This is a genomic window from Bacteroides sp. B1-V-101 (genome assembly GCF_023656585.1).
Lineage (GTDB): Bacteria > Bacteroidota > Bacteroidia > Bacteroidales > Bacteroidaceae > Bacteroides > Bacteroides thetaiotaomicron.
This window is the reverse complement of the sequence record NZ_JAMOKH010000008.1, coordinates 57,672-173,014: the sequence shown is the minus strand read 5'-3', so window position 1 is coordinate 173,014 and position 115,343 is coordinate 57,672. Positions and strand designations below refer to the sequence as shown.

General features: G+C 42.1%; 66 protein-coding genes (1 of these 66 only partly in view). 52 read left to right on the top strand and 14 right to left on the bottom strand.

Features of this window, described 5'->3' with window-relative positions; translation table 11 throughout:
- Positions 1-530, top strand: partial view of an SGNH/GDSL hydrolase family protein gene (locus NBH01_RS08680; RefSeq protein ID WP_225678848.1) — the 3' portion only. The gene continues 328 nt to the left of window position 1, outside the view; 530 of the gene's 858 nt are visible here — the last part of the coding sequence; its start codon lies off the left edge, out of view; the stop codon is at positions 528-530.
- Here NBH01_RS08680 and NBH01_RS08675 read toward each other — a convergent pair.
- Complete coding sequence (locus NBH01_RS08675) at positions 513-4,553, bottom strand: hybrid sensor histidine kinase/response regulator transcription factor (RefSeq protein ID WP_225678852.1); 4,041 nt, start codon at positions 4,551-4,553, stop codon at positions 513-515. The genes NBH01_RS08680 and NBH01_RS08675 overlap by 18 nt on opposite strands.
- Before the next feature lie 360 nt (positions 4,554-4,913).
- Here NBH01_RS08675 and NBH01_RS08670 point away from each other — a divergent pair, with 360 nt between their 5' ends.
- From NBH01_RS08670 to NBH01_RS08645, 6 genes are all read left to right on the top strand, one after another.
- Positions 4,914-6,194, top strand: a complete 1,281-nt coding sequence (locus tag NBH01_RS08670; RefSeq protein WP_250700066.1) for an IPT/TIG domain-containing protein — start codon at positions 4,914-4,916, stop codon at positions 6,192-6,194.
- 18 nt (positions 6,195-6,212) lie between these two features.
- Positions 6,213-9,320, top strand: a complete 3,108-nt coding sequence (locus tag NBH01_RS08665) for a SusC/RagA family TonB-linked outer membrane protein (protein WP_225678846.1) — start codon at positions 6,213-6,215, stop codon at positions 9,318-9,320.
- A gap of 13 nt (positions 9,321-9,333) precedes the next feature.
- Positions 9,334-11,385 carry a RagB/SusD family nutrient uptake outer membrane protein gene (locus tag NBH01_RS08660; protein WP_234141155.1) on the top strand — a complete coding sequence of 684 codons (2,052 nt, stop codon included), beginning with the start codon at positions 9,334-9,336 and terminating at the stop codon, positions 11,383-11,385.
- A gap of 52 nt (positions 11,386-11,437) precedes the next feature.
- A complete protein-coding gene (locus NBH01_RS08655; protein ID WP_151209297.1) occupies positions 11,438-12,352 on the top strand; it encodes a BT_3044 domain-containing protein in 915 nt (304 codons plus the stop codon).
- Between the two features lie 904 nt (positions 12,353-13,256).
- Positions 13,257-14,639: a family 43 glycosylhydrolase gene (locus NBH01_RS08650; protein WP_225678844.1), complete on the top strand. Its 1,383-nt coding sequence runs from the start codon at positions 13,257-13,259 to the stop codon at positions 14,637-14,639.
- A 5-nt stretch (positions 14,640-14,644) separates the two neighbouring features.
- Positions 14,645-16,996 (top strand): glycosyl hydrolase 115 family protein, encoded by a 2,352-nt coding sequence (locus NBH01_RS08645; protein ID WP_062694177.1) that lies wholly within the window; start codon positions 14,645-14,647, stop codon positions 16,994-16,996.
- A 60-nt stretch (positions 16,997-17,056) separates the two neighbouring features.
- Here the strand turns inward: NBH01_RS08645 and NBH01_RS08640 are convergent, their stop codons facing one another.
- Both NBH01_RS08640 and NBH01_RS08635 read right to left on the bottom strand, forming a co-directional pair.
- Positions 17,057-17,812 carry a glycosyltransferase family 2 protein gene (locus NBH01_RS08640; protein WP_062694179.1) on the bottom strand — a complete coding sequence of 252 codons (756 nt, stop codon included), beginning with the start codon at positions 17,810-17,812 and terminating at the stop codon, positions 17,057-17,059.
- Positions 17,805-19,070, bottom strand: coding sequence for a glycosyltransferase family 4 protein (locus NBH01_RS08635; protein WP_062694180.1), 1,266 nt, complete (start codon positions 19,068-19,070; stop codon positions 17,805-17,807). The genes NBH01_RS08640 and NBH01_RS08635 overlap by 8 nt, the downstream gene beginning before the upstream one ends.
- A 105-nt stretch (positions 19,071-19,175) precedes the next feature.
- Here NBH01_RS08635 and wecC point away from each other — a divergent pair, with 105 nt between their 5' ends.
- The 3 genes from wecC to NBH01_RS08620 all read left to right on the top strand — a co-directional run bounded on the left by wecC (position 19,176) and on the right by NBH01_RS08620 (position 23,899).
- Complete coding sequence (gene wecC / locus NBH01_RS08630) at positions 19,176-20,378, top strand: UDP-N-acetyl-D-mannosamine dehydrogenase (protein WP_008767233.1); 1,203 nt, start codon at positions 19,176-19,178, stop codon at positions 20,376-20,378.
- A gap of 50 nt (positions 20,379-20,428) precedes the next feature.
- Positions 20,429-21,559: a non-hydrolyzing UDP-N-acetylglucosamine 2-epimerase gene (wecB, locus tag NBH01_RS08625; protein ID WP_008767232.1), complete on the top strand. Its 1,131-nt coding sequence runs from the start codon at positions 20,429-20,431 to the stop codon at positions 21,557-21,559.
- 681 nt (positions 21,560-22,240) lie between these two features.
- The gene (locus NBH01_RS08620; protein ID WP_130041075.1) at positions 22,241-23,899 is read left to right on the top strand and encodes a NeuD/PglB/VioB family sugar acetyltransferase; all 1,659 of its coding nucleotides are present in this window, start codon (positions 22,241-22,243) and stop codon (positions 23,897-23,899) included.
- A 162-nt stretch (positions 23,900-24,061) separates the two neighbouring features.
- Here the strand turns inward: NBH01_RS08620 and NBH01_RS08615 are convergent, their stop codons facing one another.
- Genes NBH01_RS08615 through NBH01_RS08605 form a run of 3 tightly spaced genes read right to left on the bottom strand, consistent with a single transcriptional unit; the run spans position 24,062 to position 29,736 of the window.
- Positions 24,062-25,426, bottom strand: coding sequence for an efflux transporter outer membrane subunit (locus NBH01_RS08615; protein ID WP_070751070.1), 1,365 nt, complete (start codon positions 25,424-25,426; stop codon positions 24,062-24,064).
- A gap of 15 nt (positions 25,427-25,441) precedes the next feature.
- On the bottom strand, positions 25,442-28,618 hold the full coding sequence (locus tag NBH01_RS08610) for an efflux RND transporter permease subunit (RefSeq protein ID WP_048696050.1): 3,177 nt from the start codon (positions 28,616-28,618) through the stop codon (positions 25,442-25,444).
- A gap of 14 nt (positions 28,619-28,632) precedes the next feature.
- Positions 28,633-29,736: an efflux RND transporter periplasmic adaptor subunit gene (locus NBH01_RS08605; protein ID WP_055229179.1), complete on the bottom strand. Its 1,104-nt coding sequence runs from the start codon at positions 29,734-29,736 to the stop codon at positions 28,633-28,635.
- A 223-nt stretch (positions 29,737-29,959) separates the two neighbouring features.
- Here NBH01_RS08605 and NBH01_RS08600 point away from each other — a divergent pair, with 223 nt between their 5' ends.
- Positions 29,960-30,871: a helix-turn-helix domain-containing protein gene (locus tag NBH01_RS08600; RefSeq protein ID WP_008767227.1), complete on the top strand. Its 912-nt coding sequence runs from the start codon at positions 29,960-29,962 to the stop codon at positions 30,869-30,871.
- Here the strand turns inward: NBH01_RS08600 and NBH01_RS08595 are convergent.
- From NBH01_RS08595 to NBH01_RS08565, 7 genes are all read right to left on the bottom strand, one after another.
- Positions 30,843-32,069: a glycosyltransferase family 4 protein gene (locus NBH01_RS08595; RefSeq protein WP_062694196.1), complete on the bottom strand. Its 1,227-nt coding sequence runs from the start codon at positions 32,067-32,069 to the stop codon at positions 30,843-30,845. The genes NBH01_RS08600 and NBH01_RS08595 overlap by 29 nt on opposite strands.
- Positions 32,070-32,075: 6 nt before the next feature.
- On the bottom strand, positions 32,076-33,059 hold the full coding sequence (locus tag NBH01_RS08590) for a glycosyltransferase family 8 protein (protein WP_225678841.1): 984 nt from the start codon (positions 33,057-33,059) through the stop codon (positions 32,076-32,078).
- A gap of 44 nt (positions 33,060-33,103) precedes the next feature.
- On the bottom strand, positions 33,104-34,288 hold the full coding sequence (locus tag NBH01_RS08585) for a glycosyltransferase (RefSeq protein ID WP_062694200.1): 1,185 nt from the start codon (positions 34,286-34,288) through the stop codon (positions 33,104-33,106).
- Positions 34,289-34,299: 11 nt separating this feature from the next.
- Entirely contained in the window at positions 34,300-35,301 is a 1,002-nt protein-coding gene (locus NBH01_RS08580) for a hypothetical protein (protein ID WP_062694201.1), read from the bottom strand.
- Positions 35,298-36,746, bottom strand: a complete 1,449-nt coding sequence (gene wzx / locus NBH01_RS08575) for an O-glycosylation flippase (protein ID WP_195380647.1) — start codon at positions 36,744-36,746, stop codon at positions 35,298-35,300. The genes NBH01_RS08580 and wzx overlap by 4 nt, the downstream gene beginning before the upstream one ends.
- 254 nt (positions 36,747-37,000) lie before the next feature.
- Entirely contained in the window at positions 37,001-39,040 is a 2,040-nt protein-coding gene (metG, locus tag NBH01_RS08570) for a methionine--tRNA ligase (RefSeq protein WP_016269017.1), read from the bottom strand.
- A 143-nt stretch (positions 39,041-39,183) separates the two neighbouring features.
- Positions 39,184-39,909 (bottom strand): S24 family peptidase, encoded by a 726-nt coding sequence (locus tag NBH01_RS08565; protein ID WP_011108539.1) that lies wholly within the window; start codon positions 39,907-39,909, stop codon positions 39,184-39,186.
- A gap of 445 nt (positions 39,910-40,354) precedes the next feature.
- Between NBH01_RS08565 and NBH01_RS08560 the strand changes: the two genes are divergently transcribed.
- From NBH01_RS08560 to NBH01_RS08535, 7 genes are all read left to right on the top strand, one after another.
- Positions 40,355-40,678 carry a hypothetical protein gene (locus NBH01_RS08560; RefSeq protein ID WP_202572591.1) on the top strand — a complete coding sequence of 108 codons (324 nt, stop codon included), beginning with the start codon at positions 40,355-40,357 and terminating at the stop codon, positions 40,676-40,678.
- A gap of 48 nt (positions 40,679-40,726) precedes the next feature.
- Positions 40,727-41,686: a DUF4373 domain-containing protein gene (locus NBH01_RS08555; RefSeq protein ID WP_202572592.1), complete on the top strand. Its 960-nt coding sequence runs from the start codon at positions 40,727-40,729 to the stop codon at positions 41,684-41,686.
- 181 nt (positions 41,687-41,867) lie between these two features.
- A complete protein-coding gene (locus NBH01_RS08550) occupies positions 41,868-42,386 on the top strand; it encodes an HU family DNA-binding protein (RefSeq protein ID WP_225678840.1) in 519 nt (172 codons plus the stop codon).
- Between the two features lie 188 nt (positions 42,387-42,574).
- A complete protein-coding gene (locus tag NBH01_RS26570; RefSeq protein ID WP_255309861.1) occupies positions 42,575-42,706 on the top strand; it encodes a hypothetical protein in 132 nt (43 codons plus the stop codon).
- A gap of 5 nt (positions 42,707-42,711) precedes the next feature.
- Positions 42,712-42,807: a smalltalk protein gene (locus NBH01_RS08545; RefSeq protein WP_022471753.1), complete on the top strand. Its 96-nt coding sequence runs from the start codon at positions 42,712-42,714 to the stop codon at positions 42,805-42,807.
- A 114-nt stretch (positions 42,808-42,921) separates the two neighbouring features.
- Complete coding sequence (locus NBH01_RS08540) at positions 42,922-45,804, top strand: hypothetical protein (RefSeq protein WP_225693759.1); 2,883 nt, start codon at positions 42,922-42,924, stop codon at positions 45,802-45,804.
- Positions 45,779-49,456 carry an RHS repeat-associated core domain-containing protein gene (locus NBH01_RS08535; RefSeq protein ID WP_225678838.1) on the top strand — a complete coding sequence of 1,226 codons (3,678 nt, stop codon included), beginning with the start codon at positions 45,779-45,781 and terminating at the stop codon, positions 49,454-49,456. The genes NBH01_RS08540 and NBH01_RS08535 overlap by 26 nt, the downstream gene beginning before the upstream one ends.
- Here the strand turns inward: NBH01_RS08535 and NBH01_RS08530 are convergent.
- Complete coding sequence (locus NBH01_RS08530) at positions 49,410-49,736, bottom strand: hypothetical protein (RefSeq protein ID WP_225678837.1); 327 nt, start codon at positions 49,734-49,736, stop codon at positions 49,410-49,412. The genes NBH01_RS08535 and NBH01_RS08530 overlap by 47 nt on opposite strands.
- Positions 49,737-50,369: 633 nt before the next feature.
- On the opposite strand from NBH01_RS08530, the gene NBH01_RS08525 reads away from it, so the two are divergent.
- The 34 genes from NBH01_RS08525 to NBH01_RS08360 all read left to right on the top strand — a co-directional run bounded on the left by NBH01_RS08525 (position 50,370) and on the right by NBH01_RS08360 (position 114,815).
- Positions 50,370-50,606, top strand: a complete 237-nt coding sequence (locus tag NBH01_RS08525) for a hypothetical protein (protein WP_225678836.1) — start codon at positions 50,370-50,372, stop codon at positions 50,604-50,606.
- Between the two features lie 720 nt (positions 50,607-51,326).
- Positions 51,327-53,387, top strand: a complete 2,061-nt coding sequence (locus NBH01_RS08520; protein WP_225678834.1) for an acetate--CoA ligase family protein — start codon at positions 51,327-51,329, stop codon at positions 53,385-53,387.
- 99 nt (positions 53,388-53,486) lie between these two features.
- Positions 53,487-57,503 carry a hybrid sensor histidine kinase/response regulator transcription factor gene (locus tag NBH01_RS08515; protein WP_225720672.1) on the top strand — a complete coding sequence of 1,339 codons (4,017 nt, stop codon included), beginning with the start codon at positions 53,487-53,489 and terminating at the stop codon, positions 57,501-57,503.
- A gap of 311 nt (positions 57,504-57,814) precedes the next feature.
- The gene (locus NBH01_RS08510; RefSeq protein ID WP_008767207.1) at positions 57,815-59,629 is read left to right on the top strand and encodes a glycoside hydrolase family 2 protein; all 1,815 of its coding nucleotides are present in this window, start codon (positions 57,815-57,817) and stop codon (positions 59,627-59,629) included.
- Positions 59,630-59,660: 31 nt separating this feature from the next.
- Positions 59,661-60,743, top strand: coding sequence for a glycoside hydrolase family 88/105 protein (locus NBH01_RS08505; protein WP_008767206.1), 1,083 nt, complete (start codon positions 59,661-59,663; stop codon positions 60,741-60,743).
- Positions 60,744-60,760: 17 nt separating this feature from the next.
- Positions 60,761-63,955 carry a SusC/RagA family TonB-linked outer membrane protein gene (locus tag NBH01_RS08500; protein WP_008767205.1) on the top strand — a complete coding sequence of 1,065 codons (3,195 nt, stop codon included), beginning with the start codon at positions 60,761-60,763 and terminating at the stop codon, positions 63,953-63,955.
- A gap of 12 nt (positions 63,956-63,967) precedes the next feature.
- Positions 63,968-65,890 (top strand): RagB/SusD family nutrient uptake outer membrane protein, encoded by a 1,923-nt coding sequence (locus NBH01_RS08495; RefSeq protein WP_250700065.1) that lies wholly within the window; start codon positions 63,968-63,970, stop codon positions 65,888-65,890.
- A gap of 19 nt (positions 65,891-65,909) precedes the next feature.
- Positions 65,910-67,124: a DUF5000 domain-containing lipoprotein gene (locus NBH01_RS08490; protein ID WP_008767203.1), complete on the top strand. Its 1,215-nt coding sequence runs from the start codon at positions 65,910-65,912 to the stop codon at positions 67,122-67,124.
- Positions 67,125-67,148: 24 nt separating this feature from the next.
- Positions 67,149-67,823: a DUF4998 domain-containing protein gene (locus tag NBH01_RS08485; protein ID WP_008767202.1), complete on the top strand. Its 675-nt coding sequence runs from the start codon at positions 67,149-67,151 to the stop codon at positions 67,821-67,823.
- A gap of 14 nt (positions 67,824-67,837) precedes the next feature.
- Positions 67,838-69,061 (top strand): DUF2264 domain-containing protein, encoded by a 1,224-nt coding sequence (locus NBH01_RS08480; RefSeq protein ID WP_151209422.1) that lies wholly within the window; start codon positions 67,838-67,840, stop codon positions 69,059-69,061.
- Positions 69,062-69,144: 83 nt separating this feature from the next.
- Complete coding sequence (locus tag NBH01_RS08475) at positions 69,145-70,119, top strand: metallophosphoesterase (RefSeq protein ID WP_008767200.1); 975 nt, start codon at positions 69,145-69,147, stop codon at positions 70,117-70,119.
- Between the two features lie 30 nt (positions 70,120-70,149).
- Positions 70,150-71,571 (top strand): sulfatase, encoded by a 1,422-nt coding sequence (locus tag NBH01_RS08470; protein ID WP_008767199.1) that lies wholly within the window; start codon positions 70,150-70,152, stop codon positions 71,569-71,571.
- 23 nt (positions 71,572-71,594) lie between these two features.
- Positions 71,595-72,803: a glycoside hydrolase family 88 protein gene (locus NBH01_RS08465; protein WP_008767198.1), complete on the top strand. Its 1,209-nt coding sequence runs from the start codon at positions 71,595-71,597 to the stop codon at positions 72,801-72,803.
- A gap of 14 nt (positions 72,804-72,817) precedes the next feature.
- Positions 72,818-77,452, top strand: a complete 4,635-nt coding sequence (locus tag NBH01_RS08460) for a glycosyl hydrolase (RefSeq protein WP_234141152.1) — start codon at positions 72,818-72,820, stop codon at positions 77,450-77,452.
- A gap of 11 nt (positions 77,453-77,463) precedes the next feature.
- Positions 77,464-79,431, top strand: coding sequence for a glycoside hydrolase family 127 protein (locus tag NBH01_RS08455; protein ID WP_008767196.1), 1,968 nt, complete (start codon positions 77,464-77,466; stop codon positions 79,429-79,431).
- Positions 79,432-79,775: 344 nt separating this feature from the next.
- A complete protein-coding gene (locus NBH01_RS08450) occupies positions 79,776-80,657 on the top strand; it encodes an AraC family transcriptional regulator (protein ID WP_008767195.1) in 882 nt (293 codons plus the stop codon).
- 82 nt (positions 80,658-80,739) lie between these two features.
- Positions 80,740-82,164 carry an L-fucose/L-arabinose isomerase family protein gene (locus NBH01_RS08445; RefSeq protein WP_195380642.1) on the top strand — a complete coding sequence of 475 codons (1,425 nt, stop codon included), beginning with the start codon at positions 80,740-80,742 and terminating at the stop codon, positions 82,162-82,164.
- Between the two features lie 18 nt (positions 82,165-82,182).
- Entirely contained in the window at positions 82,183-84,729 is a 2,547-nt protein-coding gene (locus NBH01_RS08440) for a non-lysosomal glucosylceramidase (RefSeq protein WP_250700064.1), read from the top strand.
- 54 nt (positions 84,730-84,783) lie between these two features.
- Entirely contained in the window at positions 84,784-86,142 is a 1,359-nt protein-coding gene (locus NBH01_RS08435) for a glycosyltransferase WbsX family protein (protein WP_008767192.1), read from the top strand.
- 34 nt (positions 86,143-86,176) lie between these two features.
- Entirely contained in the window at positions 86,177-87,487 is a 1,311-nt protein-coding gene (locus NBH01_RS08430) for a glycosyltransferase WbsX family protein (protein WP_008767191.1), read from the top strand.
- Positions 87,488-87,514: 27 nt separating this feature from the next.
- Positions 87,515-90,718 carry a SusC/RagA family TonB-linked outer membrane protein gene (locus NBH01_RS08425; RefSeq protein ID WP_008767190.1) on the top strand — a complete coding sequence of 1,068 codons (3,204 nt, stop codon included), beginning with the start codon at positions 87,515-87,517 and terminating at the stop codon, positions 90,716-90,718.
- 11 nt (positions 90,719-90,729) lie between these two features.
- The gene (locus NBH01_RS08420; protein ID WP_008767188.1) at positions 90,730-92,652 is read left to right on the top strand and encodes a RagB/SusD family nutrient uptake outer membrane protein; all 1,923 of its coding nucleotides are present in this window, start codon (positions 90,730-90,732) and stop codon (positions 92,650-92,652) included.
- Positions 92,653-92,663: 11 nt separating this feature from the next.
- Entirely contained in the window at positions 92,664-93,860 is a 1,197-nt protein-coding gene (locus tag NBH01_RS08415) for a DUF5000 domain-containing lipoprotein (protein WP_008767187.1), read from the top strand.
- A gap of 11 nt (positions 93,861-93,871) precedes the next feature.
- Positions 93,872-95,080 (top strand): DUF4998 domain-containing protein, encoded by a 1,209-nt coding sequence (locus NBH01_RS08410; RefSeq protein WP_225678823.1) that lies wholly within the window; start codon positions 93,872-93,874, stop codon positions 95,078-95,080.
- A gap of 2 nt (positions 95,081-95,082) precedes the next feature.
- Positions 95,083-96,108: a glycoside hydrolase family protein gene (locus NBH01_RS08405; RefSeq protein ID WP_008767185.1), complete on the top strand. Its 1,026-nt coding sequence runs from the start codon at positions 95,083-95,085 to the stop codon at positions 96,106-96,108.
- Between the two features lie 135 nt (positions 96,109-96,243).
- On the top strand, positions 96,244-97,221 hold the full coding sequence (locus tag NBH01_RS08400) for a family 43 glycosylhydrolase (protein ID WP_008767184.1): 978 nt from the start codon (positions 96,244-96,246) through the stop codon (positions 97,219-97,221).
- A 259-nt stretch (positions 97,222-97,480) separates the two neighbouring features.
- Positions 97,481-99,514: a glycoside hydrolase family protein gene (locus tag NBH01_RS08395; protein ID WP_011108528.1), complete on the top strand. Its 2,034-nt coding sequence runs from the start codon at positions 97,481-97,483 to the stop codon at positions 99,512-99,514.
- Between the two features lie 21 nt (positions 99,515-99,535).
- Positions 99,536-100,519, top strand: coding sequence for a glycoside hydrolase family 43 protein (locus NBH01_RS08390; RefSeq protein ID WP_008767181.1), 984 nt, complete (start codon positions 99,536-99,538; stop codon positions 100,517-100,519).
- Positions 100,520-101,153: 634 nt separating this feature from the next.
- Positions 101,154-105,134, top strand: a complete 3,981-nt coding sequence (locus NBH01_RS08385; protein ID WP_011108527.1) for a hybrid sensor histidine kinase/response regulator transcription factor — start codon at positions 101,154-101,156, stop codon at positions 105,132-105,134.
- Between the two features lie 485 nt (positions 105,135-105,619).
- On the top strand, positions 105,620-106,978 hold the full coding sequence (locus tag NBH01_RS08380) for an SMP-30/gluconolactonase/LRE family protein (protein WP_008765248.1): 1,359 nt from the start codon (positions 105,620-105,622) through the stop codon (positions 106,976-106,978).
- A gap of 45 nt (positions 106,979-107,023) precedes the next feature.
- Positions 107,024-108,016 carry a glycoside hydrolase family 43 protein gene (locus NBH01_RS08375; protein WP_221647117.1) on the top strand — a complete coding sequence of 331 codons (993 nt, stop codon included), beginning with the start codon at positions 107,024-107,026 and terminating at the stop codon, positions 108,014-108,016.
- 68 nt (positions 108,017-108,084) lie between these two features.
- Entirely contained in the window at positions 108,085-111,141 is a 3,057-nt protein-coding gene (locus tag NBH01_RS08370; protein ID WP_225678821.1) for a SusC/RagA family TonB-linked outer membrane protein, read from the top strand.
- Between the two features lie 8 nt (positions 111,142-111,149).
- Positions 111,150-113,024 carry a RagB/SusD family nutrient uptake outer membrane protein gene (locus NBH01_RS08365; RefSeq protein ID WP_195380640.1) on the top strand — a complete coding sequence of 625 codons (1,875 nt, stop codon included), beginning with the start codon at positions 111,150-111,152 and terminating at the stop codon, positions 113,022-113,024.
- 78 nt (positions 113,025-113,102) lie between these two features.
- Complete coding sequence (locus NBH01_RS08360; RefSeq protein WP_195380639.1) at positions 113,103-114,815, top strand: exo-alpha-sialidase; 1,713 nt, start codon at positions 113,103-113,105, stop codon at positions 114,813-114,815.
- The last annotated feature ends 528 nt before the right edge of the window (positions 114,816-115,343 follow it).

Sequence of the window (115,343 nt, the reverse complement as noted above, 5' to 3'; positions counted from 1 at the left end):
CTATCCTGGTTTTTATGGGGACAAACGATTATAATAGTAGTGTGCCTATCGGTGAGTGGTTTACGGAACAAGAAGAGCAAGTACTGTCTGCTCACGGTGAAATGAAGAAGATGGTGACGCGGAAAAAACGTACGCCTGTCATGACTCAAGACACTTATAGAGGTCGTATTAATATAGGAATCACTCAACTGAAGAAACTTTTCCCGGATAAGCAGATCGTTCTGCTGACTCCTTTGCACCGTTCGTTGGCTAACTTCGGCGATAAGAATATCCAGCCGGATGAAAGCTACCAGAATGGTTGCGGAGAATATATAGATGCCTATGTGCAGGCTATTAAGGAGGCAGGAAATATATGGGGAATACCTGTCATAGACTTTAATGCAGTGACAGGTATGAATCCGATGGTTGAAGAACAGCTTATTTATTTCTATGATGCCGGCTATGACCGTTTGCATCCCGACACCAAAGGACAGGAGCGTATGGCACGCACTTTGATGTATCAGTTACTTGCGTTACCGGCAACTTTTTAAATATTCGGTAGGTGACATTCCGTACTCGTCTTTAAAGCATTGGCGATAGTAAGAAACATTGTTGAAACCTGTCATGTAGGCGGCTTCCGAGATATTGTATGTTCCTGTTAGCAGCAATTGCAAACTGTTCTTGAGTCTTACTTTACGGATAAATTCATTGGCGGATATCCCGGTCAATGCTTTCACTTTCCGGTAGAAGGTGGAATGGCTCATTCCTATTTTGCTTGTCATGAAAGGAATATCAAGTTCTGCATCCAGATTTTCTTCGATGATGTGAGTTAGTTTTTCAAGAAACTCTCTGTCGAGTTTGTTGAGCTCTATAGGTTCCATAGGCTCCTGTAAGGCTTTGGGCTCTAGCTCCTGTGTATGGGCTGTTATTTGCTGTGCCAGTTTCTTGCGGGATTCCAGTAGATTATGGATACGGCTGTTAAGTAATTTGGCACTGAACGGTTTTGTCAGATAAGAATCGGCTCCACTATCGTAACCTTCTTCTTTGTCCTGAATGGAATCTTTGGCTGTCAGCAGGATTACAGGGATATGACTGGTGCGCATATCTTCCTTTATGGAGCGACAGAGCTCAATACCATCCATGACAGGCATCATGATGTCACTGATAATAATATTGGGAATATATTTCTGTGCCAGTTCCCATCCTTCCTTACCATTGATGGCGGTTATGACTTGATAATTAGCGTGAAAGGAAGAAGCGATGTATTCACGGATATCATCGTTATCCTCTACTGCGAGTATGATAGGGCGGGTATCTGTTTCTTCTTTGCTATCCTCCGCGTCTACATCATTTTCTGTCATATTGAGTGGCTCTTCTCCCTCTTCTTTGTGTAAGGCATCAGGATATGTGTTCTCAGTCAGGATGCGGAAAGTAAAAGACGTTCCTTTTCCGGGTTCGCTTTTTACGTTTAAAATACCTTGATGGAGCTCTGCCAGTGATTTTACCAGTGCGAGTCCGATACCGGTTCCGGATGCTTGATGCTTGCCTTTGGCTTGATAGTAGCGATCGAATATATGTGGAAGGGCTTCGGAGTCTGTTCCATATCCGGTGTCGCTGACTTCTATTTCTGTGTATAAATTATTCTCTTCGGTGATAGTGCGAAGTGCAAGTCTGATATCACCTTCCGGCGTATATTTTATAGCATTGGATAGCAGATTATTAACGATACTCGTAATCATGTCTGTATCAAAATAGAGTTGGGTCTTCTCTGTTTCAATATCAATGTGGAATGTTACTTTTTTGTTTTGGTTCAGTTCCTTATAGCGTAATCCAATTTCAGTGATCAGATTGGCAAGATTACTTTTGCTGACTGTTAATTGTCGGTTTTGAGTTTCGGTTTTACGAAACTCAAGTAACTCGTTAATCAGGTTTAACAGGCGAATAGCACTGCTATGGATGATGCTGATCTTTTGATTATAACGTGGAGACAGATCGGGGTCGTTCAGCAAATCTTCCAAAGGGCCCAGAATCAGTGTCAATGGAGTCCGTAGTTCATGAGTGACATTGGTATAGAATCGTAGCCGTTCATTGTTTAGTTCTTGTTTGTTCTGGCTGTTTTTCCTTTCCAGTTCAAGAGAGCTTTCCAGGTTTAACTTGCGTTTATAGGTGCGGAGAGATAAATATATGGCGATGCATATAATAATGAAATAAAGCAGTTTGGCATACCATGTAAGCCAAAAGGGAGGGTGGATATGTACTGTCATGGAGGCGATATGCCCTTCATCCCAATCCTGATTTTTCAGTTTCGCTTTTACTTTGAAAGTATATTCTCCGGGAGCAATATTACGGAATGTAACCTGATTCTCTCCTTGGGTGTTGGCCCATACATTTTCTAATCCTTCTATCATATAGGCGTATTCTACCAGCTGGCTTTGAGAGTAGTCGGGGACTGTGAATGAGATTCGGAAAGAATTCTGATTATAAGGCAAATCAATGTTTCCGTTAGTTGTAGGAATTAAAACTCCGGCGTTGTGGCTTTCTATCTGTCTGTTGAATCCTTTACATTCGGTAATTTGTACGGGAGCTACCTGATGTTCGGTTATCAGTTCTTTAGGATCAAAGTAACAGACTCCGTTTAATGAGCCAAAATAAAGTATTCCGTCTTCGGTGGAGCAGGCTGATCCTTCTATAAAGTTACCTGCCGGTATGCCATCGTGATGATTATAGTTTTCGAATAATTGTTTTTTCGAATTCCAGCGAGAAATGCCGTCATTGCTACTTATCCAGATATTGCCTGCTTTATCTTCCTGAATGGCGCGGACAAAATTATCATCCAGACCATGCATGGAGTTATATGCCTCAAAGTGTTCCGGTTGCATCGTGTTCTTAATATGCGCAATCCCGTTACGTGTCGCAACCCACACTTCTCCTAGGGAGTTGAGGTAGAGTTGGTTGATTGCGTTGGAGCAGAAGCCATTATCTGTATTGAGTCGCATTGTTAACTTATTGTCTTTGTCAAAGATGGAAATGCCTCCTCCGTATGTTCCGATCCATAATTTCCCTTGGCGATCACGAAGGATGCCATATACGGAACGGGCATAAAGTTGATTGGTGATTTCTTCTGCGACACGAGCTGTACCGTTTTCATAAATATATACGCCATATTCAGCACCTATCAGCATGGTACCATCGGAGTCTTCAAAGAAGGTGATGATATCAATGTTGTCCATACCTAATGGAATGCGTTCAATTCGGTTCGTTTTTGTATTCAGCTTCAACAGGCCGTCATCATAAATCCCCAGTAAGAATGTTTGTTTCTGATCACTTCTGAGGGAAAATACTTGCCCGTAAGGTCTGCTGAGGAACGGAGTAATATTTAGAGTTTTCGTGAGCTGATAGTCTTTGAATATTGCGACTTCATTTTCGCTCCCGACCCATACTTGTCCTTCTTTGTCCGTGCTGATTCCCCATACCGGTTTGTTTTTTAGCGTTTTTCCTTTTTCTGTAGTATAAGGAAGCGTATGGAATACAGGCTTCGTGTGACTGATGAAGTTTATGCCGCTGCTATAGTTACCAATCCAGATATTACCAAAAGAGTCTTGCAGCAGGCTTCTTATATTGCTGGATGAAAGTCCGCTTTCATCATTGGATGCGGAGATATTGGTGAATTTCACACTCTTCGGATTCATGAAGGTGATGCTGTGCAAATCGAGTATGCTGATTCCTCCTATATCTGCCCCTATCCATAGTGTTCCGTCGTTCATCTCCTTGATGCAATAAATATGGTCTGCTATCAGAGAATGCGGATTACCGAACTCATGTTTGAAAGTGAGAAATTCCTCTGTTTGAGAATTGAATAAGGCAAGTCCCTGATTGGTTCCAATCCATATATTTCCGGAATGATCAATATAGATACAGTATACACTGTTGCCCGGCAGACTTTTGGGATTGTGCGGATCATTGCGATAGTTCTTGCAGGTTTTACTCTTTAAATCAATAATACTTAGTCCTCCCTGGGCGTGTCCTATGTACAGGCTTCCGTGACCATTATCGAAGGAGCACCAGCTTGAATCGTATAAATCCTTAATATTTTTGTGGGAGAAGGGTGAGAATTGCTTCGTCTGTTTATCGTAATATATAGTTCCGCCATAGTGGTTGGTGATCCATATCCCCTTATTATCGGCCGAATGTGCCAGCGCAACAATATTGCTGGCTATGCTGTCTGCTATATTATTGGTGAATTGATAAGTAGAACAGTCAAGTTTGCTCAGTCCGTCCTTGAGTCCGATCCATAGAGCATTCTCTTCTTCGTCATATAGCAGGGCATTTAATGCGTTGCTGATGATCCCGGAATCATTATCCTTATAAGTAGTAAAGTTCCGTCCGTCAAACCGACTCAATCCGGATTCTGTTGCAATCCAGATATATCCTTGTTTATCTTGTGTGATATTGGTCACATAATTGTTGGATAGGCCGTCTTCTACTCCAAGATGTTTAAGGAGATAAGACTGTGCATAGCTGTCATAATAACCCAGCAGTAGGTAAGCTATGAGTATAAAGTACATTCTTTGCATATACGTTATCATATAAGGTGATCTTTAAGACAAAAATACAATAAAAAAATGGTAAAAACCAGATGGAGATATGTTGTATGCAATGATGAACAGGAAACCGTACTGCTATCCCTTTATTAGACTATCCCATTGACAATAAGCTAATTAATGTGATGTATCGTGAATCGTTCATGCCGATTTCCCCTGGTCTATTGCCTAATTTACCTCCTATTTTTGCCCGATTTACCTCTTATAATTCTAGTGGAATACCTCTAATTTTGTCTCGTTCTCTTTGAGGGGAGACATCAGGATAGTATCACCTGCTTCCAGGGCTTCAGGAGAAATAGTTGATCTTATATATTAATTTTATTTTATTATTACATGAAAAACAATTTGTTACATTGGAGTCTCTGCTCCTTGCTTTTCTTCACTTCATGTGCGGACGACTACAAGTTTGTCAATGAAGGGATACCTCCAAAAGCTTTTGATCCGAATCAGCCTGTAGTCGTATCTCTGATCGAACCCGATTCCGGTGTTTACAACACTCAGTTTGTTATCTCCGGAAAAAACTTTGGAACGGACCTGTCCCGCATAAAAGTATATTTCGGAGAGAAAGACTCTGCGAGACTAATCAGCTCTAACGGAGATTGTATTTACGGTATGACTCCTAAACAAAATGACGGACAGAACAAGGTGTCTGTAGTGATCGGTTCGGAGTACAAAGGCGAACTGCCCTCTCTGTTCAAGCATACCAGGATGGAGCAGATTACGACCATAACCGGAACCGGTAATACCGGCGAAAATGCAGACGGTACATTGGCTGAGGCTAAATTCAGAGTAATACGCGGAATGTGTATGATAGCTGACGATAATATACTTGTAAGCACCGATCAGACCAATGTGCGGCTGGTTTCTGAGAAAGAGAACCGAGTTACGACCATTTGTTCGGGAATAAAATTCGGCGGTTTGGGTGCTACCAAAAATCGTGAAACAGCTTATGGCATCCAGTATGACGGCACACACGCTGTTTACGCTTTCAATCGGGCAAAAGGATGGCAGATGTCGAAGATACTGAATACTCTGGGTACGGAGGTAACGGGAAGAGTGGCTGACTGTGTTTTAAGCGATGACGATCAGTTCCTTTATTTTTGTGATACCAGCGGTAAATTCGGCAGAGTCAATTTGGAAAGCCTTGAAGTGGAAATACTCAATGCTGAATTAGGAAACCTGGGGGGACTTACCAGTTGGTGTTTTATAGCGAGGGATAAAGTAAATGACTGCTTCTATGTATCTGCCAATCTAAGTAATAAAATCCTGAAGATTTCTTCCGATGGCAAGTCTTTTGAGGATTATATTGGCAACGGAACAAACGGATTTATGGACGGAAACAGAGAAGATGCCATGATGAGTACAGTTACAGGTCTTGCAGTAGATGATTCGGGCGTATTGTACTTTCTCGATACAGGAAACGGTTTATTAAGGAAATTGGAGGATGGCATTGTATCAACTGTCGCAGGGCGTAAGGGAAATCTGGCTGTTGTTGACGGAAAACCCTTGGAATCATCGTTAAAATGGCCTTATGATCTCGGCTTTGACTCAAACGGATCTCTGTATTTTGTTGAATGTAACGCAGGTATGGTCCGGAAATTTACCATTCAGTAAATCTAATACCAGATAGATATGAAATTGACAATAAATGTAATCATGATGTTGCTGCTCTTTGTGTGTTCTGCCACCATATCAGCACAAACCAATGAAAAAGGTTATATGGTCGCCGGAACGGTGATGGACGAAAAGGGGGAAACGATTATCGGTGCCTCGATCACTGTAGACAAAGACCGTTCGAAAGGAACTGCAACAGATCTGGACGGTAAGTTTCGTCTGCAAGGTCTTTCTAAAGGTGAAGTACTGACTGTTACTTTTATAGGCTATAAGCCTTATAGCTATAAAGTGACGATGAGTAAGGAGAATATTAAGATTGTGCTGGAACCACAGGTCAGCGATTTGGATGAGGTTGTCATTGTGGGCGAGGGAAGCCAGAAGAAGATTTCCCTTACGGGTGCGGTTACCACTATCGAGCCTGCGGCATTAGATGTGCCGGCTACTTCTGTATCCAATATGCTGGGTGGTAACGTTCCCGGCATCATCGCTGTGACCCGAAGCGGAGAACCGGGTAGTGACTTTTCCGAATTCTGGGTGCGCGGTATTGGTACATTTGGTGCCAATTCCTCCGCATTGATTTTGATAGACGGTGTAGAAGGTGATATGAATCAACTTGACCCGGCGGATATTGAAAGCTTTTCGGTACTGAAAGATGCTTCGGCAACAGCCATTTACGGAGCACGCGGAGCCAATGGCGTAGTAGTGGTGAAGACCAAGCAGGGAAAAGCGGGGAAACTCCGTATTAACTATAAATCAAGTATCACATTGAGCGAATCTGCACGTATGCCTGAGTATTGCGATGCCTATACGTATGCGTTACTGGCTAATGAAGCAAAACTGAGCAGGGGAGATGATCCGCTTTACAGTGCTCTTCAGTTAAGACTGTTTCAGACAGGGCTTGATCCGGACCTTGCTCCGAATACCAACTGGCGTGATGTGATTCTGAGAGACCGTGTATGGCAGAATCAGCATTATTTCAGTGTTTCCGGTGGCGGTACGAACGCACGGTATTTTATGTCGCTCAGTATGCAGAATAAGGATGCCGTTTTCCGTCCCGACAAGTCTGCCAACAAATATGATCCCAACATCAATTATCAGAAGTACTCTTTTCTGACCAAAGTTGATGCCAATTTAACAAAGAAAACAAGATTGGGGCTGAAGCTTTACCAAGTAATGACTAACCAGAACTCACCGGGATTGGGAAATAACAGTGCGTTATGGAATGCGCAGGCAGCATTGACACCTGTATCGCTGCCGGTGAAATATTCCACAGGTCAGCTGGCGTCGAAAGGAGCCAATGCGGAGTCTGGCTATGAGCTGTTGTCTCCTTATGTACAGTTGAACTATACAGGTTTCACAGAGACCCGTAATCTGACTACCAACTTGATGGTGGATTTGAGTCAGGATTTGGATTTTATTACGAAAGGACTGAAGGTTAGAGGCTTATTCTCCTTCACCACCAACTCTGAATTTTATACTACACGTTCTAAAATGCCGGATCTGTATTGGGCGAACGGAAGAAATGCCCAAGGCACACTGGTCATGACGAAACAGGTGGAAAAGAAGGACCTGTCATTATCAAGGTCTACGGATACCGACCGTACCTATTATTGGCAGTTGAATGCGGATTATGACCGTACGTTTGGTGATCATGCCATAAGCGGACTGCTCCACTTTTACCTGCAGAGCAGAACGAAATCAAAAGACTCGGACGAAGACAAGAACGTCAGCGCCGTTCTGAAACCTATCCCCAGACGTTATGAGGCGCTTTCGGGACGTGTAACTTACAACTACAAACAGATTTACTTTGCCGAATTCAATATCGGATATACAGGCTCCGAACAATTCCCGAAAAATAAACGCTTCGGATTTTTCCCGGCAGTATCCGGAGGATGGATTCCCTCTCAATATGCTTGTTTGCAAGAGGCACTTCCTTTCCTTGATTATCTGAAGATACGTGCTTCTTATGGACTTGTCGGTAACGACCGTATCGGTGGTACACGTTTCCCATATCTGACAACAGTCACCAGCACAGGTGATGGCGGCTGGGGAACAGGCGGTATTCGGGAAGGACAGTTAGGTACTGACGGACTTGTCTGGGAAAAAGCGAAGAAGTTTGATGTCGGTGTGGATATCAACCTGTTCAATAATAAATTCTCGCTGACTGTTGACTACTTTAAAGATCGCCGTACTGACATTTTCCAGCAGCGTGTCACTGTACCGGAAGAAGCCGGTTTCATCTCTATGCCGTGGGCCAATACAGGTTCGATGGAAAGCTGGGGTATGGATGGAAACTTCAGTTTCAAACAGGATTTTGGAAAAAACTGGCGGGCTACCATACGTGGTAACTTTACTTTCTCGCGCAACAAGGTATTGCATTACGAGGAGTCTGATATACACTATCCTTATCAATCGAGAATCGGATATCCGAGCGGAGTACAGAGGGGATATATAGCCGAAGGCTTGTTCAGAGACTGGGAAGATATAGAGTCCAGTCCTAAGCAAAACTTTGAGAGTAAAGTATATCCGGGCGATATCAAGTATGTGGATGTAAATGCTGATGGTGTGATTGATGTGGACGATAGAGTACCTTTGTCTTTCTCTAATGTACCGGAGATTCAATACGGTTTTGCCGGAGAAGTGAGCTGGAAAAACCTGACTCTCGGAATGCTGTTCGAAGGAACAGGACATAGTACTTACTTTTTGGGAGGTACAGGCTATTACCCTTTCAGTGGCGGTTCGACAGGAAACCTGCTGACAATCGTGGCAGATCAGAATAACCGCTGGACTCCGCGTGAAATATCGGGTACGGCAGCCACAGAGAATCCGAATGCTCGTTTCCCGCGTATGACTTATGGCAGTAATAAGAACAATAATCAGGCATCAACATATTGGTTGGCAGACAACAGCTATTTGCGTTTCAAAGAACTGAATATACGCTATACCTATCGCAACCCCTGGCTGCAGAATGTACTGGGTGTCAGTTCAATGAGCCTGTCGTTCATTATGCATAATATTTGTACATGGGACAGCATCAAGCTGTGGGACCCGGGACAGGCATCTGCGAACGGTGCTGCTTATCCTATTCAGCGCACTTATTCAATGCAATTGAGTTTGAACTTTTAAAATTGAACGAATTATGAAATTAAGGAATATAATGATGGCGGGTGTTTTTATGGCGTCTGCGATTTCAACCACTTTCACATCTTGTGAGTCTTTCCTGGATATTGATGAATATGTATATGATATGACGAGCCTTGACTCTATTTTTACGAGAAAGAGTCAGCTTGAGAAGTATATCAGTGCTGCAGCCAATAACTTCCCTGCTTTTGACAACGTATGGAAATCGACTCCATTGCCTTTGGGATTCGCATCCGATGAAGCGTTCGCATCTATCAAGGAAAGTGAAAAGGATTCATGGAAAGGTCTCTTTTTTGCGATGGGGCAGATGGTAGACAAATATAGCAACGATTTTTTCCGTTGGGGAGAACTCTATGTATCTATCCGAATGGCGAATATTGTGATTGCCCGGATCGGAGAGTGTACGGATATTACAGATTTTGAAAGACGTGACTTCCTGGGCCGTGCTTACTTTATCCGTGCTTATAGCTATTACACTTTGATGATGCAGTATGGTCCTGTGCCTATCGTTCCCGATCAGGCTTTTCCTACCAATGCGAGTGTAGATCAGATGTCTTATCCGAGAGCTACTTACACCGAATGTGTGGAAAAGATATGCAGTGATTTCGAGCAGGCAGCTTCTTTGCTGAAGGCAGCGGACGAACGCGATGCGTCAACCTATCGCATCCCTACGTCCGGAGCTGCATTAGCTCTGATGTCACGTGTACGGCTTGAAGCGGCAAGCCCCTGGTTCAATGGAAATAAATACTATTATGACTTCCTGAGAAGCTCGGACAATCAGCCCTATTTCCCTCAGAATTATGACTCGCATAAGTGGGCTGTCGCAGCAGTTGCCGCCAAAAGAGTGATTGATTTGAATTTGTACAACCTTTACACAGTTCGCAGTACGGCATACACACCTGAATTGCCGGCCAATACTTATGACCTCAAATTCAATAACAAAAACAATAAATTCCCGGAAGGCCCTCATGGTATAGATCCGCTTAAATCTTACAGGGATATGTTCACGGGAGAAGAAGAGGGATTCAGCATCTCCGAATTTATCTGGACCAAGAGTCAGACGGAAAACAATACCAGACTTGTTTTCCCTTATGCGATGGACGGTACGAATGCTATCAGTGTGAATGGAGAGTTGGCGGATGCATACCGCATGATAGACGGACGGGATATCAATGCTTCCAGCGCTGAATATCCTTATCCAACGGAAGAAAAGGCATGGCAACCCATCAGTAATCTGGATGATGCACAGAAAACCTTGCTGGGAACCTTCTTCTCAGGATTCGACCTGGATCCTGAAATGGCACAGATGGATTACAACCGTGAGATGCGTTATTATGCTACGATAGGATTCAACCATAGAATATGGCCGGCTTCTTCTTACAATGGTCCTGACCCGGCGAATAAAAAAGCGTTGAAAGTGACTTATTATAGCGATGGAACGGGCAAACCCGATCAATACCAAAAAGAGACGGTCTGTGTCACCGGCTATACTTGCGTGAAGTATGTCAATGAAATGGATTCCCCCGCAGGAAGCGGGAAAGTATTATCTAAAAGTTTTCCGCTTATCCGCTATGCTGAAATCCTGCTGAATTATGTAGAAGCGATGAATGAGATGGGAGATGGTGATAACTACACTGACGAAACGACCGGAATATCTGTGTCACGCAATAAGGAAGAAATGCGTAAATATTTCAATATGATACGTTATCGTTCCGGTCAGCCGGGTATCACCGACGAAGAACTGGATAATCCTGAAAAGATGAGAGAGGCCATCAAGCGCGAAAGACGAATAGAACTGGCATTTGAAGGACGGCGCGCATACGACCTCCGCCGTTGGGGAGATTTGGTAAAAGCGACAAGCAGGCCCTTTACCGGTATGAATATAAAGGCGATGAAGAAAGATCGTAAGAACTACTATATGCGTACGATTGTCACTGAGTCGGATTGTAAGTTCTCCAAGTTCAATATAACCCAACGGATGAATTTCTATCCTATTCGTCAAGGTATTATCGACAAGAATCCGCGGATAGACCAGAATCAGGGTTATTAAATGAAAACAGAGAAGTGATTCAAGAAAAGATAATTCAAATAGAATAAAAGATATGAAACAATATAATAATGACTTTATTCGACTGATGCTGGGTGGACTTTTATGTTTGTTCGTGTCGGCTTGCGTGAGCGACCCTTTGGCTGACGAGCAATATACTAAAAAGTTGACTTTAGTAGGTGCACAAGATGAGTTACAGGAGAAAGAGGTAAAATATGGAAGTGACGGAGAGTTCTTCGTTACCGTCTATTGTGGCGGAACAAAGATGCACGAAGATGACGTGACAGTGACTTTGGGAGAAGCAGATCAAAGTAACATCGATAATTACAACTATAAAAACGTGTTGGAAGGCGAAATCGAATATGTGGCGCTGCCTAAAGACTGGTATACGATTCCTTCCTACACAAGCGTCATTAAGGCCGGCGAACGTTATGTGCGGTTCCCCGTACGTGTAGATACCGAAAAAATAGATACAGATGCACGGTATTTGATTCCTTTGAAGATCGTAGACTCAAGCCCTTATCCTGTGAATGAACAGGCTGACACAGTGTTGCTGGTGAAGGTGAAAATGATCAATGACTATTCGGGCAATTATATGATGAAGGGCACCGAGTATCCGATGAAAAATGGAGCTCCGGATTTGTTAAGCGGGACTCCGATAGAAATAGCCCGGACTCTGACAGCAGTGGATGAAAACACGGTTCGTTTCTTCCATAAGTCGGTCAACGAAGAAATGCCCAATCTGGATGATAACGGTATTACTCTGACGGTGGATAAGAGCACCGGAAAAGTAAGTGTCAGCCCCTGGAAGAATCTGCCGGTTGTAGAGAATAGCGGAAGTGGTACCTATCAAGTCGTATCGGGAAACTATGGAATCAATACACGGAGATATGTGATAGAGTATAATTATATCAATAGTAGCAATAAGGAAATGTATGTTTCTGTGACATTGGAGACTTCTGAAAATTAAAAGACTTCATTGTCCGAACGGTCTGTTTCCAGGAACAACCCATTCAGTAAGCTCCATGGCGTACATATAGGTATGTATGCCATGAGCAATGGGGCGTTCCCGGAAATCAGGCATTATACGATTGGTTCGGATGACTATATTAAGATCAATTTTCCGCAGGACTTGACAAAGGCCTTTTTTTGTTGTATATTTGCAGGTGTCATACAGGCAATAAAGTAACAACCCATTAAAAAATGAAACGAAATGCACCTTATCAATCATCTTAACCGAACCGAAAGAATAGTGTAACATTATAACAAAATACACAGGAGATCATATGCGAATCAGCATCTATGTGAACCGGTGATAAGCTTGAGGCTGCAACCTTTTATAGGGTTTGCAGCCTTTTTTGTTGCATAAAATTAAAGAATATGTGCTTAAAAGGTGTATTTGAGTTTATAATAAATGGGGAGACCGTTTATAATAAACGATGAAACTATTTATTATAAACTCAACTGCGATTTTAGTATTAAGGGTAAAAAGTTTTCTATATGTCAGAAGAGACCAAAGAGAGTTTTCTTTTATTTGACTTGGCAGACAGCGAATTATTGTAACACAATAATCTTTTACCTTATTGCCCGATTTACCCCCTATATCTGCCCGATTTACCTCCTGTCTCATTGTGCTCTTCTCCCTATTTTTGTGCATTAAATATTCTTATTCTTTTCAATGATGAAGTATGCTGCATGATATGCGCGGCGGAGGTGAAAAGTGCGTGGCTGCTTTGCGGGATGTTGTTTTGAAGAAGAATAGTACAATATTCCATGCTTGTTGTATTATTCTCCATAGGAATATAGATAGTTAAACGTAAATTTGTAATTTAATTGTGCCTTATACTTTTTATAAGAATTTATAGAAGAATATCATGAAATACTGGATGTTATTATTTGCCTTTTTGTGGGTATCTTACGGAACGGGCATGGCTCGGAAAACCGAAAAAGTAGTAAATAACGGAATTCCCTGGTTTGACGACAGGGGAGAGATTGTCAATGCGCACGGTGCCTGCATTGTGGAAGAGAATGGCAGATATTATCTTTTCGGGGAATATAAGTCGGACAAGAGCAATGCTTTTCCGGGTTTCAGTTGCTATTCATCTGATGATTTGGTGAACTGGAAGTTCGAACGTGTTGTACTGCCGATGCAACCAAGTGGAATTCTTGGCCCTAATCGTGTAGGCGAGCGTGTGAAAGTCATGAAATGTCCTTCTACCGGCGAGTATGTGATGTATATGCATGCGGACGATATGAACTATAAAGATCCCCATATCGGCTATGCTACCTGCAGCACTATAGCAGGTGAATATAAATTTCACGGACCTCTGTTGTATGAAGGCAAGCCTATTCGCCGCTGGGATATGGGGACTTATCAGGATACGGACGGTACCGGATATCTGTTGTTGCACGGAGGAATTGTCTATCGTTTGAGTAAAGACTACCGTACGGCAGAGGAAAAAGTGGTATCGGGAGTGGGCGGTTCTCATGGAGAGTCTCCGGCAATGTTTAAAAAAGACGGCACATATTTCTTCTTGTTCTCCAATCTGACCAGCTGGGAGAAGAATGATAATTTCTACTTTACAGCCCCTTCCGTCAAAGGCCCGTGGACCAGACAAGGTTTGTTTGCTCCCGAAGGAAGCCTGACCTATAATTCACAGACCACTTTTGTGTTTCCTTTAAAGTGTGGCGAAGATACGATTCCGATGTTTATGGGCGACCGCTGGTCTTATCCGCATCAGGCTTCGGCCGCCACCTATGTGTGGATGCCTATGCAGGTGGATGGAACAAAACTTTCTATTCCGGAATACTGGCCTTCTTGGGACATTGATAAGTTGAAACCCGTAAATCCTCTGCGCAAAGGAAAAACCGTCGATTTAAAGCAGATAACGTTCAGTAAAGAAGCTGACTGGAAAGTGGAGGAAGGAAGAATATCTTCCAATGTAAAAGGAAGTACGCTGAGTATTCCCTTCAGTGGCTCTTGTGTGGCTGTTATGGGCGAAACGAACTGTCATAGCGGATATGCGCGTATGAATATTCTTGATAAGAAAGGGGAGAAAATATATTCTTCACTGGTCGATTTCTATAGTAAGGCGAATGATCATGCAACGCGTTTTATGACTCCCCAATTGGCAAAAGGAGAATATACACTGGTGATTGAAGTTACGGGCATCAGCCCCACATGGACTGATAAAACGAAGAGAATTTATGGCAGCGACGATTGCTTTGTGACCATTACTGATATTGTAAAATTGTAATATTTATGAAAAATAGAATCTTATTTTCCGTCCTTGCTTTGGTAGCAGTAACCTTGTTCGCTCAAGGTAAACAAAAAGATTTTGTCTTGCAGTCCGGTCAGCCGGTTGCGATAGCTTGCAGCGGTTCGGAAGCACCGGTGGTACGTACTTCGCTGGACTTGTTGTCCCGTGACCTTCAGACTGTATTGTCGGCAACTGCCCACGTAGACACAAACACCGGAAACATCCTGGTAGGAACGATCGGACAGAGCAAGCTGATTGAGCAGGCAGGCATCGATATTTCCGTATTAAAAAACAAAAAGCAGGCTTTCCTGCTCACCGTCTCAGAAGATGGAAAGCTGGTAGTAGCCGGCAGCGACAGTCACGGTACAGCCTACGGTATACTTGAAATATCCCGTCTGTTGGGCGTTTCCCCTTGGGAATGGTGGGCGGATGTGACTCCGGAGAAGAAAGAGACGTTCCGTCTTTCTTCCAGTTTCAGAGAGTTGCAGTCCCCTTCTGTGGAGTATCGGGGCATCTTTATTAATGATGAAGATTGGGGACTGATGCCTTGGAGTAACAAGACTTACGAACCGTCGGACGTGAAAGGAGAAATCGGACCCCGTACCAACGAACGTATTTTTGAATTGCTGCTTCGCTTGCGGGCCAATACCTACTGGCCTGCCATGCATGAGTGTACCTTGCCTTTCTTTCTGACGAAGGGCAATCGGGAAGCAGCGAAAAAGTATGGTATCTTTATGGGAGCTTCCCACTGCGAACCGATGGCGTGCAGTGCTGCCGGCGAATGGAGAATACGTGGAAAAGGAGCATACGATTACGTGAATAACAGTCCGGCTGTTTATCAGTTTTGGGAAGATCGTGTGAAAGAAGTTGCCGGACAAGAGATACTTTACACGCTGGGTATGCGTGGCGTTCACGATGGAAAGATGCAGGGAGCCAAGACGGTAGAAGAACAGAAAGCCGTCCTGGACCGGGTATTTGTTGACCAGCGCGGCTTGCTCGAAAAGTACGTGAATAAAGACGTAACACAAGTGCCGCAGGTCTTTATTCCTTATAAGGAAGTGCTCGATATTTATCATGCGGGGCTGCAAGTACCCGAAGACGTGACCTTGATGTGGTGTGATGATAACTACGGCTATATCCGCCATTTCCCCACTGCCGAAGAGCGTGCCCGTAAAGGCGGCAACGGAGTCTATTATCATGTTTCCTACTGGGGACGCCCGCACGATCATTTATGGTTGAGCACCATGAGTCCATCGCTCATTTATCAACAGATGAAGCAGGCTTACGATCAGGGAATACAGAAAATGTGGATACTGAACGTCGGCGACATCAAACCTGCCGAGTATCAGATTGAGCTGTTCATGGATATGGCATGGAATCTGGATAAGGTATCTTCCGAAGGAGTGACCGCACATCTGAAACATTGGCTGGAACGGGAACTGGGAACTTCCTGTGCAAAGGCCGTCCTTCCCGTTATGCAGGAACATTATCGCTTGGCACATGTCCGCAAACCCGAATTTATGGGAAATACACGGGAGGAAGAAAAGAATCCGGTCTATCGGGTAGTGAAAGATCTGCCGTGGAGCGAAAGGGAGATAAACGAACGTCTGAATGCTTACAGCCAACTTTCGGAAACGGTAGAGAAAGCTGCTTCTAAAGTACCCGCCGACAGACAGAGCGCTTACTTCGAACTGGTGAAATATCCCGTACAGGCTGCGGCACAAATGAATCGCAAACTGTTATACGCCCAATTGGCACGCCACGATAAGGCAGACTGGGAAAAGAGTGATGCCGCTTACGACAGCATTGCTGCACTGACTCAACACTATAACTCATTGGAGAATGGAAAATGGAATCGTATGATGGACTTCAAACCCCGCAAGCTCCCTGTATTCAACCGTGTGGAAAGAAAGGCGGCTACTGCTCCGATGACAGCAGACCGTAAAGCAGTCTGTCAATGGAATGGGGCGGAGGCAAAGAAGGGAAACGCTATTGTCTGCGAAGGTTTGGGATATGAAGGCAAAGCCGCAGAGATAAGAAAAGGCGATGCGCTGACTTTCTCCTTTGGCAATCTGAAAACGGACTCGGTAGAGGTGGATATCCGGTTACTTCCCAATCATCCGGTGCATGGCGATAAGTTGCGTTTCTCGGTTTCTCTGGATGGTGCCGAGCCTGAACTGATAGCGTACGAAACGAAGGGGCGCAGCGAGGAATGGAAAGAGAACGTGCTTCGTAATCAGGCAATCCGGAAAATTGTACTTCCCGTTTCGGATAAGAAATCACATCAACTGGTTATTAAGGCATTGGATGAGGGAGTGATACTGGATCAGGTAATGCTTTATGAGGTGAATTAGATATAATTCTATATTTTATAGTTTCAGACTGGCTGGGTCAGTCAGTCTGAAATACACTGTTTATTGTCCCGGCTTGATAATCAACCGCAGTACAAACCAAGCGTGATGTGCTGCGGTGCTTATCCATCCATAATGTTTTGCCATAATGCGGAACCGTTCCTTAAGAGAAGCCTTCCGGTTCTGCGTAGTCATTCCTTCATCCAGATAGTCGATGATTGTCAGGTGCGTATTGTGCAGGGTACGCGCCTTTTTCATGATGCGGATGCACCAGTCGAAATCAGCGGAGTACCGGTAGCTTAAGTCATAAGGTTCCACCAGCGTATGTCTGGCAAAGAAAGCCTGGTGGCAGACTAACATTCCCTGTTTGAAACTCTTCCAGTCCAGCTTTTCGGGTGCTGAAAGGCGGCGCATGTGCAGAAAGTGCCTGTCTTTGTCAACAATTGCAGTTTCCCCGTAGATGACATCGGGGAGAACACTCCCATGAATGCTGTGCACCATTTGCTGCAAAGTATCGTCTTCGTGAAAGCAGTCGCCTGCATTCAGAAAACAGAGATAGTCGCCGCTGGCAAGGGAAATCGCCTTGTTCATGGCATCGTACAATCCTTTGTCCGGTTCGCTGACGACGGTAGTTATCCGTGAACGGTATCTGTCGATGATAGAGAGAGTTCCGTCTTTAGAGGCCCCGTCCACGATGATGTATTCTACGTGGTGATAAGTCTGCGAGATAACACTTTGGATGGTATCTTCCAGTACTTTCTCGGCATTGTAGGTCACCGTGATAATCGAGAACTTGGGAGTAGGATGGACACTATGCATATTTCCCTGTTATTTTGTTGTAAACGTCCGTGTACTTCTTCGCTATGATACTTTCCGAATAGTTGCCTATGGCCTTGCGGCAGGCTTGTGCGGAGAGTTCCGCATATTCGGGTTCCGTCAGTACCCAATGGATGCCGTTGGCCAGATCTTCGGAAGACTTGCGCTGAGCTACGTATCCGTTGTGCAGATGATCGATCATTTCCGGTATGCCTCCGGTGTTGAAACCGACGCAGGGCACACCGCAGGACATCGCTTCCATCACCATATTCGGCAGATTCTCTTCGAGAGAAGGGATGACGAAGAGGTCTACGGCATTGTATATATCCACCAACTCATGCTCATTCTTAATATAAGGAAGCGGATAGACGCGGAAAGGAATCAGGTCTTGCAACTGCTGTGACTGGTTGCCGAAAACAACCACACCCAATGATTCTTTCCATTCCGGATGTTTCTCTGCCAGCAGTTTGCAGGCTTCAATCAGATAGTCGATGCCCTTTCGCTTGTCTGTGATCTTGACAGAACCGAAAAGAATGAGCTTCCCTTCCTGCGGCAGCCTGCATTTTCTGCGGGCTTCCTGCTTATTGTGAGGCTTGAACAGGTTCGTGTTGATGGCGTTCGGGATACTGATAACCGTTTGTCCGGTGAGCAACCCGCTGACTTTGGCCTTCTCCGCCAGCCATCGGCTACAGCCTACAAACGTGATGGATGCCTGACTATAAATCTCTTTTTTCTTCCGGAAGATTCGGGTGGATAAGTCCTTCTTGCCTCCTCCTCCGTAGATGTAAGGGCAGTGATGGCATTCCTGTTCGTAACTCTTGCATTCGCGTGCATAATGGCAGATGCCGGTGCAGGGCCACATATCGTGCATGGTCCATACTACAGGTTTGCCGGAAGTCAGAATCTTGCGGATGGTGTTGAGCGACAGCATCCCTTGGTTGATCCAGTGCAGATGGATGACATCTGCCTGCTGAAATTCGGGAAGCGAAGTGATGTCCGTACCGGTATTGGCGATATCTACGGCGAAGAGATCATTCTTCTTGAAACGGTTGGCTTTCCAGATGACGATGCGTTCCCACATAAATTTCCATACGTGCAGCCAACTGCCCTTTAGTCCGACGACGCTGATTTGGTCTGTTTGTTTGTCACGTACCAACATTTTCGCCTTGATGCCGTTGTTCTTAAGCGATTCCATCAGTCGTCCGGCAGCGACAGCCGCACCACCTATTCGTTCGGAAGTATTAATGATTAGTACCCTCATGCTTTCAAAATGTTTGCACAAAAGTAGTGGTTTTCAGTGAAAATCCGTACAAAGTCACATATTATTTGTACTTTTGCCACACTTATTAATAAGGAGATATTGAACATGAAAAAGGTTGTGTTTTTAGGATTAGGGTATATCGGCCTTCCTACGGCAGCCGTTGCTGCCGCTCACGGTTTCGAAGTCATAGGAGTAGATGTCAATCCTTCTGTGGTGGAAACGATCAACCAGGGAAAGATACATATTGTAGAACCTGAACTGGGTCAGGTAGTCAGGGACGTAGTGCAGAGTGGAAAGTTACGCGCTGTATGCAAGCCGGAAGCGGCGGATGCTTTCTTTATCGTAGTGCCTACCCCATTCAAGCAGAACCATCGGGCGGACATCACCTATGTGGAAGCGGCCACCCGTTCCGTGATCCCTTATCTGCAGGAGGGTAACCTGTTTGTCATTGAATCCACTTCTCCGGTATATACCACCGAACGTATGGCGGAAGTGATCTATAAAGAACGTCCCGAACTGAAAGGGAAGATACATATCGCTTATTGTCCCGAACGCGTATTGCCGGGAAATACATTATACGAACTGGTGCACAACGACCGCGTGATAGGCGGCATCGATCCGGCATCCACCGCAAAAGCCATTGAGTTTTATTCCGCTTTCGTACAAGGCAAACTGCACGGCACCAATGCCCGCACGGCAGAGATGTGCAAACTGACGGAGAATTCCTCCCGCGACTCACAGATCGCCTTTGCCAACGAACTCTCCATGATCTGCGACAAAGCCGGAATCAATGTATGGGAACTGATCGAACTGGCCAACAAGCATCCGCGTGTGAATATCCTTCAACCGGGCTGCGGAGTAGGCGGTCACTGCATTGCGGTAGACCCTTGGTTCATCGTATCCGACTATCCGGAACAGGCGCAGCTCATCAAGCGTGCCCGTGAAACGAACGATTACAAAGCGGACTGGTGTGCGAACAAAGTATTGGAAACCTGCCAGAAGTTTGTAGAACAGAACGAGCGCGAACCGGTCGTTGCCTGCATGGGACTGGCTTTCAAACCGAATATCGATGACTTACGGGAATCTCCCGCCAAATATATCGCCTCCCGCATCATCTCCGAATCGAGAGCGGACGTGCTGATTATCGAACCTAATATAAGCACTCATAAGAGCTTCCATCTGACAGACTATCGGGAAGCATACGAGAAAGCGGATATTATCGTCTGGCTGGTTCGCCACGATGTCTTCCTTGCATTGCCCAGGGAGGAAGGAAAGATAGAACTGGACTTCTGCGGTGTGAGACGATAAAAATGTAGTTTAATTGCGAAGAGGTTATATAGACTCTATAAATAAAGCAGATGAAAAAGATATTGCTCGTTTTCGGTACCCGTCCCGAAGCGATAAAGATGGCTCCGCTTGTAAAGGCGCTCCAGAAAGATACGGAACATTTTGAGACACGTGTCTGCGTTACGGCACAGCACCGGCAGATGTTGGATCAGGTATTGGAAGTGTTCGGCATCACTCCCGAATATGACCTGAATATCATGGCTCCCAATCAGGACTTGTATGACATTACCGCTAAAGTACTCCTTGGACTGCGCGAAGTGCTGAAGGACTTCCGTCCCGACACCGTATTGGTGCATGGAGATACGACTACCTCGATGGCGGCATCCCTTGCGGCATTCTATATGCAGATACCTGTGGGACACGTGGAAGCCGGATTGCGTACCTATAATATGTTGTCTCCCTGGCCGGAAGAAATGAACCGTCAGGTGACAGACCGTATCTGCACTTACTACTTTGCACCGACGGAACAGTCAAAGGTAAATCTACTGCAAGAGAATATAGACGCGAAGAAAATCTTTATTACCGGAAATACGGTGATCGATGCCCTGCTGATGGCGGTCGATATCATTTCCACCACCGCCGGTGTGAAAGAAAAGATGGCGAAGGAACTTCAGGAGAAAGGCTACACGGTAGGTGATCGTGAGTATATCCTCGTCACCGGACATCGTCGCGAGAACTTCGGAGATGGTTTCCTGCATATCTGCAAAGCGATCAAAGAACTGGCGGCTCTTCACCCGGAGATGGACATAGTCTATCCCGTTCATCTGAATCCTAATGTGCAGAAGCCAGTGTATGAACTGCTTTCCGGTCTGAGCAATGTCTATCTGATCTCTCCTCTGGATTACCTGCCTTTCATCTATGCCATGCAACATTCTACTCTGTTGCTGACGGATAGCGGCGGTGTGCAGGAAGAAGCCCCTTCATTGGGCAAACCCGTGTTGGTGATGCGGGATACGACCGAGCGTCCGGAAGCTGTTGAGGCGGGTACGGTGAAGCTGGTCGGCACGAATGCGGAGGCAATTGTCAGTAATGTCACTGCCCTGCTCCTTGATAAAGAAATGTATAAGCGGATGTCCGAAACACATAACCCTTACGGTGACGGACAGGCTTGCGAAAGAATCATAGCTGCGCTCAGATGTTAACACATGAGTAGTCAGGTATTAACATTTGATATGATAGGTATTAATATCTGAGAAGTTAGGTATTAATACTTGAGAAGCTGGTTAACAATGCTTGCTGTGACATCTAATAATGCTTGAAACGAGATCTAAGAAGCATTGTTAATCACATACACTTCCCACTATTATTGTTTTTTTATTATTGGTTTATTTTACTATCATAAGTGCCGATATATAAAGTAATATAGGGCGAACCTTTTCTGCTTTTGCCCCATTTTTCCGCTTTCATCGCTTTCACCTTATAGAAAGACATTTCACTTTATCCGCATATAACATACAAACCTCCATAATTCTGTTATTATGAACTATTCGTATATTGTCATATCAGTCGGTTTATTAGGCAGTAACAATTTCAATATATTCCAAAGCAATTAATAGACTGTTATCAAGCTGAGATATGAAATTTCTAAAAAGAAATATCAGTGCTGTATGAAAGGAGGATATTATCGTACTTTTTGATAGTGTTTATTCGCTATAAATGGTTTTATTTTGTAGTGTCATTTTTAGAAAGCCGCTCTATTACAAAATAGGGATGAATGCTGAGAAGGTGCTTTGTCTGCCGGTGCACGTGGGTTTGAAAGATGATGAAATTAATCAAATTTGCATGGTCTTGGCTGAATATCGTCGAAAATAGAAAAGTGTAAAATGGTAATAATCGGGAGTAAAGGATGTGCTAAGGAGATTTTGACAGCACTCAAGTGGGATAATGTAGAAGAAACTGTATCTTTGTTTGACAATATAAATACAGATATTAGCGATGCATATTATGACTTTCCCATTATTAAATCCTGGAATGAACTGGAGCAACATCTGAAAACAGACAGTAAGGTTATTATTGGTGTCGGAGGTGGACAGCGTAGAGAGGTACTGGCACGAAAGATTGCCTGTCTTGGAGGAGTATTGACCACTTTTATCTCCCAAAAAGCCCTTGTGGGCGGGTATGACAATACTATCGAACCAGGTGTTGTGATTCTTTCGGGGGCAACTATTACTTGTAATGTAAGTATAGGGCAGGGGACATTTATCAATAAAAGCACTGTTATCAGTCATGACGTCCGTATTGGACGATATTGTGAAGTATCTCCCGGTGCAAAAATCTTGGGACGTGCCATTATCGGTGACAGGACGGAGATAGGTGCTAATGCGGTAATACTTCCTGATGTCATTGTCGGTGCTGACTGCAAAATAGGTGCAGGCGCTGTAGTGACGCGAAATATCGACAGCCATACTACTGTTGCCGGAGTTCCTGCCCGTTCAATTACAAAAAGTAGTAATAATGCTTTCAAGTTAAAGTCAAAGATAAGAAATTTATTGTACCATATACGAATTGCAGATTTTCGAAAGCTGAGAGAATATAATCATTACGTATTCGGAAAAAGGAAACTGATGTTCCTTGAGCTATTGTCACATAGTTGGATGTACGGTGCATCATTCGAAAACTACTACGAGTTGCAGTTCTTTAAGAAAAGCAGAACAGAATGCCGACAGTATCTCACTTCTTCGTTACGTCATGAATTGACACGTCAAGTAAACGATCCCTGTGAAGCGTTAGTGTTAAAAGATAAAGTGCGTTTTTCCGAAGTTTTTGAGGACATTCTAGGGCGCCGGGTAATGACGTTTGATGAGATAAAAAGGCAAATGCATGATCCTTACTCCATATCCATAAATGAGGTCGTCATTAAACCCATAAAAGGACAAGCCGGTCAAGGGATTATTTTTCCGATGCAAAACTTTACATCATTGCGACAACTACATGACTATGTTATTTCTACTGTAAAAAAGCCGGATGAATATTTGTACGAAGAACGTATTATCCAACATAGCGCCCTGAATAAACTGAATCCGTCAAGTCTCAACACATTGAGAATTGTGACATATTATGATGAAAGTATAAATAAGGTCGATGTGTGGAGTGTTGTTTTACGTATAGGAATAAAGGCTCGCACAGATAACTTTGCTACAGGAGGAATTGCCGCCCTTGTTGATCATCGGGGTGTCGTCTGTCAACCTGCTATAATAAAACATCCGTCAGGAGAACGGTTTCATATACATCCTGTCAGTGGTGAAAAAATAACAGGTTGCATAATCCCATATTACGATCAGGCAATAGCATTAGCCAAGCAAGCTGCTATGAGAATTCCGAAAGTGAGAAGTATCGGATGGGATGTTGCGATAACCGAAACCGGTCCTTATATGTTGGAAGGAAACGATAATTGGTGTATGACTTTATTTCAGTTGCCTGGCGGAGAAGGGTTGCGGCATTTGGCCAATTCGGTTTGCAATATGTTTTCTGTTTATGAATAACATACAGGCTATAATGCACATCAGGAATGTATTTTCCGTTCCTGGTCTGTTATTGATTCAAATAGGGAATGCCCTCTAACGAAAAACGGGCTGTCAGAGAATCACTTCTCCGGCAGCCCTTCTTCATTAGGATCAAAAAAAACAGAGGAAGTATGATATTCTTTATTCCTGACCTCCCCCTAAAGCACGGTATAGGTTAATTAAACTTTGTATTTCGGTAAAATGATTGGCCGTTTGTGACAGTTGTGCGCTGAGCAATGACTGTCGGGCGGTAAGTACTTCCAGATAGGTTGTATTCGTATGTTCCATCAGCAGGGAAGTACTTCGCAGGGCCGTTTGCAGGGAAGTGACCTGCTTGTCCAGCAACAGCCTTTTTCCCTGACTGGTCTGATAGGCAGTCAGCGCATCATTCACTTCGCTGCCGGCGTTGAGCAATGTTTGCTGAAAGCCGAGAGCTGCTTCTTCCTGCTGTGCACGGGCGATGCGATACTGAGCCAGCACCTGTCCTTTATTAAAGAGCGGCTGCGTGAGCGAACCTACCGCCGATGCCAGGAACTTGCCCGGATTGAGAATCATAGACCCGACGGAGTTCGTCCATCCGGCACTCCCACTCAACGTGATGGAAGGGTAGAAAGCCGAACGTGCCGCATTGGTGCCATAGAACGCTGCTTCCAGCGTCCGCTCGGCCGAGCGGACATCGGGGCGGGCGGCAAGCATCCGGACAGGGATTCCTACGGCAAAGTCCGTAGGAAACTGTTGGTCTGCCAACGTTCCGCGTTCGTAGTTGCGGGGTGTCTCTGCCAATAATAAAGCAAGACTGTTCTCCACCTGATTGATCTGCTGCTGCAAATCGAGCACAGAACCCTGCACCTGATAATAGGTCGCTTCCATCTGCGATACAGCCGATTCGTTCGCCAGTCCGGCGTTCATCAGGGAGCGGGTAGAGGCTACGGTTTCTTTCCATGCCTCCTCCGTCTGTCGGGAGATGATGAGCTGTTCGTCCAGCATCAGCAGTGTATAGTAGGTATTGGCTATACCGGCTATCAGCTGCGTGCGGACTGCCTGACGGTAATCTTCACTTTGTGCATACAGCGCTTTCGCCTGCTTCTTGGAGTTGCGCATACGACCGAATACGTCCAGTTCCCAACTGGCGGTCACGGGCAGCGAGTAACCCTGCGTAGCCTTGTTCGTATCGAAGCTGCTCACTGTCCCCTGCGGGGAAAGCGCAAAGGCGGGCAGGAAAGCAAGTTTGGCGGACATCAGCACTGCCTGAGCTTCTTCTACACGAAGCTGGGCGGACTGGTAGTCGGTATTGGTCTGCAACCCTGTTTCGATGAGGGACTGCAGATAAGGGTCGGTGAAGAGTTCCCGCCAGTCCATATTCCCCAGACCGGCAGTGTCTTCCGTCACCACTTCCCCGCCGTAAAGATCGTCGGGGACGGAAGTGGCGGGTTTGTATTTGGTATAGATGCCACAACCGCTCAGCGTCAGACTCATGGCAACTAACAGGATGATATTTTTCTTCATTCTTTCTTTTATTTATTAACGTTCACGTTCAGCTTCACTTTTCTCTTTTTCTAAAAGCACTTGTACATCTGCTTCTTCTTCCATCGGTTTGCGGATTTTCTCCTGCAAGTATTCAAAGATGATGTAGAAGACCGGAACGACAAAGAGCAATGCCACCGTTCCGACAGCCATACCGCCTACGACACCCGTACCCAGCGAACTGTTGCCATTGGCACCCGCACCGGAAGAGAACATCAGCGGAAGCATACCGAAGATCATCGTCAGCACCGTCATCAGGATAGGACGCAGGCGGACTTGTGCGGCAGAGTAGGCCGATTCCACGATGCCCATCCCTTTGCGGCGGCGTTCGATGGCGTACTCCGTAATCAGAATAGCCGTCTTGGCCAGCAAGCCGATCAGCATGATCACACCTGTCTGCAAATAGATGTTATTCTCCAGTCCGAGTATCTTGGCGAACAGGAACGAGCCCATCAATCCGAACGGTACGGAGAAGATAACGGCAAACGGTACGAGGAAACTTTCGTAGAGACAAGCCAGAATCAGATAGATCAGGAAGATACAGATGGCGTAGATGAAAACCGTCTGGGCGCCACCGCTGCTTGCTTCTTCGCGTGCCATACCGCCATATTCGTATCCGTAGCCCATCGGCAACGATTCTGCGGCCACTTCTTCAATCACTTTCTGCACTTCACCCGAAGAGTAACCGTCGGCAGGATTCACATTGGCTGTGATGGTGCTGTAGAGGTTGAAACGGTTGGCTGTTTCCGGTCCCAGTACCTGCTTCAGTGTAACGAACTGGCTCACCGGAGCCATTTCCGTACCGTTGCGCACAAACATATTGTTCAATGCCTGCTCGTCCAGACGATATTCGGGCGATGCCTGCATCATTACACGATATACCTTACCGTATTGGTTGTAGTTGGAGATATATGCTCCACCGCAATAACTGCCTACCGCATCGAGTACCGCGCTTGGCGAAATTCCTGCACGCTTACATTTGGCGGCATCCACTTCTACCGAGAGCTGCGGGAAGTTGATGGCGTAGGATGTATAAGCCATAGCCACTTCCGGGCGCTGGTTCAAGGCATTGAGGAACTGTGTGGACGCGTCATAGAACGTAGCAAGATCACCGCCTGTCATATCCTGAAGGTTCAGTTCGAGGGAGTTACCCATACCGTATCCCGGAATCATGGCGGGCTGGAAACTGAATATCTGCGCTTCCTTGATGGACTGGAATTGTGCGTTGAGGCGGGAAGCTACGGCATCCGAACCGTGTTCCTTTCCTTTTCGTTCGCTCCAGTCTTTCAGGCGGACAATGATCGTACCGTAAGATGTTCCCTGACCGGAGATCAGACCGTATCCTGCTACGCGGGCGTAGTGTTCTATTTCGGGCGTATCTTTCAGAATGTTTTCCAGCCGGTCCATTACTTTCGTTGTCTCTTCGAGCGTGCTTCCCGGTGAGATGCTGACATTCACCATGATAACGCCCTGGTCTTCCTGCGGCACGAGTCCCGTCTTGGTCGTGCTCATCAGATAAACCAGCAGGACGATGGTAGCAGCCAGTGAAGTCCATACCATCCAGCGATGGCGGATGAAGTACATCACCCCTTTCTTATACTTGCCCAGCACGGCATTGAACGAAGCGTTGTAAGCTGCGCGTACCCGTCCGTTGATACTCTTGGCGCTCTTGGTTCCGTCCGACGGACGCATCATGATGGCGCACAGGGCGGGACACAGGGTCAGAGCCGAGATCATGGAGATACCTACGGCAGTTGCCATCGTGATACCGAATTGGGTATAGAACACGCCCGAAGTACCTCCCATGAAGGTGACGGGGATAAATACGGCCATGAAGACACAGGTACAGGAGACGATAGCCATCGTCACGTCGCCCATCGCATCTTTGGTGGCAAGGTAGGGCGACTTGTATCCGGCGTCAAACTTGGACTGCACCGCTTCCACCACCACAATGGCGTCATCTACCACCGTACCGATGGCAAGCACCAGTGCAAACAGGGTCAGGATGTTCAGACTGAATCCCGCAGCTACCAGACAGGCAAACGTACCTACCAGTGACACGATGATGGAGATAGACGGGATGAGCGTACTCTTCAGGTCCTGCAAGAAGAAGTATACCACGAGGATGACCAGAATGATGGCGATAATCAGTGTTTCCACCACGTTGTGTATGGAAGCGAAGAGGAAGTCGTTCGAACTCATCATGGTGACGAACTCCGTTCCTTCCGGAAGGTTTTTCTCCATCCGCTCCATCTGGGCGGTGATTTCTTTATTGACAGCGGTCGCATTGGAACCCGCCGTCTGGAAGATCATATAGAGCACGGCAGGCTGGCTGTCCATCTCACTGCGGAAACTATAAGTCATAGTGCCCAGTTCCACATCCGCCACATCTTTCAGGCGGAGTATCGAGCCGTCTTCACGCGAGCGGACAACGGTGTTCTGAAATTCTTCCACGCTCTTCAGTCTTCCGCGATATTTCATCGTAAACTGGAAGACGTTCTGCGAACTCTCGCCCAGTGAGCCGGTAGGGGCTTCAATGTTCTGCTCGCCCAGCACGCCGGTGATGTCCGAAGGTACCAGCCCGTATTGTGCCATCCGTTCCGGTTTCAGCCAGATACGCATACTGTAGGTATCGCCCAGCTCCATGACGTCTCCTACTCCCTCGATACGTTTGATCTGCGGGATGACGTTGATGTCCAGATAATTGGCAAGGAAGGTCTGGTCGTAGCGACCGTCGGTGCAGACCATCGCGCCGATTTGCAGGAAACTGGTCTGTCGTTTCATCGTGCTTACGCCGACTTTCGTTACTTCGGCGGGCAGCAGTCCCTGTGCTTTGGCTACACGGTTCTGTACGTTGACGGCCGCCATGTCGGGGTCGGTGCCTTGCTTGAAGTAAACCTGTATGATAGCCAGACCTGCATTGGAGGCGCTGGACGTGATATACATCATGTCTTCCACCCCGTTGATGCTCTCTTCCAGCGGCATGATGACGCTGTTCATCACTGCTTCGGCATCGGCGCCCGTATAGCTGGCAGCCACATAGACCGTAGGAGGTGCGATGTCGGGATATTGCTCCACCGGCAGGGTGAAGAGCGAGATAAGCCCTATGGCGAGAATCAGCACGGAGATGGAGATAGCCATCACCGGCCGTTTGATAAATATATTTCCTTTCATAATCAGTCTCCTTCTTATTTAACCTGTGTGCCTTCGCGCACCAGTCCGGCGCCTTCCGATACAATTTCGTCACCTGCTTTCAGTCCGTCCAGCACTATATATTCGCGTCCGTCGTTGATTCCGGCTACGGTGATCAGGGTGGAGACCGCTTTGCCGTCCACTACCTTATATACAATCGTCTTGTCCTGCATCCGCACGGTGGCTGTCTGCGGGATGGCGATGCAGTTCTTGTAGATGCTCGGCACTACTACCGTGCCCGATGCTCCGCTATGAAGCAGCCGTGATTCGTTGGGAAATACCACGCGTGCCACTACGGTCCCTGTCTGACGGTCGATCACTCCACTGATAGATTCGATGGTACCTTTCTTCTGATAGACTGAGTTGTCGTTCAGAATCAGTTCCACTTCCGGCATATTCTTTAACGCTTCGTCCATGTCGCCGTACTGGCGGGTGAGGGCGAGCAGCTGGTTCTCGGTCATCGAGAAATAGACGTACATATCCGAATTGTCGCTGACCGTAGTGAGCGGATAAGGAATGCTGGCGCTAACCAATGCGCCTGCACGATAGGGCAATGCGCCTACAACTCCGTCACTGGGACTTTTCACTTCGGTATAAGAGAGGTTGTTACGTGCGCTTATCTCCTGAGCTTCAGCCTGTGCCAGTTGTGCCTTGGCGGTGAGATAAGAGTTTTCGGCAGTCTTCAGGCTAAATTCCGAAACGACTTTCTGCGCATACAGTTCCTTGTTGCTCTTGTAAGTCAGTTCGGCGGTGCTCGTAGCGGCGCGGGCCGCTTCCACATTGGCGGTGGCGGTTTTGAGCGCGGCTCTGTAAGGTACCTGGTCGATGATGAAAAGCAACTGTCCCCGACGTACTTTCTGACCTTCGGTCACGCAGAGTTTCTCGATTGTTCCCGATACCTGCGGATAGATGTCAATATCCTGTCGCCCGCGTATGGTCGCCGAATAGGAGGAAGAAAGTTCTTTGTCCGTTGGTTCTATCTGCATGACTGCATAAGAAGATTTCACTCCTGCATCCGGTGCCTGCTTGCACGATGCCATCCACACTGTACAACCGACAATCCCTATCAGCCGTATCCATTTTTTGTTCACTGTAATCATACTTACTCTTTTTGTCTTTTATTAAAATCAGAACAAAAGTAGGAGAAAAGAACAAGTCAATGGTGACCGATTTTTCTCTATGAATGTCCTGTTTTCGTTATTTGTGCTTATTGTGGCTAACTATTTGCAGATAAACGACATATCAAACAATTATAAAGGAGTTTGGGACATTCTGTTTTCCCTATTATTTACCAACTTTGCAAAAAGTAAAAAAGGAGAGATTATGGAAAAAGAGAACATTATGACAGTAGATATAGAAGACTTTAAGAAGAGTCAGCATATCCTTGATTATATAGACGATGACTTTGCGATAGTCAACAGTCTGGATGGGATTCCGTATAGTAATGATACAGTCCGGCTGAACTGTTTCCTTATTGCTGTCTGTGCAGAAGGGTGTATCCAGCTGGATATCAACTACCGGACGTATCAGTTGCAGGCGGGCGATTTGCTGCTCGGTCTTCCCAATACACTGATCAGTCGTACGATGCTGAGTCCTAAATATAAGATAAGGCTGGCGGGATTCTCTACCCGTTTTTTGCAACGCATTATTAAAATGGAGAAGAAAACGTGGAATACCGCTGCCCATATCCACAACAATCCGGTGAAGTCTATCAGCGAAGGCGGGGACGATCCTGTTTTCAGGTTTTATCGGGATTTGATTGTGGCGAAGATCAATGATGAACCTCATTATTATCACAGGGAAGTGATGCAGCATCTCTTCTCCGCCCTCTTTTGTGAGATGCTGGGACAGCTTCACAAGGAAATCGATGCTCCCGACAAGGGGGACAGTCCGAAAGAAGGTATCAAACAGGCGGATTATACCCTGCGGAAATTCGTGGAGCTATTATCGAAAGACAAGGGTATGCACCGTTCTGTGAGTTATTATGCGGATGCGCTCTGCTACACTCCGAAGCATTTTTCGAAAGTCATCAAGCAAGCGTGTGGCAGGACTCCGCTGGACTTGATCAATGAAACAACGATAGAACATATCAAGTATCGGCTGAAACGTTCGGACAAGTCCGTCAAGGAAATAGCGGAAGAGTTCAACTTCCCCAACCAGTCCTTTTTCGGGAAGTACGTAAAGATGCATTTGGGGACTTCACCGGCTAATTACCGGAATCGCGAAGATGAGTGAGACGAAGAATCTCTTGAAAAGCCTTCAGGTAGCGTTCGCTGACCGTCTCCATATTGATCTTTTCCCGGATCATCCGTTCCGATTCTTTTCCCATCTCCTTGCAGCGTTCGGGAGATTCGAACATCTCTCTGATTCTATCTGCCAGGCTATCGGCGTCGCCGTCCTTGAAGAAATAGCCGTTCTTGCCTTCCATGACCAGGTCGCGTTCCGTACTGTCGCATACGGCACAAAGGACGGGCATACCATACGTCATGGCATCATTGATCGAAAGCCCTCCCATGCCGGCAAGCACATAGATACTCGATTCGTTCATATAGGCGCCCAGTGTCTTCGGGTCATAGACGGCTCCGATAAAGCGGATGCTGTCTGCCAGTTGCAGGTCGTTTGCCTGTTGTCTGAGGTTGTCCAGTTCCGGTCCGTCTCCTACGATCACCAGTTCCGCTTCCGGATAGTCGGTGGCTACCTTCCGGAAAGCCTCTATCAATAAATCTACCCGTTTCCATTTTACGAGCCGTCCGATGTGCAGCAGGCGACGGTCGCACGGGGGAAGGATGGAGGGGGAAGCCAGTACGGATTCTTTTTCTTTGAGAAGTGCTTCCGTATCGGTCGAGTTGTAGGTGACGTGTATCTGCTCCTTCTTTACTCCGTAAGAGGGGAGGATGTCGTAGGCGGCTGTCGAGTAGTTCAGCGTTCCGGCGGCTTGGGCGTAGCAGTACTTCCGTATCCTTGCCGTTATCCATTGGCGCAGATAGAATCCGGTACCCTTGCTGAGCAGGTGCATACCTTCGTCGTGCATCGGATTGGCTTTGAAATATTCCTTGATCTTTCCGTAGGGAGGAGTCTGGAAGGGGATTTCACGAATCACCAGCTTGGCGTTGCAGGACTTCATAGCCTTTCTCAGTGCGGGCTGAAAGAATACTTGCAGGAAGTAGGGCCATCCTACTACTACTATATCCGGTTTTTCTTCCGCAATGATTTCGGGAAGGGCGGGGAAAGCGCTTTTTCCGTAGAACATCTTCTTCTCCGGTGTAGTCAGATGCTTGTAGGTTCCTCCTTCTACCATTTTCACCCCTTTGCCGATGGTCGTATTCCCTTTCTTTGGACTGACAACGGTTATTTCTACTCCTTTTGCCTGTAGCCTGTTGAGCATGGCATTCAGGTAGTGGGGGATTCCTCCGAATGTAAAAAGTACTTTCATTGTTTCTTATATGTTTTTTTGTAGTGACTTCTTTAAACCTTTCTTGAGGCCCGAAGGTATTAATTTCCCTATTTTCCTTTTACTATCGAGTGAGAATAGTCTTTCGACAGGTCGGGTAACGGATAGATAACATTTGTGGATATGATTGCGTAATGTAGCATCTTTAGGACGATAATCCGCAAAACATGTTCTTTTTACATACTTCCACCATAGTTTTCTTTGCGGATGGGTGGAAAGGATAGACCAAGGTTTTATCGGGCCGATATAATGTACGATGACCGGATGCTTCCTGGCTTCTTTCACTTCTTCTCGGGTCCATATTTTTGCGCGGATATCTTTCTCAAGTGCATAATTCATATTGTACTTGGGAGGTATATACAATGTTTTCTTCTGGCAGATATAATTGAGGAAGTCTTGATCCGGTGCTGATATCCGGTCATAGTTCTTCCGGGTGAAATCGTTCATCTGTGTCACCAGATCTATCTGTCTCAGTGCGGCCAGATTCAGTAACAGGATGCCGGCATTGTAATAGAAGTGAGAACTTTCGATTCCCATAGCCGTCTGATAGTTTATGTTGTAAACGCTTGCCGAATCTTTAGCTGCTGCCACATGATAGCCAGAAATGTCTAAATCGAATAAGGGGGACAGGTCTCCGTTGACAATGATATCTCCGTCCAGATAGAGTATTTTGTTCAGGCCGGGCAACAAGTTGGGGAGGCACAGCCGTAAAAGGGTGGCTTTCCCGTGACGTGTTTCCGGGAATCCGTCAATTTGTTCCTGTTTTATTTTTAACTCGGTGAAAGTTCCTTTTCTTTGCCGGGTGAAGTCGGTTAGAAAAAGCAGGTCTTCCTCTTTGAGTGTGCCTTCCAGATAAAGTAAATAGATGGTGATGTCCTCTCCCCGGTTATTGTCGAAGATGGATTGCAGGACGACTGTGATAGGGACCAAATAGTTACTGTCTGCTGCTAAGGCAATGTGTATTTTCCTCATAATGCATTTTTTAAGATGTACTGTCTTAATATCCTTTTCTGTATTTAGACGATTCCATGTTTCCTGAACGCTTTTACCCACAACGGACCGATGTGTTCAATATCGTAGTTCCCTTTTTGCTGCTTGGCGTTGGAAGCTATCTGATGCCTCAGCGTATCGTTGGTGGCAAGTTGTATCAAGGTTCGGGCGTAGGCTTTATAGTCATTGTCGCGGATGATGAATCCATTCTTGCCATCATCTATCATATCATAAATAGCTCTGAAAGAATCGAAACCGACAGGGACTACCCCCAAATTCATGGCTTCGGTAAATACAGTAGGCAATCCCTCGATGACCGAAGTGATGCAGAGTATGCTTGCACGGTCGATGTAGGGAATCGACATCTGATAACCAACCATATTGACACGTTTGAGTTTCTTCTTTGCGATGATTTCCTCGCATTCTTGGTATTTGTCTCCATCGCCCACCATGACAAGGCTCCATTCGGGTATCTCATCCTGAACCATTTCCCAGATTTTTAATAATTTCGGAAGGGCTTTCTCTAAGGCGAATCTTCCGACGAAAATGATTTCTTTCTTTTTCAGATGCACAGGGATGTCGCTCTTTACTGGTTGGATGGCGTTGGGGATGGCCGATAACCTCGAAGCATCCTTTTTGCCTATTAGCTTTCTGAACTCCGGAATGTAGGAGGGTGAGAGTAGTATCACTTCGTCCACCGTATTGTAAGCGGAGACATTCTGATGCTTTACGACTCTCTTTAAAAGGAAAATGTAAAGCCACGGAAGCATCCACTGGAAAAGCCTTTTCGGGCTGTTTACCTCTTTGAGTCCGAGCCTGGACAGTTCGTATGTCTTCAGTTGAGTGGTGTGGCTCGGGCAGTTGTGGATCATCGTGAATATTTTTATCCCGGGGTTTCTCTGTCTTATTTCGAGCAGGAACTTACGGGTGTCTCCGGTGATGACGTGTGAGTAGTCGAGGACGATGTCGATCTGCTTGTCGGTGATAAAGCGGCAGATGGCATCTATATTGGCGGGAGTATAGAACTGTTCGTAAGAATCGGGCAACAGAAGTCCGTTCTCGAATCCGGTGTCGTCTACGTCCAGATAGCAATAGAACAACTCACTTTTTGATACATGGGCGGTCAGCCATTCTGCCAGCTGGGTATAGAAGTAGCAGAAACTGTTGTCCCGATGTGGAAACGCTTTGGATTGTATGATCAGAATATTCATAGCTGTACAGGTTAATGTATTATTTTTCTGATGATTGCCGTTCGGAAGTCTTTTATTTTCTTGCCGAGGTTTACCGTCGGTATTCCTGTATAGAAAGCCGCTTTTCGCCAGAATGCTGCTTCGTCTTTTATGGAGTTTGTTCGGCGCAGCATTTTGAACAGGTAGTAAAGGCCGCGTTTCTTCTCGTAAGGTAAATGCCATATAGCAAACTTCTCGTCCCCCTTTTCCACATTGTTGTATTGGGGAGATGTCCACATTCGTTTGATATATTTGTTGGCAATATTATTACGAATGTTCAGCCATTCGGCGAGGACGCTGAAGAATAATGCTTCTTCATTCAGTTTGGGACGGTTCTCCTTGAAACATTGCAGGTTATAATCCCAAAGGGGCTGATAAGCCTTGTTGACTTCTCTCACGATGTCTCCGCGAAGGGCGAAGAACTCGCCGCCATAATAATAAATGGGCCGGGAGGCTTTCTGTTGATAGCATTTCTCGTAGAGTTCCGTCATTTGCTCTAGGCTGATGCCGTTGATAGACGACTGCGGCGAGGTGCTTAGCTCATATAGGGCGCTGCCGTTGGTACTGACTTCGTGGAATAAGGTGTCCAGCGGGGAGGTGCATAGGCAGTCTGCGTCGCATATCAGCAGATTGTCGTTGTCCTGCATCCGCTTTTCCATATATTGCCAGATGTCATACAGGTAGAACTGATTTCTCCAGGCATCATACCATCCTTTTGGGGGAGTGCAGTGGTAGGGAAGACGCACAACCTCTACACGCAGGTTTGCAAATAGCCTCTCCAGATAGTAGGGTAACTTTTCTACATTGGTGAAAAACAACATCACGGCATCCGGATGATAATGCCTGAAAGTGGTAAAGAACGGCACTTGTATCTGCATATAAATGGAATGGACGAGGGCGGAATCTCCCCGTTTGCCTGCCTGCGGATAGAAACTGGCATCTTCTTTGGATTCCTTGTAGAACCAGGTCGCTATGTAATTGGTAGGTGTCGTCATAATATCTTTTTCTTTTTAATGAACTGAATACATTCCTTGAAAATGACTGATTGCATTTTCCACAAAACAAGTGCATATAGAGAAGCCACGAAAACTACTTTGATGGCAAGTGACAGATACAGGTTAGTGATGCCCGACGTTATGTAATGGGCTGCGATTGTCAGCGAAGCTGCCAGCAGAAAATAAGGAGCGATATCTTTCAGTATGCTGAACAATGTCAGCGGAATCTCCCTCCGGGCAAAGCAGTACCAGACAAACATCCACAGTATATTGATAGCGACAAACAGATAAATCATGGTGGTGATGCCGTATGGATAACTGATACAGGCAGTGATCAGCTGCAACACGCTCAGTGCGATACTGTTGAACATAAAGATGGAAGACCGTCCGCGGCTGACCAGCAATAAAGAGAACAGATTGTTGATCGGAATAAAGGCTCCCCATATACAAAGTAATTGCATGATCCGTGCGGAAGCGAGCCACTTGTCCGTGATGGCAATCAGAATAAACTCTCTGGAAATGAGGCTGAGTCCGAACATGGCAGGGAAAGAAATAAAAGCCGTGAAACGCAGCATTTTATGAAACACGGCCGCCTGACGCTGCGGGTCATTAGCCACACTTGCCAGTACGGGCTGGGTGACTCCGTTGATCATTCCGGTGATGAGGGCGTGTCCCTTATTGTTCCAGTTGTTGGCCTGGCTGAAGTCTCCGACTTCCTGTTTAGTGTAGAATTTACCCAGCAGGACGGAGAACAGGTTTTGGTTGATGATAATAAAGACTTGCGTAATCAGCATTTTACTGCTGAATCCGAACATCTCCCTGATGGGAGAGAAGTCAATGTGGAAACTGGGTTTCCAGTGGGCAAAGTACCAGTTGAGTGCCGTGCCTATGACGACAAAAGTCATTGTCTGTATGGCCAGTCCCCAATAGGCAAATCCGTTTGCGGCAAGAATAATCCCCACAATGCCGGATAGAAACAGGCTTGAAAGAGAAATGATGGTATTCTCCTTCACTTTGAGATTACGGAAAAGAAGAGCTCGTGGAGCTATCCCGAAACTGGCTATAAAGAAACTGAGGAAAGAGAAACGGGCAAGCGACGTTAACTCCGGAGTATCGTAAAATTTAGCAATCAGCGGAGCTGAAGAATAGAGCAAAATATAAAGAACAGCACTAAAAGAGATACTGAACCAGAATACAGCGTTATAGTCTTTATCGCTGACTTTCTCGCGATTGGCGAGTGCTGCGACAAATCCGCTTTCCTGCAGGGCGGAAGCAATGGCCGGAAAGATAGCCAGCATACCGATCATACCGTAATCGGCAGGGTCCAGTAATCTTCCTAACACTACTCCGAAAAGAAGTCCTAACAGCTGTTGTACACTGCTGCTGAGGCCTCCCCAAAATAGCCCTTTTGCTGTTTTTTGTTTCAGTGACTGTTCTTCACTCATATTATTATAATCGGTGAAGGAAGGTGTGTCAAAAGTCAGTAGTAACTAAATTTCCCCTCCTTCAGGAAGGAGGGGTGGCTGAAAGCCGGGGTGGTAGGTGTACTGCACAAGTGAATATCATCAGTTGATGTATTTACCTACCACCTCCCCCTGCGGGTACTCCTCCTTCCCGAAGGAGGAGAGTTTAGTTACTATTGTTTTTTGACACCCCATTCTTCCATTCCTCATTTGTTGATGGCTTATTAGCTTATTGCTTATTTCACTTCGCTGCCCGGCTTCACCTCTTTCTGAGGCATGATAACTGCCAGGCTGCCGTCGTTGTTTTCGGCACTCAGAATCATACCTTCGCTGACGATACCTTTCAGCTTGCGCGGTGCGAGATTGGCGATAAAGCAAACCTGTTTGCCTACCAGTTCTTCCGGCTGGTAGTGTTTTGCGATGCCCGATACGATGGTACGTGTTTCCAGTCCGTCGTCAATCTTGAATTGCAGCAGCTTGTCGGCTTTCGGCACTTTCTGACATTCAAGGATGGTACCAACACGGATGTCGAGTTTCGTGAAATCATCAAATTCGATGTTCGGACGAATCGGGTTTGCCTTATAGTTGGCTTCTTCGTTGGCCTTCTTCGTGTCGAGCAACTTCTGTACCTGTGCCTCGATTACGCTGTCTTCTATTTTTTCGAACAGCAGTTCCGGTTTGTTCAGCTGATGTCCTACCGGGAGCAGATCGTTCCTTCCCAGTTCCGACCATTCGAAGCTTTCCATGTTCAGCATCTTGCGGAGTTTCTCCGAGCTGAAAGGCAGGAACGGTTCGAAGGCGATGGCAAGGTTGGCAACCAGTTGCAGAGAGATGTTCAGGATGGTGCCTACACGTTCCATGTCGGTCTTTGCCAGTTTCCAGGGTTCGGTGTCGGCAAGGTATTTGTTGCCGATGCGTGCCAGGTTCATCGCCTCTTTCTGCGCGTCGCGGAATTTGAATACGTCGAGCAGCTTTTCTACTTCTGCCTTTACGTCGGCAAATTCTTTCAGGGTTTCTTTGTCGTAATCCGTCAGTTCTGCGCAGGCGGGTACTTTGCTGTCGAAGTATTTCTGAGTCAGCACCATTGCACGGTTCACGAAGTTGCCGTATACGGCTACCAGCTCATTGTTGTTGCGTGCCTGGAAGTCTTTCCATGTAAAGTCGTTGTCTTTCGTTTCCGGAGCATTGGCGGTCAGTACGTAGCGGAGTACGTCCTGCTTGCCGGGGAAGTCTTCCAGATATTCGTGCAGCCATACCGCCCAGTTGCGGGAAGTCGAAATCTTGTCTCCTTCCAGATTCAGGAATTCGTTGCTCGGCACGTTGTCCGGCAGGATATAGCTTCCTTCCGCTTTCAGCATGGCGGGGAATACGATGCAGTGGAATACGATATTGTCCTTTCCGATGAAGTGGAGCAGACGCGTTTCGGGGTCTTTCCACCATGTCTCCCAACTGTCGGGAAGCAATTCCTTGGTATTGGAAATGTATCCGATAGGAGCATCGAACCACACGTACAGCACCTTTCCTTCCGCACCTTCTACGGGCACAGGGATACCCCAGTCGAGGTCACGGCTGACGGCACGCGGCTGCAATCCCATGTCGAGCCAGCTCTTGCACTGTCCGTATACGTTGGGGCGCCATTCCTTGTGGTCTTCCAGAATCCATTGGCGCAACCATCCTTCGTGTTTGTCGAGGGGGAGATACCAATGCTTGGTCTCCTTCATCACAGGTTTGCTGCCGCTGATGGCGCTCTTCGGGTTGATCAGATCGGTGGGCGACAGGGAGGTTCCGCATTTCTCGCATTGGTCGCCATAGGCACCTTCCGAATGGCAGTGAGGACACTCACCGGTGATGTAGCGGTCGGCGAGGAATGTTTTCGCTTCTTCGTCATAGTATTGTTCGGATGTTTTTTCGATAAACTCTCCTTTGTTGTATAGCGTCTTAAAGAAATCCGAAGCCAGCTCATGATGCGTCTTCGAAGTGGTGCGGCTGTATACATCGAACGAAACGCCGAATTCTTCGAACGATTTCTTGATCAGATAGTGGTAACGGTCTACTACATCCTGCGGAGTGACTCCTTCTTTCTTTGCACGAATCGTGATAGGTACTCCGTGTTCGTCCGAACCTCCGATAAACAATACATCTTCTTTCTTCAGTCGCAGATAGCGCACATAGATATCTGCCGGTACATATACGCCGGCCAGGTGACCGATGTGTACAGGTCCGTTCGCATACGGCAGTGCCGATGTGACGGTGGTTCTCTTGAATTTCTTTTCCATTGATATAGAGTGATTTTATGATTTTACTGCTTGCAATGTGCAAAGATACGGTTTGCAACGTGCAAAGATAATGCTTTCCACAGATTTCAGGAAGAAATGTGACAGGAAATCTGTGGAAAAGGCTTGTTTAGCCTGTGCCGTTTTTACATCATCATATTCTTTCTGATGGAGAACTTCACTATCGCCATATCCTGAATGGTGTCTACAGGCAAGTCCATCGGCTCGTGGTGCGGATTGTAGCTGACGAGTTTGACGTACCCTTCCTTCTCTGAGCGGTTGACGTATTTCACCGTCAGATACTGGTCTCCGTCGAGGTGGAACGCCACGATGTACATTTCTCCGTAAATGACGTTGCTGAAATTGTTGATCCCCTTGAACCCTACGATATCTCCCGATTTGAGAATGGGATACATGCTGTCTCCGTTGACAAAGATGGCTCCGTCGCACGCGGGTATGCTCGGAATCAGTATTTTGCCCAGCGCATATTGGCGCTTGTCGGAAAGCAGGGTCCTTAAATTGGCGGCGGCTGTGATGTCATAGAGCGTCACACTCCGGTCGTCTATGGCTTCTGTGGTTTTTGAATTGTGAATAGTCTCTACTTCTCCCCGTATCTTTCCGTTGTCAAAAGACTTTGGGTCGTGCAGCGGACTTCCTTTTCCGGTCAGCAGCCAGTTGTAGTCCACATGACGCAGCTTATTCAGCAGTAAAGGAAAGTCTATGCTGTTTCGCGCGCACCAGTTGGAAAGTGTCGCTCTGGCTACTCCTAAATATGATGCAAGTTCACTGTCCCGTTTCAGATTCAACGCTATTTTCGCCCGCTTTACGATTTCCGGTACATTCAGCAGTGTATCCGCTTGTTTCTCATTCATGTTTTTGCTTACTTTTTTTATATGTTAATATTTATTCTTGTCTTATCGCCTCATATACAGTCTTTTGTAAAATAATTCAGCGTTAATATCTAAAATCATTTGTTTTATATATGCGACTTTCTATACCTTTGTGGTATTCGAAATGAATATTTGATTTCAAAATTAGAAATAAAAATTAGATAAACCATGAGAAAACAAGAAAAAGATGCGAAATACTTTCAAAAACCGCATTCTCCCCCTCCGAAAAGAGAGCTGTCAGCTGTTAATAGTTGATTTGTCAGGAGTTAACAGTTGTCATATTGGGTATTAACAGCTGACGTGATGGCTGTTAACATCTGACGGGCAAGTTGCCAATGATCATTGTGTAGGATGTGAACCTCCTGTGCGCAGGCTGCCTTACCTTTTATCTGAAAACATATCAAGTATATCAAAAAGAATAACCGGAATGGAAACATTACAAAAACAAACACTTTACGTTTGCGGCTGTTGCAAACACACGCTTCCTTCAGAAGCCTTTTACGTAGATAAGAAAACCGGTCTTCCAAGCAACTACTGCAAGGAATGCCGCAAATCCGCCAGCCGGAAATACAGGAAGACCGAGAAGCGCACGCTGGCACGTGATGACCGTGAACCTTATCCCGTTATCACCTCTACGAAAGACCCCGATCTTCGTCAGAAACTGATTCTGTCCGCCCTGCAGACTGTAAGGGCAAGTATCAAGCGGAAAAAGCAGAAACTTTGTGAAGTGGAAGCGGAACTGAATGATTAACAAAATGAAAAAACTGACTGATAAACTATTTATAAAAACAATACAACTATGGGAAGAATCAAACAGGGACTGGACTACTTTCCCCTGAGCACCGACTTCATGCACGACCGTATCGTTCGTCGTGTCATGAAGCGTGAGGGCGATTCCGCTTTCACCGTTTTAATCTATATTATGTCTTATCTTTATTCGGGCGAGGGCTACTATGTCCGTGCCGACACTGATTTCTGTGACGAACTTTCCGATCAGCTTTTCAGTACGGACAACGATACCGTCCGCCGTGTCATCCGTCTGTTTCTTGAATACGGGCTTTTTGACTCTGCGCTTTATGAGCGTTACAGTATTCTGACTTCTGAGGATGTCCAGCGGCAGTATCTCTTCATCACCAAACGTCGCAGTCGTCACCATATCTGTCCGGATTATTGTCTGCTGCCGGAAGGAGAGAAGGCGGAATCTACGGAACCGGTGAAATCCGCAGAAGAAATGCCGGAGAAGAAAACAACGGATGAGCAGCCGGATACTGTTGCCGCAACAGGGGAAAATGTTGCAGTATCCCCGGATATTGCAACAGCATCCCGGGATACTGCAACAAAAACAGCTCTCATAAAAAGAAAAGAAAAGGAAAAGAAAGAAAACATCCTCCCTAACCCTCCTTTCGCAAAAGGAGGGGATGAAGAAGAAGGGAGTGAAGGAGAGAAAGTAGCTGAAGGAGCCGGAGGCGGGATGAGAGAGGAATGCGATCAACGGTCTGCCAAGAAGAAACGGAATCTGACGCAGGAAGATATCGACCGGATGCAGGCTCCCCCGGACGGATGTCCCCGCAATTTTTCCGGTCTGCTGGAGAACCTCCGACTCTTTCGTGTTCCTCCTGCGGAACAGTACGCTATAGTGCTGAAAAGTAATTACGGTGAAATCGGTGGCGATATATGGAAAGGCTTTAGCGTCATTCGTGGAAGTGGCGGTAAGATTAAACTGCCCGGACATTATTTGCTGAGTGTGCTGAATAAATAATATGAATTTGATAAATATTTGTATGTCAATATATTATATGATTATTTTTATATTAACTAACTTATTAACGCACATTTCCGAAATCGCTTGTATAGCTCAAAATAAGCCCTTATATTTGCAGTGTCAATAAGCTTAACGACAGAAACTAATAAAAAGATTAATAACTAAAACTATTACAATTATGCCAGTATTATATAAACCTTTCCAGTCTAATCTGGAAGATAAAAAAAGTGGGAAGAAACTGTTTTATCCCCATGTAGTTCGTACAGGAAATATCAATTCCGCACAGCTTTCCAAAGAGATTGCCGCATATTCTTCCCTTTCTCCGGGTGATGTGAAAAATACGCTTGACAATCTGGTGACGGTGATGGCGCAGCATCTTCAGTCGTCCGAAAGCGTCAGCGTGGATGGCTTGGGAACGTTCCGCATGGTGATAAGTGCCCGTGGCCGGGGTGTTGAGACTGCCGACGAGGTGAGTGCTGCACAGGCTACGCTTACCGTCCGCTTCCAGCCTACCACGACGAAGAATCTGGACCGTACCACCGCTACCCGTTCTATGGTGACGGGTGCCAAGTGTGCCCGCTATGACAAGCTGGTCTCCGCGCCTGGTGACGGCGGATCGGTTGATGATCCGAATGACAAGCCTGGTGGTGGCAGCGATGGCGGAGATGATGGAGAAGCACCGGACCCGACAGTATAGCTTGTTCCTTCCTTCGCGGGAAGAAATATAAGACTAACGACTGAACTAAACTGTAAAACTGAAAACAAGGAAACAGGAAACAAACTAGAGCTAACTAAGGATAACCAGCTAAAGACTAACTAATGATAATTAGTTAAAGACTAGGAATTTAATAAGACAATCAACTAAACAGAGAATTATCAAATCACATGAGAACTATCAATTTGATCGTGGTGCATTGTTCCGCCACGCAGGGGAATCGTACGCTTTCTCCAGAGGAAAATACGGTAGGGACACAGAGTAAACTAAACTATTTAAAGAACGAGAAAGGAGGTAAATGATGGCAATGAAGAGATCTGTATGGGATATGATCCTGAAGGTGGTTATCGCGGTAGCGTCGGCTGTGGCAGGCGTATTGGGTGCTAATGCGATGAGTTTGTAAACACAGAGTTTGTGTGTTTCCGCTGTCTGAAAAATGGGTAAACTCACCAAGGCAGCGGAAATTCTTCAGTTATTTGACTATTATCTATTTATTAAAATAATCAATACAATGACAATGAAATTTATAATATACAGAAAAAGCTTGTTTCTTTCGTTTTTTCTATTTTATGTAAGTCATCTTTCCTTCGGGCAAAGTAATTTTTCCAGTTATGATATTTCTACAGGCTTTAGCAGTTATTGGCCTGCCTCCGTGTCGGCTTCCCAACTTTTTCGTAAATCGGCGGAAAAGATTGATTATGCTACCGGACGTGCTACTATCCGGATTCCTTTGTATGAGATCCGTACGGCAGACTTTGTTCTTCCGATTTCTATTTATTTTTCTACGGGTGGTATCACAACAAACCAATTGGCGGGTCAACTGGGAGCAGGTTGGCAATTGGAAGCTGAGCCTATGATCACTCGGCAGGTGCGCGGTATGCCCGACGAGTTTTATTTTCTGGCAGATAGTGCAGCACATCATGCGCAGAATAATGAATCTTATTTACTTCGTCTTGTCAATGGTCAGGCTGACTGTCAACAGGATATCTTCTATTATCGTCTCTTGTCTGGTAGTTCCAGTTTTATTTTGGAAGAATCTTCTGGGAGGTATTTCCGTCCTCATCTTTTAGTACAGGGAGGAGCACTTGTGACAGTTCCTACAGGGGGTGTGTCTTCTGATTTTTCTAATCCTATTTCTGTAACTGACCTTTCGGGCAATCGGTATGTTTTCGGTCAGGAAAGTTCCGCTCGTGAGCTCACCTTTCAGGGAGGATATGAGAGTGTCACTTCGTGGAAGGCATCGGAGATTATTTCTCCGAGGGGTGACCGTATTAGTTTTAGTTATTGGGACAAAGCACCGCAGGAATATCCGTTTACCCGTTATGATTTTTACAGGGTGGAAGATAATCTCCCTCCGTTGACTACAGATAGCAGTATCCCCCCACATCCGGGTTATTGGGTAGGTATTAACGGGAAAAAGAACTATTATTATATGTCCGGCACGGATATAGACCCGAATTCAGGTATTCCGATAGCTACATTTAAGAAATGGGACAAGGTGAATGATGTTCCCTATAGCACTCCTGGTAGCCGCATTTCTCCCCGTCCTGTGCAACGCATTAATTTTGCGGGCGGATCTGTACGTTTCAGTTATAGTACAGCTACCGGATTGTTGGAACGAATGGACGTGTATAGTGCTGATGATGTGATTCGCAGCGTTCGCTTTACCATGACTTCCACTTATCTCCCTTTCCTTTCCAAAGTCGAAATACTTGGTTCGGATGGAAAGAGTATCGGTTGTTACCAGTTAGGATATACTCCTTATAAAGAGGGTGATATGGAGGAACATTATAATCGTGGTATCGGTAACCAGTGGATTGAAAGCCTCAATGACTTGGTACCTACTCAGGATGTACTTATAAACAGGGATTCCGACCATCAGTCCTTCCGCTTTTCGTTAGGAAAGGGCGGTAATACCTATTTCCCTAGATATAGAGGAGAAGACTTGTATTTTGTTATTTATCCTTCTGGTGGACGTACTGAATATGAATATGAAAATGGCTTTGTTCACACCCCTATCGGCAGTCCGCTAGGTGCTGAGGTGGGCGTAAACCGTTTGGCATCTATTATCGAATATCCTGTTTGCGGTATTCCTGTCACCCGTGAATTTCGATACGGTGATACAGAATCACTTAACGGTGTTGGCTATGCCCGTTTTCCGATAGATAACAGTGCTTTTATGCAAGAATACAAATTGCATTATATCCTTTGTGACAAGTTAGGGCGCTATAGTTCCTGCTCATGCCGTGCCCGGTTGTATACCAATCAGAACTTGCTGAATGGAGATTGTTCCATCTATTATCCTTTTGTACAAGAAACGGTCAATGGAATCTCTACTCTTCATCACTTTCCATGTTATTCTTCTTTTCAACAGGGGGTAGAACCGCGCTATTCAGAGCCTATTGGTAATGCCCAATACCTATCTCTGGAAGATTCTTGTGCTCGTTGTAGTAATGGTCGCTTTCTTAGTATCCGTTATTTCTCTCGTCGCTTTGTTCGAAAGATGGTTTCCGAATTAAAAACCACTGCCCTTTTTGAGAATATAAATAATATGCAGGAGGTTGTTGGGCAAAGCCTTTCTATAAAGGAATTGTTTCTGGGAAGCTATCTCAAGGGAGATGTTGAAGTGCTGCAAGTAGAACCTGGTGAGGTCTCTTATCATGAGAAAAATCTTGACGGACACGATGTCGCTAGTAACAGTAAGGTTTACACTTATTCAGGAAGTTTTCCTGATTTGTTGCTCAGTATGTCCACAGATCGTGAACGTGTGGAATTTTCTTATCCCGGCGATGATCTTTCAAAAGCAGCACACGTGTTGATGAAAGCGAATAATGAACAGAATATACCAGTAGAGATCTGTCATTATGTGGACGGTGTATTACGTAAACGCTTGGTTTATGACTACGAGCCAGACGAGAGAACTGTGAGTGGTTATAGTCTTTCTGCTATTTGTGAGTCTACAGATGTATCGGGAAACTCTCTGCGTGTGGTAGAGCAATATAGTCAATACCTGCGTTGTGGTAAACCCTCGCAAGTGACCCGACAAGATGGGACAACCGTAGGTGTTGTCTGGGGGTATGGCGGACTTCATCCTATTGCCTTTGTCGAAGGGATGACTGCGAATGCGATAGCCTCGGCGGGTATTTCCCTGGAAGAGGTTGCCAGTTCACATACTATCGATGAGGGAGTCTATAAATGCTTGAATAATCTCCGGCACTCCAATCTCGAAGCCCGTGTGACCACTTTTCGCTACTTTCCTATGATTGGCATGGCCCAACGTACGGAACCCGACGGACGTTCGGAGACTTATTCTTATGATGCCGGTGCACGTCTTTCAAAAATAGAAAATAACCAACGAAAAACCATAACAACTTATGAATACCATGAAGCGAACCAATAATTTGGAGCGGAGCATTCTGTCAATTCTGTTCTTGCTCTTTTCATCTTTGACTGTATGTTGGGGACAATTAACCCGGGATATGGGAACCTATAGTGGGGCAGGTATGTCCAATAGCACGAGTGTTGCTATTGAAGAGTTGAATAGCGTTCAGCAACGTATCAATCTTTATTTTACCCTTGCAGGTAAACGAAGTATTGGGCTTTCTCTTTACGGACAAAAGATAGATGTTTGTACACAAACTCTTTATGGGATAATTGACGGAGAAGAAGTGGAATATCCTACTATTCCTATACGTGAACTGACCTCTCTTGATAATCTTTGTCCGGTGTCTTATCTGCCTGCCGGGAGATATGTGCTAAAGGTGAAAGTAGATACCTCACAACTTCGGTTGAGTGTTGCTTCACCGCCTTTACAGGGGGCTTTTCTTACAATGTTCCTTTACTCGAAGCCATTAGAGGAAGCTGACATTGTGGATGTTCCCCTTTATCTTCCCTGTGATTCGGAACCTGCTTACGGGGACGATCCGACTGTAGGAATAACTTCTTCACGCAGTTATATTCTCACTCGGCAGATGTTATCTGATATAGGCACTTCCTGGCAGGAACAGGTGGAATATTTCGACGGACTCGGACGTCCGGTACAGACAGTGCTTAAGGGGGCTACCCCTAATGGTTGTGATCTTGCTGATTTTACGGATTATGATAGTCGTGGAAATGTATGGCGACGATGGAAATCGATTCCTGTGGTTGGTTTTAGTGGCGCATTCATCAATAATCTTCCGCTAAAAGCCTCTATGGTGTGTGGTGATACACGTCCTTATTCGGAGGCGGTTTACGCAAATTACCAGCAAGAGGCTCCTGCGCGCTCCGTTGGTTTGGGAGAAAGCTGGAAAGGCCACGCTTCTCATTCGTTTCGTAAGACAAATAGTAAGGAAACCCCATTTGATTGTGCATATTTGACGGTTTCTTCCAATGGTCTTCCGGTGCGTGAGGGAAACTGGGCAGACGGCGAACTCTCCGTTATTCATCAAACAGATGAAGACGATAATGAGCGTTTGATTTTTATTGATAAGCTGGGACGTATTATTTTGGAACGTGCTTTGTGTGATTCTATCAAACATGATACTTATTATGTTTATGATCTTCGAGGTGATTTACGTTGTGTGCTTCCTCCATCGCTGGATGCGGATAGTATCACCAGTGAACAGTTTCTTCAATTTGGGTATGCTTATACCTACGATGGACTTCATCGTTTGACAAAGAAACGTTTGCCCGGATGTGGTTGGCAATCCTTCAGTTATGACGATGCTGATCGTAAGATATTCAGCCGTGATGCTCGGCAGGCTGCTCTCGGAGAGTATTCCTTTTCTATTCCGGACAGTCGGGGACGTGAGGTGGTGAGCGGCATATGTTCCGGTGCTTTTTCTTTTCCATTTTCTTCCGGTGTTGTGAAAGCCTCTTTCGAGCTGACAGGTAATAGTGTGGCTGGCACAGGATATACGTTTTGGGGTATATCAATAATGCCGTCTTCTTTACTTAATGTGAATTATTACGATACGTATGATTTTTTGCTGCTTCCTTCTCTAGCAGTTTGTGCCGATTCTTTGGCTTACAGGATGGTGAGTGGTTATACGGAACAGTATACGAATCCTTCTGCTCCGGCTACTTCTGCTTTCGGAAGGCTCACGGGCAATCGCACTTACCTTCTTGATACTGGTGAGGAAATTTTGACTGCTTATTATTATGATGATTGCGGAAACGTGGTTCAAAGCCGTTCTACCAATCATTTAGGTGGGTATGATTCGGATTTCTTTGCTTATACTTTTAGTGGTAAACTTAAGAAACATTACCATATTCATACTGTCCCGGACAAACTTTCTCAGACGGAACTATACACTTATGAGTATGATCATTCCGATCGTTTGGTTTCTGTTTCCCATTCGGCGAACGGCTGTCCTCCGGTGTATTTGATGCAACATAGTTATGATGAGTTTTGTCGCTTACATTCTACGAGCTTTCATAATGGTGCAGACTCCCTGCTGTATGCTTATAATGTCCGTGACTGGCTGACTGGGATCGATAGCGGCAAATTCTCTGAGAACCTTTATTACGCTACCGGTCCGGGTACTCCCTGTTATAATGGAAATATCAGCAGTGTGGCATGGCATTCGGGCACTGATGCTGCAACGCGAGGCTATCAATTTACGTATGACGAATTGAATCGCCTGATGAATGCAGAATATGGTGAAGGCGGTAGCCTTCTACAGAATTCTGGTCGTTTCAATGAACAGGTAACAGGTTATGATAGAGTGGGTAATATCCTTGGTCTAAAGCGTTATGGTCAGACTACCTCTACCGGTTATGGGCTGGTGGATAACCTTTCATTAACCTATAATGGCAACCAGCTGAAGAAGGTGACGGATACTGCTACGGGGAGTGTTTATGGTAATGGCTTTGAATTTAAGAACGGTGCTAACAAGGATATTGAATACGAATATGATGAAAATGGTAATCTGACAAAAGATTTGAATAAGAATATGTTGGATATTCAATATAATTGTTTAAATTTACCGAGTCGGATCGAGTTTGCTAACGGGAATACCATTTCTTATGTTTATGATGCAAGCGGTATGAAGCTTCGTACTGTACACTTAATAAATGGAGTTACTACTACGGCTGACTATTGCGGCAATGTGGTCTATGAAAATGGTGTTGCCAAAGCGCTTCTGACTGAGGCTGGTTATATTACTTTGAGTGATAACAAGTATCATTATTACTTAAAAGACCATCAAGGTAATAACCGTGTGGTTATATCTCAGGATGGGACAACAGAGGAGGTGAATCATTATTATCCTTTTGGGGGATTGATGAGTAATTCATTTGCTAATAATGTCCAGCCTTATAAGTATAATGGCAAGGAGCTGGACAGGAAGAGTGATCTGGATTGGTATGATTATGGTGCGCGGATGTATGATGCTGCGTTAGGAAGATGGCATATAGTGGATCCGAGAGCAGAAAAATATAGCGCGTTGAGTCCATATGTATATTGCGACAATAATCCAATACGAAACCTAGATTTAAAAGGAGACTCTATAACAGTCCTCAATTTAGGGGCAGGAACAAACCAACATATGGCTATATTAATCCAAAATGATGCAGGTAAATGGCAGTATTTTTCCGTGAATGGGGATAATGTTTATTCATCAGGTAGTCACACAGGAGGTCGGAAATTTGATGATATTGCTGTCGGAGAGTGGGATAGTCCGCAACTATTCATGGATAGTCAATATAATTCGGAGGGTGGTAAGAGTGATGAAAACTCCAATAGCTATGGATATTCGGAAGGATATATTATACCTACCACACCTGAACAGGATGGGATTATAAGGGAGAAATTTGTGAATATTAGTAGGAATGAGTCATATGATCTTTTAGTGAACAATTGTGCTACAGCAGTACAAAAATCTTTGGAGTCTGGAGGAGTTAAAGCATACCATCATAAACGAAAAAATGCTCAAATCAGAATGATACGCTCTACTTCCGCTTTCAATTTAGGAGCTCCTAAAGGTGGAAGATCTATAATTCCTAGTACTGCGTTTCAGTCAATTATAATACATAATCCGAAAGGAAAATTAATTCATAAAAGGCAATGAAAAAAATAAAAATCACCCCAATTCTATTATTTTCTCCTATATCAATAGTATTATATATATATATTATTAGATCGAGAGTTTGGACATCTTTTAGCCATGCTTTTATAATAGGATTTGTATTCATTGTATTAGCTATTCTTCTTTTAGATAGATCAATAGTTGGGCAATTCAATTTGAGAAAGATTTGGATAGTAGAAATTATTTTTATTATATTGGCTGTTGTTCTTTTTTTTAGTAAATGTACTGATAACTTTTGATCCAATATGATTGTCTTATTCATACGGTTAGACTATTTAAAATAAATGCAAATATTTAGGGGTATATCTAATGTCTTACCCTGTTATAAGTTGCCTAAAACAAATTATAACAGGGTGGTTTTGCTTTCAGATATTTGTATGAAATGTAATTGGCTATTGCTAGCAGTATGACGGTCTTCACCGGTTGATGGAGAAGAAGCTTCCCGGCTGTCATCATATGCTGACTCTTTGGCTTACAGGATGGTGAGTGGTTATACGGAACGGTATACGAATCCTCCAGCTCCGGCTACTTCTGCTTTCGGAAGGCTCACGGGCAATCGTACTTACCTTCTTGATATTGGTGAGGAAATTTTGATTGCTTATTATTATGATGATTGCGAAAACGTGGTTCAAAGCCGTTCTACCAATCATTTAGGTGGTTATGATTCGAATTTCTTTGCTTATACTTTAGTGGTAAACTTAAGAAACATTACCATATTCATACTGTCCCGGGCAAACTTTCTCAGACGGAACTATACACTTATGAGTATGATCATTCCGATCGTTTGGTTTCTGTTTCCCATTCGGTGAACGGTTGTTCTCCGGTGTATTTGATGCAACATAATTATGATGAGTTTTGCCGCCTGTCCGGTATATTATTTCACAATGGGAGAATAATGGTAGAGTATACTTATAATGTCCGTGACTGGATGACACGTATTAGCAGTACTGAGTTTAATCAAACCTTACATTATACGGATGGTCCTGGCACTCTCCTATATAACGGGAATATCAGTAGTATGACATGGAGTGCTGGGAATACATCGGTGGTAAAAGGGTATACATTTATTTATGATGGGCTTAACCGCTTGCGGGATGCCGTGTATGGTGAAGGTAGTTTTTCCCTGATATAAGCTGTTTGAATTACGGCTTGTATTAGGGAATTTCTTTATTATCTTTATGGATTGATATTTTGATGTAATTGATATCCTTATAAATATGGATGATCATGCACGTCTTGTCAGAGTGCCGTATTGTAGGGGAGTAATCTTAGAAGTGGTGCTTATAGATAATTTGAATGATGATTTGGGATATTTATCTCGTAAGAGGTTACATAACGGTTTGTTGAATATATCTTATTCGTATAATGTTCCTAGAAATATTTAGAATACGATGATAGACTGATATTTGATATAATTCTAAAGTTAGCGATGATCTTGTGTGGTGGTAATACGTTTGAGTATGACAAAAACTATGTAAAAAGTGTTGAGTTTGAAAAATGTTTAGTTGTTTGCTGTGTATAAAGAACGAACTCATACTTTTTTAAAGATAGAAATCTGATTACAGATATGGTAATAACTTTGTTGTTTTGAGTGCTTTCTCTGATTAACATAGAGCTATTCTTTAAAAAGTTGACTAAAAGACCATCAATTAATATCAGGATGAACTTATAGAATGAGAGGAACGTAGTAAATGAGTATGAATTGACCAAAAAGTTAGCTTATGATAGAATAACCCAAATGTTTTCATCTGTTTTTAAGGGCTTCTACCCATAATTCTCTTCTTTTTCTTTCTTTTTTCTCGCAGGAAAGAATATATTTGTATCCTAGTTTAAACGAAAACCAGTGTATGATATGATAACAACCCAGTTGCTTCGTCCCGAGAGTATAGTTGTAGTAGGGGCTTCGAATAATGTACATAAGCCGGGTGGCGCTATATTGAAGAATCTGATAAACGGAGGTTATCAGGGAGAACTCCGGGCTGTGAACCCGAAGGAGACAGAAGTGCAGGGAGTTCCTGCCTTTGCAGATGTAAAAGAATTGCCTGATACCGATCTGGCTGTGTTGGCTGTTCCGGCTGTGATGTGTCCGGATATAGTAGAGACACTGGCAAGCGAGAAGCAGACGCGGGCGTTTATCATACTCTCTGCCGGATTTGGTGAAGAGACACACGAAGGAGCACTGCTGGAAGAACGTATACTGGAAAGTGTCAACAAATATGGTGCTTCACTGATTGGTCCGAACTGCATCGGACTGATGAATACATGGCATCATAGCGTCTTCAGCCAACCTATTCCGAACTTGAACTCAAAAGGAGTCGATCTGATCTCCAGCTCCGGTGCTACTGCAGTCTTTATTCTTGAAAGTGCGGTGACAAAAGGGTTGCAGTTCAATTCTGTCTGGTCGGTAGGAAATGCCAAGCAGATTGGTGTGGAAGATGTGCTGCAATTTATGGACGAGAACTTTGATCCGGAGAAAGATTCCCGTATCAAGTTACTCTATATTGAAAGTATTCATAATCCGGACAGATTGCTCTTCCATGCTTCTTCATTGATAAGGAAAGGCTGTAAGATTGCAGCGATAAAAGCAGGAAGTTCGGAGAGCGGGAGCCGGGCGGCTTCTTCACATACAGGAGCGATTGCCAGTTCCGATTCGGCTGTAGAGGCGCTGTTCCGTAAAGCCGGGATTGTGCGTTGCTTTTCGCGCGAAGAGCTGACTACCGTTGGTTGTATTTTCACCCTCCCCGAACTGAAAGGGAAAAACTTTGCCATCATTACTCATGCCGGAGGTCCGGGAGTAATGCTGACGGATGCCTTGAGCAAAGGCGGACTGAATGTCCCTAAGCTGGAAGGTGAACTAGCGGAAGAACTGAAAGCCCAACTCTTCCCCGGAGCTTCCGTAGGAAATCCGATTGACATCCTTGCCACCGGTACACCTGATCATTTGCGTATCTGCATCGACTATTGCGAAGAAAAATTAGACAATATAGATGCTATCCTGGCTATCTTTGGCACACCCGGACTGGTGACCATGTTTGAAATGTACGATGTCCTTCATGAAAAGATGCAGACCTGCCGCAAACCTATATTCCCTGTTCTTCCCTCCATCAATACAGCAGGAGCGGAAGTGGCGGCATTCCTTGCCAAAGGACACGTGAACTTTTCCGACGAAGTGACTTTGGGAACTGCACTGTCTCGCATTGTCAACGCCCCGAAACCGGCGGTGCCTGAGATTGAACTGTTCGGAGTCGATGTACCGAGAATCCGTCGTATCATTGATTCCATCCCGGAGAATGGATATATCGAACCTCATTATGTGCAGGCATTGCTGCACGCAGCCGGTATTTCATTGGTCGATGAATTTGTTTCCAATAAAAAGGAGGAAGTCGTGGATTTTGCCCGTCGATGTGGATTCCCGGTAGTAGCCAAAGTAGTAGGTCCTGTGCATAAATCGGATGTCGGTGGTGTAGTACTGAACATTAAAGGGGAACAGCATCTGGCACTTGAATTTGACCGTATGATGCAGATTCCCGATGCAAAAGCGATCATGGTTCAACCTATGCTCAAAGGCACAGAACTTTTTATTGGTGCAAAATATGAAGAAAAGTTCGGGCACGTGGTACTCTGCGGTTTGGGCGGCATTTTTGTGGAAGTCCTGAAAGATGTATCTTCCGGCTTGGCACCCCTTTCTTATGAGGAGGCTTATTCAATGATTCGCTCCTTACGCGCCTATAAAATTATCCAGGGAACCCGTGGACAAAAGGGAGTAAACGAGGATAAATTTGCTGAAATTATCGTTCGTTTGTCTACCTTGCTCCGGTTTGCAACAGAAATCAAAGAAATGGACATAAACCCGCTCCTGGCCACTGAGAAGGCGGTTATAGCGGTGGATGCGCGTATCCGAATAGAAAAATAGGACTATTTTTCTATTCATTGGGACATATTTTCTATTATTCAGTTGTTATTTTGTCTACATTTGATTAGTTGAATAAAGGAGCCTTATAAAACTGAATATATGAAGAAAATTATTATAACGTTTGTTGCTTTGATAATTGGACTTATTTGCCGTGCACAAACGATAGATGAACATTATTATTTTAAAAGCCTTAGTAGCCAGAATGGATTGTCGCAAAACACAGTAAGTGCTATCTTGCAGGATTCGAAAGGCTTTATGTGGTTTGGCACGAAAGATGGATTGGACAGATATGATGGCGTATCGTTCCGGCATTTTAAATATGATAGAACCAATCCGCGAAGTCTCGGCAATAATTTTGTGACTTCTCTTTATGAAGATGTCGAGGGAAATATATGGGTAGGGACAGATGTAGGAGTATATATCTATTATCCTGAAAAAGATACTTTTCGTCATTTCGTAGAATTAAGTGATAAAAATACAAGGATAGAACGGGCTGTTGCCATGATTTCAGGGGACAAACAAGGACGTATCTGGATAGCTTCAGAGGCGCAAAATCTATTTTGTTATGACTTAAAAGAACAAAGTTTACGAAACTATATTTTGACTGAACATTCATTGGTTTCTACTAACGTGAAATGTTTGACAGTTGATAATAGCGGTACTATATGGATTGGATTCTACGGAGATGGACTATTTTATTCGAAAGATAATTTGAAAACTCTTCACCCCTATCTGTCACCTGTTGATAATGAAGAAACTTATAATGATGATGTTGTTAGTAAAATAGTATCAGGGGCATACAATTGTTTATATATCAGTTCTTTAAAAGGAGGGGTGAAAGAACTGAATTTGACTTCGGGCAAATTGAGGGACTTGTTGCTGAAAGACGAAAACAATGAGTCTATTTATTGTCGGACTCTACTTGTATATACCGATAATGAGTTGTGGATAGGGACGGAATCAGGTGTTTATATTTATAATCTTCGTACGGAAAAGTATACGCATTTGCGTAGTTCCGAATATGATCCTTATTCTTTATCAGACAATGCTATTTATTCGTTTTGTAAGGACCGTGAAGATGGGATATGGATTGGCTCATATTTTGGAGGAGTAAATTATTATCCTCGTTCGTATACTTATTTTGAGAAGTATTATCCGAAAGGAATAGAAAATAGTCTGCATGGTAAGCGGGTACGTGAATTTTGTCGGGATAGTCAAGGTATATTATGGATTGGTACTGAGGATGGTGGATTAAATCGTTTCAATCTGAAAACGAAAGACTTTTCTTTTTTTGCTCCTAGTGCAGGATTTACGAATATACATGGACTTTGTTTAGTGGATGATAAACTTTGGGTAGGTACATTCTCTAAGGGGCTAAAGGTGATAGACACCCGTTCAGGTGTTGTTTTAAAAACATATCAAAAAAATGATTCTCCCCGTTCTTTGATTGATAATAGTATTTTTGCAATCTGTAAAACAGCTACAGGTGATATTTATTTGGGAACTATGTTTGGGTTGGTACGATACAATAAGCAATCGGATGACTTTGATCGCATACCGGAACTAAACGGGAAATTTATATATGATATAAAAGAAGATTCTGCCGGTAATATCTGGCTGGCAACTTATGCTAACGGAGTATATTGTTATAATGTGAACGATCGGAAGTGGAAGAACTATGTGCATGATGATAAAGATAATACAAGTCTTCCATATAATAAAGTATCGAGTGTTTTTGAAGATTCCCATCGTCAAATTTGGTTGACGACTCAAGGGGGAGGATTCTGTATATTTCATCCGGAGTCGGAGACTTTTACGAGTTATAACTCTACTAATGGATTGCCTAGTGATGTTGTTTATCAGATTGTAGAAGATAAAGAAGGGCAGCTATGGCTGACAACTAATAATGGTTTGGTTTGTTTCCAGCCAAATACTGAGGCTATGAAAGTGTATACTACTGCGAATGGTTTGTTGGGAGATCAGTTCAACTATCGCTCTAGTTTTGAAGATGAGAATGGAATGATTTACTTTGGGGGAATTGACGGTTTTATTGCTTTTAATCCTAAAGATTTCTCAGAGAATAAGAATCTTCCTACAGTAGTAATAACTGATTTTCTGTTGTTTAATAAGGAAGTGTATGCAGATGAGCCAAATTCTCCTTTGGAAAAGAGTATAACTTTCTCTGATAAGATAGTACTTCGGGCTGATCAGAACTCCTTCTCTTTTCGTATTTCAGCTCTAGGTTATCAAGCTCCGAGAATGAATAAATTGAAGTATAAATTAGAAGGATTTGACGATGAGTGGCTATCTGTAGGCGAAAGCCCGCTGATAACTTATTCTAATCTGCGTTATGGTCATTATATATTTCGGGTAAAGGCCGCCAATAGCAATGGGGTATGGAATAGTAATGAAATCTCGTTAAGTATCCAGATTCTACCTCCTTTTTATCTTTCTGTTTGGGCTTATTGCATTTATGTACTTTTGATTATTGGATGTTCTGTCTATTTGGTTCTTTATTTTAAGCGTCGCACCAATAGAAAGCATCGTCGTCAAATGGAAAAATTTGAGCAGGAAAAGGAACGGGAAGTGTATAATGCCAAAATAGATTTTTTCACCAATGTAGCGCACGAGATACGTACTCCTTTGACGTTGATTAATGGTCCGTTGGAAAATATTCTTTTGAAAAAGTCAGTGGACTCGGAGACGCGTGAAGACTTGAATATAATGAAGCAGAACACAGAACGGCTACTAAGTCTGACGAACCAATTGTTGGATTTCCGCAAGACGGAGAGTCAGGGTTTCCGATTGAACTTTGCTGAATGTAATATTACGGAGGTATTGAAAGAAACTCATAAACGTTTTACTTCTCTGGCGAAGCAAAGAGAATTGGATTTCATTCTAAATGTACCAGTACAGGATTTCTATGCTCATGTAAATAAGGAGGCTTTTACTAAAATTGTTAGTAATCTGCTGAATAATGCTGTGAAATATGCAGAAACGTATGTGCATGTGTACTTGGAAATAAATGGGACGGGAGAAAATAAGATGTTTTATATTCGTTCTGTGAATGACGGAGTAATTATCCCGAATGAAATGAAGGAAGAGATTTTTAAACCTTTTGTTCGCTTTAATGAGAAGGAAGATGGTAAAGTTACTACCGGAACGGGAATTGGATTGGCTCTTTCGCGTTCATTGGCTGAATTGCATCGAGGAAACTTGACGATGTTGGAAAGTGAAGAAGCTAATGTTTTTTGTTTGTCGCTGCCTGTAGAACAGGATAGTGTGATAAAACTAGCTTCAGAACATAAATCTGTGGAAGAGAGTAAAACGGTAGAACGTCGGATAGAACAGGGGGAAAGTAAGGCAAATAGGCCTGTGATACTGGTAGCGGATGATAATCAGGATATGCTGTCTTTTGTTGTTCGCCAATTGGAAGATAATTACATCGTTTTGACTGCAAAAGATGGATTGGAAGCATTGGAAGTGCTGGATAATCAGGAAGTCACATTGGTGGTAAGTGATGTTGTAATGCCTCGTATGGATGGATTTGAGTTGTGCAAGGTGGTTAAGTCTAAACTGGATTATAGTCATATTCCGGTGATTCTGCTTACTGCTAAAACAAATATTCAATCTAAGATAGAGGGATTGGAATTAGGGGCAGATGCGTATATTGAAAAACCTTTCTCTGTTGAATATCTACAGGCTTGCATCGCTAATCTGATTAATAGTCGTGAGAAATTGCGTCAGGCTTTTGCACAATCGCCTTTTGTTGCGGCCAATACGATGGCTTTGACAAAAGCTGATGAAGAATTTATGAAAAAACTAAATGAAATCATTCAGGGTAATTTTCATAATCCTGATTTTAGTATGGATGATATAATCGATTCATTGAATATGAGTCGCTCTAATTTTTATCGGAAAATAAAAGGAGTACTTGATCTGAGCCCGAATGAATACTTGCGGTTGGAAAGGTTGAAACGAGCTGCCCAATTATTGAAAGAGGGGAATGGGCGTGTGAATGAGATTTGTTATATGGTAGGTTTTAACTCGCCTTCCTATTTTTCTAAATGTTTCCAGAAACAGTTTGGAGTATTGCCTAAAGACTTTGCCGGTTAGATAGTATCTCGTACATGCAGGATCTATATCCCCGTTGCATTGCGCATATATACACAATGTACAGGGCATATAGATCCTGCATATTGCGTATATATAGCTTATCTGCCTCTTTTTTTATTGCAATATTTTATGTGCTTTTATGTGGTATATGAAACAATTATCTCATTCCTGTTTCATTTGGTATAGATTTGCTATTCTTTCTTCTATTTGAGACATTATTGCGATTTATTGGGATATTTATATTACCCAAAAACTATCTCATCCGCTAATTTTGTCTGCGTCAATCAGTCGAAACAATAATCTAATTATATATGATCAAACATTTAACACTTTTGGGTACAGCTCTTTTATTCTCTTCTCAAATTTTATTGGCGCAGTGGAAACCTGCGGGAGATAAAATCAGAACTTTTTGGGCAGAAAAGGTCGATGTGAATAATGTATTGCCGGAATATCCGCGTCCTATTATGGAACGTTCGGATTGGCAGAATCTGAATGGGCTATGGAACTATGCCGTATTACCTTTAGGACAATCTGCTCCGACTACGTTTGATGGAAAGATATTAGTTCCTTTTGCTATTGAATCAAGTCTTTCCGGTGTAGGAAAAACTTTGGGGATGGAAAAAGAATTATGGTACCAACGTGCATTTAATATTCCTTCCAGTTGGAGAGGCAAGAGAGTATTGCTCCATTTTGGCGCAGTAGATTGGAAAACTGAAGTGTGGGTAAACAATATAAAAGTAGGTGAACATACCGGTGGTTTTACTCCGTTTACTTTTGATGTGACTGAAGCTTTGGAGAAATCAACGAATACCCTGACTGTTAAAGTCTGGGACCCTACAGATAAAGGATTTCAACCTCGGGGAAAGCAAGTTAGTAACCCTCGTGGCATTTGGTATACTCCGGTAAGCGGTATATGGCAGACTGTGTGGCTGGAACCGGTGTCCGAGCATTATATTGCAGGTATAAAGACAACTCCCGACATAGATACAAATAAAATAAAGGTAAAAGTTGAAACGGATAGCAATAGACAGTCGGATAGGCTGGAGGTAAAAGTGTTTGATGGAAAGCATCTGGTGGCTATGGGAACCTCTATAAATGGTTTGCCGGTTGAGATTCCCATGCCTGCTGATGCAAAGCTCTGGTCGCCGGATAGTCCTTTCCTGTATCAGATGGAAGTATCTTTGATTTCTGCGGGGAAACTGGTGGATCAGATAAAAAGCTATGTTGCTATGCGCAAGTATTCGATAAAAAGAGATGAACATGGTATTGTGCGTTTACAGTTGAATAATAAAGACTTGTTCCAGTTTGGTCCTTTAGATCAGGGATGGTGGCCGGACGGATTATATACGGCTCCTACAGATGAAGCTCTACGCTATGACATTGAGAAAACTAAGGATTTTGGTTTCAACATGATTCGTAAACATATCAAAGTAGAACCTGCACGTTGGTATACTTACTGTGACCAGATAGGGCTTATCGTATGGCAGGATATGCCTAGTGGAGATAAAAGCCCGGAGTGGCAAAACCGAAAATATTTTGAGGGAACGGAGTTGACTCGTTCTGCTGAATCGGAAGAGACGTATCGTAAAGAATGGAAGGAAGTGATTGATTGTCTTTATTCTTATCCTTGTATTGGTACTTGGGTACCATTCAATGAAGCATGGGGACAATTCAAGACACAGGAAATTGCCGAATGGACAAAGCAATATGACCCTTCCCGATTGGTAAATCCGGCAAGTGGAGGGAATCATTATACATGTGGTGATATGCTTGATTTACATCACTATCCGGGACCGGAGATGTTTCTGTATGATGCGCAAAGGGCTACAGTTTTAGGCGAATACGGAGGTATCGGACTGGTGTTGAAAGATCATCTCTGGGAGCCGAATCGTAATTGGGGATATATCCAGTTCAATACTTCCGCAGAAGCTACAGCAGAATATCTGAAATATGCCGGAATACTGAAAGATATGATTTCCCGTGGATTTTCTGCAGCTGTCTATACACAAACTACTGATGTTGAAGTCGAAGTAAATGGTTTAATGACTTATGACCGTAAAGTGATAAAACTCGATGAGTCAAAATTGAAGAAGATGAACACAGAGATTTGCAATTCTTTAAAATAACAACTAAATAGCAAAACTATATATTATACTTATGAGAAAGACACTAATTTTGATTTTAACCTTGTTTGCAGTCTTTACGACTGTTGATGCTAGAAGTAAGAAAGACCAGGACCGCGCATTAATCGACAAAGTTGCCATGTGGCAGATAGATCATCAGACGAAAGTAAAGCATCATGATCTTGCATGGACCAATGGAGTTTTGTTTCGTGGCATGGTGGAATGGGCAGACTACACACAAGATTCCCGCTATTATGACTTTCTGATGCAGATAGGGAAAAAGCATCGTTGGGGATTCTTGAAAAGACTCTACCATGCGGATGATCTTGTGATAGCACAGATGTATATCCGTATGTATGAGAAGTATCATGATCCGGTAATGATTCAGCCTACTATCGCACGAGTAGATTCGATAGTGGCTAAGCCTTCGAAAGCTCGTTTATGGTTAGGTGCAAAAAACTGGTCGGAGCGTTGGTCATGGTGTGATGCTTTATTTATGGCTCCCCCTGTCTATGGACAGTTGAACAAACTGTATCCTGAAAAAAACTATCTGGATTTTATGGATCGTGAGTTTAGAGAAGCTACAGATTCCTTATATGACGCTGATGCAGGATTGTACTACCGGGACAGAAGGTACATCCCGAAAAAGGAGAAGAACGGTGAGAAAGTGTTTTGGGGGAGGGGTAATGGTTGGGTATTTGCCGGACTGCCTTTGTTATTACAAACACTTCCCAAAGAGCATCCGACTTATAATTATTATCTGAATATCTACAAAGAGATGGCTTCATCCGTCATCAAATGTCAGGATAAGAATGGTTCTTGGCATGCGAGTATGCTTGATCCCGAATCGTATCCTTCGCCGGAAAACAGTGCTTCCGGGTTCTTTGTCTATGGTTTGGGATGGGGAATTAATCAGGGGATACTGAAAGGTAAGAAGTACAAGAAAGCTGCTCAAAAGGGATGGAAAGCATTGAAGAGCTATGTCCATGAAGATGGCATGCTTGGATATGTTCAGCCCGTCAGCGCTGCTCCTGAACAAGTCACTAAAGACATGACCGAAGTGTATGGTGTAGGTGCATTCCTGATGGCTGGTATTGAAATGTTGAAAATGAAATAACCTTTTTATTAATAATTATGAAAACAAAAACAAGAGATTTAAGTGCATGCCTGAAAAGGCGGCTATGGATCGCCGGCGTATGTCTGGCAGCTTTTTCTTTTCTTTCTGTATCTGTTGTGTATGCTGCTGACGATATTCAGACTATTCAGCAGCAAAAGAAAGGAATGACGATTAAAGGTAAGGTTTTGGGTACAGATGGAGAACCTATTATTGGTGCATCTGTATTGGTGAAGGGATCGACTACCGGAGTCGTGACTGATTTGGATGGTAATTATACATTGGCTAACGTTTCTAAAGGCGCTATTCTGGAATTTAGTTATGTAGGTTATGTGAAACTGACCAAAACAGTAGGGAGTGAAACAACGATAAATGCAATCTTGTATGAAGATTCCCAGATGTTGGAGGGAGTTGAGGTTGTGGCTTTCGGTACACAGAAAAAGGAAAGCGTTATCGGAGCTATTTCAACGGTAAAAGTTGCAGAACTGAAAACACCGTCGAGTAACTTGACCAATGCACTTGCCGGGCGTATTGCAGGTGTGATTTCTTATCAAAGAACAGGTGAGCCCGGTGTAGATGATGCTTCTTTCTTCGTTCGTGGTGTTACTACTTTCGGTTATAAAAAGGACCCTTTAATTTTAATTGATGGCATTGAATTGACTTCTACTGACTTAGCTCGTTTGCAGCCTGATGATATCGCTAGTTTTTCTATTATGAAAGATGCTACTGCTACAGCGCTTTACGGTGCTCGTGGTGCGAATGGAGTTATCTTGGTCAAGACGAAAGAAGGTCAGAAAGGTAAGGCGCGATTAAGCTTGAGAGTTGAGAACTCAATATCTGCTCCAACTCAGGAGATTGACTTGGCAGATCCTGTTACTTATATGCGTCTGCACAATGAGGCCTATTTGACACGTAATCCGTTAGCGCCGTTGATGTACTCCGAAGAGAAAATAGACAATACTGTACCTGGCTCCGGTTCTGTGATTTATCCGGCTACGGACTGGAGAAAGGAATTATTGAAGGACTTTACGATGAACCAGCGTGTAAACTTGAATATTACAGGTGGTGGCGATGTGGCACGTTATTATGTGGCAGCTTCCTATAGTCAGGATAATGGTATTCTGGAGGTTGATAAGAATAGCAATTTTAATAATAACATTAAACAGAGAGTTTATACTCTTCGCTCTAATGTGAATATTAATGCTACTAAAACTACAGAATTGATTGTACGTTTAAGTGGTGTATTTGATGATTATAATGGTCCATTGTATGGTGGTTCTGCCATGTATAATCTGATTATGAAAAGTAACCCGGTATTGTTTCCTGCCAAATATCCCAAAGATGAGGCTCATGCATACACTAAGCATACTTTGTTTGGTAATGCTGAAAATGGACAGTATCTGAATCCATATGCAGAAATGGTAAGGGGATATAAAGAATCAGGACGTTCTAACCTGAGTGCACAGTTTGAAGTAAAGCAAGACTTGAAATTCTTGACAGAAGGTTTATCAGCCCGCTTATTGTTCAATACTTCCCGTATTTCCAGTTATGATGTTTCACGTAAGCTGAATCCGTATTATTATAAGATGACTAATTATGATTATCTGACTGGTGATTATGCTATCGATATTATCAATCCGGATGAAGGTTCGGAGTATTTGATTTATGATCCGGGAGGTAAAAGCATTACAGCTAATATGTATATTGAAGCAGCATTGAATTATAATCGTGACTTTGGAAAACACGGAGTAGGCGGATTGTTGGTTTATCAGTTGAGAAATAATCTTCAGCCAAATGCAGGCTCGCTTCAGGCATCTTTGCCTTATCGCAATGTCGGTTTATCCGGTCGTTTTACTTATGCATATAATAATCGTTATTTTGCAGAGTTCAACTTTGGTTATAATGGTTCTGAACGCTTCCACAAAAGTAAACGATTTGGCTTCTTCCCTTCTGCTGGTCTGGCATGGGTTGTTTCAAATGAATCTTTTTGGGACCCGTTTAAGAGTGTTGTGTCCAAATTGAAGTTGAGAGCTTCTTATGGTATAGTCGGTAATGATGCTATCGGAAGTGGGCGTTTCTTGTATCTGTCCGATATTAACATGAATGATAGTAAATATGGAGCAAATTTCGGATATAACTTTGATTATCATCGTGATGGTATCTCAGTGAAACGTTATTCTGATCCTGAAATTACATGGGAAAAATCTGCTAAGACCAACTTTGCACTTGAATTTACTCTGTTTGATGACTTGAATGTGACAGCCGAGTACTATACAGAACGCCGTAAGAGTATTTTGCAGCAACGCGCTTCTATTCCGGCATCTATGGGACTTTGGGTGCAGCCTTATGCAAACTTAGGTGAAGCTAAAGGAAGTGGCGTTGACTTATCACTGGACTATAATAAATATTTTGCAAACAAATCATGGTTGCAGTTGAGAGGAAACTTTACTTATGCAACTAGCGAATATATGGTGTACGAAGACTATGAATATCCGGGAGCATGGTGGAAACAAAAAGTCGGTTATCCTACCAATCAAACTTGGGGATATATTGCAGAAGGTTTGTTTGTAGACGATAACGAAGTGGCTAACTCTCCTGTACAATTCGGAGAATATGGTGCGGGTGATATTAAATATCGTGACGTAAATAAGGACGGAAAGATTACTGATCTCGACCAAGTACCTATCGGATATCCGAAAGAGCCGGAAATTGTATATGGTTTTGGTGCATCTTATGGATATAAGAATTGGGATATATCTGTATTCTTCCAAGGATTGGCCAGAGAATCATTCTGGATTGACTATAATAATGTTTCTCCGTATTTTAATACAGTTGATACGAAAGTTGTAGGAAATAGGGTAGGCCATAATGCACTTGCTAAGTTTATTGCAGATAGTCATTGGTCGGAAGATAATAGAGATGCGTATGCTGTGTGGCCGAGATTAAGCCCGACTTCTATTGAAAATAATAGTAAAACGAGCACATGGTTCATGCGTGATGGTTCGTTCTTGCGTCTGAAACAGTTAGAAATCGGATATACGATTCCTGAAAAGGTAACTAATAAAGTCGGTATTAAGAATCTTCGATTCTATGTTACAGGAAACAACTTATTGTGCTTCAGCAAGTTTAAACTTTGGGATCCTGAAATGGCAGGTGCCGGTTTAGGTTACCCTGTGCAGAGAGTATATAATGTTGGACTAAATTTAACATTCTAAATCTGATATAAAATGAAAAAATTACAATTATTAATATTGAATTGTTTGATTATCGTTTTATCCTCCTGTGATTCATTTCTGGATATCGTTCCGGATGATATCGCCACAATCGATAATGCATTTACAATGAGAGCGCAAGCAGAGAAATATCTGTTTACCTGTTATTACTATCTTCCAGCTCATGGACTATTGGAGGCAAATCCTGCGATTGCCGGTGGTGATGAATTGTATATTACGGAGTCTTTCCGTAGTGCAGCACACGTGCATGCCTGGTATATTTCACATAATATGCAAAGTTCGGCAAGACCGCGTTGTGATTACTGGACGGGAGCCGATCAGCAAAACAACAAGTCTTTATATCAGGGAATCAGTGACTGTAATATTTTTTTAGAGAATATCCAGAAGGTGCCTGATATGACACAGGCTGAAAAGGATCGTTGGGCGGCTGAAGTGCGTTTTCTGAAAGCCTATTATCATTATTGGTTGATCAGGATGTATGGTCCGATTCCTATTATGGACCAGAATATTCCGGTGAATGCTGGTGAAGAAGAGGTAAAGGTCTTTAGAAATACAATAGATGAATGTTTTGATTATGTGATTAACACATTGACTGAAATTATCGACAGCAACCATTTACCAGATAAGATAATGAATGAGGCGGAAGAACTGGGACGAATTACTCAAGGAATTGCAATGGCTATAAGAGCAGAGGTGATGGTAACTGCTGCCAGTCCTTTATTTAATGGAAACGCGGATTATAAAGGATATACCGATTCAAGGGGCATTGAGATCTTTAATCCTAACAAATCGGAACAAGATAAGAAGCAACGTTGGATAGATGCAGCAGAAGCATGTAAACAAGCTATTGAATTTTTAAAGGCTCAGGGACATGATTTATATAAATATACTTCTCTTGAGTACACTATATCTGATCAGACACGGGCAAAAATGAATATCCGTAATATTGTAACAGAGAAATGGAATCAGGAAATTATCTGGGCTAATTCAAATAGTATTATCGGTCAATTGCAGGATCATGCGATTCCACGCGGTTTGGAACCAGGAAAAGAAGGGAATGCAAGTGTTGGTGGTAATCTGGCTGTTCCTCTGAAAATAGCTGATTTATTCTACACAAAAAATGGAGTACCTATCACGGAAGATAAAACCTGGAACTATGATGATCGCTTAGAATTGAGAAAGGCAACATCTGATGATAAATACTTTATAAAAGAAGGATATACAACAGCCAGTATCAATTTTGACAGAGAAGTTCGCTACTATGCAAGTTTAGGATTTGACGGTGCAGTTTGGTTCGGTCAGGGTGTAACGGATGAAACGAAGCCGATTTATGTACAATGTAAGCAAGGACAGTCTGCTGCTAATCAGATATCAAACTCATGGAATGAAACTGGTATATGGCCTAAAAAACTAGTTCACTTTAAAAGTGTTGTAGGACAGACTAGTGGGTTTACCAAGATTACTTATCCATTCCCAGTGATGAGATTAGGAAACTTATACTTGTTGTATGCCGAGGCTTTGAATGAGAGTGGTGCTTCTAAAACAGATGTTCTGACCTGGGTCGACTTGATCAGAGAAAGAGCAGGTTTGGAAGGAGTAGAAGAGAGTTGGGATACATACACGAATAACAAGAAATATGAAACAGTAGACGGCAGACGTGAGATTATCCAGCAAGAACGGGGTATTGAGTTAGCCTTTGAAGCTCAGAGGTTCTGGGATTTGCGTCGATGGAAGTTGGCATATCAGGAACAAAATAAGCCTATTACAGGATGGAATACTCAATATAGTACAAATGAGGATTACTATACAGAACAATTGATTTATGCTCAAGAATTCAGAATAAGAAACTATTTCTGGCCGATATTAGATAGAGAATTATATTCGAATAAAAATCTGGTACAGAATTATGGGTGGTAAACTTTAAATTTAAGACGTTATGAAGAAGAAATTATATAAATATGGTTTGCTTTATATAGGAGTGGCTTTAGCTGCTTGTGCTGATAATGCTGATTTGAATGAACCGGCAGGAAGTACAACGCCTCCGGCACAGGTGTTGAACGCAACGGTAAAGAATCTGCCTGGTGCGGCAATTATCTATTATGACTTACCGGATGATCAGAATCTGAAATATGTTAGGGCCAGTTATAAGGTTGATAACATGGTCCGCACAGTTAATGCTTCTTTCTACACAGATTCTTTGGTAGTGGAAGGTTTCCCGACTAAGGGGGAATATGATATTGAGCTTTATTCTGTTAGTTATGGTGAGGTTGTGTCTTCTCCGTTAGTCGTGAAAGTGAATCCTGATACACCTCCTTATCAGAAAGTTCGTGGAACATTGGTTTCTGCCGAAACATTTGGCGGTATCAGAGTGAATTTTGATAATCCGGAAAAAGCGAAACTTGGACTGGGCGTTATAAAAAAACAAGCAGAGGGTATTTGGACACAGGTATATATGCATTATACTGAAGCTAAAGGTGGAGATTTTTATGTACGTGGTCTTGATGCTGTTACTACAGATTTTGGTATATTTGTCAGGGATAGATGGGGGCACCTTTCGGATACATTGTATGTAACTGAAACTCCTCTTTATGAAGAACAATGTGATAAGTCTTTGTTCAGAAAGATGGCTTTACCGACCGACTCTTATGAATGCCATTCATGGAATGAGGTCACAAAAGGGAATGATATGACACGACTTTGGGATGGAATAACAGATGCAGACCCCTGCTTTCAGACTAAGACGACAACGGTAATGCCTCAATGGTTTACTTTTGATATGGGAGAGAATTATAAATTAAGTCGTTTTGTGATGGTTTCACGTTATTATCCGGGTAAATATGGCAATACGTTCAAGGCTGGTCATCCGAAACATTTTGAAATTTGGGGAAGTATTAATCCGAATCCGGATGGAAGCTTTGATGATTCGTGGGTATTGCTATCAGAATATGAATCAGTGAAACCTTCAGGTGGTGGTGTTAATGATGCTCTAACAGCTGAAGATCAGGAAGCTGCAAAGAATGGTGAGAATTTTATTATTCCGGATAATGCTCCTGCTGTTCGTTACATTCGTTTCAGGACGAATAACACTTGGGGAAATACACGCTACATGCATCTTCACGAACTAACATTCTTCGGTGCAAAGCATAATTAGTAATAAGTAAAAAGAAATAATGCTATGAGACTATTTAAGAATTTTGCTCTTGTATTTTTATTTATAGGTACTTTGGCGTCTTGTGATGGCATGGATGCAACATATAAAGAGTTTATTGAAGAAGGACCTATTGTTTATATAGGAAAAGTGGATTCGTTGAAAGCGTATGCCGGACGTAACCGAGCTATGCTTGAGTGGCAGAAGTTGCTTGATCCACGTGCTAAAACAGCTAAAATCTTCTGGGAAAACAGAACGAGGTCCACTGAATTACAATTAACTGATAAGGCTGGTCTAACACAGGTTATAGTGAAGGATTTGGCGGAAGGTTCGTATGTATTTGAAGTTTGCACATATGATACTCATGGTAATTCTTCTATTATGTCAGAAGTTCCTTGTACTGTATATGGTGATGTTTATGAGAAGTTGTTGTTTAATACAAAAGTAAAGACGGCAGTTTTAAAAAACGATGTGTTGACCATTACTTTTGCAGCTTCGCTTGAACCGACTTTCTTTGGTTCCGAAATTACTTATACGAGCATTGATGGAGGGGATAAAACGGTGATTCTGAAAGCACCCGAGACGCAGATTAAGATAGATGATTTTGCAGGCGATCGTATTATTTATCGTTCTGTTTATTTGCCGGAAGAAACTGCTATCGATTATTTCTATAGTGAATCGGATGAATTTGAAATTAAATAAAGAGGATAGAAAGAATGCGTAAAGTAGTAATATTATTATATTTGGTCCAGTTATTGTTTACCGGTTTTGCTCAGGCAAAACCGGGCAAGGACCGTGAATACTGGGTGAAGACAATGATTAAAATCATTGATCCTTTTTATACAAACTTGAGTCAGAATACTCTGAGAAAGAACATGCCTGTTGAAACCTTTGATGGATTGAATAATGGCAATACTAGAAAGAATGTAACACATTTGGAAGCTTTAGGGCGTTCCTTTAATGGCATTTCTGCTTGGTTAAACTTACCTCCTGATGGCACGAAAGAAGGACAACTCCGTGCTAAATATACTGACCTGGTGGTGAAATCTATATCCAATGCTGTGAATCCGGATTCTCCGGATTATATGCGTTTTGATGGACCTGGTGGACAACCATTGGTAGATGCGGCTTTTTTTGCACAGGGGTTATTACGTTCGAAGGATCAGATCTGGCCGAAGTTGGATAAAGTGACTCAGGAGAGAATTATCAAAGAACTGAAAGCTTCCCGTAGAATCAAAGCCTCAGAATCTAACTGGTTGATGTTTTCTGCTACAATTGAGGCTGCTCTATTGGAATTTACAGGTGAATGTGAATTGAACCCGATTCATTATGCATTAAAAAGACATAAAGAATGGTACAAAGGAGATGGCTGGTATGGTGACGGACGCAACTTCCATCTGGATTATTATAATAGTTATGTGATCCAGCCTATGTTGATAGATGTATTGTCAGTTATGAAGAAGCATGAAGTTGAAGGAGCCGATTTTTATGATGTACAGTTACAACGATTGATCCGTTATGCCGATCAACAAGAAAAGATGATCTCTCCGGAAGGTACTTATCCTGTGTTGGGCAGGTCGATGGGATATCGTTTTGGGGCTTTTCAGGTATTAGCTCAAGTTTCCTGGATGAAATTATTACCGGAACATATCAAACCAGCACAGGTACGCTGTGCATTGACTAAGGTGATGAAAAGACAGTTAATTAAGGGAACATTTGATAAAGACGGATGGTTGAACTTGGGATTCTGTGGACATCAACCGGAGATAGCCGATAGATATGTATCCACAGGCAGTAATTATCTGTGTACGTTTATTTTTCTACCTTTAGGTTTGCAAGCGGATGATGAGTTTTGGACGGCCAAACCTGAAGAATGGTCCTCAGTCAAAATATGGAGTGGGAGCCGAGATATAAAGAAGGACGGTTCTATTAAAAACTAGGATTAAATCTTAGGGAAGTATTGAAAAGAAAGTAGATGTAACTAAATAAACTTCTGAGAAAGTTGAATAAAGAGTAGAAACAGATGAAAAATCAAATGAAATGGATAGCTTTATTGACTACGGCAGTTTTTATTTTCTCGGGTTGTAAAACACAAAAACAGGTCAGACTGGTTTTGTTGCCGGATATACAAACTTATTCACGGCTTTATCCCGATATTTTAAAATCGCAAACTCAATGGGCAATAGATCATGCAGATAGTATTGACTTTGTTTTGCAACAGGGGGACATGACTGATCACAATGTCGATAAGGAGTGGGAGGTTGCAGCTGCCGCTTTGAATACTATGGACAACCAAGTTCCTTATGCTTTTGTAATGGGAAATCACGATTTAGGTAAAAATTCGAATAAAAGAGATTCGGAACTCTTCAATCGATATTTTCCTTATGATAAATACAGTAAGACGAGAAATTTCGGTGGTGCATTTGAAGAAGGGAAAATGGATAATGTGTGGTATACTTTCAAGGCTGCCGGATTGAAATGGCTGATTCTTTGTTTGGAATTTGGACCTCGTACTAGTGTGCTTGACTGGGCAGGTGAGATTGTGAAGAAACATCCGCATCATAAGGTGATTATCAATACGCATGCATATATGTACTCGGATGATACACGTATGGGAGAAGGCGATCGTTGGCTGCCGCAGAAATACGGTTTAGGCAAAGATACCGGTGAAAATGCGGTGAATAACGGTGAGCAAATGTGGGATAAGTTGGTTAGTAAATATCCTAATATTCTTTTTGTATTCAGTGGGCATGTACTGAATAGCGGTGTTGGGACCTTAGTCAGTATAGGTGATCATGGTAATAAAGTGTTTCAGATGTTAGCCAATTTTCAAGATGGAGTGAAAGGGACGAACAGAGGGCAAACCGGTTTCTTGCGTATTGTGGATATAGACGTGAAGAAACAGCAAGTCAGAGTAAAAACTTATTCTCCCTATCTGAAGGAATATAAGAATGATGTTAAAAATAAATTCTCTTTCGAAGGGGTAAACTTTAAATGATATAGTTTTAGTATTCTGGAGGATGTGGCTATGAAATACACTCAATCTTTTTGTTTTGTAAGTGTGATTGTTTTGTCGTCTTCTGTTCATCTCCATGGACAGAATAATAAGATGAATGTTTTGCTTATTATTGCCGATGATATGCGTCCTGAATTGGGATGTTATGGAATAGAAGATATTGTGACTCCCCGTCTGGATAGCTTGGCAAGGTATGCTACGGTCTTTCAGAATGCATATTGTAACATTCCTGTAAGCGGGGCTTCCAGGGCAAGTCTGTTTACAGGAATGTATCCTCGTTACCCGAATCGTTTTACTGCGTTTGATGCCAGTGCGGAGAAAGATTGTCCGGAGGCTCTTTCACTTCCGGAATGCTTTAAGAAGAACGGATATTATGTCGTTTCTAATGGAAAAGTATTTCATAATATAACGGATCATGCTGATAGTTGGTCGGAAGCTCCATGGAGAGTGCATCCTGATGGATATGGTAAGGATTGGGCTGAATATAACAAGTGGGAATTATGGCAGAATGAAGAGTCTTCCCGTTATGTTCATCCTAAAACTTTACGAGGTCCTTTCTGTGAGTCGGCTGATGTTGCTGATACAACTTACATAGACGGTAGAGTGGCGCAAAAGACAATTGCGGATTTAAGGCGTTTGCATAAAAAGGAAAAACCGTTTTTTCTTGCATGCGGTTTTTGGAAACCGCATTTGCCTTTCAATGCTCCCAAAAAATACTGGGATTTATATCGGCGAGAAGAAATACACCTCGCCCAAAATCCTTATAGACCGAAAGCTTTACCTAAACAGGTTACTTCTTCCGGTGAAATTCGTGGGTATGGGAAATTTGTTACAACTAAAGATGAGACTTTCCAGCGAGAAGCTAAGCATGGCTATTATGCATGTGTGAGTTATATTGATGCACAGATTGGTCTGATACTTGACGAACTTGATCGTTTGGGACTGTCTGAGAACACAATAGTGGTAATATTAGGTGACCATGGTTGGCATTTAGGGGAACATGGATTCTGGGGAAAACATAATCTAATGAATCATGCAACTCGTGCTCCGTTGATTGTTCGTGTTCCTCATTGTAGAGGTGGCAAAGCAAAAGGAATTGTAGAATTTGTCGATATTTATCCAACTTTGTGCGAGTTGTGTGGAGTGCCAATGCCTAAGGACCAATTACAGGGAAAGAGTTTTGTGCCTATTTTGCAAGACAGTGGGAAAAAGACAAAACAATACGCCTTTATTCAGTGGAAAGGTGGGTATAATATTGTTTCGGAGCAATATAGTAGCACTATATGGCTGCAAGGAGATTCGGTTGTAGCCCGGATGATATTTGATCGCCAATTGGATGCATCGGAGAATGAAAACAAGGTGCATTGCCCATATTTGAGTAGAGAAAGAGATAAACTTGAGGCTCAGATTAAGATCCGGAAATCTCAATTATAGAAATAATTTAAAAGAATATATAAATGAAAGTAAGTTCATCTATCATTGCATCTCTTTTGCTTTTGACAGTTTGTAGTTGTTCAACTCCGAAAAGCGAAATGAGTACTCTCGTGAATAACAGTTTACAAACGGCAACTGTACAGTCAAAGCTTATGGCTGAGGATTTATTGAATGAAGAAGGAAAACTACCTCGTACAATCGGCAAGGATGGTAAGTTGATGACATCAAAATCCAATTGGTGGACAAGTGGCTTTTTTCCCGGTGTATTATGGTATCTGTACGAGGTGAATGGCAATGATTCTTTGAAAATGTATGCTGAGAACTATACAAAACGGATAGAAAACCAGAAATATACTACTGATAATCATGATGTGGGATTTATGTTGTATTGTAGCTTTGGTAATGGATTACGCTTGACAGGTAATGATGATTATAGAAAGACATTATTGCAGGGGTCTGAATCGTTGAGTACCCGTTTTCGTCCACAGGTGGGTTGCATTCGTTCTTGGGACTGGAATCAGAAGGTGTGGGAGTATCCGGTAATTATTGATAATTTGATGAATCTGGAGATGTTAATGTGGGCTTCCAAGAACTCTGATGATCCTAAATTTGAGGAAATAGCTAAGTCACATGCGGATGTGACGATGAAATATCATTTCCGATCAGATTATAGCTCATATCATGTAATTTCTTATGATACTATTTCCGGTTTACCGGAAAAGAAGAATACTTGTCAGGGATATGCACATGAGTCATGTTGGGCGCGTGGGCAAGGTTGGGCATTGTATGGCTATACTATGATGTATCGTGAAACAGGGCAGGAGAAGTATTTGCGGCATGCCATCAATGTTGCTAAATTCATAATAAATCATCCCCGTTTGCCTGAAGATAAGATTCCATATTGGGATTTTGATGCTCCTAATATACCTAATGAACTTCGCGATGCCTCTGCTGGTGCATTGATGGCTTCTGCTTTTATTGAACTCAGTCTGTATACAGAAGGGGATTTTTCGAAGCAATGTCTCTCTGTTGCAGAAACACAGTTGAAAACCCTTTCTTCGCCGGAATATTTGGCGGAGCCTGGCACAAATTGCAATTTTATCCTAAAGCATTCTGTAGGTAATAATCCAGGTAAGGCAGAAGTTGATGTACCATTAACCTATGCCGATTATTATTATGTTGAGGCTTTAGTGCGCTATAAAAGAGATATTTTAAAAGAAAAGCTGAATTGAAAATCTTATTTTAAATGATACAAAGATTATCTTTTTGGATAATAATGATTATCTGTTCGACGATGGTCTATGGACAAGAACATGATGGTGATTATACAAATCCGATCCTATCTTCGGGTGCTGATCCCTGGGTGATAAAGCATGAAGGATGGTATTATTATTGTAGTGGGGTCCCGGGTGGTATAGGAGTATCTCGTTCGCGTGATCTTCATAAGATAAATCCTCCAGTGCGTGTATGGAAGGTACCAGAGAAAGGACAATGGAACTCAACTTGTGTTTGGGCGCCTGAACTTCATTTTTGGAAAGGTAAATGGTATATCTATTATGCCGCAGGATATAGTGGTCCTCCTTTCATTCATCAGAAAGCAGGTGTGTTGGAATCCGTTACATCAGATGCAATGGGGAAGTATGTTGATAAAGGAATGCTGTTTACAGGTGATGCTCTAGGGGATTGGGAAAATAATCGATGGGCGATTGATATGACTTTGTTGGATCATAAAGGACAACTATATGCAGTCTGGTCTGGTTGGGAAGGTAATGAATTAACTGACAAAACTCAGCAACACCTTTACATAGCCAAAATGCTAAATCCCTGGACTATGGCCTCCGGAAGAGTGAAAATATCTTCACCGGATCGTTATTATGAACAGGGAGAACTGCCATTGAATGAGGGACCGCAAATATTGAAGCATGAGAAAGATGTATTTATTGTTTATTCGTGTGGTCAGTCGTGGCTGGATACATATAAACTATCTTATTTGCGTCTGAAAGATTCGGATGCAGACCTCTTAGACCCAGAGAGTTGGATTAAGAGTGAGAAGCCGGCATTTGAGGGAACTAATCAAGTGCTTGGAGTTGGACATGCTAGCTTTACAACTTCACCTGATGATAGGGAATATTATATCTGTTATCATTCGAAAAGAGAGAAAACACCTGGTTGGAAACGTGATATCCGTCTACAGAAGTTCACTTTTGATGCATCTGGTGTTCCTTGTTTCGGTAAACCTGTCTCGGTAGGCGAGAAACTACCTTTACCTTCGGGGACTACTCATTTAGTGAAAGCTAAATCAATGGTTGATCTTGAAAAAGACTTTACTGAGCTTTCTTCGACTGCCCGTCCTTATACATATTGGTTCTGGATGAATGGAAATATAACAAAGGAAGGTATTACCAAAGACTTAGAGGCTATGCATCGTATCGGAGTAGGAGGTGTCTTTAATTTAGAAGGAGGCACAGGTATTCCGAAGGGGGCTGTTACTTATTTGAGTTCGGAATGGTCAGAGTTAAAAGCACATGCCGTAAAAGAAGCTGCTCGTTTGGGGATCGATTATGTGATGCATAATTGTCCGGGATGGTCATCGAGTGGAGGACCTTGGATTACTCCTGAATATTCAATGCAGAAATTAACTTGGAGTGAGATAGAAGTGGTGGGAGGAGAGCAGATAGATACTTTGTTGCCTCAGCCTGCTATGGAGTTAGGATATTATAAAGATGTTGCTATATTGGCTTTTCCTTCTTTTAGGAATGGAAAGCCAATAGGTTTTTCTGATTGGCAATTACTAAATAATAGTGTTTTCAATCATAAAGGTCTGATTGATATACGGGAGTATGATAAAGAACAAGTTATTCATCCGGAGGATGTGATTGATTTAACTAAACAGGTTGATTCAAACGGATGTTTGAGTTGGGAAGCACCTTCGGGAAATTGGACGATCATTCGTATGGGACATACTTCTACGGGAAGAAAGAATTGTGCGGCTCCGGATACAGGTGTGGGACTTGAATGTGATAAATTTAGTAAGCAGGCTATTCAACTTCATTTTAATAAGATGATGGACCTGTTATATCCATTAATCAAACCATATGTTCATCAAATTCAGATCGGTTTGGAAATAGATAGTTGGGAGGTCGGTATGCAGAACTGGACATCGGGATTTGAGGATGAATTCTGTGAGAGAACCGGATACGATTTGATTAGATATTTGCCGGCTATGACTGGTAAAATTGTAGGAAGTAAAGAGATAACAGAACGCTTTTTATGGGATATTCGTCGTATACAGGCTGATTTACTGGCTGATAACTATTATGGTGAGTTCAGGAGTTTATGTAATCAATATGGTTTGGTATCGTATTGTGAGCCTTATGATCGCGGACCGATGGAAGAATTACAGATAGGTTCGCGAGTGGATGGAGTGATGGGAGAGTTTTGGAATGGGCTATCCGCTATTTTCCAAAACAATTTGATGATGCGTCGTACCGCTAAATTGGCATCTTCTATTGCCCATATCAATGGACAGAAAGTAGTAGGTGCCGAGGCATATACTTCTGAACCGGAATCGGGGCGATGGCAGGAATATCCGTTTGCATTGAAGGCTGTTGGTGATAAGGCGTTTACAGAGGGAATTAACCGGATGGTAGTTCATCGTTACGCGATGCAGCCTCATTCAAATGCTGTTCCTGCTATGACTTTAGGACCTTGGGGAATACACTTCGACCGGACGAACACTTGGTGGGAACCGGCGCGCGCTTGGATGGATTATCTGAATCGTTGTCAAACTCTCTTGCAAGAAGGCTTATTTGTTGCTGATCTGGCATACTTTACGGGGGATAATGTTGTGGGCTATACTAAAGTACACCGTAATGAATTGAACCCGGTGCCACCGGAAGGATATGACTATGATCTGATGAATACGGAAACCCTGCTGAATAGAGCATGGATAGAACAGGGACGGTTAAGACTTCCGGATGGGATGAGTTACCGCATTCTTGTTCTACAAGAACAGTCGTATATTACATTGGGTTTGTTGAGGAAACTTCGGGAGATGGTAGAGCAGGGCTTGGTTATTGTTGGTGCCCGTCCTCATCAGACTGTGGGATTGCAGTCTTATTCTATTACAGAGGAAAAAGAATTCGAACAGCTTTGTGATGAATTATGGGGAAAGAATATGGCTACAATGATAGACCGTAATATTGGAAAAGGTAGAGTATTTTGGGAAATCTCTTTGAATTTGAATCAGGTATTCAGGCAGATTCAGTTAAAACCAGACTTTGAAGTTGGAGATAATCCGAATAGTGCTCCGATACGGTATATTCATAGACAAATAGGAGATACGGATGTCTACTTTGTAACTAATCAGAGACGGACTCCGGAAGACATAATTTGTAACTTTCGTGTAGAAGGAAAAGTTCCGGAATTCTGGAATCCTCTAACAGGCGAAAGGTCACGTGCTTTGGTATATCAGAAAAATGAAGGAATGACCTCTGTTCCTATCCAGTTGGATGAATACGGTTCTGTTTTTGTTGTATTTCGTTCAGATCTTCCTGAACAGACAGCTATTCGTTCTGTTTATAAAGATAGTGAGTGTCTGGTGGATGCTTCAGTTGTTTCTGTCGAAGAGCAGGAACAGGCTAAATATTTTGGTGTAAAAGATGATTTCTCGATATCATTATGGGTAAAACCGGAATCGGATGCTATGTTGAATACGGATAATCCAATGGGATATATATCATATCCCTGGACAGAATATTATGCTATCTATCCGTCGCATGGGGAATTGCTATATGGCACAGGACATGCTACTTGTGGAATGGCTATAGGTAGAAACGGAGTTGCTGTGTGGGAGAATGCAAAAGGATACCCTGAGTTTAAGATGGCAGTAGAGAAGCCGATTTCCGGGTGGAGCCATATTTGCTTGGTATATAAAGAGGGTGCTCCGCATATTTATATAAATGGTGAGTATGTAACTTATAAAACGAGATCTCTGCAGACAATTCATCCGGGGTTGAATCCTACTACTTTGAAAGAAGGAGCCTCTTATTATAATGGAGATATGTCTGTTCCGGTATTATTTCAGAGAGTGTTATCGAACAAGGAAATTTCCCGTTTGGCAGCTGAAGGATATGTAAAAAAGGCAGATGAACGAGCCTTGAATTGGGTGCCTTACGCAGATAATCGTTTTCTGCTGGCTTGGCATGATGGAAACTATGATTTTATAACATCGGATGGTGTAAAGAAGAAAATAAAGGTTGAAAAAGTTGGAACTCCCGTAATGCTCAATCAGAAATGGGAGATTACTTTTCCTGATGGTTGTGGGGCACCAGAGAAGATTACTCTGCCTAAACTATTTTCTCTGCATAAACACGAAGACGAAGGAGTTAAGTATTTCTCAGGTACAGCTACCTATATGACGGACTTTGTTATAAAGGCTTCTATATTGTCTGATGAAAAAGTTGTCTTTCTTGATTTGGGAGCGGTAGAGGTGATGGCAGAAGTGATTGTCAATGGAGTGAATAAAGGGATTTTGTGGGCTCGTCCGTATTCGATTGATGTTACTGATGTATTAAAGCCGGGCAAAAATACATTGGAAATAAAAGTAACCAATCAGTGGACTAATCGTTTGATTGGTGATGAACAACTACCGGAAGAGAATGAATATGTACCTGGAGGTGGTATAAATGGTATTGCCGCATTGAGTCGTGGTGCTATCAAAAAATTACCGGATTGGTATAAGAATGGTGTGAATAAGCCGAAAGGGGGAAGAGTAGCATTCACTACCTGGAAACATTATCGGAAAGATTCACCTTTGCTGGAATCGGGTTTGATAGGCCCTGTCCGATTAGTTTTTGCAAAGAAGATAGAATTAAAATAATTGATATATTTATGCGCAAAGGTGTATTGACAAAGACATCTATAAAAGTTCTTTTGAGCTTATTATTGCTTATTGGATCATTTGAGCCTGTTGTATCTGCGTCATATGGAGGGAGTAAACCTGCAGATGTCACTTTTGAATCTTATTTTCCATTAAGAGAAGTACGTTTGCTGGACAGTCCTTTTCTTGATTTACAACGAAAAGGAAAGGAATATCTTCTATGGTTGAATCCTGATTCATTATTGCATTTTTATCGAATAGAGGCAGGATTACCTTCAAAAGCTGCACCCTATGCAGGTTGGGAATCACAAGATGTATGGGGTGCCGGACCTTTGCGCGGAGGTTTCTTAGGATTCTATCTTTCTTCTGTATCTATGATGTATCAGTCAACCGATGATAAAAGGTTATTAAAACGTTTAAAGTATGTACTGAAAGAGCTTGAACTATGCCAAAAAGCAGGGAAGGATGGTTTCTTACTAGGGCTCAAAGATGGTAGAAAGCTATTTGCTGAAGTTGCTTCTGGAAAGATAAAAACAAATAATCCTACAGTAAACGGTGCATGGGCTCCGGTTTATCTGATTAATAAAATGCTTCTTGGGCTTTCTGCTGCCTATACGCAATGTCAAATGGAAGAGGCATTACCTATATTAATCCGATTGGCTGATTGGTTTGGATATCAAGTGTTGGACAAACTGACAGATGATCAGATTCAGCGGTTGCTTATCTGCGAACATGGCTCTATCAATGAATCTTATGTGGAGGCTTATGAACTAACCGGAGAGAAGCGTTTTCTTGATTGGGCGCGTCGGTTGAACGACCATGCGATGTGGGGTCCTCTGTCTGAGGGGAAGGATATTCTTTTTGGATGGCATGCTAACACGCAGATTCCAAAGTTTACAGGATTTCATAAGTATTATCAGTTTACGGGTGATGAACGTTTCCTGACAGCAGCAACTAATTTTTGGAATATTGTAACTCAGAATCATACATGGGTAATAGGGGGAAACAGTACTGGGGAACATTTTTTTCCGAAAGAGGAGTTCGCTGATCGGGTACTTTTGGTAGGAGGTCCGGAAACTTGTAACTCAGTGAATATGCTACGTTTGACTGAATCTCTTTTCTGTCAGTATCCTGATGCAGCCAAAGCAAGTTATTATGAGCGGGTATTGTTTAATCATATTTTGTCAGCCTACGATCCAGAAAAGGGCATGTGTTGCTATTTCACCTCTATGCGTCCGGGGCATTATAGAATTTATGCTTCACGTGACAGTTCTTTTTGGTGCTGTGGACATACTGGTCTGGAGAGTCCGGCAAAACTTAGCAAGTTTATTTATAGTCATTCAAAGAGAATTATTGATGGAGATCCTGATATTAGAGTCAATTTGTTTATACCTTCTATTCTTTTCTGGAAAGAAAAAGGAATAGAACTTATTCAGCAAAACCGACTCCCTGAATCGGAGCAAGTGAGCTTTATGCTGAATTTAAAGAAAAAGCAAGAATTGATACTTCGTATTCGTAAACCGGATTGGGCGGATAAAGTAACTTTCATTATTAATGGAAAAGTAGAATATCCTATCCTTGATAAGGATGGATATTGGGTGGTTAACAGAACTTGGGCACGAAAGAATAAAATCATATTGCAACTTCCGATGCATGTATATGTCGAAAGTTTGATGGGTTCTGACCGTTATGCTGCATTACTATATGGTCCATACGTACTTGCCGGGCGCATGGGAACTGAGAATTTGCCTACTACTTTTTGGGGAAAGATGAACAATACGGCAATGAATAAGATCGATTTGAACAAGATTCCGGTATTTAGGATGCCACTTAAGCAGATTCCTGCTTATGTGAAATCAATTTCTACAGATACATTAAAATTTAAAATAGATTTGAAGGAATTTGATAATGTAGTTGTAGAACCGTTTTATAAAGTACATTTTGAACGTTATGCAGTGTATTGGCCTATAAGCTACTAACATAAATGCAATAACATATATAAATAATACGTTTCAGCCGTACATCTCGGTAATACTCAGTAGTACATGTGGGTATTACCCAGTTGTACATCTTGGTATTACCGAGTCGTACATGTGGGGATATCTATTTATATAGATTAATATGACTCTGATATAAAGAAAGAGTGTGTATCTTTATATGTTATCTTACAATAGAAGGACATGGCGTAGGAGTGGAAGAATGCTATTGGAAGAGATCTACTATGAAAAAGAAGTATTGGGAAACCATGTTTTTTCTTTCTTTCTTGCAGTTTTAGGATTTTCTTGATAACTTTCCGCCCTACTTTTTCTAAATACTAGTTGCTATGGAACGCATGTCCATTAAATATTTCGTGAATAATAATAGTTTGGGACCAGACCGGAACATTTCTTCAGTCGGCTTTGAAGAAATTCCCCCAAATACTTCTTATCCGACTTTGAATCATTCTGCCGGTTATTATTTTAATCCGGATAAAGGACGTATACTGACGGAGTATCAACTGATTTATATTACAGAGGGAGAAGGAGTGCTTGAAACAAGAAGTGGGGGAGTGTTTACTATCAAGCGAGGTATGATTTTTGTTCTTTTTCCGGGCGAATGGCACACCTATTATCCTAATTATCAAACAGGTTGGAGTCATTATTGGATCGGCTTTTGCGGTCCGGAAGTTGATAGCTGGATGACGAATGAGTATTGTTCGAAAGAAAGTCCTGTATTTAAGGTCGGTATCAATGATGAGATCGTTTCTTTATTCAGAAAAGCTATTGATGTTGCTAACGAAGAACCTACTTTATATCAACGCGTATTGAGTGGATTGGTGACCTATCTGGTAGCACTAATGTGTAGTATCGATAAGAACCTTCAGGTAGAGAATGATGATTTCTCTTCTAAAATAGATTATGCTTGTGTGCTCATGAAGGAATTGATAGATCAACCAGTTTCTATGCAAGAGATTGCCAAAAAAGCAGGTATGGGATATTCTCTTTTTCGAAAGTTGTTTAAGGAACAGAAGAATTATGCACCTGTGCAATATTTCCAGAATCTGAAAATACAGAAAGCCATAGAGTTGTTGACTACTACTACTATTCCGGTAAAAGAGATAGCATATAGGCTCGATTTTGAATCCCCGGCTTATTTCTCTGCCCGGTTCAAGAAACAAACAGGAAAATCACCTATAGAATATCGAGAAGAATTTCGTATCAAATAATGATAGTGTTCTGGCAATTATCGAAAGTCTTTCTCTTTTAAGATGACTAAGTTTGTATCATAATTAAAAAATGAATAATGCTATGATACAACAAAAAGTAAGAGTGGGACTTTTAGGAGTCGGATTGGATACTTATTGGGGACAATTTGAAGGGCTTCTTCCCCGTCTGTTAACTTATCAGGATGAAATAGCTGCCAAAATAGAGGCAATGGACGTACAAGTTATCAATACGGGGATGGTGGATTCGCCTCTAAAAGCTAATGAATGTGTCCTACAATTAAAACAAGCTGATGTAGAATTGGTTTTTCTGTTTATTTCTACTTATGCTCTTTCTTCTACGATACTACCTGTAGCTCAACAAGTAGGCAAGCCTATTATTATATTAAATATACAGCCTGCATCAGCAATAGATTATCAAAAACTCAATTCAATGGGGGATAGAGGAAGAATGACAGGTGAATGGTTGGCACATTGTCAGGCATGTTCTGTTCCGGAGTTTGCGAGTGTTTTCAATAGAGCCGGTGTGCGATATGATATTATCACCGGCTATTTATCAGAAGATTATGTTTGGGAGGAAATAGCCTCTTGGGTTGACGCTGTACGTGTAATGTATGGAATGCGCACAAGCCGTTTGGGAGTTTTGGGGCATTACTATTGTGGTATGCTAGATGTATATACTGATCTTATGAAGCAGAGCGCAGTGTTTGGTACTCATATAGAGTTGCTGGAGATGTGTGAGCTAAAAGCTTATAGAGAAGAAGTTAGCGATGGGGAACTGAAGCGAAAACTGGACGAATTTTATGATAAGTTTAATGTGGAAGCATCATGTAGTTCGGAAGAGCTAGTGAGGGCTGCACGTACTTCTGTGGCTTTGGATAAATTAGTGAATGTGCATCAACTGGGAGCGATGGCTTATTATTACGAAGGATTCTGTGGGAATGATTATGAGAATATTGTAACTTCTGTTATTGCAGGTAATACGTTGTTGACAGGATATGGAATACCCGTTGCCGGAGAATGTGAAGTGAAAAATGCACAGGCGATGAAAATTATGTCACTATTAAAAGCTGGTGGTTCTTTCTCTGAATTTTATGCAATGGATTTTAAGGATGATATTGTATTACTAGGACATGATGGCCCGGCACATTTTGCAATCGCCGAAGAGAAAGTGAAACTAGTGCCTCTTCCATTATATCACGGTAAACCGGGTAAAGGTCTGTCCATCCAGATGAGTGTTAAACCAGGTGATGTTACACTTTTGTCGGTATGTGAGGGAAGAGACGGAGTCTTTCTACTTGCTGCTGAGGGAGAGGCTGTACAAGGAGAAACTCTACATATTGGCAATACAAATAGTCGTTATCGCTTTCCGTGTGGTGCTCGTCGGTTTATGGATCAATGGAGTAAAGCGGGACCTTCACATCATTGTGCGATTGGCATTGGACATAAAGTCTCTGAACTGAAGAAACTGGCATTTCTTCTGGATATTCCAATAATAGTAGTTGAATAATGCTTTAAAACTCTTTTTATGGAAAAGTTGAAGTATTCTCTTTTGTTTATGATTTCGATTCTGGCTATTTCCAATAGATGGGTGTCGGCAAATGACATCGATGACGAAAGGAACCGTATATACAATAGTTCTTATAGTGGGAAATATAATAATCGAATCGCTTTTCCTATAGGGGGAATTGGTACAGGTATGTATTGTCTGGAAGGAACAGGCTATATATCTCATATGTCAGTATGGCATCGACCGGAAGTTTTTCATGAACCGGGAATGTTTGCTGCTCTGTATGTGAAGGGGGTATGTAATGGGGCTAAGGTACTTGAAGGACCTGTATCTGATTGGAGAAAATTTGGAATGCCCAATTACGGAACAGGAGGTAGTATGGGATCAATATTAGGACTTCCCCGTTTTGATACAGTCGAATTTGAAGCACGTTTTCCGTTTGCCAAGGTTTCATTAACAGATAAAGATATTCCCGTTAAGGTAACCATTTTGGGGTGGAGTCCTTTTATTCCGGGTGATCCGGATAATTCCAGTTTACCGGTAGGAGGATTGGAATATAGTTTAGAGAATACTAGTAAAGAGGTTCAGGAAACTATTTTCTCCTACCATGCTCGTAACTTTCTGAGTTGGGGTAAAGGATTGGATGCTATAAAAACGATGCCTCATGGGTTTATCCTTTCACAGTCAGGTACAGAAACGGAGCCTCATTTGCAGGGTGATTTTGCTATCTTTACGGATCAGGATTCTTTAAAGATTAATTATTGTTGGTTTCGTGGAGGATGGTTTGATAGTCTTACGATGCTCTGGAACGCTATTGAGGCAGGTTTAATGCCACAATGTCCAGCAATAGAGAAAGGTGCACCAGGAGCTTCTATGTTTGTCCCGGTAACATTGATGCCAGGGGAAAAGAAAACAATCAGGATTTATACGGCATGGTATGTTCCTAACTCGACTTTGAGGCTTGGAGAGGAACCGGAAGACTGGAATGACAATAATGTTGACTCCGCAAGACTAGCTGTAGAAAAGGCAGATAAGGGTAATTATAAACCTTGGTATAGTAGCCGCTTTACAGGAGTAAATGAGGTTATTGATTATTTTCTGTCTCATTATAAGATTTTGCGCAATCAGACAGAAAGGTTCACAGACTCTTTTTATCGTTCTACCTTACCGCCTGAAGTGATTGAAGCTGTTTCTGCTAACTTAAGTATTTTAAAGTCTCCAACGGTGATGCGGCAATATGACGGACGCTTATGGACTTGGGAGGGATGTGCCGATAATTGGGGATCGTGTCATGGCTCATGTACTCACGTCTGGAATTATGCACAGGCTATTCCACACTTATTTCCTTCTTTGGAACGTTCGTTAAGGCATACAGAATTTGAAGAAGGGCAAGATTTGAAAGGCCATCAAGTGTTTCGTGTCAATTTACCGATTCGTCCTACCCGGCACAATTTTCACTCAGCTGCTGACGGGCAATTGGGAGGTATAATGAAAGTATATCGTGAGTGGAGAATTTCAGGTGAAAATGAGTTCCTTATCTCTATGTATCCAAAAGTAAAAAAGAGTTTGGACTACTGTATCTCAACTTGGGATCCTCGTAGGGTAGGAAGTATTGAAGAACCACACCATAATACTTATGATATTGAGTTCTGGGGGCCGGATGGTATGCATAATAGTTTCTATTATGGAGCTTTATCAGCTTTCATTCGTATGAGTGAGTTTCTCGATAAAGACGTTACTGAATATAAGAAACTATTGAAAAAAGGACGAAAATTTACTGAAACAGGCTTGTTTAATGGTGAGTATTTTATCCAAAAGATAGAGTGGAGGAGATTGAATGCAAAAGATCCGACTGTTGCACAAAGTTTCCATAGTTCTTATTCTCCCGAAGCGAAAGAAATACTGGAGAAGGAAGGTCCTAAGTATCAGTATGGGAACGGTTGTCTGTCTGATGGAGTTTTGGGGTCGTGGCTCTCCCGAATGTGTGGGATGGAAGAAACTCTGAATACAGAAAAAGTGAAGAGCCATTTATTATCAGTACATCGATATAATTTTAAGAAAGATCTGACTGATCACGCCAATCCTCAACGTTCCCCTTACGCTTTAGGCAAAGAAGGAGGCTTATTATTAGGAAGTTGGCCTAAAGGGGGCAAGTTGTCATTACCTTTTGTCTATAGTAATGAAGTCTGGACAGGAATAGAATATCAAGTAGCTTCACATTTGATGCTACAGGGAGAAGTAGAAAAAGGCCTTGAGATCGTACGTGCCTGTAGGCAACGTTATGATGGAAGCGTCCGTAACCCTTTTAATGAGTATGAGTGTGGACATTGGTACGGACGAGCGTTATCCAGTTATGGCTTACTTCAAGGATTGACAGGAGTCCGATATGATGCTGTAGATAAAACACTGTATATTAATTCAAAAATAGGAGACTTTATTAGCTTTATCAGTACGGAGTCTGGATTTGGTAATATAGAACTTCGTTCCGGAAAACCTTTTGTAAAAGTAGTATCCGGTCATATAGAGGTTGACAGATTTGTCGTATCGGGGAAAGTAGTTGAATAATCAACAATAAGATAATAACTAAATTTTTAAGTGATAACTAAATACTATAATATTATGGATAGAAGAACTTTTCTTAAATCTGCGAGTATGAAAGGTACTGCCATTGTTACAGCTTCTGCTGTGGGTACTGAAATGCTTCATGCAGCGGAGAGCATAGGGGCTTCTGATGTTGCGTCAGGAAAGCGGAATGCTCCAAAAGCGAAACGGTTACCGGAAGATTTACAAGAGCTTGTAAAAGATAGTTCTTTGTTGAGAAAACCTGATAACCTGACAGTTGCCTGCTATACTTTTCCGAATTATCATGCTTCTGCATTGCATGATAAGATTTATGGGCCGGGTTGGACGGAATATAATTTGGTGAGAAGCGCCCGTCCTTGGTTCCAGGGGCATGCTCAGCCTAGAGGTCCCTTGCTTGGGGAGATGGATGAAAGTAAGCCGGGTACTTGGGAAAAATATAATGAGCTGTGCAAGCAGAGTGGTATTGATGTGCTGATTTGGGATTGGTACTGGTATAATAATGAGCCATGTTTGCATGAAGCTCTTGAGAATGGCTTTTTGAGAGCTTCAAACCGTAATGATGTGAAGTTTGCCTGTATGTGGACCAACCACCCTTGGTATGTATTGTATCCAACTTTATTACCCAATGGATATAAAGCTTATCCTCCAAGTTTTGCACCGGCAGATGGTAGCTTGAAAGAGTGCTGGCAGAGTTTGTCCTATATCATTTCCAGATATTGTCATTTGGAAAATTATTGGAGGATTGATGACAAGCCTGTGGTATGTATTTGGGACCCTAATCGTTTGGAGAAGAATATTGGGGTTGACGGGGTTAAACAGTTGTTTGCTGAATTAACGGAATTTGCCCGTAAGTTGGGACATAAAGGGTTACATTTCCATTCTTCAGGTTTTTATTCTCCTAATTCGAAAGAGGTTGGTTATAATACTGCCGGTTCTTACAATCCGTTTACTTGGGTAGCTGATAATTACCAGCCCAAGAATATCGAACTGCCGGATTATGGAGTGGCTGCTGCTGATGTGGCTTTCAAATTATGGCCTAAACATCATGATGACTTTGCCATACCGTATCTTCCATCTCTTTCGCCAGGGTGGGACTCTACTCCCAGATATATTCCGCCGGTGAGCAGACCGGATCAACCCAATCGCGATGCATGGCCTAATTGCGTTATTTTGGATAATGAAAATCCTGCATCTTTCAAAGCACTTGTTCAGTCGGCTTTTGCGTATTTGAATAAGCATAAGGATGTTCCTCCGATCCTCACTATTGCCTGTTTTAATGAATGGACTGAAGGGCATTACTTATTGCCGGATAACCGATTTGGATATGGAATGCTTGATGCGCTTGCTGAAGCCGTGGGAAAGTCTGATAACCATCAGATACATGGATTTTTTTAATATTGAATTTGTTGAACTTTAAATAAGAAAGAAAATGAAAAACCAGTTTGTTAAATGTATTAGTCAGTTATTGTTTTTATTGTTGATAATAGGTGTATTGCCTGTTTATGCACAGAAAAAAAGTAAAGAGAAGATTTATCGTTTGCCTGATGATCTTGAAACATTGGCAGGTGATCCTGCTTTGTTAAAGAAACCGGAAGGATTAACGGTGGCTGCTTATGCTTTTCCTAATTATCATGCTTCGGCTTTGCATAATAAAATATATTCTCAGGGCTGGACTGAATATAATTTGATTCGTAGCGCTCGTCCTTGGTTTGAAGGGCATCAACAGCCACGTACGCCCTTGTTAGGGGAGCTTGATGAGAGTAAGCCTTCTACTTGGGAGACATATAACAAGCTTTGCAAACAAAGTGGCATTGATGTTTTGATTTGGGATTGGTATTGGTATGATGGTAAACCATGTCTGCATGAAGCATTGGAAAATGGTTTTCTGGAAGCTAGTAATACAAAAGACGTAAAGTTTGCTTGTATGTGGACCAATCATCCTTGGTATGTATTGTATCCAACGAAGCGTACTGATGGAAGTAATGCTTATCCTCCAAGTTTTGATGCTCCCGATTTCTCTAAAGAAGAGTGTTGGAAAAGCCTTTCTTATATGATTTCACGCTATTGCCATTTGGAGAATTATTGGAGAATTGATGATAAGCCGGTGATTTGTATTTGGGATGCACGGCGTTTGGAATCTAAATTGGGAATAGCAGGAGTGAAACAGTTATTTGCGGAGTTGACGGATTATGCAAAAAAACTGGGACATAAAGGTTTGCATTTTCATGTGACAGGTTTCAGTTGTGGAAATATGAAAGAAGAGGGATATGATACTGTAGGCTCTTATAATCCGATGGATTGGATTGCAGGTCGCTTCCAACCCAAAGAAATCGAATTGCCGGATTATGGAACAGTGGCAGCTGATGTGGCTTTTAAGTTATGGGATGAACATCATGGTCAGTTTGATATTCCTTATGTTCCGGCTGTAGCTCCGGGATGGGATTCTACTCCAAGATATATAGCTCCGGCGAATCGTCCGGCAAAAGCAGACCGTAGTCAATGGCCGGGTTGCACTATTTTTAAGAATGAGAATCCAGCCTCTTTCAAGGCTTTTGTTCAATCGTCTTTTGTGTATTTGAACAAACATCCGGAAGTTCCACGAATTCTGACCATTGCTTGTTTTAATGAATGGTCTGAAGGACACTATTTATTGCCGGACAATCGTTTCGGTTATGGTATGCTCGATGCTTTAGGGGAAGCCTTAGGTAAAGAAGGAAATCACGAAAAGCACGGGAAATGATTTGTTAAACGTTAAATCTGAGAACTTATGTTTACTATGACAAACTTTGCAAAGAGAGGACGGTTGTCAATCTCTTGGAGGGCATGTATCCTGTTAGTTGGTCTTTGTTGTCCTTTTCCTGTAGTTTCTTCTTATGCAACAGACAGTATAACAGAGATTCAGCAGAATAAGACAAAGAAATTTAGAGGTAATGTATTGGATGAGGCAGGAGCACCGGTAACAGGTGCTACTGTCCAGATACAAGGGAAAGCTGGCGGTGTCATAACTGATATAGATGGTAATTTCACGATCGAAGTTGGCGAGAGTGATGTTTTGCAAATAACCTTTATAGGTTTGGAGACTCAACTGGTTCCTGTTAGAGGAAAAGCGTCTATGAAGATTGTGATGAAAGAATTACGGGATGAGCTGGAAGAAGTGACAGTAGTAGCTTTTGCTAAGCAAAAAAAAGAGAGTGTAATCGGTTCTATTCAGACTGTAAAACCTGCGGAGCTGAAAACACCCAGTAGTAATCTGACTACTTCTTTGGCTGGGCGTATGGCAGGTGTGATAGCGTATCAACGTAGTGGTGAACCAGGGAAAGACAATGCTAATTTTTTTATACGTGGTGTAACGACGTTTGGTTATAAAAAAGACCCATTGATTTTGCTTGATAATGTGGAAGTATCGTCAGATGACTTGGCGCGAGTACAGCCCGATGACATTGCTAGTTTCTCAGTATTGAAAGACGCGACATCTACAGCGTTATATGGAGCACGTGGTGCAAATGGAGTTATCTTGGTAACAACAAAAGAAGGAAAGGAAGGAAAAGCTCAGGTGTCGGTTCGTGTGGAGAATTCCTTTTCAGCTCCGACGAAGATGATTGATATTGCTGATCCTATTTCATATATGAGATTAAACAATGAAGCCGTTCTGACACGTGATCCTCAAGGGGTCATTCCTTATCCGGAATCTAAAATTGCTAATACTATGGCTCCCAATAGGAATCCGTATGTTTACCCGACCGTAGACTGGATGAAAGAGATGTTTAAAGATTATACTGTTAATCAGCGGGTAAACTTCAATGTAAGAGGTGGTGGTAGTGTGGCAACTTATTATCTGGCGGGCACATTTAGTAATGACACAGGATTACTTAAGAATGATGGATTGAATAACTTTAATTCGAACATTAGCCTGAAGAAGTACAATATCTTATCAACTTTTAATATTCATCTGACAAAGACAACAGAAGTGAAGGTGCGTTTTCAGGCTGATTTTGATGATTATCGTGGTCCTGTTGACGGAGGTAATATCTTATTCGATCATGCTATACACGCAAGTCCGGTTGATTTTCCTAAATATTATTTGCCTGATTTACAAAATCAAGGGGTAGGACATCCGCTTTTCGGTAACATGGAGGGAGCTAACCATATCAATCCTTATGCAATTATGACTAGCGGGTATAAGGATTATAGTCGTACCAACATTTCTGCACAAGCAGAAATTGAGCAGAATTTGGACTTTATAACAGAGGGGTTAACTGTACAAGGGCATTTTAGTACAGTGAGACGTTCTTATTTTGATGTTTCCCGCTCTTATACTCCGTATTACTATAAAATTGGTTTTTATGATAAAGAGTCGGATAACTATGTATTACAAGCACTAAATCCTGATAGCGGGACAGAATATCTGGGCTATAGTGAAGGGCCGAAAGATGTCTATACCCAAATATATATGCAGGCTAAAGCCAATTATGTCCGGAAGTTTGGTTTGCACGATGTAGGAGCTTTGTTGGTATATCAAAGGAAAGAAGAACTCTTGGGGAATGCCGGTAGTGTTATAAAATCATTACCTAAAAGAAATCAGGGAATATCTGGTCGAATGTCTTATGGTTATGATAGCCGTTATTTTGTAGAATTCAACTTTGGATACAATGGATCCGAACGATTCGCTCAGAATGAAAGATATGGTTTTTTCCCTTCTATAGGAGGTGCATGGATGCTCTCTAATGAGGCTTTTTGGAGACCGATAGAGAAAGTGGCAAATAAGTTGAAGTTAAAGGTTACTTATGGTCTTGTCGGTAATGATGCAATAGGAAGTGATTCAGATCGATTTTTCTACTTGTCTAATATGAATATGAACTCTTCCGGTAGAGGACAGGTTTTTGGAACCAACTGGGGAAATTATAAAGATGGGATTTCCACGGTACGTTATCCCAATGAGTTTATAACATGGGAAGTTGCAAAGAAGCTGAATATTGGTTTTGAACTAGGCTTGTTCAATAGTTTGGATGTACAATTTGACTATTTCCGTGAAGACCGTTCTAAAATCCTAATGGACAGAAGTTTTATTCCTACTACAATGGGATTGGAGGCTAGTGTACGTGCTAATGTAGGTGAAGCTGCATCTCATGGAGTAGACTTGTCGGTGAATTATAACCATTGGTTTAATAATAAGATTTGGTTGCAGGGTTATGGTAATTTCACTTATGCGACAAGTGAATTTAAAGTGGCTGATGAACCGGATTATGCTGCTGCCGGATTACCATGGAGGTCAAGAGTCGGTTACAGTTTGAGCCAACAATGGGGATATATTGCAGAGCGACTTTTTGTAGATGAGGCAGATATTGCAAACTCTCCGGTACAAAGTTTTGGGACATATTTGCCTGGTGATATCAAGTATAAGGATATAAATAAAGATGGAAAGATATCTGATGCTGACTTAGTTCCTATCGGTTATCCTACAACGCCTGAGATTACGTATGGTTTTGGGTTGTCAATGGGATTTAAGAATTGGGACATATCTTGTTTCTTCCAAGGATCTGCAAGATCTAGTTTCTTTATAGATTCGGAGCAGATAGCACCATTCAATAATCCTCCGTCAACGACAGGTTCTTATACTCGGAAGACAGCATTATTTCAGGCGATAGCTGATAGCTATTGGTCAGAAGAACATCGTGATATTTATGCATTCTGGCCGCGTCTTTCTACTGAATCGATAAAGAATAATACTCAAGTGAGTACTTGGTGGATGCGTGATGGTTCTTTCATGCGCCTGAAATCATTAGAGTTAGGGTATAGCTTTCCGCAACAAATGATAAAGAAGATTCATTTGACTAAATTGCGTTTGTATGCGAATGGAACTAATTTATTGACCTTCAGTAAATTTAAACTTTGGGATCCGGAGATGGGTGGATTAGGAGTCGGATATCCCAATCAGCGTGTTATTAATTTAGGTATACAAGTTGACTTTTAAAGAATAATAATATGAAAACTAAGAAGATATTTAATTTCCTGCTACTCTTAGGTTTCTTGTCTGGATGTGATTATCTTGATATTGTTCCAGATAATCTGCCGACTTTAGAGATGGCTTTTAATAACAAGAGTTCTGCTGAAAGATTTCTGTTCACTTGCTACTCTTTTGTTCCGGAACATGGTAAGATTGGAACCGACCCGGGGATGGATGTAGGTGATGAAGTGTGGTATTATAGTGATAATTCTGCCGACTATTCAAATAAAACGACTTTTTGGATAGCCAAAGGCATGCAAAATTCCAATGAACCTTTGGTCGATTATTGGAATGGGACACAATGGGGAAAAGCCATGTTTGTAGGGATACGTGATTGTAATGTTTTTATAGAAAACATAGAGAAGGTTCCTGATCTTTCGGCTTATGATAAAGAAACATGGAAGGCAGAAGCCAAGGTCTTGAAAGCCTTCTATCATTTTTGGATGATGAGAATGTATGGTCCTATCCCAATTATAAAAGAAAACATCCCGGTTTCGGCTGGTGAGGATGAAGTGAGAGTCGTTCGCGATAAGATAGATGATATTGTGACTTATATTGTTTCTCTGATAGATGAGTCAGTCGAATATTTGCCATTGAATATTCAGAACGAAGCAGCAGAAATGGGACGAATAACTCGTCCGGCTGCTAAGGCTATTAAGGCTAAGATATTAGCATTTGCAGCGAGCCCGTTTTTTAATGGCAATCTGGATTATGCAAATTTCAAAAATGCCGAAGGTGAACCATTCTTTAATCAGGTATATGATAATGAGAAATGGACAAAAGCTGCGGATGCCTGTTTGGAGGCCATTCAATGTGCGGAGGAAGCGGGACATGGACTTTATGAGTTCGTAAATATGTCTTCTACCCAATTGAGTGATGAAACAATTCTTTCATTAAGTAATCGTTGCAAGGTTACCGAGCGTTGGAATAAAGAACTTGTTTGGGGATGTGGACAATCGGGTATAAGAGATTTGCAGGTACTTTGTCAGCCTTGGTTAGAGTCTAATTACTCTTCTGACGACCGATATCATAATGCCCGAAATGGAACATTTGCACCCACTTTGGCTGTGGCTGAAACTTTTTATACTAAGAATGGTGTACCAATGGATGAAGACAAAAATTATGATTATAGTAAGCGATACACTACTCAAGTAGCAACTGAAGCCGATAAGTATTATATTCAACCGGGTTATACGACTGCAAAACTACACTTTGATAGAGAACCTCGTTTTTATGCAACACTAGGTTTCGATGGTTCCAGTTGGTATGGCATTGGTAAGATGGATGATAATGATATGTGGTATCTTCAGGCAAAAGCCAAACAGGCTTCAGGAAAGCGTGGAAATACTTTGTATTCAATCACTGGATATTTTGCAAAGAAGCTGGTACGTTATCAGAATGCGATGGTTCCTGCAAGCATACAGATAGAGACATATCCTTTCCCGATAATACGGTTGGCAGATTTATATCTGTTGTATGCTGAAGCTTTGAATGAGGCTAAGAAAGAAGAAGGCACAGTGCCTGAGGATTGCTATACTTACATTGACAAAGTGAGAGCAAGAGCCGGGCTAAAGGGAGTAAAAGATTCATGGCGTTTATATGCGAATGATGCCAATAAACCCAATACTTATGAAGGCTTTCAGACAATTGTGCGCAAGGAAAGAATGATTGAGTTGGCGTTGGAAGGGCAGCGTTTTTGGGATATAAGACGCTGGAATCTGGCTAATCAATACTTTAATAAGTCTTTGCAAGGATGGGATATTAATCAATCTGAAACAAACGAATATTATAAGCTGAATACTTATTTTATTCGTAACTATGAAGATCGTGAAAATCTTTGGCCCTTAAAAGATTATGACTGCATTGTGAATCCTAAATTAGTTCAAAATCCTGGTTGGTAAAAATGAATATTATGAAATCATATATAATGGTATTGCATCTTGTCTTGATATTCTTATCAATCGGATGCAAAGAAGACGATAACATAAGACCCTTTGGGAAAGATGTGGAAGCTGGTGCTCCTGGTGTAGTATCAGAGATTAAAGTGAAAAATATTCCGGGTGGAGCGGTTATATCTTATCAACTACCAGATAATCCGGATATCATGTATGTGAGAGCCCGCTATAAAGTTGGTCAGGGGAAAGAAATGGAGGCTAGAGCCTCAGTCTATGCAAATGAATTGACTGTCAATGGATTTGGAGATATGAATGAACATGAAGTTGAATTGTCTTGTGTGGACCGGATGGAAAATGAGGGGGCTACGACTGTTGCAGTAGTAACTCCATTGAAGCCTTCTGTTCTGACTACCTTCGAATCTTTGGAAGTGAATGCTACATTTGGTGGGGTATATGTAAATTTCAAAAATCCAGAAAAAGCGAGTCTTTCTATTCATGTTGTAACTACTGATTCGTTAAATCAGCCTTATGAAGCTCATGTACAATATACACAGGCAGAGAAAGGACCTTTTTATGTTCGTGGATTTAAAGCAGAAGAAAGGATGTTTGATATTTATGTAGTTGACCGTTGGGGGAATAGTTCGGATACTTTATATAATGTTTTAACTCCTTACGAGGAAACCCGATTAAATAAAAAACTTTTCTATCCATACATATTGCCGAATGATGTAGCATGTAATGCGTGGGGAGGAAACTTAGCTTATGCATGGAATGACGATTATACTCCTGCTCTTTTTGTACATAGTCCGGGTGGAGATACATTCCCGATGTGGTTTACTTTTGATATGGGAGTCACTGCGAAACTGAGCAGGTATAAATTCTATCATCTTTTTATGGAGGAACATGCTTTCCAGCGTGGTAATCTAAAGACTTGGGAAGTTTGGGGGAGAACAGATACGCCTCCTGCTGACGGAAGTTGGGATGGATGGACTAAATTGATGGATTGTGAGTCTCATAAACCGTCAGGACTACCTGTTGGGCAGCATACAGCAGAAGACTGGGAATATTTGCAAGCAGGTGAGGATTTCGAATTTCCGGCAGAAGCTCCTCCAGTGAGATATATTCGTTTCAAGGTTCTTGAAACATGGGGAGGTATGGACTTTATACACTTTACAGAATTTACTTTCTGGGGCAATGTAATATCTAACAATTAAAAGAGCTGAATATGAAATATTTATATAAGATAGGATTAATACTTAGTGTTGTATTGACTGCCGGAGCTTGCTCCGGTCAGTTGGACACGATCCAAGAGTATCTGGATGCCGGTGAAACTATCTATGCGGCAAAAATGGATTCTGTTGACATACGTCCTGGATATAATCGGGTAGAAGTAACGGGATTACTTAAATATGGTATGGATACAGAAAGGTGCGTTATTCATTGGACACCGGACAATGACTCTTTAGTAGTGCCTGTTAAACGGATAGATCTGGTAGATACTTTTCGTGTTTTTATAGAGAATTTACCTGAAGGTACTTATCAATTTGAGATTGTTACCTATAACAAAAGTGGGTATCGTTCTATTTCAACCTCAAAAGGAAGTAAAACTTATGGTGATCGGTACATAAGTTCTTTACGGGTACGTTCTTTGTTGAGTACAGAGGTTGAAGGGGAAAATCTGTTACTAAATTTTTCCTCAGAAATGGCCGAAGCATTGGCAACTAAAGTGTTTTATCTGAATAGTGCCGGCGAGAAGCAGGAACAAGAGGTGGCAAGAGGAGATAATCAGATTAAGATTACTGATTGGAAGCCGCGGGGAGCCTATGAAGTCAAAACATATTATATTCCGGAGGTGAATGCAGTAGATACTTTCTCTGTTTCTTCAACGGGGGTATTCCCAGAAAAAATAGTTGAAATGGATAAAAGTACATTCCGTGAAATAATACTGGATAATGATATCCGATTGAACGCTTGGGGAGGAGCATTATGGAAAGCATGGGATAATGCATACGAAAATACAAACTATGCACATAGTGATAATACGAATCCGATCGTTTTTCCTGCTTGGTTTACTTTCGATTTAGGAGAGAAAGCTCTTTTAAAGCGTTTTGACTTGTTTTCGGTTGTTCGTGATGATTTGAATTATAATGGAGGAAATATGAAGAGCTGGGAAATCTGGGGTAGAGAAGATGAACCGGCAAATTCTTCTTGGGATGGATGGACTAAGCTGATAACTTGTAATTCTTTCAAGCCTTCTGGCAAGCCTGTTGGCGAGAATACGGATGAAGACAATTCTTATATAGCAAAAGGAGAAAAGTTTGATTTTCCATCAGGTATTCCGGAGGTTCGCTATATAAGAATTAAGGTTCTCGATTCATGGAGTGGACAGGGATATGTACAGTTCTCGGAATTTACATTTTATAAAAGTGAATAAAAATGAAACATCTACTTGCTGGTATTTTAGTATGGGTGATATGGGGACTTTGTTCTTGTCAGTCTGATGGTAAGGTGATCATTCCTTCACCCATTTATGTAGATAATCACTATCATGGTCCGGCTGATCCGGAGATAACCTGGAATCCTAAAACAGAAGAATGGATGATTTTTTATACATCACGTCGTCCTTTTAAAGATCAGGCTTCTTATGTAGGAACGCCTGTGGGGGTTGCTGTGTCCAAAGATTTTGTACATTGGAAGTTTGCGGGATATTGCTCGTTCGATGGTGTAGGCGGTCAGCCGGATAGTGAGAAAACGTATTGGGCACCGGGTGTGATTGTGGAAGGTGATAGTGCCCATATGTTTGTGACTTTGAAAGATGACTCTACTCCGGTCTGGGGTGGACCTAGTAACATTGTTCATTTCTCTGCACCTTTGGAAGATATGATTTCAGGGTGGAGACGGGTAAATACAGTGGTGGATACTCCGATTTCTATTGATGCGACTGTTGTAAAGAATGGTGATCGTTGGGATATGTGGTATCGTGACCGTCCGACAGAAGATACAGGCGGATTGTATTATGCACAAAGTAATGATTTGTATCATTGGACATTAAAGGGGCTTGCCAAAGGCGATATTAATAATGTCGAGGTGACGAAGCATACATATCAGGAGGGGGCTTATGCTTTTCAGTGGAAAGGTTATTTCTGGATAATAGCTGATCCTCATAAAGGATTGGCCGTGTATCGTTCGAAAGATGCGGAGAACTGGGAATATCAAGGAATTGTCATGTATGAACCGGGTACTCGGTTCTTTGACAATACTCGCGCCCGGCATCCTAGTGTCATTATCAGAAATGATCGGGCATTCATTGTATACCATGTGCAACCCTTTTTAGGATATAATCCAAATACACACGAGGCTGGTGATGATGTTTACCAGAAACTGAGTTTCTTGCAGATGGCGGAATTGGAGTTTAAGGATGGAAAACTTATTTGTGACCGTAATAAGGTACTGTATAAATAAGATTGCAGGATATTGGATGTCATTATATTAGATATTATTTCTGTAAATGAGTAAATAGATTAAGTAAAGCGTGGAATATTACCACATATTTCACGCTTTTACTATATAGATGTGTCAGATTAAAACAATATAGAGATGAAAAAACTGTTGTTAATAGAAATTCTCCTTACCATAAGTTTTACGCTTATGGCAGAAGATCCCGCTAAGACTTATAAGAACCCGGTTGTTAATTATAGTTTGCCCGATCCCAGTGTGATCAGGGCAGAGGATGGATACTTTTATTTGTATGCAACGGAAGATATCAGGAATTTACCGATTCACCGTTCTAAAGACTTGATCAAATGGGAGTCTGTCGGTACAGCTTTTACCGATGAAACACGTCCGACTTTTGAGCCAAAAGGGAATTTATGGGCACCTGACATTAATAAAATAGGAGACAAATATGTACTCTATTATTCGATGTCTTGCTGGGGAGGTGAGTGGACTTGTGGAATAGGCGTAGCTACTGCCGACAAACCGGAAGGCCCTTTCGTAGATCATGGAATGATGTTTAGAAGTAATGAAATTGGGGTTCAGAATTCGATTGATCCATTTTATATAGAAGATGGAGGGCGGAAATATATGTTTTGGGGGAGTTTTCGCGGCATATATGGAATAGAGTTAACAGCCGACGGGCTAAAAGTAAAATCTGGAGCAGACAAGAAACAGATAGCAGGAACCGCTTATGAGGGGACTTATATTCATAAAAAGAATGGATATTACTATCTGTTTGCTTCTACCGGAACTTGTTGTGAAGGATTGAAAAGTACGTATCAGACAGTAGTAGGGCGTTCTAGTTCATTGTGGGGACCTTATTTGGATAAACAGGGAAGGTCTATGCTCGATAATAACCATGTGGTATTGATTCATAACAACAAAAGCTTTGTAGGCACAGGACATAATGCGGAACTAATAACCGATAAAGCAGATAATGATTGGATTTTATATCATGGAGTGAGTGTTTCCAATCCCTATGGGAGAGTTTTATTGTTAGATAGAGTTGATTGGAAAAAAGGGTGGCCTGTTGTGAAAAGTAGTTCTGCTTCTACAGAATCCCCCAAACCTCATTTTTAAAACGATTTCTTTTTAGATATTGACAGGAGAGATTAAAATAGGTATTATTCCAATATAATTAGTTGTTTTTTTAGGCAGTTTGAACAGAATTTTTCTTTTATCGGTCAATTTGTGGCATTCTGAACAGCTGATGTTTGCTAACTTTGCCTTCGTCATCAAAGATTTTATTTTGTAGAACAGACAGAATTAAGATAACAACAAAATTTAATACTAACAGAATCGGAGATTGATTGCTACTGATTCGCATAATTTGATTTATATGAATTTAAAATGCTTACTTTGTGGAATAGCTATTTTGGTATGTGTCGGAACCGTAAAGGCTATTGACAATGTGTCGGAACGTGTATCCGCATCTATTTCTTTGAAAGTGCCGGGAAATGAGGCAAAACAGTACCCGTTGACTTTCCAGAAGACCAAAAACGACAAAAGCGCTTATCAGTTGGAAGCCTCTGAAAGAATTCCGTTGACAGTTTATCAAACAATAGAAGAAAAAGGCGGAAAATCGCAGATAACAGTATGTATCACTGCATTGGAGGATGTATATTTTAATTACAGTCAACAAGTGTCAACAGGGTTCCGCCATGATGACTGCCAGTTCTACATGCCCGGATTCTGGTATCGCCGTAATCTTCGTTCTCCAAAGTCGGCTCCCTCGTTTCATACTTCGGATAGTTGGTTGGTGCGTGAAGATAGGTTAAGTACCCCTCTTACAGGTATCTACAGTGAGGGAACCAAACGTTTTATGACCGTAAACCGTATCGATCAGTTCGAGAATGACGCTTTGACTACTCATCGGGAGGGAGAGGTTATTCTTTCCGGTAAAACCTCCCTTGGTTTCACCGGCTTTGAGAATCGTAATGGCATAGCTACACTTTCTTTCGGTTTCCCCTATCAGGAAGCTCCTAAGAGCTATATTCGCAAGCTGACATTGGCCCCGCAGGTAAAGGCTTTTCAGTTGTTGAAAAAAGGTGAAACCGTTTTATTGAACTGGACTATTTATGAAGATGCAGCCGAAGATTACTCGGATTTTATTCGTCATACTTGGGAATATTGTTACGATACTTATGCTCCAAAGCCAGTTGATACTCCCTATTCAATAGCGGACATGAAAAATACTCTTAGTTCTTTTTTCGTGAATAGCTTGGTGAGTAAACCGGAGTTGACTTACTATTCAGGGGTAGGCTTGCGGACAGATGATTGTAAAAGTAACGGAGAGGCGGAAGTCGGTTTTGTCGGACGTGTTCTTTTGAATGCATTCAATGCTTGGGAATATGGCTGGGAAAGCAATCGGGCAGAACTGAAGGAAAACAGCCTTAAGATTTTTGACAGTTACTTGAAGAATGGCTTTACTGAGGCAGGGTTCTTTAAGGAATTTGTGAATCTGGATCGTAACTTTGAGGAACCGGTTCATAGTATTCGCCGTCAATCAGAAGGAATCTATGCAATGCTTCATTTCCTGGCATACGAGAAAGAACAAGGACGTCGCCATCCGGAGTGGGAACAACGGATGAAGAAGATGCTTGACATGTTTATGCAATTGCAGAATCAGGATGGTAGTTTTCCACGTAAGTTCCGGGATGATTTTTCTATAGTCGATAAGAGCGGTGGTAGTACTCCTTCGGCTACTCTGCCATTAGTGATGGGATATAAGTATTTTAAAGATAAACGCTATCTGGATAGTGCCAAGAAGACAGCGGATTATCTGGAAAATGAACTGATTTCGAAAGCAGATTATTTCTCCTCTACACTTGATGCAAACTGTGAAGATAAGGAGGCATCGCTTTATGCTGCAACTGCTACTTACTATTTGGCATTGATAACCAAAGGAGAAGAGCATAAGCATTATGCCGACCTGACGAAAAAAGCTGCATATTTTGCGTTGTCATGGTATTATTTGTGGGATGTACCTTTTGCTCCCGGTCAAATGTTGGGTGATATAGGACTGAAGACACGTGGATGGGGTAATGTGTCCGTAGAGAATAACCATATCGATGTGTTTATCTTTGAGTTTGCTTCCGTGCTTCAGTGGTTGTCTAAAGAATATAAAGAACCTCGTTTTGCAGATTTTGCGGAAGTGATTTCTACGTCTATGCGGCAGTTATTGCCTCACGATGGTCATATGTGCGGCATTGCCAAAGTCGGTTATTATCCGGAAGTTGTTCAACATACGAACTGGGATTATGGAAGGAACGGAAAAGGATATTATAACGATATCTTTGCACCGGGATGGACGGTAGCCTCTTTGTGGGAGCTATTGACTCCGGGACGTGCCGAAAAGATGTTGGTTAAGTAATTCATCTAATCTGTGATATATATGCTAAAGAAACGATTCTATATTCTACTGTTCTTCTGCCTGCTTCTTGGAGGAAATGTAAATAGCAGTACAGTGGATAAAGGTGATAACAATGCTCCGTTTGAGAACAAACGTACGGAAACGGACTACTTGCCTATTGCTGATCCGTTTGTGATGCTTTACAATAATAAGTACTATGCTTATGGCACCGGAGGTACAGTGAACGAAGGATTTGCCTGTTTTTCTTCTGATGATCTGAAAAACTGGAAACGTGAGAGGCAGGCGCTTTCTGCAGATGATTCATATGGTAAATGGGGATTCTGGGCGCCGGAGGTTTATTATATTCAATCAAAGAAGAAATTTTATATGTTTTATTCTGTAGAAGAACATATCTGTGTGGCTACCTCAGATTCTCCGGTAGGACCTTTTCGGCAAGAGTCGAAGCAACCTATCTGGGAGGAGAAGAGTATAGATACCTCTCTTTTCATTGATGACGATGGTACTCCATACCTCTATTTTGTACGTTTCACAGATGGAAATGTTATCTGGGTAGCTCAGATGACCGATGATTTAATGAAGATTAAAAAGGAGACTTTATCGGAATGTATAAAAGCAGAAGAGCCGTGGGAACTATTGCAGGCTAAAGTAGCGGAAGGACCTTCGGTGCTGAAAAAGAAGGGTATGTATTATTTGATTTACTCTGCCAATCACTATCAGAATAAAGGCTATGGAGTAGGATATGCCACTTCTAAGTCGCCAATGGGACCATGGACTAAGTATGACAAGAATCCGCTCTTGCAAGGGGATGAGTCTACCGGACTGGTAGGTACTGGACATGGTGCTCCTTTTCAATGCAAAGACGGCAGTTGGAAATATATTTTTCACGCTCATTGGAATAAAGAGAAAATACACCCGCGTACTTCATACTTTAAAGACTTTACCATATCTAAACAAGGTGTCGTTTCTATAACCGGAAAGGTTATTAAACCGAAAGTTATAAAGTAAACGGTTATCTTTATTTTTTCTGAGCAAATATTGTTCAAAAAGTAGGAGACTTCAGATATTAATGATTGATACGTCAGATATTAATAGTTGGCATGTCAGGTCTTAACAGTTGAGAAGTCAGTTATTAATGTCTGATAACGCAGGCATTAGTGTCTGAAGTCAGGTATATTAGGCATTGTTACAACAGTTATTTATCCTTGCCGGAATACTTATGTTTGCTTGTCAATCTTTCCATACGTATTGAGTGGATTGCATAAGATATTTATTTTATTCAAACTGATAGAGGGATCGAATACGGTTCCTCTATTGTTTTATACTACTGTATCGTTGTTTTAGTTATGTATTTCCATGTATTTGCATAGAATCTGTTAACTTTTGAACAATTTTTGATACACCAAATATTCCATGTTTGCTACTTTTGTCTTATAACTAACTAATAAATCGAATAGCGCATCATATTCAATAAACTATTATCTTTCACCGGTTTCTCTTTGATGTTTGCTTATTGTATAATAGTACCAATGATGGAAGGGTGTTCTGCTCACTTGATTTAGTGACAATGGCATCTGTTATTTGAGATATTAGATTAACTTTGTTGTATATAATACTTTTTTAATAAGATGAGGAGCACGTTATGAGAATATTGCACAGTCTTTCTATATTGATTGTTTTTATCTTTCATACTTTTTATGTATTTGCCGATTTGAATGAGGGTTATGCTTTTCGTTCACTGGATATAAATAATGGCTTATCTCAAAATACGGTTCACGCCATTCTTCAGGATAAACAGGGTTTTATGTGGTTTGGAACGAAGGATGGATTAGACCGATATGATGGCATTTCCTTTCGGGCTTTTATGAAAGAGTCCGGCACTTTGGGGAATAACTTCATTACCTCCTTGTACGAAGATCAGCAAGGACAAATCTGGATAGGAACAGATGTAGGACTCTATGTATATTCGCCTGAGCACGAGACTGTGGAACGTTTTATAATGAAAAGTGATTTAGATACAGGGATCGATTATACGGTCAATCTGGTGACGGGAGATAAGGACGGAGGAATTTGGGTGGTGACACAATCTCAGGCGGTTTTTTATTATAATCCTCAGACTAATAAGCTGATAAATTATCTGTCAGATCAATCCGGCAGGTTGAAATTTGGTAGTCTTGGGCAACTTTACTTTGATTCGGATAATGTATGTTGGCTGGATATACGTGATGGCAACTTGTATTTTTCAAAGGACAAACTCCAAACCTTGGTCCCGGTATTTCCTAAAGATGGAAATGAACCTTTCAAAGGAGAATATATATGCAAACTACTTCCCGGTCCTTATAATTGTATGTATGTCGGGACCATAACGGGGTTGAAAGAAGTGAATCTGACCAATAAGACTGTGCGTACTCTTTTATCCAAAGATGAATCCGGAGATGATATTTATGTTCGGGAGATAGCATTCTATTCGGATGATGAGTTATGGGCCGGAACGGAATCTGGGCTTTATATTTATAATTTACGTACAAAGAAAACTGTTCATTTACGGAATGTGAGCGGTGATCCGTATTCTATTTCCGATAATGCCATTTATTCGATTTGTAAAGATCGTGAAGGGGGGATATGGATTGGATCTTATTTTGGTGGTGTGAACTACTATCCTAAGCAATATACTTATTTTGATAAAGTCTATCCCCGGACAGAAATTGATGAAATGGGGAAACGAGTGCGGGAGTTTTGTGCCGATCATGATGGTACTCTCTGGATCGGTACCGAAGATAAGGGGCTTTTTCATTATTATCCTTCTACAGGGCTGATCGAACCATTCAGGCATCCGGACATTTATCATAATGTACATGGATTATGTCTGGATGGGAATTATTTATGGGTCGGACATTTTGCCAAAGGGCTAAATCGGATTGACTTGAGAACCCACGCTGTAAAGCATTATTTTGATGCTCCTAATGATATCTTCTCTATTTGCCGGACTACTTCAGGTAATTTATGGCTTGGAACAACAGCCGGATTATTCCGTTATCATTCTGAAACAAACCGTTTTGAACGTGTACCTGAACTTGGTTGGGTATTTATATATAATATCAAGGAGGATAAACAGGGGAATCTATGGCTGGCAACTTACATAGATGGTGTATATAAGAGAAATGTACGTACTGGTGAGTGGGAACATTATATGCATGATGAAACGAATCCTTCAAGCCTGCCTTCCAACAAAGTGCTGAGTATATTTGAGGATAGCCAAAATCAGCTTTGGTTTACAACACAGGGAGGAGGCTTTTGTCGCTTTGATCCTTCTGGTAAGATATTTGTGCGTTATGATTCGAGTATTGGATTGCCGAGTAATGTCGTACATCGAATTGAGGAAGATGAAAAGGGGTTGTTTTGGATTACAACCAATAAAGGGCTGGTACATTTTAATCCGAAAACTTTAGAATTTAAGGTGTATACGATTGCTAATGGGTTACTGAGTAATCAATTTAATTATCAGTCCAGTTACAAGGACAAGAATGGACGGATATACTTTGGTAGTATTAATGGTTTTATTTCTTTCGAACCGTCTGTTTTTGTTGACAATGATTTTCTTCCTCCTGTGGTAATAACAGATTTTATGCTCTTTAATAAAAAGGTTCCGGTTGGTAGTACGGACTCTCCGTTAAAGCAAAGTATCACATTATCCGACTACCTTGAGCTTCAATCGAATCAGAACTCGTTTTCTTTCAGTGTAGCAGCTCTTAGTTATCAGTCACCTGATATGAATACAGTATTATATAAGCTCGAAGGGTATGATTCAGAATGGTATTCGGTGGGTAAAAATCTGATTACATATTCTAATTTACCCTATGGGACGTATGTGCTAAAGGTAAAGGCTGCAAATAGTGATGGAATCTGGAATCCGGATGTTCGTACTTTAAAGATCCGGATTCTACCTCCGTTTTATTTGTCTGTATGGGCTTATATCATCTATGTAATATTAATACTCGGAGCACTTTTCGCTACTTTCTTCTACTTTAGAAAGCGGGCAGTCGAAAAGCACCAGAGAGCGATGGAGAAGTTTGAGCAGGAAAAAGAACGGGAACTTTATACTTCTAAGATAGAGTTCTTTACGAATGTGGCACATGAGATCCGAACCCCTCTGACGCTGATCAAAAGTCCTTTAGAAAGTGTACTTACCGAGAAGGAACTGCCTGAAAATGTGAAGATGGAATTAGAAATTATGGACCAGAATGCAGAACGATTACTGAATCTGACAAATCAATTACTTGATTTCCGTAAAACAGAAAATAAAGGGTTTAAGTTAAATCCGGTAGAGTGTAGCGTCGGTTCTATTATTCGTTCTGTTTATAAGCGCTTCACCACTTTGGTTAACCAGAAAGGAATTGAGCTTAAGGTAGAGATTCCCGAGGAGGAATTATTGGCTTCTGTGGATAAAGAAGCTTTAACTAAGATTCTCAGCAACTTGTTTACGAATGCTTTGAAATATGCCCAAACATATGCTTATCTCAGCTTATCTGTTGATGAGGCAGGGAAAGAGTTTACTATTGTTATGAGCAATGATGGAAAGATAATCCCTATTGAGATGCGTGAGAACATATTTCGTCCTTTCGTACAGTATCGGGATGGAAAAGACATAGTTCCGGGAACAGGCATTGGGCTGGCTTTGGCGCGTTCATTGGCAGAATTACATCAAGGGACGTTAACGATGGATCAAGATATGGAGTGTAACCGCTTCATCCTTTCCATTCCGATACGGCATCAGACGGCTTCGGATGTTTTGGAAGAAGAACATCGTGAAAAGCCAGTGTATGATGAAGAAGATAATGAAACACGTATAATGCCTTCTGATAAGGATAAAAAGGAAGTTGCTTCGGTCTTGATAGTAGAAGATAATAAAGATATGTTGGCTTTTGTTGCCCGACAGCTCTCGCCATTATACCATGTTATAACAGCCGAGAACGGGATAGAAGCACTAAAAGTACTTGAACACGAGTATATCAACCTTGTGATAAGTGATATAATGATGCCTGAAATGGATGGACTTGAATTGTGTGAGCATTTGAAGTCTAATTTAGACTACAGTCATATTCCTATTATATTGTTAACAGCTAAAACAACACTGGAGTCGAAGATTGAAGGACTGGAACAAGGAGCGGACGCATATATTGAGAAACCTTTTTCTGTAGAATATCTGCGTGTCAATGTTGCCAATCTGTTAAGTAATCGTGAAAGGCTGCGTCGTCGTTTTATAGAGTCTCCTTTTATAAAGGCCGATACGATGGCTCAAACGAAGGCGGATGAAGTTTTTATTCAGAAGTTGAACGAGTATGTATCTCAGCACCTCGATAACACCGATCTGGTGATTGATGACATGGCGGAAGCTATGAATATGGGACGTTCTAACTTTTACCGCAAACTGAAAGGAGTATTGGATATGAGTCCGAATGAGTATCTTCGTTTGATACGTTTAAAGAAAGCTGCCCAGCTTCTGAAAGATGGAAGATATGGGATTGTAGAAATTTCTTATATGGTAGGATTCAATTCACCTTCTTATTTCTCAAACTGTTTTAAGAAACAATTTGGAGTGTTACCAAAAGATTTCATGCAATGAACAAATTCTTATAAAATTGCTCTAAAACTGATTCTGACTATCTCTGCACTGTTTTTTGGATAGAATTTAATAATATCAGGTTAATTTCTTATATCCTTTTCAGGTAGGTTCCGATAACTTTGCGAATGTCTCGAAGGTAGGAACTTATTTTCTGACCAGTCTATTTGGTTGGGAAAAAACTTTCTTCTAGATCAATTAATATAGAAGTAACGGATAAATACCAGATTAGAAACTGGCTTTATAAGCTATTAATTATTATTAATCAATATCTAATTTTTCGCACGAATATGATTTTGTATGTATTGTTTGGTAGATAGGGAGAAGAATTGATACATAAATAAGGAATTGGCAGGTATTAGTTTTTTTATAAGACTCTTCTTCCACTTTTCTTCGCTGAAGTATATAATCCTTAAATAATACGATTTATGAACAAATTCCTTTTATAAGGATCATGATATAAATGTTTAACCAAAATAATAAAGAAAATGAAAAACAGTTTTTTGTGTGTCGGCTCTTTTCTATTGGCTGCTAGTTTTTTTACTAGTTGTACAGAAGACAAGGATTGGTCCGGTGGATTGAAGAATTCTGATCTGGTATTCCAGACTTATTTGCCAACAGAAGGTGCCAAAGGAACGGAACTTTCTATTCGAGGCAATAATTTTGGAGAGGATATCAGCCAAGTCCAAGTATGGGTGAATGAAAAAGAAGCAGAGGTGATTTCGGTTACTTCTACCCGTATTATGGCTAGGGTGGCTGAAGCTAGTGGTAGTGGCGTAGTGAAAGTCAGAGTTGGGGAAGTAGTATACAGTTATCCTGATTTATTTTCCTATGGTTATATTCGCAATGTGTACACTGTAGCTGGTAATGGTCAAGGTACCACAGTTGATGGTGCATATCTTCAGGCTTCTGTCCAATGGCCTATTGTGATGGTTTATGATAAATGGGATGATGCCATATTGTTCTTGCAAGATGAAGGAGAACACCGCATCCGTCGTATGAAAGATGGTAAAATTGAGACTTTATGTTCCACAAAAAGCTTAGTGAACAATGCACGCAGTATATGCTTCTCTCTTGATGGAGATACATTGTTTATAGGCAATGATAATGCGAATAACTATGTGGCAAATCCTGTTGCAGTCGGAATGGTAACTCGTAAAGGTGGTTTCAAAGATCTTAAGTCATATATTCCTTCTGAGAAATTAGCTCAGCCCCATATTAATGGTATCGCTGTTAATCCTGTAGACGGTTCGCTTTTTACTTATCATTGGGGACGCCATGTGTTTCGCTATAATAAAGCTACTGAGACTTGTGAATATGTGATTACACGAGATCAGTTCAATGAATTAGTAGTTGGTTTGTTCCCGGATGCTGACGGAAATATGCAAAATATAGGTGGTGACGGTGGATATGGTGGACTTGCTTTCTCTCCGGATGGAAAGACTCTTTATTGGAATGGACGTGATCCATATCAGGGTATATTAAAAGCTGATTATGATCTTGTCACTAAAAAATGTACTAATCTAACCCGCTTTGCAGGTAATGGAGTCTGGGGGATTATTGATGGTCAAGGTGTTTCTTCACGTATGGACCAGCCTAATCAAATAGCAGTGGATGCGGAAGGCAATTTGTTAGTAACAACAGTTTATGGGCGCACTGTTCGCAAGATTACTCCTGAAGGATATGTGAGTACATATGCTGGAATAGGCTACCAGACGGGATATGTCGATGGGCTTGCTGCAGAAGCGAAATTCAACAAACCTTATGGTATTGCTATTGATGCCCAAGGTAATGTATATGTAGGTGATTGTGAGAATTGGCGTATTCGGGTAATCAAAGAAGAATGATTGTTAGAACTAATAACTGGTATAGAAAATTAAAGAGTATATTTTATGTTCAAGAAAGAAATATATAGTCTATTGCTATTCTCCTTTGGGCTTTTGTTTACTTGTTGCGGAGAGAGTACAACAGATGACGAGGAAAAAGATAATAATGGTCAGGGAAGTGTTAGTGTAGAGACTAATTACCTGCCTATTGCAGACCCCTACGTGATGTTCTATAATAATAAATATTATGCTTATGGTACAGGAGGAACAACTGCCGGAGAGGGATTTGCTTGCTTTTCTTCTGACGATTTGAAAAACTGGAAACGTGAGGGGCAGGCTCTATCTGCAACTGATTCTTATGGTACATGGGGCTTTTGGGCACCGGAGGTCTATTACGTTGAGTCTAAGAAGAAATTTTATCTGTTCTATTCAGCAGAAGAACATATTTGTGTAGCGACTTCTACTACTCCTGAAGGTCCATTCCGACAAGAAGTAAAGCAGCCGATCTGGAGTGAGAAAAGCATTGATACTTCTTTGTTTATAGATGATGACGGTACTCCATATCTTTATTTCGTACGTTTTACAGATGGGAATGTGATATGGGTGGCTCAGATGACTGATGACTTGATGAGTATAAAGACAGAGACTTTGAATCAATGTATAAAAGCTGAAGCATCATGGGAACTTTTGCAAGGTAAAGTAGCGGAAGGACCTTCTCTTTTGAAAAAGAATGGCGTGTATTATCTGATTTATTCTGCTAATCATTATGAAAATAAAGGATATGGAGTTGGATATGCAACCTCAGATACTCCTATGGGGCCTTGGGTGAAGTATAGCAAGAATCCACTTTTACAGGGTGATGCAGCTACCGGCTTAGTAGGTACAGGACATGGAGCGCCGTTCCAATGCAAAGATGGTAGTTGGAAGTATATATTTCATGCTCATTGGAGTGCTGCGGAGATACAACCTCGAACATCGTATATTAAGGATTTTGCCATTTCGGATCAGGGAGTGGTTACTATTAGTGGAGCTGTAATTAAACCGAGAGTTCTGAAGTAAAAGGATACCGGATAAATGAATATCATTTTTAATTTAAAACTAATACTATAATGAATAAAAATAATCAAATGAGCAAGAGGCTTTTGAACTATATCATTGTCCTTTTGGTGTGCTTGATTAGTAGTGCGGAATCTTTTGCACAAGGCACAAAGTTTCAGGTCAAGGGAAATGTGACGGACGCTTCGAGAGAGCCGATTGTTGGTGCTACAATTAAGGTGAAAGGTACTTCGCAAGGAGTTATAACCAATATTGATGGTGAATACTCTATCGATACTCGTAGCAACGCAATTTTGGAGTTCAGTTATATCGGATATGTGTCACAAGAAGTCCCTGTAAGTGGAAGTAAAATTATAAATGTGACTCTTCAGGAAGAGGTCAGTAAATTGGACGAAGTGGTGGTAGTAGGTTATGGAACGCAGAAAAAAATCAGTGTGACCGGTTCTGTGTCCAATGTCTCTACCAAAGAAATAGCCAAAATAGCTACCCCATCATTAAGCAATACTTTAGGCGGACAAATTCCGGGTATTGTGACTCGTCAGGCTACAGGCGAACCGGGATATGATCAAGCTAGCATTTATATCCGAGGTTTTGGAACATGGACAAATCGTAGCCCGTTGATATTGGTAGATGGTATTGAGCGTGATATGAATACGATTAATACTGAAGAAGTAGAAAGCATTTCTGTCTTGAAAGATGCTTCCGCTACGGCAGTATATGGTGTACGTGGTGCTAATGGCGTTATCTTGATAACGACTAAGCGTGGTCAACTGGGAAAACCGAAAGTGACATTGCGCTCAGAATATGCAGTGCTTACCGGACTTCGTTATCCGGAGTATATTAATGCGGCGGAATATGCCGGTTTAATGAATGAGGCACGTGACAATGCAGGCGTTGCCAATATGGCTTATACGGATGAAGAAATTGAATTGTTCAGAAACGGTAGTAGTCCTTATCTTTATCCTAATGTGAACTGGGTGGACGAAGTTCTTAAGAAGAATACAACACAGAGCATTACAAATTTAAATATTACCGGTGGTACCGAAGTAGTACGCTATTTTGTAAATGTGGGTTATACAACGCAGAGTGGCCTTTACCGCGATAATGGCGATAATGCATATAGTACAAACAGTCGTGTAAACCGTTATAATTATCGTTCGCGTGTAGATGTAAACCTCACAAAGGATCTTTCTGTAGAATTAGGGGTTGGCGGTATTATTCAGAATCGTAATTTCCCCGGAAAGAGTCAATATGATATCTTTTATGCGATTCGTAATACTTCGCCTTTAGCATTTCCAGTAAAGAATCCGGATGGTACACCAGGTGCTTCACCGACTTATCTTGGTAATAATCCATGGGGTATGACTACACAGAGTGGTTATGAAACACAAAACTGGAATACATTGCAAGGGACTTTTTCTGCACGTTGGGATTTATCTTCACTTGTGACGGAAGGGCTTTCAGTAAGCGGACGGTTTGCTTACGATCATTATTATTCTAATAATAAACAATATTATAAGGATTTTGAAGTAAAACAGTATATGGGAGAAGACGCGGAGGGCAATGCCATCTATAATATACTTCGTAATGAGAATATTAAGAATGTGACTTTAGCAGAAAGTGCCAACCGTGCCATTTACTATGAAGTGGCAGCCAATTATGATCGCACATTTGGTATGCATAATATTACTGGAATGTTTTTGTTCAACCGTCGTGATTATGTAAACTTGCGTAATACAGACCGTACAGGGTCCGTTCCTTATCGTCGTCAGGGCATTGCGGGGCGTGCCAGCTATAACTACTTGCAACGTTATTTTGCAGAGTTCAACTTCGGATATAACGGTTCGGAACAGTTCCCGAAAGGTAAGCGTTATGGCTTTTTTCCGTCCGTATCATTGGGATACGTTTTGACGAATGAAGATTTTTGGAACCGCAACTGGTGGATAAGCAACTTGAAATTACGTGGAAGTTATGGTACGGTGGGTAACGACATTTCTTCCAGCACCCGTTTCCTTTATCTAACTACCATGAATATGAATGTGTCGGCAGGATATATGGGGAAAGAAGGCAATAATTATATGGCAGGTATTATGGAAGGGCAGACCGGTAACCAGAATGTAACTTGGGAGACAGCGAGAAAGTTAAATGTCGGTTTTGATCTGGGTTTATTCAACGATGTGGTTTCTTTGCAGGTGGATATATTTAAGGAAAAGCGTGACGGTATCTTGATTACTCGTAAAACTGTGCCTGTGTTGGCTGGTTTCTCAGGTGCAAGTATTCCGGTAGGAAATCTAGGTAAGGCGGAGAATAAAGGTATTGAAACTGCACTTGAAGTGAAAAAAAGAGTTGCCAACGGATTATTCTACTCATTACGTGGAAATTTCTCGTTTGCCCGCAACAAGATTATTGAAAATGATGAACCGAAGCCGAAGTATGAATATCAAGATGCTCGCGGACGCCGTATTGACCAGACATTCGGACTTGTGGCACTGGGATTCTTCAAAGACCAGGATGATATCAAAAACAGCCCGAAGCAGACATTCCAAAGTACCGTTCGTCCCGGGGATATTAAATACAAAGATATAAATGGTGACAGTGTAGTGGATGAGTATGATAAAGTGGCCATTGGTGACCCGCGTACTCCAGAGATTATGTTTGGATTTGGTGGTACGGTGGCATATAAGAATTTTGATGTCAGCTTATTTTTCACGGGTGCTGCCAAGACAAGTTTCTTTTTGGAAGGAGCAACTGTTTATCCATTCCTGAATGGTGAGGGCACATGGAATGTGCTGCGTGAGGTGTATGATAATCGTTGGACATCTGAAACAGCTGCTACTGCGAAATATCCTATTGTTCTTAATGCTAATAGTTACAATAACTACCAAACTTCCACAATGTATATGCGTAATGGTTCTTACTTGCGCTTGAAGAGTGCCGAAATTGGTTATACATTCAAAGGAAGACTGATTGATAAGATGTTTATGGATAATATCCGCCTTTTCTGTAACGGACAAAATCTATTAACACTTGATTATATCAAGATTGTAGACCCGGAGTCGAATAACGGTGTAGGTAACTATCCGATGCAACGAACTATTAACTTTGGTTTCCAGATTAACTTTAAATAAATATGAATATGAAAATATCGAAAATGAAAATAAAGGTGGCAGGACTATGTTTGCTGACATGGGCATTTGTATCGACTTCATGTAGTGATTATCTGGATAAAACTCCGGACGATGCTACTTCCATAACCTTAGAGGAAGTATTTTCCAGTGAAATTTATACAGAACGTTTTCTGTTAAGAGCTTACGATTACCTTCCTTGTGAAACTAACTATAATGATAATGATTATTGGGCATTGGGTGCCTGGAGTGGTGCATCTGATGAGATGAACATCACTTGGACCTATCCGATGGCTAAAGAAATGAATCGTGGTAGCTGGAATCCTAAAATGCTCGAAGGTAGTTCCAGTCAGGGGACGTCTTATGCAATGTGGTGGCGTTATTATGAAGGTATCCGTCAATGTAATGTGTTTCTTGAAAATATAGACTTATGTCCGGCAGCGCAAGCTACAAAAAATGTGTGGATATGTGAAGCACGTTTTATGCGCGCAATGTTGCATTTCTTTCTGTTGCGTAGTCACGGTCCTATTCCTATCATGGATCATGCGCTGAAAATGGATGATGAAATGACATATTTCCCTCGAAATACGTTTGATCAATGCGTAGATTTTATAGTTTCAGATTGCCAATATGGCATTGATGGAGCGTTGCCGATGATTTATACCAATGCGAGTGGTACGGTGGCCGAATCTTTGTATGGGCGTGCTACAAAAGCCGCAGCTTATGCTTTGAAAGCACGTGTATTGCTTTATGCTGCAAGTCCACTGTTCAATGGAAATGCTGATTATGCTAAATTTGCCAATGAAGACGGTACATTGCTCTTTGCTCCCAAAGATGATTCTAAATGGGGAAAAGCTGCTGCGGCTGCCAAAGAAGCAATAGATAAGATAGAGGGTTCTTCTTATTATGGTTTGTATTATTCGGATGAACCTGATAACGGTTATAGAAACTATATGGAGTTATTCTTACCTTCAAAAAAATGGAATAAAGAATATATCTTTGCCAGAAATCAAGGGACAGGCTATAGTGACAATATCCATCAGGAGAAATGTATGGCAGCCAACGGTATGGGAGGCTGGAGCGGTCTTTGTCCTACCCAGGAACTGGTTGATGCCTATGAAATGGCTAATGGCTCAACACCGATTATCGGATATAATGCAGATGGAACACCTATAATAAACGGAGCAAGCGGTTACTCGGAAACAGGTTTTGCGGCAACGGCTGGCAAACATTATCCGGCAGGAGTTTATAATATGTATGTCGGTCGTGAACCTCGTTTTTATGCTTCAATCAACTTTAATGGTCAACAGTGGCGTGGTCGCCAATTGGAATTTTGGCAAGGTGGGAAAGATGGTATTAATGTCTCCAAAGTAGACTATTGCTGTACCGGGTACTTATTGCGAAAAACTGCCGATGAAGGTGTAGATGTGATTAATGGTAAGGGAGGAATGAAAGAAGCCTCTATCCTTTTCCGGGTAGGTAGTCTTTATCTGGATTATGCGGAAGCATTGAATGAAGCTGAAGGGCCTGTAGATGATGTATACAAGTATGTAGACGCTATTCGTAAACGCGCTGGTTTGCCGGGATTGGCAAAAGGCTTGGATAAAGATAAGATGCGTGAACGTATTCAGCATGAACGTCAGATAGAATTAGCGTTCGAAGCCGGACATCGCTATTTCGATTGTCACCGCTGGAAAATTGCAGAGAAAACAGACAACGGATATATGCATGGTATGAATATTACTGCTACTAATAAGGTAGATTATAGTAAACGTTCAACAGTGGGTGATTCTCGTGTATTCGAAAAGAAACATTATCTGTTCCCTATACCGCAGAGTGAAATGGATAAGCAGATAGGATTGGTACAATCTCCCTACTGGGAATAAATAAAATTGTATTTCCTCCCTAGGTATTTTATCTATTTAGGGAGGAAAACTTGTTATATATAAAACTGTTGATATATCATGAAAACAAAAACAAGGCGTTTATTGAGCCTCTTGAATTTTTGTGTTCTTACACTTCTGGCCTGTGGAAATTCTGATGGTGCCGGAGAAGATTCAGGAGTCCCTTATTTAGCTAAAAAAGGAGAACCTGTTGACGGTGTTCGCATTGGTTGGGATTATGGAACAATCCGGCAACTGGCAACTAGGGGAGGATATCCACGTTCCATCCGTTTGCAGGATAATACAGTGGTGGCTGTATATGAGAACTATGATACTGGTTATGAAATGCGCCGTAGTACAGATGAAGGTAGTACATGGGGGGATCCTGTTATTCTTTTCCCCATCCATAGTATAACGAATGATAAAGGAACTGCCCGAATAAATATCGCTAACTCAGAAATTATACAACTAGCTAATGGGGATTTGCTGGCTGCTTGTAATTATCGTCCTCAAACCCCCGAAATAACTCCGTTTGCTATAGCGGTACGCCGTAGTACTGATAATGGAGTAACGTGGAGTGATCCTCAGATTATTTATGAAGCGCAACCTCGTTTTTCTGACGGTTGTTGGGAACCGTCTTTTCTTCAACTTCCTAATGGAGAGGTGCAAGTTTATTTTGCCAATGAGGGGCCATATACTCATTCTAATGAACAGGAAATATCCATGATGGCCTCAGTAGATAATGGTAAGACATGGGGAGGGTATAAGACAGTTTGTTTTCGCGCAGGTAGTCGTGATGGAATGCCGGTAAGTAAGGTGGTTGGCGATGAAATCGTTTGTGTGATAGAGGATTGTGGATTTGTTACTTTCAAACCATACATCGTACGTACTAAATTGTCGGATAATTGGTCGTCTCCTGTATTGGCGGATTCTCCAAATCGTGCTATGGCATTGGGCGAACCTGTAGAAGATTGGATTTACATGGGAGCTCCTTATTTAGGTGTACTTCCTACAGGAGAAACGTTACTTTCTTATCAGGTGGATGATATACGTCACGACGATCAGTTGGGTGACAGGCTGCCTTATAGTACCATGGAAGTGGCAATAGGTGACAAGAATGCCCGTAACTTTGTAAGGCGCACGCGCCCTTTTCCTGTGCCTGCGGGAAAGCATGCAGTATGGCCTTCTGTAGCTGTTTGGGATGCGAATACTATAGCAGCTCTTGCTACCAGTAACTATCAGGGGGGGACGGAGGCTCCGTTTTTCATGAAAGGACATGTAATGCGGGATTTAGAAGTGAACTCTTCTGATATTGTAAACTATCCTATTTTTATTGGTCATACCGGAATCTGTAATTTACGTTTAGGAGTCGGGAAAGATGCAGATAATCTTTATATCACCTGCAAGGTTAAGGATGGAGAACTGTATTCCGGTGGACAAGGAACTCAAAAAGGAAGCGGTGTTTTTATCTATCTTGATACAAAGAATGAATGTTTGAAAGAACCTGCTGAAGGTGTTTATAAGGTATGGTGTTCATATAAAGGCGATATAACTGTCTGGCAAGGTAATAAGGGGAAATGGGAGAATAGTGAGTTGGAAGGATTACAAATCACTCCTTCTGTTGTGTCGGGAGGTTATGAACTTGCTTTTACCATTCCTTTAAATCGTTCATTTAATAAAGATGCGATGAGGTTGTGTGCCACATTGTCTACAAAGACCTATACCGAAACATTAGTTCATAGTAATGCTGACAGGTCGTGTACATGGATGAAAATGAATTTAGGTGGGCATTAATGCAAAGAACGCATATTTGAAAACGCAGCAGGTACTTGACAAACGCTTTTAAATGTTGTATATTTGTAGATCAATAGCATAAACCTATAAAAAACAGATGAAAGAAAAAAGTAAAATCATATTCCTAAATGGTATAATATAGCAACAAGTATGGACTATCTTCCTGAGAAACCTTAGGTGATAGAGTACCAGATATAGGCTAAAGGCTGCAGACTTTATGAAGTTTGCAGCCTTTTTTGTCTTAAAAACTTAATGATTTTATTGCGAATTTCATTTGGGGAGTTTATAATAAACGGTGGGGACGTTTATTATAAACGATCATGGAATTTATTATAAACGTATAGGCTGGTTTATATAAACTTGTTGCTATTTTTTATATAACTACAATTGTCTTTCTTTGATAATGATTGTTGTTGGTAATTATCGCAGACATACTGCGCGGTAATCTAAGTAAACAAAATCTTAGAACTGCTATAGGGGCTATAAACCGGGTGCCTGTTTAATTCACTCAAGTCTCTCTTTTTTCGA

Bases quoted from the DNA above. Each gene is read 5' to 3' on its own strand.
- NBH01_RS08675 (WP_225678852.1), bottom strand. From the start codon at position 4,553: ATGCAAAGAATGTACTTTATACTCATAGCTTACCTACTGCTGGGTTAT.
- NBH01_RS08670 (WP_250700066.1), top strand. From the start codon at position 4,914: ATGAAAAACAATTTGTTACATTGGAGTCTCTGCTCCTTGCTTTTCTTC.
- NBH01_RS08665 (WP_225678846.1), top strand. From the start codon at position 6,213: ATGAAATTGACAATAAATGTAATCATGATGTTGCTGCTCTTTGTGTGT.
- NBH01_RS08660 (WP_234141155.1), top strand. From the start codon at position 9,334: ATGAAATTAAGGAATATAATGATGGCGGGTGTTTTTATGGCGTCTGCG.
- NBH01_RS08655 (WP_151209297.1), top strand. From the start codon at position 11,438: ATGAAACAATATAATAATGACTTTATTCGACTGATGCTGGGTGGACTT.
- NBH01_RS08650 (WP_225678844.1), top strand. From the start codon at position 13,257: ATGAAATACTGGATGTTATTATTTGCCTTTTTGTGGGTATCTTACGGA.
- NBH01_RS08645 (WP_062694177.1), top strand. From the start codon at position 14,645: ATGAAAAATAGAATCTTATTTTCCGTCCTTGCTTTGGTAGCAGTAACC.
- NBH01_RS08640 (WP_062694179.1), bottom strand. From the start codon at position 17,812: ATGCATAGTGTCCATCCTACTCCCAAGTTCTCGATTATCACGGTGACC.
- NBH01_RS08635 (WP_062694180.1), bottom strand. From the start codon at position 19,070: ATGAGGGTACTAATCATTAATACTTCCGAACGAATAGGTGGTGCGGCT.
- wecC (WP_008767233.1), top strand. From the start codon at position 19,176: ATGAAAAAGGTTGTGTTTTTAGGATTAGGGTATATCGGCCTTCCTACG.
- wecB (WP_008767232.1), top strand. From the start codon at position 20,429: ATGAAAAAGATATTGCTCGTTTTCGGTACCCGTCCCGAAGCGATAAAG.
- NBH01_RS08620 (WP_130041075.1), top strand. From the start codon at position 22,241: ATGGTAATAATCGGGAGTAAAGGATGTGCTAAGGAGATTTTGACAGCA.
- NBH01_RS08615 (WP_070751070.1), bottom strand. From the start codon at position 25,426: ATGAAGAAAAATATCATCCTGTTAGTTGCCATGAGTCTGACGCTGAGC.
- NBH01_RS08610 (WP_048696050.1), bottom strand. From the start codon at position 28,618: ATGAAAGGAAATATATTTATCAAACGGCCGGTGATGGCTATCTCCATC.
- NBH01_RS08605 (WP_055229179.1), bottom strand. From the start codon at position 29,736: ATGATTACAGTGAACAAAAAATGGATACGGCTGATAGGGATTGTCGGT.
- NBH01_RS08600 (WP_008767227.1), top strand. From the start codon at position 29,960: ATGGAAAAAGAGAACATTATGACAGTAGATATAGAAGACTTTAAGAAG.
- NBH01_RS08595 (WP_062694196.1), bottom strand. From the start codon at position 32,069: ATGAAAGTACTTTTTACATTCGGAGGAATCCCCCACTACCTGAATGCC.
- NBH01_RS08590 (WP_225678841.1), bottom strand. From the start codon at position 33,059: ATGAGGAAAATACACATTGCCTTAGCAGCAGACAGTAACTATTTGGTC.
- NBH01_RS08585 (WP_062694200.1), bottom strand. From the start codon at position 34,288: ATGAATATTCTGATCATACAATCCAAAGCGTTTCCACATCGGGACAAC.
- NBH01_RS08580 (WP_062694201.1), bottom strand. From the start codon at position 35,301: ATGACGACACCTACCAATTACATAGCGACCTGGTTCTACAAGGAATCC.
- wzx (WP_195380647.1), bottom strand. From the start codon at position 36,746: ATGAGTGAAGAACAGTCACTGAAACAAAAAACAGCAAAAGGGCTATTT.
- metG (WP_016269017.1), bottom strand. From the start codon at position 39,040: ATGGAAAAGAAATTCAAGAGAACCACCGTCACATCGGCACTGCCGTAT.
- NBH01_RS08565 (WP_011108539.1), bottom strand. From the start codon at position 39,909: ATGAATGAGAAACAAGCGGATACACTGCTGAATGTACCGGAAATCGTA.
- NBH01_RS08560 (WP_202572591.1), top strand. From the start codon at position 40,355: ATGGAAACATTACAAAAACAAACACTTTACGTTTGCGGCTGTTGCAAA.
- NBH01_RS08555 (WP_202572592.1), top strand. From the start codon at position 40,727: ATGGGAAGAATCAAACAGGGACTGGACTACTTTCCCCTGAGCACCGAC.
- NBH01_RS08550 (WP_225678840.1), top strand. From the start codon at position 41,868: ATGCCAGTATTATATAAACCTTTCCAGTCTAATCTGGAAGATAAAAAA.
- NBH01_RS26570 (WP_255309861.1), top strand. From the start codon at position 42,575: ATGAGAACTATCAATTTGATCGTGGTGCATTGTTCCGCCACGCAGGGG.
- NBH01_RS08545 (WP_022471753.1), top strand. From the start codon at position 42,712: ATGAAGAGATCTGTATGGGATATGATCCTGAAGGTGGTTATCGCGGTA.
- NBH01_RS08540 (WP_225693759.1), top strand. From the start codon at position 42,922: ATGAAATTTATAATATACAGAAAAAGCTTGTTTCTTTCGTTTTTTCTA.
- NBH01_RS08535 (WP_225678838.1), top strand. From the start codon at position 45,779: ATGAATACCATGAAGCGAACCAATAATTTGGAGCGGAGCATTCTGTCA.
- NBH01_RS08530 (WP_225678837.1), bottom strand. From the start codon at position 49,736: ATGAATAAGACAATCATATTGGATCAAAAGTTATCAGTACATTTACTA.
- NBH01_RS08525 (WP_225678836.1), top strand. From the start codon at position 50,370: ATGGTAGAGTATACTTATAATGTCCGTGACTGGATGACACGTATTAGC.
- NBH01_RS08520 (WP_225678834.1), top strand. From the start codon at position 51,327: ATGATAACAACCCAGTTGCTTCGTCCCGAGAGTATAGTTGTAGTAGGG.
- NBH01_RS08515 (WP_225720672.1), top strand. From the start codon at position 53,487: ATGAAGAAAATTATTATAACGTTTGTTGCTTTGATAATTGGACTTATT.
- NBH01_RS08510 (WP_008767207.1), top strand. From the start codon at position 57,815: ATGATCAAACATTTAACACTTTTGGGTACAGCTCTTTTATTCTCTTCT.
- NBH01_RS08505 (WP_008767206.1), top strand. From the start codon at position 59,661: ATGAGAAAGACACTAATTTTGATTTTAACCTTGTTTGCAGTCTTTACG.
- NBH01_RS08500 (WP_008767205.1), top strand. From the start codon at position 60,761: ATGAAAACAAAAACAAGAGATTTAAGTGCATGCCTGAAAAGGCGGCTA.
- NBH01_RS08495 (WP_250700065.1), top strand. From the start codon at position 63,968: ATGAAAAAATTACAATTATTAATATTGAATTGTTTGATTATCGTTTTA.
- NBH01_RS08490 (WP_008767203.1), top strand. From the start codon at position 65,910: ATGAAGAAGAAATTATATAAATATGGTTTGCTTTATATAGGAGTGGCT.
- NBH01_RS08485 (WP_008767202.1), top strand. From the start codon at position 67,149: ATGAGACTATTTAAGAATTTTGCTCTTGTATTTTTATTTATAGGTACT.
- NBH01_RS08480 (WP_151209422.1), top strand. From the start codon at position 67,838: ATGCGTAAAGTAGTAATATTATTATATTTGGTCCAGTTATTGTTTACC.
- NBH01_RS08475 (WP_008767200.1), top strand. From the start codon at position 69,145: ATGAAAAATCAAATGAAATGGATAGCTTTATTGACTACGGCAGTTTTT.
- NBH01_RS08470 (WP_008767199.1), top strand. From the start codon at position 70,150: ATGAAATACACTCAATCTTTTTGTTTTGTAAGTGTGATTGTTTTGTCG.
- NBH01_RS08465 (WP_008767198.1), top strand. From the start codon at position 71,595: ATGAAAGTAAGTTCATCTATCATTGCATCTCTTTTGCTTTTGACAGTT.
- NBH01_RS08460 (WP_234141152.1), top strand. From the start codon at position 72,818: ATGATACAAAGATTATCTTTTTGGATAATAATGATTATCTGTTCGACG.
- NBH01_RS08455 (WP_008767196.1), top strand. From the start codon at position 77,464: ATGCGCAAAGGTGTATTGACAAAGACATCTATAAAAGTTCTTTTGAGC.
- NBH01_RS08450 (WP_008767195.1), top strand. From the start codon at position 79,776: ATGGAACGCATGTCCATTAAATATTTCGTGAATAATAATAGTTTGGGA.
- NBH01_RS08445 (WP_195380642.1), top strand. From the start codon at position 80,740: ATGATACAACAAAAAGTAAGAGTGGGACTTTTAGGAGTCGGATTGGAT.
- NBH01_RS08440 (WP_250700064.1), top strand. From the start codon at position 82,183: ATGGAAAAGTTGAAGTATTCTCTTTTGTTTATGATTTCGATTCTGGCT.
- NBH01_RS08435 (WP_008767192.1), top strand. From the start codon at position 84,784: ATGGATAGAAGAACTTTTCTTAAATCTGCGAGTATGAAAGGTACTGCC.
- NBH01_RS08430 (WP_008767191.1), top strand. From the start codon at position 86,177: ATGAAAAACCAGTTTGTTAAATGTATTAGTCAGTTATTGTTTTTATTG.
- NBH01_RS08425 (WP_008767190.1), top strand. From the start codon at position 87,515: ATGTTTACTATGACAAACTTTGCAAAGAGAGGACGGTTGTCAATCTCT.
- NBH01_RS08420 (WP_008767188.1), top strand. From the start codon at position 90,730: ATGAAAACTAAGAAGATATTTAATTTCCTGCTACTCTTAGGTTTCTTG.
- NBH01_RS08415 (WP_008767187.1), top strand. From the start codon at position 92,664: ATGAAATCATATATAATGGTATTGCATCTTGTCTTGATATTCTTATCA.
- NBH01_RS08410 (WP_225678823.1), top strand. From the start codon at position 93,872: ATGAAATATTTATATAAGATAGGATTAATACTTAGTGTTGTATTGACT.
- NBH01_RS08405 (WP_008767185.1), top strand. From the start codon at position 95,083: ATGAAACATCTACTTGCTGGTATTTTAGTATGGGTGATATGGGGACTT.
- NBH01_RS08400 (WP_008767184.1), top strand. From the start codon at position 96,244: ATGAAAAAACTGTTGTTAATAGAAATTCTCCTTACCATAAGTTTTACG.
- NBH01_RS08395 (WP_011108528.1), top strand. From the start codon at position 97,481: ATGAATTTAAAATGCTTACTTTGTGGAATAGCTATTTTGGTATGTGTC.
- NBH01_RS08390 (WP_008767181.1), top strand. From the start codon at position 99,536: ATGCTAAAGAAACGATTCTATATTCTACTGTTCTTCTGCCTGCTTCTT.
- NBH01_RS08385 (WP_011108527.1), top strand. From the start codon at position 101,154: ATGAGAATATTGCACAGTCTTTCTATATTGATTGTTTTTATCTTTCAT.
- NBH01_RS08380 (WP_008765248.1), top strand. From the start codon at position 105,620: ATGAAAAACAGTTTTTTGTGTGTCGGCTCTTTTCTATTGGCTGCTAGT.
- NBH01_RS08375 (WP_221647117.1), top strand. From the start codon at position 107,024: ATGTTCAAGAAAGAAATATATAGTCTATTGCTATTCTCCTTTGGGCTT.
- NBH01_RS08370 (WP_225678821.1), top strand. From the start codon at position 108,085: ATGAGCAAGAGGCTTTTGAACTATATCATTGTCCTTTTGGTGTGCTTG.
- NBH01_RS08365 (WP_195380640.1), top strand. From the start codon at position 111,150: ATGAAAATATCGAAAATGAAAATAAAGGTGGCAGGACTATGTTTGCTG.
- NBH01_RS08360 (WP_195380639.1), top strand. From the start codon at position 113,103: ATGAAAACAAAAACAAGGCGTTTATTGAGCCTCTTGAATTTTTGTGTT.